111 protein-coding genes and 1 riboswitch (2 of these 112 cut by a window edge) are annotated in these 110846 nt (G+C 68.3%); of the genes, 57 read left to right on the forward strand and 54 right to left on the reverse strand.

The genetic code is table 11. The features are described from left to right. A protein-coding gene (locus tag OK349_RS08075; RefSeq protein WP_265117302.1) for an MATE family efflux transporter crosses the window boundary here: on the reverse strand, window positions 1–1252 show its 5' portion. Its footprint begins 83 nt before the window's first position; only the first 1252 of its 1335 coding nucleotides appear in the window; it begins with the start codon at window positions 1250–1252; its stop codon lies beyond the left edge, outside the window. Between the two features lie 49 nt (window positions 1253–1301). Here OK349_RS08075 and OK349_RS08080 point away from each other — a divergent pair, with 49 nt between their 5' ends. The 3 genes from OK349_RS08080 to OK349_RS08090 are packed head-to-tail and all read left to right on the forward strand — an operon-like array spanning window position 1302 to window position 3011. After that, window positions 1302–1721, forward strand: coding sequence for a DUF1801 domain-containing protein (locus tag OK349_RS08080; protein ID WP_265117303.1), 420 nt, complete (start codon window positions 1302–1304; stop codon window positions 1719–1721). A gap of 43 nt (window positions 1722–1764) precedes the next feature. Next, the gene (locus tag OK349_RS08085; protein WP_265117304.1) at window positions 1765–2142 is read left to right on the forward strand and encodes an EF-hand domain-containing protein; all 378 of its coding nucleotides are present in this window, start codon (window positions 1765–1767) and stop codon (window positions 2140–2142) included. Between the two features lie 50 nt (window positions 2143–2192). Then, complete coding sequence (locus OK349_RS08090) at window positions 2193–3011, forward strand: energy transducer TonB (protein ID WP_265117305.1); 819 nt, start codon at window positions 2193–2195, stop codon at window positions 3009–3011. A gap of 7 nt (window positions 3012–3018) precedes the next feature. On the opposite strand, the gene OK349_RS08095 is transcribed toward OK349_RS08090, so the two are convergent. Genes OK349_RS08095 through OK349_RS08110 form a run of 4 tightly spaced genes read right to left on the reverse strand, consistent with a single transcriptional unit; the run spans window position 3019 to window position 6503 of the window. Further along, window positions 3019–4248 (reverse strand): SAM-dependent methyltransferase, encoded by a 1230-nt coding sequence (locus OK349_RS08095; RefSeq protein ID WP_265117306.1) that lies wholly within the window; start codon window positions 4246–4248, stop codon window positions 3019–3021. 45 nt (window positions 4249–4293) lie between these two features. Then, complete coding sequence (locus OK349_RS08100) at window positions 4294–5043, reverse strand: molybdopterin-dependent oxidoreductase (RefSeq protein WP_265117307.1); 750 nt, start codon at window positions 5041–5043, stop codon at window positions 4294–4296. After that, a complete protein-coding gene (locus OK349_RS08105; RefSeq protein ID WP_265117308.1) occupies window positions 5040–5753 on the reverse strand; it encodes a cytochrome b/b6 domain-containing protein in 714 nt (237 codons plus the stop codon). Before OK349_RS08105 ends, OK349_RS08100 begins: the two co-directional genes overlap by 4 nt. A gap of 48 nt (window positions 5754–5801) precedes the next feature. Beyond that, window positions 5802–6503 carry a glutathione S-transferase family protein gene (locus tag OK349_RS08110; RefSeq protein WP_265117309.1) on the reverse strand — a complete coding sequence of 234 codons (702 nt, stop codon included), beginning with the start codon at window positions 6501–6503 and terminating at the stop codon, window positions 5802–5804. A 106-nt stretch (window positions 6504–6609) separates the two neighbouring features. On the opposite strand from OK349_RS08110, the gene OK349_RS08115 reads away from it, so the two are divergent. Next, complete coding sequence (locus OK349_RS08115) at window positions 6610–6948, forward strand: winged helix-turn-helix transcriptional regulator (RefSeq protein ID WP_265117310.1); 339 nt, start codon at window positions 6610–6612, stop codon at window positions 6946–6948. Window positions 6949–6988: 40 nt separating this feature from the next. Here OK349_RS08115 and OK349_RS08120 read toward each other — a convergent pair whose 3' ends face one another. Beyond that, window positions 6989–7336 (reverse strand): hypothetical protein, encoded by a 348-nt coding sequence (locus OK349_RS08120; RefSeq protein ID WP_265117311.1) that lies wholly within the window; start codon window positions 7334–7336, stop codon window positions 6989–6991. 120 nt (window positions 7337–7456) lie between these two features. Next, window positions 7457–8212 (reverse strand): sulfite exporter TauE/SafE family protein, encoded by a 756-nt coding sequence (locus OK349_RS08125; RefSeq protein WP_265117312.1) that lies wholly within the window; start codon window positions 8210–8212, stop codon window positions 7457–7459. 66 nt (window positions 8213–8278) lie between these two features. Between OK349_RS08125 and OK349_RS08130 the strand changes: the two genes are divergently transcribed. After that, the gene (locus OK349_RS08130; RefSeq protein WP_265117313.1) at window positions 8279–8887 is read left to right on the forward strand and encodes a class I SAM-dependent methyltransferase; all 609 of its coding nucleotides are present in this window, start codon (window positions 8279–8281) and stop codon (window positions 8885–8887) included. Here the strand turns inward: OK349_RS08130 and rlmN are convergent, their stop codons facing one another. Beyond that, window positions 8888–10072, reverse strand: coding sequence for a dual-specificity RNA methyltransferase RlmN (gene rlmN, locus OK349_RS08135; protein ID WP_265117314.1), 1185 nt, complete (start codon window positions 10070–10072; stop codon window positions 8888–8890). It lies immediately after the preceding gene. A gap of 176 nt (window positions 10073–10248) precedes the next feature. Here rlmN and OK349_RS08140 point away from each other — a divergent pair, with 176 nt between their 5' ends. Beyond that, the gene (locus OK349_RS08140) at window positions 10249–10647 is read left to right on the forward strand and encodes a DUF4168 domain-containing protein (protein WP_265117315.1); all 399 of its coding nucleotides are present in this window, start codon (window positions 10249–10251) and stop codon (window positions 10645–10647) included. 31 nt (window positions 10648–10678) lie between these two features. Here OK349_RS08140 and OK349_RS08145 read toward each other — a convergent pair whose 3' ends face one another. Beyond that, window positions 10679–11146, reverse strand: coding sequence for a hypothetical protein (locus OK349_RS08145; protein WP_265117316.1), 468 nt, complete (start codon window positions 11144–11146; stop codon window positions 10679–10681). Continuing rightward, window positions 11143–11772, reverse strand: coding sequence for a histidine phosphatase family protein (locus OK349_RS08150; RefSeq protein WP_265117317.1), 630 nt, complete (start codon window positions 11770–11772; stop codon window positions 11143–11145). The genes OK349_RS08145 and OK349_RS08150 overlap by 4 nt, the downstream gene beginning before the upstream one ends. A gap of 184 nt (window positions 11773–11956) precedes the next feature. Here OK349_RS08150 and OK349_RS08155 point away from each other — a divergent pair, with 184 nt between their 5' ends. The 3 genes from OK349_RS08155 to OK349_RS08165 all read left to right on the forward strand — a co-directional run bounded on the left by OK349_RS08155 (window position 11957) and on the right by OK349_RS08165 (window position 14697). Continuing rightward, entirely contained in the window at window positions 11957–12559 is a 603-nt protein-coding gene (locus OK349_RS08155; protein WP_265117318.1) for an outer membrane protein, read from the forward strand. Window positions 12560–12737: 178 nt separating this feature from the next. Then, window positions 12738–13841 carry a DNA polymerase III subunit beta gene (dnaN, locus tag OK349_RS08160; protein WP_265117319.1) on the forward strand — a complete coding sequence of 368 codons (1104 nt, stop codon included), beginning with the start codon at window positions 12738–12740 and terminating at the stop codon, window positions 13839–13841. Between the two features lie 61 nt (window positions 13842–13902). Further along, window positions 13903–14697: a ubiquinone biosynthesis protein COQ4 gene (locus OK349_RS08165; protein ID WP_265117320.1), complete on the forward strand. Its 795-nt coding sequence runs from the start codon at window positions 13903–13905 to the stop codon at window positions 14695–14697. Here the strand turns inward: OK349_RS08165 and OK349_RS08170 are convergent. Then, on the reverse strand, window positions 14694–15509 hold the full coding sequence (locus OK349_RS08170; protein WP_265117321.1) for an LD-carboxypeptidase: 816 nt from the start codon (window positions 15507–15509) through the stop codon (window positions 14694–14696). The two genes, OK349_RS08165 and OK349_RS08170, sit on opposite strands and share 4 nt — an antisense overlap. Window positions 15510–15549: 40 nt before the next feature. Between OK349_RS08170 and OK349_RS08175 the strand changes: the two genes are divergently transcribed. The 3 genes from OK349_RS08175 to OK349_RS08185 all read left to right on the forward strand — a co-directional run bounded on the left by OK349_RS08175 (window position 15550) and on the right by OK349_RS08185 (window position 17631). Continuing rightward, window positions 15550–16947: a glutamate ligase domain-containing protein gene (locus OK349_RS08175; RefSeq protein WP_265117322.1), complete on the forward strand. Its 1398-nt coding sequence runs from the start codon at window positions 15550–15552 to the stop codon at window positions 16945–16947. A 67-nt stretch (window positions 16948–17014) separates the two neighbouring features. Further along, window positions 17015–17431 (forward strand): hypothetical protein, encoded by a 417-nt coding sequence (locus OK349_RS08180; protein ID WP_265117323.1) that lies wholly within the window; start codon window positions 17015–17017, stop codon window positions 17429–17431. Continuing rightward, window positions 17428–17631: a helix-turn-helix transcriptional regulator gene (locus OK349_RS08185; RefSeq protein WP_265117324.1), complete on the forward strand. Its 204-nt coding sequence runs from the start codon at window positions 17428–17430 to the stop codon at window positions 17629–17631. Before OK349_RS08180 ends, OK349_RS08185 begins: the two co-directional genes overlap by 4 nt. An 80-nt stretch (window positions 17632–17711) precedes the next feature. On the opposite strand, the gene fsa is transcribed toward OK349_RS08185, so the two are convergent. Further along, window positions 17712–18365 (reverse strand): fructose-6-phosphate aldolase, encoded by a 654-nt coding sequence (gene fsa / locus OK349_RS08190; protein ID WP_265117325.1) that lies wholly within the window; start codon window positions 18363–18365, stop codon window positions 17712–17714. A 111-nt stretch (window positions 18366–18476) separates the two neighbouring features. Between fsa and OK349_RS08195 the strand changes: the two genes are divergently transcribed. After that, window positions 18477–19142 (forward strand): DUF2490 domain-containing protein, encoded by a 666-nt coding sequence (locus OK349_RS08195; RefSeq protein ID WP_265117326.1) that lies wholly within the window; start codon window positions 18477–18479, stop codon window positions 19140–19142. Between the two features lie 218 nt (window positions 19143–19360). Here OK349_RS08195 and OK349_RS08200 read toward each other — a convergent pair whose 3' ends face one another. Next, the gene (locus tag OK349_RS08200; protein ID WP_265117327.1) at window positions 19361–19810 is read right to left on the reverse strand and encodes a hypothetical protein; all 450 of its coding nucleotides are present in this window, start codon (window positions 19808–19810) and stop codon (window positions 19361–19363) included. Window positions 19811–19879: 69 nt separating this feature from the next. Here OK349_RS08200 and OK349_RS08205 point away from each other — a divergent pair, with 69 nt between their 5' ends. The 4 genes from OK349_RS08205 to OK349_RS08220 are packed head-to-tail and all read left to right on the forward strand — an operon-like array spanning window position 19880 to window position 25727. Further along, window positions 19880–22045: a primosomal protein N' gene (locus tag OK349_RS08205; protein ID WP_265117328.1), complete on the forward strand. Its 2166-nt coding sequence runs from the start codon at window positions 19880–19882 to the stop codon at window positions 22043–22045. Window positions 22046–22094: 49 nt separating this feature from the next. Beyond that, complete coding sequence (locus tag OK349_RS08210) at window positions 22095–23639, forward strand: hypothetical protein (RefSeq protein ID WP_265117329.1); 1545 nt, start codon at window positions 22095–22097, stop codon at window positions 23637–23639. A gap of 52 nt (window positions 23640–23691) precedes the next feature. Then, window positions 23692–25239 carry a S1C family serine protease gene (locus tag OK349_RS08215; RefSeq protein ID WP_265117330.1) on the forward strand — a complete coding sequence of 516 codons (1548 nt, stop codon included), beginning with the start codon at window positions 23692–23694 and terminating at the stop codon, window positions 25237–25239. After that, complete coding sequence (locus tag OK349_RS08220) at window positions 25239–25727, forward strand: GNAT family N-acetyltransferase (protein ID WP_265117331.1); 489 nt, start codon at window positions 25239–25241, stop codon at window positions 25725–25727. The genes OK349_RS08215 and OK349_RS08220 overlap by 1 nt, the downstream gene beginning before the upstream one ends. Here OK349_RS08220 and OK349_RS08225 read toward each other — a convergent pair. From OK349_RS08225 to ada, 3 genes are read right to left on the reverse strand one after another with little or no spacing between them, the layout of a single operon-like run. Beyond that, a complete protein-coding gene (locus tag OK349_RS08225; RefSeq protein WP_265118563.1) occupies window positions 25724–25969 on the reverse strand; it encodes a DUF1203 domain-containing protein in 246 nt (81 codons plus the stop codon). The two genes, OK349_RS08220 and OK349_RS08225, sit on opposite strands and share 4 nt — an antisense overlap. Next, entirely contained in the window at window positions 25861–26190 is a 330-nt protein-coding gene (locus OK349_RS08230; RefSeq protein WP_265117332.1) for a DUF1203 domain-containing protein, read from the reverse strand. Before OK349_RS08230 ends, OK349_RS08225 begins: the two co-directional genes overlap by 109 nt. Beyond that, window positions 26187–27224: a bifunctional DNA-binding transcriptional regulator/O6-methylguanine-DNA methyltransferase Ada gene (gene ada, locus OK349_RS08235; protein ID WP_265117333.1), complete on the reverse strand. Its 1038-nt coding sequence runs from the start codon at window positions 27222–27224 to the stop codon at window positions 26187–26189. Before ada ends, OK349_RS08230 begins: the two co-directional genes overlap by 4 nt. Before the next feature lie 128 nt (window positions 27225–27352). On the opposite strand from ada, the gene purE reads away from it, so the two are divergent. The 5 genes from purE to OK349_RS08260 all read left to right on the forward strand — a co-directional run bounded on the left by purE (window position 27353) and on the right by OK349_RS08260 (window position 31479). Then, window positions 27353–27838, forward strand: a complete 486-nt coding sequence (gene purE / locus OK349_RS08240; protein ID WP_265117334.1) for a 5-(carboxyamino)imidazole ribonucleotide mutase — start codon at window positions 27353–27355, stop codon at window positions 27836–27838. A gap of 10 nt (window positions 27839–27848) precedes the next feature. Then, on the forward strand, window positions 27849–28916 hold the full coding sequence (locus tag OK349_RS08245) for a 5-(carboxyamino)imidazole ribonucleotide synthase (protein ID WP_265117335.1): 1068 nt from the start codon (window positions 27849–27851) through the stop codon (window positions 28914–28916). 76 nt (window positions 28917–28992) lie between these two features. Beyond that, a complete protein-coding gene (locus tag OK349_RS08250) occupies window positions 28993–29544 on the forward strand; it encodes an RNA polymerase sigma factor (protein ID WP_265117336.1) in 552 nt (183 codons plus the stop codon). 1 nt (window position 29545) lies between these two features. Then, on the forward strand, window positions 29546–30025 hold the full coding sequence (locus OK349_RS08255; RefSeq protein ID WP_265117337.1) for a hypothetical protein: 480 nt from the start codon (window positions 29546–29548) through the stop codon (window positions 30023–30025). Continuing rightward, complete coding sequence (locus OK349_RS08260; protein WP_265117338.1) at window positions 30022–31479, forward strand: alpha/beta hydrolase; 1458 nt, start codon at window positions 30022–30024, stop codon at window positions 31477–31479. Before OK349_RS08255 ends, OK349_RS08260 begins: the two co-directional genes overlap by 4 nt. Before the next feature lie 78 nt (window positions 31480–31557). Here OK349_RS08260 and OK349_RS08265 read toward each other — a convergent pair whose 3' ends face one another. Together OK349_RS08265 and OK349_RS08270 are read right to left on the reverse strand one after the other, a co-directional pair. Then, window positions 31558–31854 carry a hypothetical protein gene (locus OK349_RS08265; RefSeq protein WP_265117339.1) on the reverse strand — a complete coding sequence of 99 codons (297 nt, stop codon included), beginning with the start codon at window positions 31852–31854 and terminating at the stop codon, window positions 31558–31560. Window positions 31855–31886: 32 nt separating this feature from the next. After that, window positions 31887–34712 (reverse strand): M16 family metallopeptidase, encoded by a 2826-nt coding sequence (locus tag OK349_RS08270; RefSeq protein ID WP_265117340.1) that lies wholly within the window; start codon window positions 34710–34712, stop codon window positions 31887–31889. 119 nt (window positions 34713–34831) lie between these two features. Here OK349_RS08270 and OK349_RS08275 point away from each other — a divergent pair, with 119 nt between their 5' ends. After that, complete coding sequence (locus tag OK349_RS08275) at window positions 34832–36475, forward strand: M28 family metallopeptidase (RefSeq protein WP_265117341.1); 1644 nt, start codon at window positions 34832–34834, stop codon at window positions 36473–36475. A 21-nt stretch (window positions 36476–36496) separates the two neighbouring features. On the opposite strand, the gene OK349_RS08280 is transcribed toward OK349_RS08275, so the two are convergent. Continuing rightward, window positions 36497–38806: a TonB-dependent receptor gene (locus OK349_RS08280; RefSeq protein ID WP_265117342.1), complete on the reverse strand. Its 2310-nt coding sequence runs from the start codon at window positions 38804–38806 to the stop codon at window positions 36497–36499. Window positions 38807–39071: 265 nt separating this feature from the next. Here OK349_RS08280 and clpB point away from each other — a divergent pair, with 265 nt between their 5' ends. The 5 genes from clpB to OK349_RS08305 are packed head-to-tail and all read left to right on the forward strand — an operon-like array spanning window position 39072 to window position 44672. Next, window positions 39072–41651: an ATP-dependent chaperone ClpB gene (clpB, locus tag OK349_RS08285; RefSeq protein WP_265117343.1), complete on the forward strand. Its 2580-nt coding sequence runs from the start codon at window positions 39072–39074 to the stop codon at window positions 41649–41651. A 41-nt stretch (window positions 41652–41692) separates the two neighbouring features. Next, complete coding sequence (locus OK349_RS08290) at window positions 41693–42433, forward strand: 2OG-Fe(II) oxygenase (RefSeq protein ID WP_265117344.1); 741 nt, start codon at window positions 41693–41695, stop codon at window positions 42431–42433. 30 nt (window positions 42434–42463) lie between these two features. Further along, the gene (locus OK349_RS08295) at window positions 42464–43402 is read left to right on the forward strand and encodes an aspartyl/asparaginyl beta-hydroxylase domain-containing protein (protein ID WP_265117345.1); all 939 of its coding nucleotides are present in this window, start codon (window positions 42464–42466) and stop codon (window positions 43400–43402) included. 10 nt (window positions 43403–43412) lie between these two features. After that, window positions 43413–44036 (forward strand): sulfotransferase family protein, encoded by a 624-nt coding sequence (locus OK349_RS08300; protein WP_265117346.1) that lies wholly within the window; start codon window positions 43413–43415, stop codon window positions 44034–44036. A gap of 12 nt (window positions 44037–44048) precedes the next feature. Next, window positions 44049–44672 (forward strand): aspartyl/asparaginyl beta-hydroxylase domain-containing protein, encoded by a 624-nt coding sequence (locus OK349_RS08305; RefSeq protein WP_265117347.1) that lies wholly within the window; start codon window positions 44049–44051, stop codon window positions 44670–44672. Window positions 44673–44678: 6 nt separating this feature from the next. On the opposite strand, the gene OK349_RS08310 is transcribed toward OK349_RS08305, so the two are convergent. The 6 genes from OK349_RS08310 to xseA all read right to left on the reverse strand — a co-directional run bounded on the left by OK349_RS08310 (window position 44679) and on the right by xseA (window position 52911). Next, a complete protein-coding gene (locus tag OK349_RS08310) occupies window positions 44679–44921 on the reverse strand; it encodes a hypothetical protein (RefSeq protein WP_265117348.1) in 243 nt (80 codons plus the stop codon). Between the two features lie 59 nt (window positions 44922–44980). After that, window positions 44981–47002, reverse strand: a complete 2022-nt coding sequence (locus OK349_RS08315) for a tetratricopeptide repeat-containing sulfotransferase family protein (protein ID WP_265117349.1) — start codon at window positions 47000–47002, stop codon at window positions 44981–44983. A gap of 125 nt (window positions 47003–47127) precedes the next feature. Beyond that, on the reverse strand, window positions 47128–50229 hold the full coding sequence (locus tag OK349_RS08320) for a TonB-dependent receptor domain-containing protein (RefSeq protein WP_265117350.1): 3102 nt from the start codon (window positions 50227–50229) through the stop codon (window positions 47128–47130). 187 nt (window positions 50230–50416) lie between these two features. Continuing rightward, window positions 50417–51304: a M23 family metallopeptidase gene (locus tag OK349_RS08325; RefSeq protein ID WP_265117351.1), complete on the reverse strand. Its 888-nt coding sequence runs from the start codon at window positions 51302–51304 to the stop codon at window positions 50417–50419. Continuing rightward, on the reverse strand, window positions 51301–51504 hold the full coding sequence (locus tag OK349_RS08330; RefSeq protein ID WP_372340543.1) for a DUF2093 domain-containing protein: 204 nt from the start codon (window positions 51502–51504) through the stop codon (window positions 51301–51303). The genes OK349_RS08325 and OK349_RS08330 overlap by 4 nt, the downstream gene beginning before the upstream one ends. Before the next feature lie 27 nt (window positions 51505–51531). Further along, window positions 51532–52911, reverse strand: coding sequence for an exodeoxyribonuclease VII large subunit (gene xseA, locus OK349_RS08335; protein ID WP_265117352.1), 1380 nt, complete (start codon window positions 52909–52911; stop codon window positions 51532–51534). Here xseA and purD point away from each other — a divergent pair. Then, complete coding sequence (gene purD, locus OK349_RS08340) at window positions 52910–54178, forward strand: phosphoribosylamine--glycine ligase (protein ID WP_265117353.1); 1269 nt, start codon at window positions 52910–52912, stop codon at window positions 54176–54178. The genes xseA and purD overlap by 2 nt on opposite strands. On the opposite strand, the gene OK349_RS08345 is transcribed toward purD, so the two are convergent. Further along, entirely contained in the window at window positions 54175–54858 is a 684-nt protein-coding gene (locus OK349_RS08345; protein WP_265117354.1) for an ankyrin repeat domain-containing protein, read from the reverse strand. The genes purD and OK349_RS08345 overlap by 4 nt on opposite strands. Before the next feature lie 107 nt (window positions 54859–54965). Here OK349_RS08345 and OK349_RS08350 point away from each other — a divergent pair, with 107 nt between their 5' ends. After that, window positions 54966–55172 (forward strand): hypothetical protein, encoded by a 207-nt coding sequence (locus tag OK349_RS08350; RefSeq protein WP_265117355.1) that lies wholly within the window; start codon window positions 54966–54968, stop codon window positions 55170–55172. Window positions 55173–55180: 8 nt separating this feature from the next. Here OK349_RS08350 and OK349_RS08355 read toward each other — a convergent pair whose 3' ends face one another. After that, window positions 55181–56485: a hemolysin family protein gene (locus OK349_RS08355; RefSeq protein ID WP_265117356.1), complete on the reverse strand. Its 1305-nt coding sequence runs from the start codon at window positions 56483–56485 to the stop codon at window positions 55181–55183. A 128-nt stretch (window positions 56486–56613) separates the two neighbouring features. On the opposite strand from OK349_RS08355, the gene OK349_RS08360 reads away from it, so the two are divergent. Next, window positions 56614–57291 (forward strand): YiaD family glycine zipper/OmpA-like lipoprotein, encoded by a 678-nt coding sequence (locus tag OK349_RS08360; protein WP_265117357.1) that lies wholly within the window; start codon window positions 56614–56616, stop codon window positions 57289–57291. Between the two features lie 153 nt (window positions 57292–57444). Here OK349_RS08360 and OK349_RS08365 read toward each other — a convergent pair whose 3' ends face one another. Together OK349_RS08365 and OK349_RS08370 are read right to left on the reverse strand one after the other, a co-directional pair. After that, on the reverse strand, window positions 57445–57873 hold the full coding sequence (locus OK349_RS08365; protein WP_265118565.1) for a nucleoside deaminase: 429 nt from the start codon (window positions 57871–57873) through the stop codon (window positions 57445–57447). Window positions 57874–57953: 80 nt separating this feature from the next. Beyond that, on the reverse strand, window positions 57954–58235 hold the full coding sequence (locus tag OK349_RS08370) for a hypothetical protein (RefSeq protein WP_265117358.1): 282 nt from the start codon (window positions 58233–58235) through the stop codon (window positions 57954–57956). A 161-nt stretch (window positions 58236–58396) separates the two neighbouring features. Between OK349_RS08370 and rpmB the strand changes: the two genes are divergently transcribed. Continuing rightward, on the forward strand, window positions 58397–58687 hold the full coding sequence (gene rpmB / locus OK349_RS08375) for a 50S ribosomal protein L28 (RefSeq protein ID WP_265117359.1): 291 nt from the start codon (window positions 58397–58399) through the stop codon (window positions 58685–58687). Between the two features lie 74 nt (window positions 58688–58761). Here the strand turns inward: rpmB and OK349_RS08380 are convergent, their stop codons facing one another. Then, window positions 58762–59736 carry an esterase-like activity of phytase family protein gene (locus tag OK349_RS08380; RefSeq protein ID WP_265117360.1) on the reverse strand — a complete coding sequence of 325 codons (975 nt, stop codon included), beginning with the start codon at window positions 59734–59736 and terminating at the stop codon, window positions 58762–58764. 388 nt (window positions 59737–60124) lie between these two features. Between OK349_RS08380 and OK349_RS08385 the strand changes: the two genes are divergently transcribed. Continuing rightward, a complete protein-coding gene (locus OK349_RS08385) occupies window positions 60125–60514 on the forward strand; it encodes a glycine zipper 2TM domain-containing protein (protein WP_265117361.1) in 390 nt (129 codons plus the stop codon). A gap of 360 nt (window positions 60515–60874) precedes the next feature. Then, the gene (locus OK349_RS08390; protein WP_265117362.1) at window positions 60875–61411 is read left to right on the forward strand and encodes an outer membrane protein; all 537 of its coding nucleotides are present in this window, start codon (window positions 60875–60877) and stop codon (window positions 61409–61411) included. Between the two features lie 151 nt (window positions 61412–61562). Here the strand turns inward: OK349_RS08390 and OK349_RS08395 are convergent, their stop codons facing one another. The 4 genes from OK349_RS08395 to OK349_RS08410 all read right to left on the reverse strand — a co-directional run bounded on the left by OK349_RS08395 (window position 61563) and on the right by OK349_RS08410 (window position 66062). Next, window positions 61563–61901: a YciI family protein gene (locus OK349_RS08395; RefSeq protein WP_265117363.1), complete on the reverse strand. Its 339-nt coding sequence runs from the start codon at window positions 61899–61901 to the stop codon at window positions 61563–61565. Window positions 61902–62088: 187 nt separating this feature from the next. Next, window positions 62089–62811 carry an acetoacetyl-CoA reductase gene (phbB, locus tag OK349_RS08400; protein ID WP_265117364.1) on the reverse strand — a complete coding sequence of 241 codons (723 nt, stop codon included), beginning with the start codon at window positions 62809–62811 and terminating at the stop codon, window positions 62089–62091. Between the two features lie 30 nt (window positions 62812–62841). Next, window positions 62842–63843: a ferrochelatase gene (gene hemH / locus OK349_RS08405; RefSeq protein WP_265117365.1), complete on the reverse strand. Its 1002-nt coding sequence runs from the start codon at window positions 63841–63843 to the stop codon at window positions 62842–62844. After that, complete coding sequence (locus OK349_RS08410; RefSeq protein WP_265117366.1) at window positions 63843–66062, reverse strand: xanthine dehydrogenase family protein molybdopterin-binding subunit; 2220 nt, start codon at window positions 66060–66062, stop codon at window positions 63843–63845. Before OK349_RS08410 ends, hemH begins: the two co-directional genes overlap by 1 nt. A gap of 103 nt (window positions 66063–66165) precedes the next feature. Here OK349_RS08410 and lgt point away from each other — a divergent pair, with 103 nt between their 5' ends. The 5 genes from lgt to OK349_RS08435 all read left to right on the forward strand — a co-directional run bounded on the left by lgt (window position 66166) and on the right by OK349_RS08435 (window position 70771). Further along, window positions 66166–67056 carry a prolipoprotein diacylglyceryl transferase gene (gene lgt, locus OK349_RS08415; RefSeq protein WP_265117367.1) on the forward strand — a complete coding sequence of 297 codons (891 nt, stop codon included), beginning with the start codon at window positions 66166–66168 and terminating at the stop codon, window positions 67054–67056. Window positions 67057–67060: 4 nt separating this feature from the next. Beyond that, the gene (locus OK349_RS08420) at window positions 67061–68110 is read left to right on the forward strand and encodes a class I SAM-dependent methyltransferase (RefSeq protein ID WP_265117368.1); all 1050 of its coding nucleotides are present in this window, start codon (window positions 67061–67063) and stop codon (window positions 68108–68110) included. Continuing rightward, window positions 68107–68616, forward strand: a complete 510-nt coding sequence (locus OK349_RS08425) for a GNAT family N-acetyltransferase (protein ID WP_265117369.1) — start codon at window positions 68107–68109, stop codon at window positions 68614–68616. The genes OK349_RS08420 and OK349_RS08425 overlap by 4 nt, the downstream gene beginning before the upstream one ends. Continuing rightward, window positions 68613–69383, forward strand: a complete 771-nt coding sequence (gene pgeF / locus OK349_RS08430) for a peptidoglycan editing factor PgeF (protein WP_265117370.1) — start codon at window positions 68613–68615, stop codon at window positions 69381–69383. Before OK349_RS08425 ends, pgeF begins: the two co-directional genes overlap by 4 nt. 65 nt (window positions 69384–69448) lie before the next feature. Then, on the forward strand, window positions 69449–70771 hold the full coding sequence (locus OK349_RS08435; protein WP_265117371.1) for a cystathionine gamma-synthase family protein: 1323 nt from the start codon (window positions 69449–69451) through the stop codon (window positions 70769–70771). 17 nt (window positions 70772–70788) lie between these two features. Here the strand turns inward: OK349_RS08435 and OK349_RS08440 are convergent, their stop codons facing one another. Beyond that, complete coding sequence (locus OK349_RS08440) at window positions 70789–72018, reverse strand: polyhydroxyalkanoate depolymerase (RefSeq protein WP_265117372.1); 1230 nt, start codon at window positions 72016–72018, stop codon at window positions 70789–70791. Between the two features lie 225 nt (window positions 72019–72243). Here OK349_RS08440 and OK349_RS08445 point away from each other — a divergent pair, with 225 nt between their 5' ends. Together OK349_RS08445 and OK349_RS08450 are read left to right on the forward strand one after the other, a co-directional pair. Continuing rightward, entirely contained in the window at window positions 72244–74031 is a 1788-nt protein-coding gene (locus OK349_RS08445; RefSeq protein ID WP_265117373.1) for an ABC transporter transmembrane domain-containing protein, read from the forward strand. Between the two features lie 89 nt (window positions 74032–74120). Next, window positions 74121–75662 (forward strand): N-acyl-D-amino-acid deacylase family protein, encoded by a 1542-nt coding sequence (locus OK349_RS08450; protein ID WP_265117374.1) that lies wholly within the window; start codon window positions 74121–74123, stop codon window positions 75660–75662. Here the strand turns inward: OK349_RS08450 and OK349_RS08455 are convergent. After that, the gene (locus OK349_RS08455) at window positions 75659–75958 is read right to left on the reverse strand and encodes a hypothetical protein (RefSeq protein WP_265117375.1); all 300 of its coding nucleotides are present in this window, start codon (window positions 75956–75958) and stop codon (window positions 75659–75661) included. The two genes, OK349_RS08450 and OK349_RS08455, sit on opposite strands and share 4 nt — an antisense overlap. Window positions 75959–76107: 149 nt before the next feature. Between OK349_RS08455 and OK349_RS08460 the strand changes: the two genes are divergently transcribed. Together OK349_RS08460 and OK349_RS08465 are read left to right on the forward strand one after the other, a co-directional pair. Then, window positions 76108–76785 carry an HPP family protein gene (locus tag OK349_RS08460; RefSeq protein WP_265117376.1) on the forward strand — a complete coding sequence of 226 codons (678 nt, stop codon included), beginning with the start codon at window positions 76108–76110 and terminating at the stop codon, window positions 76783–76785. Window positions 76786–76964: 179 nt separating this feature from the next. Continuing rightward, a complete protein-coding gene (locus OK349_RS08465; protein WP_265117377.1) occupies window positions 76965–78131 on the forward strand; it encodes a saccharopine dehydrogenase family protein in 1167 nt (388 codons plus the stop codon). Here OK349_RS08465 and OK349_RS08470 read toward each other — a convergent pair. Together OK349_RS08470 and rnr are read right to left on the reverse strand one after the other, a co-directional pair. Continuing rightward, a complete protein-coding gene (locus tag OK349_RS08470; RefSeq protein ID WP_265117378.1) occupies window positions 78128–78436 on the reverse strand; it encodes a hypothetical protein in 309 nt (102 codons plus the stop codon). The genes OK349_RS08465 and OK349_RS08470 overlap by 4 nt on opposite strands. After that, window positions 78436–80745 carry a ribonuclease R gene (rnr, locus tag OK349_RS08475; protein WP_265117379.1) on the reverse strand — a complete coding sequence of 770 codons (2310 nt, stop codon included), beginning with the start codon at window positions 80743–80745 and terminating at the stop codon, window positions 78436–78438. The genes OK349_RS08470 and rnr overlap by 1 nt, the downstream gene beginning before the upstream one ends. Window positions 80746–80799: 54 nt before the next feature. On the opposite strand from rnr, the gene glpD reads away from it, so the two are divergent. Continuing rightward, complete coding sequence (gene glpD / locus OK349_RS08480; RefSeq protein ID WP_265117380.1) at window positions 80800–82248, forward strand: glycerol-3-phosphate dehydrogenase; 1449 nt, start codon at window positions 80800–80802, stop codon at window positions 82246–82248. Window positions 82249–82410: 162 nt separating this feature from the next. Continuing rightward, complete coding sequence (locus tag OK349_RS08485) at window positions 82411–82740, forward strand: hypothetical protein (RefSeq protein WP_265117381.1); 330 nt, start codon at window positions 82411–82413, stop codon at window positions 82738–82740. A 39-nt stretch (window positions 82741–82779) separates the two neighbouring features. Here OK349_RS08485 and OK349_RS08490 read toward each other — a convergent pair whose 3' ends face one another. The 3 genes from OK349_RS08490 to OK349_RS08500 are packed head-to-tail and all read right to left on the reverse strand — an operon-like array spanning window position 82780 to window position 85215. Beyond that, entirely contained in the window at window positions 82780–83265 is a 486-nt protein-coding gene (locus OK349_RS08490; protein WP_265117382.1) for a DUF6644 family protein, read from the reverse strand. A gap of 8 nt (window positions 83266–83273) precedes the next feature. Further along, on the reverse strand, window positions 83274–83621 hold the full coding sequence (locus OK349_RS08495) for a DUF6152 family protein (protein ID WP_265117383.1): 348 nt from the start codon (window positions 83619–83621) through the stop codon (window positions 83274–83276). Between the two features lie 58 nt (window positions 83622–83679). After that, on the reverse strand, window positions 83680–85215 hold the full coding sequence (locus OK349_RS08500; RefSeq protein WP_265117384.1) for an aminoacyl--tRNA ligase-related protein: 1536 nt from the start codon (window positions 85213–85215) through the stop codon (window positions 83680–83682). A gap of 84 nt (window positions 85216–85299) precedes the next feature. On the opposite strand from OK349_RS08500, the gene OK349_RS08505 reads away from it, so the two are divergent. Next, the gene (locus OK349_RS08505; RefSeq protein ID WP_265117385.1) at window positions 85300–86217 is read left to right on the forward strand and encodes a DMT family transporter; all 918 of its coding nucleotides are present in this window, start codon (window positions 85300–85302) and stop codon (window positions 86215–86217) included. On the opposite strand, the gene OK349_RS08510 is transcribed toward OK349_RS08505, so the two are convergent. The 7 genes from OK349_RS08510 to OK349_RS08540 form a co-directional block, all read right to left on the reverse strand. After that, entirely contained in the window at window positions 86214–86822 is a 609-nt protein-coding gene (locus OK349_RS08510) for a class I SAM-dependent methyltransferase (protein ID WP_265117386.1), read from the reverse strand. The genes OK349_RS08505 and OK349_RS08510 overlap by 4 nt on opposite strands. 9 nt (window positions 86823–86831) lie before the next feature. Next, window positions 86832–88397 carry a hypothetical protein gene (locus OK349_RS08515; RefSeq protein WP_265117387.1) on the reverse strand — a complete coding sequence of 522 codons (1566 nt, stop codon included), beginning with the start codon at window positions 88395–88397 and terminating at the stop codon, window positions 86832–86834. Window positions 88398–88541: 144 nt separating this feature from the next. After that, window positions 88542–90110 (reverse strand): aminomethyl-transferring glycine dehydrogenase subunit GcvPB, encoded by a 1569-nt coding sequence (gene gcvPB / locus OK349_RS08520; RefSeq protein WP_265117388.1) that lies wholly within the window; start codon window positions 90108–90110, stop codon window positions 88542–88544. Further along, on the reverse strand, window positions 90107–91465 hold the full coding sequence (gene gcvPA / locus OK349_RS08525; protein ID WP_265117389.1) for an aminomethyl-transferring glycine dehydrogenase subunit GcvPA: 1359 nt from the start codon (window positions 91463–91465) through the stop codon (window positions 90107–90109). The genes gcvPB and gcvPA overlap by 4 nt, the downstream gene beginning before the upstream one ends. 149 nt (window positions 91466–91614) lie before the next feature. Then, window positions 91615–91986 carry a glycine cleavage system protein GcvH gene (gene gcvH, locus OK349_RS08530; RefSeq protein WP_265117390.1) on the reverse strand — a complete coding sequence of 124 codons (372 nt, stop codon included), beginning with the start codon at window positions 91984–91986 and terminating at the stop codon, window positions 91615–91617. Window positions 91987–91988: 2 nt separating this feature from the next. Next, window positions 91989–93131, reverse strand: a complete 1143-nt coding sequence (gene gcvT, locus OK349_RS08535; RefSeq protein ID WP_265117391.1) for a glycine cleavage system aminomethyltransferase GcvT — start codon at window positions 93129–93131, stop codon at window positions 91989–91991. A 168-nt stretch (window positions 93132–93299) separates the two neighbouring features. Beyond that, a riboswitch (glycine riboswitch) is annotated at window positions 93300–93437 on the reverse strand. A 95-nt stretch (window positions 93438–93532) separates the two neighbouring features. Further along, a complete protein-coding gene (locus OK349_RS08540; protein WP_265117392.1) occupies window positions 93533–94171 on the reverse strand; it encodes a hypothetical protein in 639 nt (212 codons plus the stop codon). 115 nt (window positions 94172–94286) lie between these two features. On the opposite strand from OK349_RS08540, the gene ispH reads away from it, so the two are divergent. The 3 genes from ispH to rnhA are packed head-to-tail and all read left to right on the forward strand — an operon-like array spanning window position 94287 to window position 96652. Next, window positions 94287–95252: a 4-hydroxy-3-methylbut-2-enyl diphosphate reductase gene (gene ispH, locus OK349_RS08545; protein WP_265117393.1), complete on the forward strand. Its 966-nt coding sequence runs from the start codon at window positions 94287–94289 to the stop codon at window positions 95250–95252. 3 nt (window positions 95253–95255) lie between these two features. Further along, the gene (thrB, locus tag OK349_RS08550; protein ID WP_265117394.1) at window positions 95256–96215 is read left to right on the forward strand and encodes a homoserine kinase; all 960 of its coding nucleotides are present in this window, start codon (window positions 95256–95258) and stop codon (window positions 96213–96215) included. Then, window positions 96212–96652 (forward strand): ribonuclease HI, encoded by a 441-nt coding sequence (gene rnhA, locus OK349_RS08555; RefSeq protein ID WP_265117395.1) that lies wholly within the window; start codon window positions 96212–96214, stop codon window positions 96650–96652. The genes thrB and rnhA overlap by 4 nt, the downstream gene beginning before the upstream one ends. Window positions 96653–96925: 273 nt before the next feature. Here the strand turns inward: rnhA and OK349_RS08560 are convergent, their stop codons facing one another. The 3 genes from OK349_RS08560 to OK349_RS08570 are packed head-to-tail and all read right to left on the reverse strand — an operon-like array spanning window position 96926 to window position 99390. After that, window positions 96926–97099 carry a YegP family protein gene (locus OK349_RS08560; protein ID WP_265117396.1) on the reverse strand — a complete coding sequence of 58 codons (174 nt, stop codon included), beginning with the start codon at window positions 97097–97099 and terminating at the stop codon, window positions 96926–96928. 53 nt (window positions 97100–97152) lie between these two features. Continuing rightward, complete coding sequence (locus OK349_RS08565; RefSeq protein WP_265117397.1) at window positions 97153–98262, reverse strand: NAD(P)/FAD-dependent oxidoreductase; 1110 nt, start codon at window positions 98260–98262, stop codon at window positions 97153–97155. A 9-nt stretch (window positions 98263–98271) separates the two neighbouring features. Next, window positions 98272–99390, reverse strand: coding sequence for an alpha/beta fold hydrolase (locus OK349_RS08570; protein ID WP_306310661.1), 1119 nt, complete (start codon window positions 99388–99390; stop codon window positions 98272–98274). A 71-nt stretch (window positions 99391–99461) separates the two neighbouring features. On the opposite strand from OK349_RS08570, the gene OK349_RS08575 reads away from it, so the two are divergent. The 8 genes from OK349_RS08575 to OK349_RS08610 all read left to right on the forward strand — a co-directional run bounded on the left by OK349_RS08575 (window position 99462) and on the right by OK349_RS08610 (window position 106968). Further along, window positions 99462–99932: an A24 family peptidase gene (locus tag OK349_RS08575; protein ID WP_265117398.1), complete on the forward strand. Its 471-nt coding sequence runs from the start codon at window positions 99462–99464 to the stop codon at window positions 99930–99932. A 52-nt stretch (window positions 99933–99984) separates the two neighbouring features. Next, window positions 99985–101016 (forward strand): Flp pilus assembly protein CpaB, encoded by a 1032-nt coding sequence (gene cpaB, locus OK349_RS08580; RefSeq protein WP_265117399.1) that lies wholly within the window; start codon window positions 99985–99987, stop codon window positions 101014–101016. Window position 101017: 1 nt separating this feature from the next. Then, on the forward strand, window positions 101018–102598 hold the full coding sequence (locus OK349_RS08585; RefSeq protein ID WP_265117400.1) for a type II and III secretion system protein family protein: 1581 nt from the start codon (window positions 101018–101020) through the stop codon (window positions 102596–102598). Between the two features lie 15 nt (window positions 102599–102613). Next, entirely contained in the window at window positions 102614–103255 is a 642-nt protein-coding gene (locus tag OK349_RS08590) for a CpaD family pilus assembly protein (protein WP_265117401.1), read from the forward strand. Next, window positions 103252–104556 carry a P-loop NTPase family protein gene (locus OK349_RS08595; protein WP_265117402.1) on the forward strand — a complete coding sequence of 435 codons (1305 nt, stop codon included), beginning with the start codon at window positions 103252–103254 and terminating at the stop codon, window positions 104554–104556. The genes OK349_RS08590 and OK349_RS08595 overlap by 4 nt, the downstream gene beginning before the upstream one ends. 45 nt (window positions 104557–104601) lie before the next feature. Next, on the forward strand, window positions 104602–105579 hold the full coding sequence (locus OK349_RS08600) for a type II secretion system F family protein (RefSeq protein ID WP_265117403.1): 978 nt from the start codon (window positions 104602–104604) through the stop codon (window positions 105577–105579). A 4-nt stretch (window positions 105580–105583) separates the two neighbouring features. After that, window positions 105584–106582: a type II secretion system F family protein gene (locus tag OK349_RS08605; protein ID WP_265117404.1), complete on the forward strand. Its 999-nt coding sequence runs from the start codon at window positions 105584–105586 to the stop codon at window positions 106580–106582. Between the two features lie 80 nt (window positions 106583–106662). After that, window positions 106663–106968 (forward strand): hypothetical protein, encoded by a 306-nt coding sequence (locus OK349_RS08610; protein ID WP_265117405.1) that lies wholly within the window; start codon window positions 106663–106665, stop codon window positions 106966–106968. On the opposite strand, the gene OK349_RS08615 is transcribed toward OK349_RS08610, so the two are convergent. The 3 genes from OK349_RS08615 to glyS all read right to left on the reverse strand — a co-directional run. Further along, window positions 106965–107495 carry a hypothetical protein gene (locus OK349_RS08615; RefSeq protein ID WP_265117406.1) on the reverse strand — a complete coding sequence of 177 codons (531 nt, stop codon included), beginning with the start codon at window positions 107493–107495 and terminating at the stop codon, window positions 106965–106967. The two genes, OK349_RS08610 and OK349_RS08615, sit on opposite strands and share 4 nt — an antisense overlap. 23 nt (window positions 107496–107518) lie before the next feature. Next, window positions 107519–110185: a pyruvate, phosphate dikinase gene (gene ppdK / locus OK349_RS08620; RefSeq protein WP_265117407.1), complete on the reverse strand. Its 2667-nt coding sequence runs from the start codon at window positions 110183–110185 to the stop codon at window positions 107519–107521. A 155-nt stretch (window positions 110186–110340) separates the two neighbouring features. After that, window positions 110341–110846, reverse strand: the 3' portion of a protein-coding gene (glyS, locus tag OK349_RS08625; RefSeq protein ID WP_265117408.1) for a glycine--tRNA ligase subunit beta. Its footprint extends 1780 nt past the window's final position; 506 of the gene's 2286 nt are visible here — the last part of the coding sequence; its start codon lies beyond the right edge, outside the window — the gene reads right to left on this strand; it ends in the stop codon at window positions 110341–110343.

The raw sequence follows: 110846 nt of genomic DNA on the forward strand, positions 1-110846 counted from the left end.
CGAGAAAGGCGAGCCACACGCCCACCGCGCCGAGCGGGCGCAGCAGCAGGTCGGTCGCGATATAGAGGGCCGTCGCCAGGATCGCCGCATTGCGCAGCGCCCGTCCCTGGGTCGCGCCGATGAACACGCCATCGAGCAGCCAGGCGGGTACGCCGAGCGTCGCGGTCAGCGCGGCGAGCGGGAGCAGCGCATAGGCTGCCGCCCGCACCTCGGGATTCGTCGTCAGCAAATCGACCAGCAGCCAGCCGAACGCCGCCGCGACCAACGTCGCGATCAATGCGAACCCGAGCGAGAACTCCCCGGTCAGCCGGATCGCGCGCTTGAGGTCGACCTTCGACCCCGCCCCGACCGCGATCCCCACGCGCGATTCCGCGGTGAAGGCGAAGCCGTCGAGCACGAAGGCGAAGATACCGACGAGCTGCAGCAGCACATGATTGGCCGCGAGTTGCACCGTCCCCAGCCGCGCGCCAGCATTGGCCAGCCATAGGAACATCGCGAGCAGCGCGACGGTGCGGATCATGATGTCGCCATTGACCGCGAACAGCCGCTTCCACGCCGCCTTGTCGAAGAAGCCGGAGCGCTGGTTCAGCACCGCGCCCGGCCCGGCGATGCGCAGCACCATCGCCATGCCGAGCGCGAGCGCCACCCACTCGGCGAGCGCGGTGCCCAGCCCCACCCCGCGCGCGCCCATCCCGAAATGCCAGACGAACAATATGTCGAGCGCGATATTGACCGCATTCATCGCGATCTGGAGCAGCAGCGTGTCGCGCGTCCGCCCGAGGCCGTAGAGCCAGCCGTTGATCGCATAGAAGCCGAGTGCTGCGGGCGCGCCCAGGAAGCGCGCGGTGACGAACTCGCGCGCCGCCGCGTCGAGGCTGCCGCCGCCCGCCAGCGCCGCGAGCGCGAGCGGCACGATCAGCAATAGCAGCGCGACCAGCACCGCGCCGATCGCCAGCCCCGCGGCGACGCCGCGCGCGAGCAGCGCGTTGACCTCCGCCGCATCGCCGCGTCCGTGCGCCTGCGCGGTCATCCCGGTCATGCCCATGCGCAGGAAGCCGAACGCCCAGAAGATGAAGTTGATGATCGCGACGCCCAGCGCCACGCCCGCAAGTGCCGCCGCGTCTCCGGTCCAGCCGATCACCGCAGTATCGACAAGGCCCACCAGCGGCACCGTCGTCTGGCCGAGCATGATCGGCCACGCCTGCGCGAAGATCGACCGGCGGGTGAGGACCAGAGGCTGCGACGCTTGCATGCCACCCCCATGCGCATATGCTCGGCGCGAAATCCAGCGGAGGCGTCCGATGGCCGAGATCAAGACCAAACCCACCGAGATCAGCGCCGCCGAGTTCATCGACGCCGTCGAGAACCCCATCCGGCGCGAGGAAGCGAAGGCCGTCTGCGCGATGATGGAGCGCGTCACGGGCGAGCCGCCCAGGATGTGGGGACCCTCGATCGTCGGCTTCGGCAGCTACCACTACAAGTATGACAGCGGCCACGAAGGCACGATGTGCCGCCTCGGCTTCTCGCCGCGCAAAGCGCAGCTCGTGCTCTACGTCCTCACCGGCGCCGCAGGAGAAGATCAGCAGTTGGCGAAGCTCGGCAAGCACAAGACCGGCAAGTCGTGCCTCTACATCAACAAGCTGGCCGAGGTGGACATGGCGGTGCTCGAGGACATGGTGCGCGACACGCTCGCCTATATGGACGAAAAATACCCGGCCTGACGGTTCAAGCGCGAGTCAGGCCGGGCGTGCTATGGCGCCGTACATGTCGATTCTCTTCCTCCTCGCCGCCGCCCAGACCGCGCCGCTCGGCGTCGCCCCCGGCCCGCTCCCCAAGGCTGAGGCCGAGCGCCGCGTCGCCGAACGCTTCGCCGATCTCGACCTCAACGAGGATGGCGCGATCGAGCGCGACGAGGTCCGCGCCCGCTTCGATTTCGAGGCGAGCACCAATGCGACCTTCACCGCCGCGCAGAAGGCCAGGAAGGCCGGCGATCCGCGTCCAACGGTGGATGCGCGTCAGCCGGCTTTTGCCAAGGCCGATTCCTGGTTCGCCGCCGTCGATACAGACAAGGATGGCAAGATCAGCCGCGAAGAGCTGACCCGGTATCTTGGCGCGGACATTGAACAGCTCGGCGTCAAATAACGGCGGTATGAACGGCTGGACTGCGGGCGGGTTCGAGCTATCGTGGGGCGATGCCCTTGCTCAGCACGCTCGTCCTTCTCGCTGCGACGTCCGCCAAATCGCAGGACGGCGCACCGGCCGCGCCGCTCAAGCCGGCGGGCAGCTGGGTGGTCGACTATGCCGACAACGCCTGCAACGTCGCGCGCGTGTTCGGTACCGGCGAGCAGCGGGTCACCTTCGTGCTGGTCCTGATGCCGGGTCGCGACACCAACCAGATCGTCATCCAGCGCGCCCATGACGGCAAGGAACGCATCCGGGAGGGCGATCTGGTCATCACCACCGCACCCGGCTCTCCGCCCATCACCGCGCGCGCGACGAGCGGATCGGTGAAAGCCGGTTCGCGGCTCCTGCACGCGACCATCGGTCGCGAGGAGCTCTTGCAGATCGAGAGCGCCAAGTCGCTGATGCTGGCCCATCGCGGCCAGGTCATCCACCTCGCGACGAACGGGATGAAGACGCCTCTCGCCGCGGCGCTGACCTGTGAAGACGACCTGCTTCGTACCTGGGGCGCCGATCCGGCGGAATTCCGCAACATCGCGATCCGTGCCAAGGCCACGCTATCACCGGCCAAGTGGGTGACCAACGACGACTATCCCGACGAATCGGTGCGGATGGGCGAAAGCGGCTCAGTCGGCGTGCGCCTCGACATTGCCGCGGATGGCAAATTGGCCGCCTGCACCGTGATCAGCTCGAGCACGTTCAAAAGGCTCGACGAAGCGACCTGCGCCATGATCCGGCGGCGCGCGCGTTACGAACCGGCGCGGCTGACCGATGGCAAGGCGGTGGCTTCCGCCGCGTTCCTGCGCTTTCGCTGGCAAGTCCTGAACTGATCGAGCGCTAGCGGTCGCCCAGCCGCTCTTCCGCCTCCGCCATATAGTCCCGCGTCACCGGCAGCGCGTCGCGCGAACGGGCATATTGCAGCTGGTAGTTGACCAGCCCGCCGTTGCGGAAGCTCACCAGCGATCCGGCGAGATAATAGGTCCACATGCGGAAGAAGCGCTCGTCATAGAGCGCGACGATCTGGTCCTTCGCCGCCACCGCACGGTCGTACCAATGCTGCAGCGTCCAGCCATAATGGAGCCGCAGCACCTCGACGTCGGTGAGGAAGAAGCGCAGCCCCTCGTGCCCGCGCAGGATCTCAGACAGCGCCGGGATGTAGCCGCCGGGGAAGATGTATTTCGCGGTGAACGCGTCGGTCACGCCCGGCCCGCCCGCGCGGCCGATCGTGTGGAGCAGCATCACGCCGTCCTCGGTCAGCAGCTCGCGGCACTTGCGGAAGAAGGTGCGGTAGTGCGCCGTGCCGACATGCTCGAACATGCCGACCGAGACGATCCGGTCGAAGCGGCCGGTCACGTGGCGATAGTCGATCAGCTCGAACTTCACCTTGTCGGCGACACCGGCCTTCTCCGCCCGCTCGCGCGCGACCTTGAGCTGCTCTTCGGACAGCGTCACGCCGAGCACTTCGGCGCCGGTCTTCTCGTGCAGGTAGAGCGCCATCCCGCCCCAGCCACTGCCGATGTCGAGCACCTTCATGCCGGGGCCAAGCGCGAGCTTCGCCGCGATATGCGCCTTCTTGTCGAGCTGCGCCTGCTCCAGGCTGTTCGCCGGATCGGTGAAATACGCCATCGAATATTGACGGTCGGCGTCGAGGAACAGGTCGTAGAGCTTGCCCGACAGGTCGTAATGATGCGCGACGTTGCGCTTCGAACGCCGTGCCATGTTGATCCGGTCGAGGCGGAAGCGCACCGCGTCGAACCCGCGCTTGAGCGTCGAGGCATTGAGCGCCTGGTCGCCCTGCTCCCAGCGATTGTTGACGGTGATCAGGTGGAGCAGCGCGAGGATGTCGCCCCGCTCGATCACCAGCGATCCGTCCATGAAGGTCTCGGCGGCGCCGAGCGCGGGATCGGTCACGATCCGCCGGGTGGCCGCAGGATTGGTGAAACGGATGGTGACCGGTGCGATCTCCGGATCGGGCGTGCCGAAGCTGCGCGCCGTTCCGTCCGCATGGATCACCGTCAGCTCGCCGCGCTTCACCGCACGGGTGAAGAAATGGTCGATCAGCGCCATGCCGGGTTGCTACGGAACGAACGGGGCCTTCGCAAGTGCGGAATCCTAAATGCCCGCATACCATTCGTAGCCGGCGATATCCTCCCACAACCCGCCCTTGCCGCCATGGATGCCGTCGAGCGCGGCGACCGCCTCGATCCGCATGATGTATTTGGCGTGCTTGTAGCCGAGTTGGCGCTCGACCCGCAGGCGCAGCGGCGCGCCGTGCTCGACGGGAAGCGTGCGGTTGTTCATCGCCCAGGCGAGGATGGTCTGGGGATGGAAGGCGTCGATCAGGTCGACCGATTCGTAATAAGGCCGGCCGCCGAGCGTGTCGGCGCAATGGAAGACGAGGTAGCGGGCGGTGTCCTTGAGTCCGGCGAGATCGAGCAATGTCGAGAGCTTCGGCCCATGCCATTTGCCGATCGCGCTCCATCCCTCGACGCAATCGTGGCGCGTGATCTGCACCCGTTGCGGGAGCGCGCGGAGATCGGCGAGCGAGAGCTTGAGCGGGCGCGCCACCAGTCCGTCCACGACGAGCCGCCAGTCGGCGAAATTGCCGCGCATCAGCGTGCGGTACGTCTCGTCCGCCGGGAAGATCGTGCCATTGGCGCGAAAACGCGGCGACATCTCGGCCTCAGAGAACTGGCGCGCGAGCGCGCCGCGATCGGTGATCGCGCGCTGCAAGCTGCGGTTCACCGCCTCGGCCTTGAACAGGAGGTCGCGCCCCGCTTCGCTCCGCTCGATCGCGTCGCATCCGGCGACCAGCCCGCCAGCGCCTGCGACGAGCAGCGAGCGGCGGGTGATCAGGCTCATTGCGGCACCTTCCATTTGCCGGTGAGCATCGAGCGCACTTCGTTCCACGCCCCGGCGAGGATCACCAGCGCGAGATGGACGATCGTGAACCCCGCCAACAGCATCGCGGCGATGAAATGGATCGAGCGCGCGCTCTGCCGCCCGCCGAACATCTCGGTGAGCCACGGCCAGGCCGCGTTCATCCCGGGCGACATCGCAAGCCCGGTGAAGATCATCAGCGGCAGCAGCACGAAGATCACCGCGACATAGGAGAGCTTCTGGAAGATGTTGTAGGCGCGCGGGTTTTCCGGATCGTGGAAGCGCAGCGCGGCGTGCCTGCGCGCATCGGCGGCGAGGTGCGCGGGCGCCAGCTCCTTCGCGCGGACGCGCAGGTCGCGCTGGAAATGCCGGTTGAGCAGGCTGGCGATCATGAACGCGAGCAATGCGAAGGCGAGCACCAGCGCGAAGAACAGATGCCAGCGCCGCGCCAGCGCGAGATTGTAGGTCGAGGGGATGGTCAGCCAGCCCGGCACGCGCGCGCCCTCGAACACCCAGCCCACGCGGAACCAGGGCTGGTCGTAGTTCGCGCCATATTCGCCCCAGTAGAGCTGGCCGTGCGCATTGAGGATCATCAGGCCGCTGCCGAGCAGCACGATCACGCTGAGCGCCGTCACCCAGTGCCACAGCCGGGTCGACAGGCGGTGGCGATAGATGGTTGGTTCACTGGCCACCGCGCCCTTATGCCGCCGGCGCCGGGGAAGCGCCAGCGGCAAGGCAGCTCAGGCGTGGTCGCGCAGGATGTCGGCGAGCGGTAGCTGGTCGAGGCACGCACCGCTGCCAGGCGGGGTCTCGCCGTCCTCGCGCGCCTGGGCGAAGGCGACCGCGGGATCGGCCATAAGCCGCGCGATCAGTGCCTGCGTCTTCGGATAATCGCCGGTCTGCACCGCCTGGTGGAATGCGCCCCAGCGCGCCACGCCGATGAACACCCCGTCGGCAAGTGTCGGCCGGTCGCCGAGCAGATAGGGCGAATCGCCGATCAGCTCCTCCATCCGCGCATGCCGTTCATTGACCGCACCGTGGCCGAGGCGTCGCAACGCCGCCTTATAGTCCGGATCCGCGTCCTCTTGCTCCAGCGCCACCCAATAGGGCGTGAAGGCGGCGGTGAAGCCGGTGTTGATGAAGCCGATCAGCTGATGCAGCCGATCCGCTTCGGGCGTGCCGGGTTCGAAGCTGACGCGGCGCTCGGTATCGCGCGCCTCGATCCACAGCGCGATCGCCATCGTCTCGGTCAGCACGCGGCCGTCGCCGGTGAGCAGCACCGGGGTCTCGCGACGCGGATTGAGGCGGCGATATTCCGGCGAGGCCATCTCGCTCAGCATGTCGACGCGCGACAGGCGGTAGGGCTGGCCGAGCCATTCGAGCGCGGCGACAAGCCCCATCGAGCTCCCCAGCGGGAAGCCGTAAAGCAGGGTCGGTTCCATGATATTCTCCGTGATCTGTGGGATCACCGCGCGGTGTGACTGGCATTTAGGGAGCCCTGCGCCCAAATAAAATTACGCACAAAAATGTCACTTCGGAGTGGAGCCAATGCAGGACGTGGTGTCGAGCTGCCCGATCGAGGATGCGATGCGCGTGCTGAGCGGGCGCTGGGCGACCTTGCTGCTCTACTATCTCAAGGATGGGCCCAAGCGCTTCAGCGAGCTCCAGCGCGACAACCCCACCATCTCGCACCGCATCCTGACGCTCGAGCTGCGCAAGCTCGAGGACGCCGGGCTGGTCGAGCGCACGGCCTATGACGGGTTTCCGCTCAAGGTCGAGTATCGCCTAAGCGCGCCCGGCGCCGAGCTGATGCCGATGATCGACGCGATCGGCGACTGGTGGGAAACCTCGTTCCCGCGCCGCCGCGAGTGCCGCTCGGCGGCGTAGGTCGCGAACGACCGATAGTGGTGGAAAGCGGACGTTCTGATCAGTCGGGAGGCGTTCGTCTCACGCTGGCGAACGCGGCAGCGGTTACGATCAGCGGCGAGATCAGCATCAGGAACCCGAGCCCGATGTTCGCGCCGCCAGCGCCACCACGGACAAGAGCAACGCTCCAGAGAAGGCTCCAGAAGAAAAGCGTGATTCCCCCAGCGACTAGCCAAGCCCGCCAACGATTGACGCCCGACAAAGCTAGGAGGGTGAAAGGAGCGGCGACAAACCCGACGAGAAACAGAAGCACTGCCCATTCTTCTGCGAGGGCAACGTCCTTCACTCCCAGAATGGACGCCAATCCGATTGGAACGAAAACGGTGACTATGCCGATTATCAGCGCCAAGGCACTGGCGGTCGCCTTATTCCGCAACATTCTTGAACCCGTGTTCACACCTAGAAGATAGCTGCACGACCAACGTCCGCAAGGGGGGCGTTTGCGGACGAGCCGCTTCTGATTCCCCGTCTATCCGTGAGCGCGGACGAAGAAGATCACCGTCGTTGCAGCGGTCACCAGCAAGGTCCACACCCGTACCGCACGCGGCGACAGCCGCTTGCCGATCGCGGCGCCTGCCCAGCCGCCGACGATCGACCCGGCGAGCATCGGCAGGCACGCCCACCACCACACCATCGCGAAGGCGATGAACAGGATCGCGGCGGCGAGGTTCGCCACCGCCAGCATCAGCGTGCGGATCGCGAACAGCTCGCGCGGCTGGATATTGGCGAGCAGGCCATAGACCGCGGTGGTCATCAGCCCCACCCCACCACCGAAATAGCCGCCATAGATGCCGAGCAGCGACTGCGCGCCGATCAGCGTCGGCCGCCCGATCGTGATGCGCGCGTGCAACCAGCCGGCGGCACGCTTGCCGAACGCCATCACGACGAAGGCGAACAGCAGCAACCAGGGGATGACGATGTCGAACGTGTCACTCGGGGTGAGCACCAGCAACAGGCTGCCCGCGAGCCCCGCAATGAAGGTGATCGTCGCCAGCAGCAGCACCGACAGCCCGGCCACCGGACCCAATTCGTCACGAAACCCCCAGGCGCTCGCCGCGGCACCGGGGAGCAGCGCGACGTTGGAGGTGGCGTTGGCGATATTGGCGGGAAGCCCCAGCGCGATCAGCACCGGCAGCGTGAAGAAGGACCCGCCGCCCGCCAGCCCGTTCATCGCCCCGCCGACGATCCCTGCGAAGGCGGCGAGCAGAAGATCGGGCCAATCCATCGAAACGCCCTATGCCACAAAGCCGGGCGCGCTCAATATCGACGTGACCGACAAAGGAGGTCCCGGATGGACGACGCGATCACAGATTATGCCGCGAACGCGACCCCTGAGCTGATCGCGGGCTATGACGCGCTTCCCCCCGAGCAGATCTACGCCGCCGTGCTCGATCTATTCCCCGACGCGCCCGCTCGGATCGCGGACATCGGCGCGGGCACGGGGCGGGACGCCGCATGGTTCGGGCGGCAGGGACATCGCGTTCTGGCCGTCGAACCCGTCCGCGCGTTCCGTGAAGCCGGCGCCGCGCTCCACGGCGACGCGATCGAATGGCTGGACGATCAGCTTCCCGAGCTTGGCGAGACGGCGCGGCGTGGTCCGTTCGATCTCGTGCTGCTGTGCGCCGTCTGGCACCATCTCGACACGCAGCATCGCGCGCGCGCCATGCCGGCCCTTGCCCGAATGACGGCGCCGGGCGGCATGCTGATCCTGTCGCTGCGCCATGAACCGGGCACCCTCGGACGCCACAGCTATCCCGCGCCACCTAAGGAGGCAATCGATCTGGCAAGCGCGGCCGGCTTCGATTTGATCCGTCGGGCGGAAGCGCCGGCGGTGCACCCGTTAAGCCGGGCTAGCGGCGTCCACTGGACCTGGCTCGCCTTCGCCAGAGCCGCCGGCTAATCAGCCCAGCGCCGCCTGCTTCTCGTCCGCCAGCCGATCAAGCTCGGCGCGCGACTTCTTCTCGCTCGCCGTCTTGAGCTGTCCGCATGCCGCATCGATGTCGCGGCCGCGCGGGGTCCGGGCGGGCGCCGAGATGCCGGCGCCGAACACGATCTCCTGGAACGCGCGAATCCGCTCAGGCGTCGAGCATTCGTACGGCGCACCGGGCCAGGGGTTGAACGGGATCAGGTTGACCTTGGCGGGCAGCTTGTACTGCTTGATCAGGCGAACCAGCTCGTGCGCGTCGGCGTCGCTGTCGTTCTTGTCCTTGAGCATCACATATTCGAAGGTGATGCGGCGCGCATTGTTGGCGCCGGGATAATCGGCACAGGCCTGGAGCAGTTCCTCGATCCCGAACTTGCGATTGAGGGGCACGATCTCGTCGCGGATCTCCTTGGTCACCGCGTGCAGCGAAACCGCGAGGTTGACGCCGATCTCCTCGCCCGCGCGCTCCATCATCGGCACCACGCCGCTGGTCGAGAGGGTGATGCGGCGCTTGCTCAGCGCCAGCCCGTCGCCGTCCATCACGATCTTCAGCGCATCGCGGACATTGTCGAAATTGTAGAGCGGCTCGCCCATGCCCATCATCACGATGTTGGTGAGCATCCGCCCCTCGGGCTGGCTCGGCCATTCGCCGAGCGCGTCGCGCGCGAGCATCACCTGGCCGACGATCTCGCCCGGCTCGAGGTTGCGGACGAGGCGCATCGTGCCGGTGTGGCAGAAGCGGCAGTTGAGCGTGCAGCCGACCTGGCTCGACACGCACAAGGTTCCCCGGTCAGCGTCGGGGATGAACACCATCTCGTAGTCCTGGCCGTCATCCGACCGCAGCAGCCATTTGCGCGTGCCGTCGGTCGAGACCTGCGCCTCGATCACCTCCGGCCGCGAGATCACGAATCGCTGCGCCAGCCAGGGCTGCATCGCCTTGGAGATGTCGGTCATCAGCGCGAAGTCGGTGACGCCGCGATTATAGATCCAGTGCCACAGCTGCTTGGCGCGCAATTTCGCCTGCTTGGGCTCGAGCTGCGAGGTCTCCAGCGCCATGCGCAGATCGTGCTTCGACAGGCCGAGCAGGTCGATTCGCCCATCGGCGCGCGGCTTCAATTCGCGCGGGACGGGCACGGGATCGATGTGCCCGGGGATGGGCATGAGGGGCGCCGAAGCTGTCTGCATCGCGCGCATATAAGCGAAAATGCGCGGCAATTCCACTCCCCGGCCCGTCCCGCGCCTGCCACGGCGCGTCGATGCACGGTTGCGATGCAGCGACATGGCTGGAAGCCTTGCGTGCGGGGGAACCTATTCTTTCCCGAGTTTGGAGTTTTCGAATGATCCATTTCCGTCATGCCGCGCTGCTGGCCGGCGCTACTCTGATCGCCACCCCGGCCTTCGCGCAGGACACCGCGGCGCCCGCCCCGGCCCAGGAAGCGCCGGCTCAGGAAGCGGCGCCCGCGACCCCTGCGGCACCGGCGCCGGTGACCGACGATGAGGTGAAGAAGTTCGCCAAGGCGGCGCTCGCTGCCGACAAGATCAGCAAGGACGCCGCGCTCGCCGCCGCCGACAAGCAAAAGAAGATGTCCGAAGCGGTGACTGCGAGCGGTCTTGAGCCGACGCGCTTCAACCAGATCGCGCAGGCATCGCAGGCCGACACCGCGCTGCAGGCGAAAGTCCAGGCGGCGATCGTCGCGGAGCAGCAGGCATCGCCTGCGCCGTCGCCGACTCAGTAACAACCGGCCCCCCTGGGTTGCGCGGTCCGGCCTAGCGCCGCGCGCAGCCCAAGGCGGCGGCGTCGATCGCGGTGGCTACGCCTTTCAGGGCATAGACATCCGCGAAGGCGCCGCCGCCTCTTGCGAGGCTCTCGACGCTCATGCTGCGGCTGGAGCGCATCGCCGCGACGATCGCGGCATCGGTTCGCGGATCGGGCGCCCAGGCGTCGCTCGGCCCCGCAATCAGCTCGAAGCGGCGTTCCCCCACCGCCAACGTCACCTTGGCACGCGGATCGCGCGGACGGCTGAGGCGGATGTGCAGCTGGTTGCGCGCGCCCGCGCGCGGCCAGTTGGCGATGCTGGCGAAGGCACCACCGCGGGCGCCCTGCGGCGGCTGGCTGATCGCATAGCAGCGCAGCGGCGCGGCATCGCGGAACGCCCCCCAGCTATCGAACACGCCGAGTGATTCGCGGCCATCGCCCTGGATCGCGGTAAGCAGCAGCATCAGCGCGGCGATCATGCCGGCGCGTGCCCGGTGCCGGTGTGGATCACGCTCTCCGCCCCCTTCGCGATCATCACCACCGAGCCTTGCGGCAGGCCCGGCGCCACCGGCGTCTCGAACTCGGGATGCGCGTCGCCGCCCGTCATCACGCCGCGCAGCACACGGCTGGAGATGCCATGCATGATCACCAGCCGGTCGCCGGGATCGTCGTCGGTGTCGGCGAGCCAGCCCGACACGCGCTCGGCGATCTGGTGATAGCGCTCGCCGCCGGGCGGTGGCCGCACCAGCCCGCCCGGCGCGATCAGGTCACCGCCCTCGGCGATGACATCGGCATAATAGCGGCCGCCCCACACGCCCATGCCGATCTCGGTCAACCGCGGATCGTGACGCGCGCCATGCCAGTCGAGTTCGAGATGCTCGGCGATCACTGCCAGCGTCTGCAATGCACGGCCGGTGTTCGACGCCCACAGCGTCAGCTTCGGCTTCGCGCCGAGATGGTCGCGCAGCGCCCGCCCCATCTCGTCCGCCTGCGCGAAGCCGGCACGGGTCAGCGGCGTGTGCGGGTGATCCCCCTGCAGCCGGCGCGCAGCGTTGAACACGGTCTCGCCATGCCGGGCGATGAAGTCGCGTCCCTTTCTTGCCATGGCACCGCCCCCACCCGTTGGCCCAGCCGATGCTGCGGCCGCGTCGTCGGACCCGAATCTAGGGCGCGCTGTGGCGCAAAAGCAACGGTTTTCCGCGTTTAGCTGGCGTTCATGCAACGCAGCATGATCTGGCGCATTGAGCCGGTCCCCGCCCAAGCGGGTGTGTATCAGTACAGGAGTATTTATGCGTAAACTGGTTCTTGCCGCATTGGCCGCGAGCGCGCTCGCCAGCCCGGCGTTCGCGCAGGATGAGGTCGCGCCCTTCACCGGACTCCGCGCCGAGGGCGTGGTCGGCTACGACACGATGAGCGACGGCACCGACAGCGATGCCGGGTCGAGCGACGGCGCCACCTATGGCGGCGCGATCGGCTATGACGTGCAGGTGGGCGGCGCGGTGATCGGCGCCGAGGCCGAGCTCACCGGCTCGAGCGTCGACACGCGTGCCGATAGCCTGCTCACCGCCGGCGACCGTTTGCGCGTCGACATGGGCCGCGACATCTATCTCGGCGCGCGCGCCGGTGTCGCGATCACCCCGACCACGCTGCTCTACGCCAAGGGCGGCTACACCAATGCGCGCGTGGACACCGTCTATGAGACGCCGACCACGACGACCGAGATCAGCGAGGACATGGAGGGCTTCCGCGTCGGCGCCGGCGCCGAGTTCAAGCTCTCGAACAACATGTATCTGAAGGGCGAGTATCGCTACTCGAACTACGGCAAGATCGACGGCTACGACATTGATGTGGATCGTCACCAGGTCGTCGGCGGCGTCGGCATCCGCTTCTGAGGCGGAAACCGGACCCAGTCGTCCACAAATGATGCTCAAATGAGACGATAGAAAGGGCCGGGGCGCTTGCTCCGGCCCTTTTTCACGTTAAGGATATCTCGAACTTCCGACGGCAATCCGTGCGCCGTCTGGCAGCCTGTTGTCTTTGGGGGCCGCCGCCCCGGGGGTTTGAATACACATGAAAGCGACGATCGAACGCGCAACGCTGCTCCGGGGCCTCAGCCACGTCCAGTCGGTGGTGGAGCGGCGCAACACGATTCCGATCCTCTCCAACGTGCTGATCGAGGCATCGGCGGAAGGGTCGCTGCGGCTGATGGCCACCGACCTCGACCTGCAGATCGACGAGACCGTGCCCGCCGCGGTCGACCAGGCCGGCGCCACCACGGTGCCCGCGCACACGCTGTTCGACATCGCGCGCAAGCTGCCCGAGGGCTCGCAGGTCGAGCTGAGCGCCGCCGAGGGCAAGATCAGGATCAATGCCGGCCGCGCCAAGTTCGAGCTCGGCACCCTGCCGCGTGATGATTTCCCGGTGATCGCCGAGGGTGAGCTGCCAACGGTGTTCGAGCTGGCGGCCGAGACGCTCAAGCAGATCATCGACAAGACCCGCTTCGCGATCTCGACCGAAGAGACGCGCTATTATCTCAACGGCATCTTCCTGCACGTCGCCGACGATACGCTGAAAGCCGCGGCGACCGACGGCCACCGCCTCGCCCGCGTCACCGTGGCGCGCCCCGACGGCGCCGAATCGATGCCCGACGTGATCGTGCCGCGCAAATGCGTCGCCGAGCTGCGCAAGCTGCTCGACGAGGTCGACGGTTCGGTCGGCGTGTCGCTGTCGGGTTCGAAGATCCGTTTCGACCTCGGCGCCGCGATTCTCACCTCGAAGCTGATCGACGGCACCTTCCCCGACTACAGCCGCGTGATTCCGACCGGCAACGACAAGATCCTCAAGATCGATCCCAAAAGCTTCATGGAGGGCGTCGATCGCGTCTCGACCATCGCCACCGAGAAGACGCGCGCGGTGAAGATGGCGCTCGACCGCGACCGCATCACGTTGTCGGTGACCAGCCCCGACAACGGCACCGCGGCCGAGGATGTGCCGGGCGAATATGCCGCCCAGCCGTTCGAGATCGGCTTCAACTCGCGCTACCTGATGGACATCCTCGGGCAGGTCGAGGGCGATCTGGTCGAGGTGCATCTCGCCGACGCCGCCGCGCCGACGCTGATCCGCGAGAACGACAAGTCGCCCGCGCTGTACGTCCTGATGCCAATGCGGGTGTGACGCCCTCTTGAACGCGGCACGATAATCGCTTATTAACACGCTTGTCAGTAAAGGCAGGCGAATGATGGCGACGCAAGCGCAACAGCAACCGACCGTTACCCAGGCGCCCCTTTCTCAGCCGATCGACTGGGGCCAGCCCCGCAAGCGCGAATGGGGCACGGCGTTGCGTGCGCTGGTGCGCCTGCTCGGCAATGCCGACGACACCGTGCAGGTGTTCCGCATCATGCGCGCGCTCAACGGCGACACGGTGCAGAAGAATTATCGCCGCCTGCTCACCACGAAGCAGGGCGGCCGCCTCGCCTATCAGCGGATCGAGCTGTCGCAGCGTTTCTCCGACCGCAGCTGGATCGATTCGCTGCCCGAGGGCAGCGTCGGCGCCGCCTATCGCGCGTTCCTCGACCGCACCGGCTATTCGGCGCAGGGCCTCGCCGACGTCAGCTACGCCGATGCCGAGGTCGAGCGCGGGGTCGAGCATCCGCACGCCTGGTTCGGCCGGCGCGAGCGCGACATCCACGACATCTGGCACATCCTGACCGGCTACCAGGCCGACGAGCCGCTGGGCGAGGCGTGCCTCGTCGCCTTCTCCTATTCGCAGACCGGCGGATTGGGCTGGGCGTTCATCGGCGCGGGCGCCGCGCTCAAGAGCCTCAAGGTCACCGGCAAGTCCAGCTTCGCCAAGGCGGTGCTCGAAGGCCGCCGCCACGGCAAGCGCGCCAAGTGGCTCTCGGCCGAGGACTATGAGGCGCTGATGTACGAGCCGCTCGATGCCGCCCGCAAGCGGCTGGGGATCGAGGAGCCGCGCCTTTACCGCCAGGCGCAGGCCGAGCTTCAGGCCGCGGGCCTGATCGGGCTCTAAGCCACCCCGAAGGGCACGACGCGATTGAGCGCGATGTGCCCGATCCCCGAGCGGCCGAGATAGGGCACGCCCATCTCGCGGCACCAGCGGATCATCATCTGATCGAGCGACTCGCCGAACGGCACGTCGTTGTCGACGACATCGGTGACCGCGCCCAGCCGCACGCCTGCGATCCCCTGAAGCTGAGTCGCATGCGCCATCTGGAACAGCATGCGGTCGATCCGGTACATCGCCTCGCTCACTTCCTCGATGTGCAGGACATGGTCGGTGAGGTCAGGCAGCCACGGCGTGCCGATCATCGCGGTGAGGATCGCGAGGTTGAACGCCGCCGCGGGGCGTCCGTCCAGCGTCGGCTCGAGCCCGCGGCGGTCGCCGTCGATCAGCCAGCCGAGCACCCAGCCGGCATCGATGCCCTTGTCCTCGCGGCCCATGCTGCTCGCCATCGATCCGTGCGCCTGGCGTCCGATGCGGCGGGCATAGAGCGCGCCGAGCAGGAACCCCATGTCGGAATAGCCGATATAGGTCTTGTTGCGCGCCGCGGGGCCGAGCTGGGGCATCGCCAGGTCGAGGATGCGGTTCGAGCCATAGCCGCCGCGCGCAAACCAGATCGCGTCGAAGCCGGGATCGTTGGCGAATTCGAGGAACGCCTGGGCGCGCAGGTCGTCCGGCCCGGCGAAATGGCCTTCGGTGACGAAGCATTGCGGGTGGTAGACGATCTCGTGCGCGGGATAGGTCAACGCCATGAACGCCTGCATCCGCGCCGCCGATTCCGCGCTGACTGTCCTTGCCGGTGCGACGACGCCGATCCGCATGCCTTGCCCCTTAATCCGGAACCGGCGATAGCGCGGGGCGATGCAACACGGCAAATCCTGTTTTTTCGTCGGGATCGGGGGCAGCGGCATGATGCCGCTGGCGATGATCCTGGCCGGGCAAGGCGCGAAGGTCGCCGGCTCCGACCGCAGCCTCGATTCAGGCCGCCTTCCCGCCAAGTTCGACGCATTGCGCGCGCTCGGGATCGACCTGTTCCCGCAGGACGGCAGCGGGATCGTCTCGCCCGACCAGATGGTGATCGCCTCTGCCGCGGTCGAGGACAATGTCCCCGACATGGTCCAGGCGGCGGCGCTGGGTTGCCCGCGCATGAGCCGCGCCGAGCTCAACGCCGCGCTGTTCAACGCCGCCGGCACCTCGATCGGCGTGGCCGGGACCAGCGGCAAGTCGACCGTCACTGGCATGATCGCCTGGATCGTGCATGCGCTCGGCCGCGATCCCACGGTGATGAACGGCGCGGTGATGAAGAATTTCGTCGCGCCCGATGCGCCCTTCGCCAGCGCGCTGGTCGGCAGCGACGATTTCTACGTCAGCGAGGTCGACGAGAGCGACGGGTCGATCGCGCTCTACACGCCGCACGTCGCCGTGCTCAACAATGTCAGCCTCGACCACAAGTCGCTGGAGGAGCTGCGCACGCTGTTCGGCGATTTCGCGGCCAAGGCGCGCACCACGATCGTCAATGTCGGCGACGCCGAAAGCGCAGCGCTGGCAATGGCGCTCGACCGCGGCCGCACCATGACCTTCGCGGTCGAGGACGATGCCGACCTCGCCGCCCGAAACCTGCGCCCCGAGCCGTTCGCGATCGGTTTCGACCTGGTGATGCGCGACGCCACCCTGCCCGTCCGCCTCGCGGTGCCGGGCCGGCACAACGTCGCCAACGCGCTCGCCGCGATCGGCGCTGCGGTAGCAGCGGGCATCGGCCTGTCCGATGCGGTGCGCGCGATCGAGGGCTTCACTGGCCTGCGCCGCCGCTTCGAATTGGTCGGCGAAGCGAACGGCATCGCGGTGATCGACGATTTCGGACACAACCCCGACAAGATCGCCGCCACGCTCGACACGCTCCACGCCTTTCCCGGCCGCGTCCTCGCGCTGTTCCAGCCGCACGGCTACGGCCCGCTCAAGGTCATGCGCCGCGAGCTGGTCGAGATGTTCGTCAACAAGCTCGCGCCTCAGGACCAGCTCGTCCTGCCCGACCCGGTCTACCAGGGCGGCACGGTGACCCGCGAGGTGACCAGCGCCGACATCGTCGCCGACATCGCAGCATCGGGCCGCGACGCCCGCCACATCCCCGACCGCGCCGCCGCCGCCGCGCACCTCGTCGCCGAAGCGAAGCCGGGCGACCGCATCGTCATCATGGGCGCGCGCGACGATACGCTGAGCCTGCTCGCGGCAGAGATGGTGGAGACGTTGCGGGGTACGTAAAGTTCGCTTGACATGTAAAGCGTCATTGACGTAAAGCTTCCTTGTCTAGTTAGAAAGGAAGCTTGACATGGAAATCTCTCCCGCCTCGGTGCGGTTCGTGTGGCGCTTCATCGGCGCGACGCTCGTCTACGGCGTGCTGATCACCGGCGCGACCTGGGTGGCGCGGAACTTCGATCCGTCCCCGATCGGGCTCGTCGCACTGTCGATCCTGCCCGCGATCGCGATCGCCGCTTCGCTGATCGTCGTCGGCCTGTATCTGATCGAGGAAACCGACGAATATGTGCGGAAGCGTCAGGCCGTAGCGATGCTGGTCAGCATCGGCATCCTGCTCACCCTGTCCACCGCCCTCGGATTTCTCCAGCAGCGGAACCTGATCGGCAGCGTCGATCTGCTGTGGGCCTTCCCCGCCTGGTGCGTCCTGTGGAGCGTCACGCAATGCTGGATGGCGATCCGCGACTATCGCCGGGCGGGGGACGCGGCATGAAGAACCGCCTTCGCGTGCTGCGCGCCGAGCGCGGCTGGAGCCAGCAGGACCTGGCCGAGCGGCTCCAGGTCTCACGCCAGAGCGTCAATGCGATCGAGACCGGCCGCTACGATCCCTCGCTCCCGCTCGCCTTCAAGATCGCCGACCTGTTCGACCTGGTGATCGAAGAGGTGTTCGAAAACCCCTCCACCGCGGGCTGACCCCTATGGCCCGCGCCGATCCCCGGATCGGAAGGAGAGGCCATCCCGGCTTTGCGCCGGGATGGCCTTCTTTTTCAGGCTCAGCCGATCGACTGCCCGGTCTTCGCCCAGTCGGCGAGGAAGCCCTCGATCCCCTTGTCGGTCAGCGGGTGCTTGACCAGCTGACGGATCACCGCGGGCGGCGCGGTCATCACGTCGGCACCGAGCTTCGCCGCCTCGAGGATGTGGATCGGGTGGCGGACCGACGCGACCAGGATCTCGGTCGCGAAGTCGTAATTGTCGTAGATCAGGCGGATGTCGCTGATCAGCTGCATCCCGTCGAACCCGATATCGTCGTGCCGGCCGACGAACGGCGAGACGAAGGTCGCCCCCGCCTTGGCCGCGAGCAGCGCCTGGTTGGCCGAGAAGCACAAGGTCACATTGACCATCGTGCCGTCGTCGGTCAGCGCCTTGCAGGTCTTGAGCCCGTCGATCGTCAGCGGCACCTTGACCGCGATATTGTCGGCGATCTTCCGCACCACTTCGGCCTCACGCATCATGCCGGCGTGATCGAGCGCAACGACCTCGGCCGAGACCGGGCCATCGACGATCCGGCAGATTTCCGCGACCACCTCCAGGAAATCGCGTCCCGCCTTGTGGATCAGCGACGGGTTGGTGGTAACACCGTCGAGCAGCCCCGCCTCCGCCAGCTCGCGAATATCATTGGTGTCGGCGGTGTCGGCGAAGAACTTCATGGCGGCAGCCTTTTCGGTTGTGTGACAGTTGGATGACAACGTGCTAGTCGCGCGCGGTTCGCGCCCGCCTCTATCACCGGAACGCGGCTAACGCCTAGCCTGGATGAACCGATGCCGCGCCTTCTCTGCCTTTTCGCCTTGCTCCTGCCCGCCACGGCGCTGGCGCAGGAAGAAGACCAGGAATTATGGCTGACCGGCGCGGCCAGCGTGCCGCTGGGCGAGGACACCAAGTTCGAATTCGATACCGTTTCGCGCTTCGGCAACGACCCTGGCGGGCTCTACGAGATCGAGATCAACACGCTGGTCGCGCACGAACTGGCCAAGGGCGTCACCATCGGCGGCGGCTATGTGCGCAACATCAACTATTCGCGCGGGACCGTGACTCGCACCGAGGACCGGTTGCGCGTGCAGGTCGGCCTCTCGGACACGGCCGGTGCGGTGAAGCTTTCGGGGCGAGTGCGGCTGGAGAGCCGGTGGCGCTCCGACGGCGACGACACCGGCTATCGCCTGCGACCGCAGATCAAGGCCACGCTGCCGCTCGGCGACAGCGATTTCAGCCTGGTCGGCAGCCATGAGAGCCTGATCCCGCTCAACGACACCGACTGGGGCGAGGAAGCCGGATACGACCGGATGCGCAACATGGTCGGCATCAACTGGAAAGCGAGCAAGCTGGTGTCGATCGAGGCCGGCTATCTCAACCAATATCAGTTCGGCCGCGGCGGCGACCGCGACGTGATGGACCATGCGCTCGCGGTGAGCGTTGGCCTGTCGCTCTAGGGCGCCCGGCGGAATTGTCGAAAATGACACTGGCGGTTGACAGAATCGCATGGTTCTGACGGCCGGTGTCAAGCATGACAAGATTGACCCAAGATTTTGATTTTCCTGGATAAATTACCAGACAGACCCGGCTCACCTGGGCTGTAGCGGTTGACAGTGTCAAAGAGCGGACCGCATCCGGCAAAGCAAATGAAATCCAACATTGCAAGCGGCCGACGCTACTCGCCCGCGACCAGCATCACCTTCGCATCCGGCATGTCGAGGCCGGTGAGGTAGAGGCGATAGAGGCCCGGCTGGAGATCGAAGCGCACGATCTTGCGGATCGTCGAGCAGGCCGGGCCATGACCGTGTGCGACCGACTTGAGCGCTTCCCCGCCCGCAGCGCCCGGTACCACGTCGATCCAGCCCCGCTGGTCGAGCGCGACCCCATAGCGCCCCGCAGTTTCGATCTTGAACCCGATCATCACCGCGCCGCCGGGCTTGGCGTCCGCAGGCACATCGGGGAATTTGGCAAGCTCGCCGGCCTGCAGCCTCGCCGCCTTGTTCACGCCGAACTCACCCCCGGGGGCCGTCCAGCCGGACAGATTGGCGGCGAGACCGGCATCGATGACGGCGCATTGCGGCACGGCGGGGGCAGCCTGGAGCAACAAGAGGGCGGCGAGCAGCATCGGCGGAACTCCTTCGCGACGCTCGATAGCGCTTTCCAGCCGCCGCAGGAATGCCGATATGGAGGGCCAATGTCCCGCGCCCGCGTCATCGTCCTCAATTCCGCGCTCGGTCCCCTCGATTATCGCGTGCCGCACGGCATGGCGGTCGAGCCGGGATCGATCGTCGTCGCGCCGCTCGGGCCGCGCCAGCTGGTCGGCGTGGCGTGGGAAGCCGAGCGGCTGCCGGCCGAGGAAGTCGGCGACAACCGGCTGCGCAACCTGCTCGGCGTGGCCGACGCCCCGCCGATCCCCGCGCCGCTGCGGCGGCTGATCGAGTGGACCGCCAACTACTACCTCGCCCCGCTCGCCTCGGTGCTGCGGATGGCGCTGTCGTCGACCTCGGCGCTCGAAGGCGGCAAGACAATCGTCGAATATCGCGCGAGCGGGGAACTGCCCGAGCGGATGACCGCGCAACGCGAGCAAGCGCTGGAGCGGATCGGCGACCGCCAGGGGCTGATCCGCGAGCTGGCGACGATCGCCGACGTTTCCGAGGGCGTGATCCGCGGACTGGTCAAGGTCGGCGCGATCGAGGGCGTCGCGGTCGATCTCGACACGCCCTACCCCGTGCCCGACCCCAACTTCGCGCCGCCCGACCTCTCGCCCGAGCAGGCCGAGGCCGCATCGATCCTGCGCCAGGCGATCGGCGCGGAGGCGTTCCAGCCCTTCCTCCTCGACGGGGTCACCGGCTCGGGCAAGACCGAGGTCTATTTCGAGGCGGTCGCCGCGGCGATCGCGGCGGGCAAGCAGTGCCTCGTGCTACTGCCCGAGATCGCGCTGACCGAGCCCTTTCTCAAGCGCTTCCATGCGCGCTTCGGAGTCGAGCCGGTGGCGTGGCATTCGGGCCTGCGCCAGTCGCAGCGCCGCCGCGCGTGGCGCGCGATCGCCAGCGGCGAGGCGCTGGTCACCGTCGGGGCGCGCTCCTCACTATTCCTGCCCTACCCCAATCTCGGCGTGATCGTGGTCGACGAAGCGCATGAGACCAGCTTCAAGCAGGAAGAAGGCGTCCATTACCACGCGCGCGACGTCGCGGTGATGCGCGGCCATTTCGAGCAATGTCCGGTGATCCTCGCCAGCGCCACGCCGGCGATCGAGACCCGCCAGCAGGTCGCGCTCGGCCGCTATGCCGAGGTCAAGCTGCCCGGCCGCTACGGCGCGGCGGAGATGCCCGCGATCGAGGCGATCGATTTGCTCGCCGAGCAGCCGCCGCGCGGGCGCTGGCTGGCGCCGCGGCTGGTCAACGCGATCGACGAGACGCTGGCGCGGCAAGAGCAGGTGCTGCTCTTCCTCAACCGCCGCGGTTATGCCCCGCTGACTTTGTGCCGCACCTGCGGGCACCGCTTCCAATGCCCCAATTGCACCGCCTGGATGGTCGAGCACCGCCTGATCAGCCGGCTCGCCTGCCACCATTGCGGGCACACCTTCCCGACCCCGCGCGCCTGCCCCGAATGCGACAGCGAGGACAGCCTGGTCGCGTGCGGCCCCGGCGTCGAGCGCATCGCCGACGAGGTCGCGGCGCTGTTTCCCGACGCCAAGACCGCGATCGTCACCAGCGACACGATCTGGTCGCCAGCCAAGGCGGCCGAGTTCGTCAACCGGATGGAGGCGGGCGATATCGACATCGTCGTCGGCACCCAGCTCGTCACCAAGGGCTACCACTTTCCCAATTTGACGCTGGTCGGCGTGGTCGATGCCGATCTCGGCCTCGAGGGCGGCGACCTGCGCGCGGCCGAGCGCAGCTTCCAGCAGATCTGCCAGGTCGCGGGCCGCGCCGGGCGGGGCGAGAAGCCCGGCACGGTGCTGATCCAGACCCACAGCCCCAAGGCGCCGGTGATGCGCGCGCTGGTGAGCGGCGACGCGGAGAGCTTCTATGCCGCCGAGACGCGGGCGCGGCGCGAGGCGGGCGCCCCGCCCTTCGGCCGCTACGCCGCGATCATCGTGTCGAGCGAGGACAAGGATGCGGCATTGGAGACCGCCCGCCTGATCGGCCGCGCCGCGCCGCGAGTCGAGGCGATGCAGGTGTTCGGCCCCGCCCCGGCCCCGCTCGCCATGCTGCGCGGCCGCCACCGCTTCCGCCTGCTCGTCCATGCCCGCCGCGCGCTCGACGTGCAGGACGTGATCCGCGACTGGCTGGGCGGGATCGAATGGCCGGCCAAGGTGCGCGTGGTGGTCGATGTCGATCCGTATAGCTTTGTATAGTGTGATCGATACAATCGACGCCGGTTGATCGCGGTTTGGGGGGCGTTCGATGAAGCGTGGCGTGTTGCGTTGTGCGGTGGGCATTGCCTTGTTGGCGGCGCCGCTTACCGCCCGGGCGGACTGGTTCGAAGCGAGCTCCGATCACTTCGTGGTCTATGCCGAAGGCGATGCGCAGCGGGTCGAGCGCTTCGCCGCTGATCTCGAGCGATTCGACAAGGCGCTGCGTGTCGCTCGCGCCATTCCGTCCACGCCCCCCGGCCAGGCCAATCGCGTAACGGTCTATGTCGTGGCCCGGACAGGTGCGGTCCAGTCGCTCTCGGGCAGCAACAATGTCGCGGGCTTCTACATTGGCCGGGCGGGTGGCCCCCTCGCGGTCGTCCCGCGGCGATCGGGCGATGGCGACCCGAACGATCTCTCGGCGAAGATGGTGCTGCAGCACGAATATGCGCACCATTTCATGTTCAGCAACTGGCCCGGCGGCGCCTTTCCCAGTTGGTTCGTCGAAGGCTTCGCCGAGTTCCACGCCACCGCGGTGGTCGACAAGGATGGGGGCGTGGTCCTCGGCGCGCCGCCGCAATATCGCGGCGCCACCCTGCTGAGCGGCAACTTGCTGCCGCTCAACAAGCTGCTGGTCGCCGAAACGCTCAAGCTGGACAGCCAGCAGCGCGACGCACTCTATGGCCGCGGCTGGCTGCTCACCCATTATCTGAGCTTCAGCACCGAGCGCGAACGGCAGCTCAGCAACTATCTTCTCGCGATCAATTCCGGGAAGACCCCGCTCGACGCCGCCGGCCTGTTCGGCGACCTGAAGCAGCTCGACCGCGAGCTCGAGCGCTACAAGCTGTCCCGGTTCGCAATGCGCAAGGTGTCGGCGAGCGCGATCAAGCTGGGCGAGGTCAAGGTGCGCGCGCTGCGCGAAGGCGAAGCCGCGGTCATGGACATCCGGATCCGCTCCAAGGTGGGGGTCAACGCCAAGACCGCGCCTGGCGTCTACGAGCGCGCTAAGCGCGCCTGCGCACCCTATCCGAACGATCCCGCCGTGCAGATCGTGCTGGCCGAGACGGCCTATGACGCGCGCGACTATGCCGCTGCCGAAGCCGCCGCGGACCGCGCCATCACGGCCGACCCGAAGGCGATCGACGCGCATGTCTATAAAGCGATGGCGCGGATGGCGGTCGCACGCCAGGCGAAGGACCGGACCCCGGCGACGTGGAGCGCGATCCGCAAGATCATCACCACCGCCAACCGCCTCGACCCCGACGATCCTCAGCCGCTGATCCTGTTCTTCCGCAGCTATGGCATGGCCGGGCAGACCCCGACCGAGAATGCCAAGAAGGGGCTGATGTACGCGTTCAACCTGGCGCCCTTCGACATGGAGCTGCGCATGAACGCGGCGATGATGCAGCTGCGCGACGGGAAGCTCGATGTGGCGCGCGCGATGCTCCGCCCGATCGCCTACAATCCGCATGGCGGGCCACGAAGCACGATGGCAGCCGCGATCATCGCGCGGATCGATGCGGGCGACATCGCGGGAGCGAAGGGCGCGGTCGAGCAGGACGATGAGGAGAAGGATTCCGGCGACTCGCCGGAGTGAAGCGCGTGCCCGCGGCTTGAACCGTCCCCGCTTTTGGCCGAAGGCAGCGACCATGGCGCTTTATCTTGCTCGGCAGATTCGGACCGCGGCGGTCTCGCTGATCGTCACGCTCGCGGCGATGCTGGCGCTCGCCGCGCCCGCCCGCGCCGACGATATCTCCGCCGCCGGGCGCGGGGTCGTGCGGGTTGTCACCATCGCGGTGGTCGAGGGCGAGGTGGTCGGCTTCGGCCATGGCAGCGGCTTCGCGGTCGCGCCCAACCGCGTGATCACCAACGCGCATGTCGTCGAAGCGGCGGAGCGCTATCCCGGCGACGTGATGATCGGCGTGGTGCCGTCCGAGGGCGACAAGTCGTACCAGGGCCGGCTGATCGCGATCGACGCCGACCGCGACCTCGCGCTGATCGAGTTCGGCGGCATCCGCCTGCCCGCGCTCACTTTCTACAACGGCCCGATGGGCGAGGGCGACGCGATGATCGCGCTCGGCTATCCGGGCAATGTCGATCTCGCCACCGCGCGTTCGGCGGCGGACTTCATCACCCCGCTCTCCCCGGTGCGCTCGCAGGGCGTGTTCTCCGGGCGGCGTAACCTCCAGGGCGTCAACGTGCTGCTCCACACCGCGGGAATCGCGCGCGGCAATTCCGGCGGGCCCCTGCTCGATCCGTGCGGCCGCGTGCTCGGGGTCAACTCGGCGATCACCCGCGCTGACGATGGCGATGCGAGCTTCGGGTTCGCGATCGGCAATGACGAGGTCGCCGCCTTCCTGCGCGAGGCGGGGCAGGCGATGCCGGCCAATGGCGTCGCCTGCACCAGCATCGCCGACCGGCTGGCGCAGGACCGCAGCGAGGCCGAACGCACGCGGGCGGCGGACGAGGCGCGCGCGCGGGAAGCCGCTGCGAAGGCCGCGGCCGACCGCGAGAGCGCGCTCGACCGGGCGCTGGTCGACAATTTCGCGATGCGCGAGAATTTCATTGCCGCGGCGATGCTGCTGCTCGTGCTGGGCGCGATGGCGCTTGGCGCCGCAGCCTTCTTCCACACCAGCGGCAAGCGGCGCGAGACGATCTGGGCAGCCAGCGGCGGCGGCGCGCTCGTGCTGGCAGCGCTGATCACCTTCTTCACCCGTCCCGCCTTCGATGCCAAGGCGATCGAGAGCGCCGCCCGCGTCGCGATCCCGCCCGCGGCGCAGCCTGGCGGGCTCGGCAAAATGATCTGCACGATCGATCCGGCGCGCTCGCGGGTCACCGTCTCAAGCACGCAGGACGTGAACATCGACATCAACGCCGATGGCTGCGTCAACGGCCGCACCCAATATGCCGAGACCGGGCAGCAGAACTGGCAGCGCATCCTGGTGCCCGACGACGAGCAGACTGTCTCGGTGCTCGAATACGCACCGGGAACGCGGACCTATTCCACCACGCGCTACCTGCTCCCGGCGAGCCAGATGGCCGACGCGCGCAAGCTGCGCAGCGAGGTGAAGATCAAGGCCTGCTCGACCGACCAGGCCGCACGCGCCGACCTCGCCTCCAGGCAGCAGACGATCCGCACCGCGCTGCCGCAGGTGTTCAACGAGCGGCTGGTCTATAGCTGCAAGCCGGCGGGGTGATGCCCGGCTGGCGGCCGATGGCCGCAGCGGACCTGCCCGCGATATCGGCGATCTCGGATGCGGTGCACGGCCGCTATTCCGAGGCGGTCGAGGTCTATGCCGAGCGGCTGGCGTTGTATCCTGCGGGATGTTTCGTGCTTGAGGGGGATGGCGCGGCTGCCGGCTATTTGATCACCCATCCCTGGCGTCGCGATACGCCGCCCAAGCTCGGCGCGATGCTGGAGCGGCTCCCGGCAGATGCCGACACCTGTTATCTGCACGACATCGCCCTGCTGCCGGCGACGCGGGGCACGGGCGCGGGGCGCGCCGCGGTGGATCTGGTGATCGGACAGGCCCGGGCGAGCGGATTTGGCGAGATCACGCTGATGGCCGTCGGCGGCGCCGACAGCTTCTGGGCGGCGCAGGGATTCGCGATCGTCGATGCCGCGCCCGACATCCTCGCCAGCTACGGGCCCGAGGCGCGGCTGATGCGGCGGCGGCTGGACTAGCCGCGATCGACCCGAGCGGCGAAGCAGCCACGCCGCGCATTGTGGACATGGAGATAGGCCGCGCGGGGATCGGCCAGCATGCGCGTGATCTCGGCCTCCAGCCCGGCACCCTCCAGCACCTCGGCATCGATCATCATGTCGTCCGCATCAAACGCCCGCACCGACAGCAAGCGCGAACGGAGCTGCTCCGGAACCGCGTCCGCATAACGCGCCGGTGCCTCCGCGCCCTCGGCGACGAAGATCGCATGGCGCGAGCGATAGGGGTGTCGACAGGGAGATGCTCATGGTTGACCAGCAGCACCGCCGCGCCGGGCTCGGCATCCTCCAGCGTCACGCGGCACGGATAGCCGGGCTTCTTGTCGGCGATCATCCGCACCGCATCCGCCTGCGCGAGCTCGGCGTCGGTCATGCCGTAGAGATGCCGGAACGGCGCGGGATCGAGCCCGGTGATGACGTAGCTCATTCTGCCACGCCCTCGCGCCGGCGCAGCACCTGCTTGCGGTCGACGCCATAGGCATAGCCGCCCATGCTCCCGTCGCTGCGCTGGGCGCGGTGGCATGGGATGACGACCGCGACATTGTTCGCGCCGCACGCCGTGCCCGCCGCGCGCACCGCGCCCGGGCTGCCCGCGGCCACGGCGAGCTGGGCATAGCTCACCGTCTCGCCCTGCGGGACTTCGCGCAGCGCCTGCCACACTGCCTCCTGGAACGCAGTGCCGCGCACATCCAATGGAAGGTCGGTATGGCGCCCGGGTTGCTCGACCTCGGCCACCACGCGCACGGCCAGCGCCGCAAGCGCCGCGCCACCCGGCACGATCTCCGCACGGGGAAAGCGCGCGGCGAGGCTCAGGCTGTCCTCGTCGAAGGCGACACGGCACAACCCCTTGTCGGTCGCCGCGATCAGCAGCGGGCCGAGGCTGGTGTCGGCGACGGTCCAGCGGATGGTCACCCCCGCCCCGCCGTTGCGCCACGCGCTCGGCGTCATGCCAAGCCGGGCGTTGCTCGTCTCGTAGAAGCGGCTCGGCGCCGAATAGCCCGCTTCGTAGATCGCGCTGGTGACGTTGTCCTCGGCGGTCAGCGCCTCCGCGGCGCGGCGTGCGCGCAGCGAGCGGGCATAGGCGGCCGGGGTCACCCCGGTGGCGCGCTTGAACAGCCGCTGGAAGTGATGCGGGGCATAGCCGACCTCACCCGCGAGCTCGTCGAGCGTCACTGGCTCCTCGGCCGCCTCGAGCAGCGCCACCGCTTCCGCCACCGCGATCCGCTCGCGCCCGATCTCGTCGGGCTTGCAGCGCAGGCAGGCGCGCAGGCCGGTGGCACGCGCACTCGCCGCGTCGGGGAAGAACACGACATTCTCGCGCTTCGGGTGCCGGGCAGGGCAGCTCGGCTTGCAATAGATGCCCGTGGTCAGCACGCCCGCGATCACCCGCCCGTCATAGGCGCGGTCGCGGCGCTCGAACGCCTCCCAGGCTTCGTCGTCGGAGATCATGTTGCTCATCATGCGCCTGATATAGGCGCGCCGCGCAACCCTTGCTTCCCGGCTTTTGCGCCCAAAGCGTGACGGGCAACGCTTGATGCCGGGCGTTCGTCTCACTAGGGGGACGCTTTCCCGCAATGCAGGGGCATGGAATGGCGGACGCACCTCTGGTCGGCATCATCATGGGCAGCACCTCCGACTGGGAGACGATGCGCCACGCCGCGGACGTGCTCGCCGAGCTCGGCGTCGCCCACGAGACCAAGGTCGTCTCCGCCCACCGCACCCCGCAACGGCTCTACGATTATGCCACCGGTGCGGCCGAGCGCGGGCTCAAGGTGGTGATCGCCGGCGCGGGCGGCGCGGCGCACCTGCCCGGCATGGCGGCGTCGATGACGCACCTTCCCGTGCTCGGCGTGCCGGTCGAGTCCAAGGCGCTGAAGGGCATGGACAGCCTGCTCTCGATCGCCCAGATGCCCGGCGGCATTCCGGTCGGCACGCTGGCGATCGGCAAGGCCGGTGCGATCAACGCCGGGCTGCTCGCCGCAGCGATCCTCGCCACGTCCGATGCGGCGCTCGCCGAGCGGCTTCAGGCATGGCGCGCGCGCCAGACCGAAAGCGTCGCGAACGAGCCTGAATGACCGGAGCCCAATGAACGCGATCCCGCCCGGCAGCACCATCGGCATTCTCGGCAGCGGCCAGCTCGGCCGGATGCTCGCGGTCGCGGCGGCGCAGCTTGGCTATCGCTGCCATATCTATGCGCCCGAGAGCGGTCCGGCCTGCGACATCGCGGCGGCGTTCACCCAGGGCGCCTATGACGATGCGGCGGCGCTGGCCGCGTTCGCGCAGCACTGCCAAGTCGTGACCTACGAGTTCGAGAATATCGAGCCCGCTGCGATCGACGCGGTCGCCGCGCACGCGCCGGTCGCGCCCGGCCGCGCTTCGCTGGAGACCGCCGCGCACCGCGCCCGCGAAAAGCAGCTGGCCGAGGAATGCGGCGGCGTGCCGGCGCCATGGCGGCGGGTCACCTCGCGCGCCGAACTCAATGCCGCGCTCGACGCGGTTGGTACACCCGCGATCCTCAAAACCGCGACCGAGGGCTATGACGGCAAGGGGCAGGCGCGGATCGCCTCCGCCACCGATGCGGACGCGGCCTGGGCGGCGGTCGCGGGTTGCGAATGCGTGCTGGAGGCCATGGTCGCCTTCACCCACGAATTCTCGATCCTGCTGGTGCGCGGCGCCGATGGCACCAGCATCACCTATCCGCCCCCGCATAATGTGCATGAGGGCGGCATCCTCGCCCGGTCGAGCGTGCCTGCGCCGGACACGGTGGTCGCACAGGCGGAAGCTGCCGCCGTCCTCGCCACGCGCCTCGCCGAGCGGCTCGGCCATGTCGGCGTGCTGACCTGCGAGTTCTTCGCGACCAAAGACGGCCCGGTGTTCAACGAGATGGCGCCGCGCGTCCACAATAGCGGCCACTGGACGATCGAGGGCGCGGTCACCTCGCAGTTCGAGAACCATGTCCGGGCGATCTGCGGCCTGCCGCTCGGTTCGACCGCGCTCACCGGTGCGGCGGTGGAGATGACCAACCTGATCGGCGCCGACGCCGATGCGTGGCCAGCGCTGCTCGCCGAGGGTGACACGCATCTCCACCTCTACGGCAAGCACGAGGCCCGCCCCGGCCGCAAGATGGGGCATTCCACGCGGGTGCGGCGCTAGGAAATCTCTCGCCGCATTTTTCGGCGAACCTTTTCGCCGCGGCAGCGACTACCCCAGGGAAAGCTTCGGGGTGAACATGCAGCGATCGCACGACCAGGACCGGGAAGCAGCGGACGAGCTGATCGTCATCCGCTGCCAGCTGGGCGACCGCCGCGCTTTCGACGCGCTGATCGCGCGCTGGGCCGCCCCGCTCGCCGCCTATGCGCGGCGCGTGACGCAGGACGGCGAGGCCGCCGCCGAACTGACGCAGGACATTTGGCTGCGGACGTTTCGCGGCATCGACCGGCTGCGCGATCCGCAGCGCTTCCGATCCTGGCTGTTCGGCGTCGCGCACCGCGCCTTCGCCGACAGCCTGCGCCGCCGCTACGCCGCCCTGCCGCTCGCCGAGGAGGATACCGACGCGCTGCTCGACGAGACCGCGTCGGACCACGAGAATCTCGATCTCGTCGAGCGGGGCCTGGCGCGATTGCCGCCGGTCGAGCGCGAGATCCTGACCCTGTTCTATCTGCAGGAGTTGCCGATCGCCGAGATCGCGGAGGCGCTCGCGATCGCATCCGGGACGGTCAAGTCACGCTTGCATCGCGCCCGGCACCTGCTGCGCGATGTACTTGAAGAAGAAGGAGAATAAGATGAACGCGGCCCTGGATACCGACGCCATCCGGCGGATCGCCGAAGCGGAGCTTTCGACCGCCCCACGCCTGGTGCACGGTGCGTTGCTGGCGGCGGCACTGACGATGACGGTGGTCGTCGTCTCGCTCGGCCTGACCGAGCCCGACCTGCCGCCGCGCGCAGCAATCGCATTCGCGGTACTGGCCGCGATCGGTGCCGGCTGGGCCGGCTATGCGATCTGGGTGTTGACTGAGCGGCGCGTGCTCTATGCCCGGCAGCGCGTCGTCGCCGGCTGGCTCGCCGTGACGTTCACGTCGATCTTCACGCTCGGCGCCTTTTCGCTCGGCCTGATCGCGGATTTGCAGGCGGGGTTCGCCGCTGGCGGGCTGGGGCTCGCGCTCATGGCGGCCGCTACGCTGCTCCTGGCGCGCGCCCGGCAGCGTCTCGCCGCGCTCACCACCCGCATGCGGCAGCTCGAAGCGCAAGGGCCTGACGCATGAGGCGCGCCTTCCGTTTTCTCTGCACCGTCCTGGCGCTCGCGGCGGCGTCCGGGACTTCACCGGCTGTTGCCCAGAATGCAGCCCCGGCGATCCATCAGCTCACGACCCGCATGCTCGCAGCGCCGGATGGCCGGCAAATGGAGATCACCATCGGCTTCGTTCGCGTTCCCGAGCAGCGGGACGCCGCAGGCAGCGAGACCCGGCAGATCGAGCTCGCGACGATCCGGTTGCGCTGGACAGGCGCAGCGGCGGCATCGGCCGCGAACATGCTGCTCGCCGGCGGGCCGGGCGATTCGGGCACCCGGCTGCTCTCGGGCCTCCCCGCACCGCAGGCGGCGTCGTTGCTCGACCTGATGGGCGGCGACGTGATCGCCTTTGACCAGCGCGGCACCGGCCGCTCGCAGCCGAGCCTCGCGCTGCCCGATACTGTGCCCTTGCCGCTCGAGACACCGGGATCGCCCGCGGCATGGCTCCCGCTGATCGACCGCGCCGCCCGGCTCGCCGCCGCCCGCTTCGCCGCGGAGGGCGTGCGCCTGGCCTCCTACACCACCGTGGAAAGCACGGACGATGTCGAGGCCGTGCGCCGCGCCTTCGGCTATGCGCGGGTGAATCTGTGGGGCCGCAGCTACGGCTCCCACCTCGCGCTCGCGACCGTGCGGCGCCATCCCGGCAGCATCGCGCGCGTCATCCTGGTCAGCCCCGAGGGGCCCGATCATACGCTCAAGCTGCCCGCCCAGACCGACGCCGCGATCGCGCGCATCGCCGCACGGGCCGGCGCACCCGAACTGCCCGCGAACATGCGCAAGGTGTTCGAGCGGTTGCGCCGCGCCCCGGTCACCCTCTCCGTCGCCGACCCTTTAGGCGGCGCGGCGCGCGAGGTGACGGTCGGCGAATTCGACCTGCAATTGCTCACCGCGCAGGCATTGGGCGATCCCCGGCTGCTGGCGACGCTGCCGATCGCGTTTCGCGAGATGGCGGCCGGCAAGTTCGAGCGGATCGGTCCGGCGGTGCTGATGATGCGCACGCGATACCGGCTGGGCTCGGCGATGAAGTACATGATGGATCTGGCATCCTATGCGAGTCCTGCGCGGCTCGGCCGGATCCGCGAGCAGGCTGGCAGCGCGCTGCTCGGCAATGCGATGAACTTTCCGCTCATGGACCTGCGCGGGGCATGGCCCGCCGCCGATCTCGGCAACGGCTATCGCGCAACCGTGCGAAGCGACGTCCCGACGCTCATCCTCGCGGGCGACCTCGATGCGCGCACGCCGGTCGAGAATGCGCGCGAGATCGCCGCTGGCCTCCCCCGCGCGCAGGTCGTCGTGGTCGAGAACGCGGCGCATGAATTCGACCTGTTCGGCAATTCCGCCCTGCGCCCCCTGCTCCAGGATTTCCTGGCGGATCGCCCCGTGCGCGTAAAACAGGTCGCGCTACCGCCGATCCCCTTCCAGCGGTGACGGCGGGCGCCACCCGCAAATGAAAGGGCCCGTCTCCCTCGCGGGAAGCGGGCCCGATTTCAGGGCGTCACCGATTGTTCAGGCGCGCACGCCCTCCATCGGGAAGCTGCCGAACGCGCCCGCGGTGACGGTGCCGGTGAGCTTGTCGCCGTCGACCGTCGCCTCGATGCTCAGCGTCATCGGCATCGGCACGGTGATGTCGACCGTCCAGTTCAGCTTGTCGCCATCGACCTTGCCGCTGACCGCGGTGGTGCCGAGCGCGCCGGCATAAGTACCGGTAAAGGTGTCGCCCGCGCTCACCACGCTCAGCGTCGCCTTCTGGTCGCCCATCGGCGAGTGGGTGACGGTATCCCAAGTGCCATCGACATTCGCCATGCTCGTCTCTCCTGTAAAATCCGGTCCAGCCCTCAGTTCGCGGCGGCCTTGGCGGCGGCGCCGACGGACTCGGGCTTCACCACCTCGACAGGCAGGCCGAGGCTGTCAAGCTGCCCGCGGACCTTCGAGGCGTCGCCGACCACCACCCAGATGAAGCGTTTCGGGTCGATCGCCCCGCGTGCCGCAGCGTCAACCTGCGGCATGGTGAGCGAGCGATATTTTTTCGCCAGGCCGTCCTGATAATCGTCGGGACGGCGCATGAAGTCGTTCGCCTGCATCGCGCCGAGCACCGCGCCCGCAGTCTCGTATTGGCCGGCCATCTTGCGCACGCTGCTCAGCACCGAACGGTCGAACTCGGCCTGGGTCACACCCTTGGCCGACAGATAATCCCCGACCTCCTTCTGGATCTCGGCGATCGCCGGACCGGTCTTGTCGGCCTGCACCGGCGCAGAGACGGTGAACGGCACCGCATGCTCCATCCGCGCCACGCCGCCGCGCGCGCCGTACGACCAGCTCTTGTCCTCGCGCAGGTTCATGTTGATCCGCGAGAGGAAGTCGCCGCCCAGCACCTCGCTCGCGGTGCCCAGCGCGATCGGATCGGCGAAGGGATCGACCGGCGTCATCTGCGCGGCATAGATCAGCGACTGCGGCGAATCGGGCCGGTCGATCAGCACGATCCGGGGCGTGGTCTGCGCGGCCTTGGCGGCAAAGCTCTTGGTGCCCGGGGCACCCTCGCCCTGCCAGTCGCCGAAGCGCGCCTCGAACGCCGCCTTGACCTCGGCCAGCGGCCGGTCGGAGACCACGAAGATCTTCGCCTTGTCCGGCCGGATCCACGCCTTGTAATAGCCGACCAGGTCATCGCGGGTGAGCTTCTTCACCGCCTCGGGATCGCCGCCGATCGCGGCGGTCTTCGCATAGGGCGACTCCGCGCCGTAGAGCAGAGGCGGCATCGCCATCTGTGCGAGCCCCGCGGGGTTCGCCTTGATCTGCGCGATCTGCGCCAGCATCTGGCCGCGCACCCGCTCCAGCTCCGCGGCCGGGAAGCTCGGGTGCCGCGTGAGGTCCGCCATCAGCTCGAGCGAGCCGGCGAGGTTGGGGCTCGGGGTGAACATCGAGACATAGGCGCGGTCGGCGCTGCTGCCCGCGCTCACCCCCGCACCCAACCGCTCCTGCGCTTCGGCAATGGCGATCGAATCGCGTGTCGCCGTGCCCTCCTCGAGCAGCGCCAGCGCCATGCTCTCGGTGCCAAGCGCGGTCGGCACGTCCGACGCGGTGCCTGCATCGAAGCTGATCACCGCCTGAGTCACCGGCACCGCGTCGCGCTGGGCATAGACCAGCTCGATGCCGTTCGAGAGCCTGGTGCGGGTGACCGCCGGGAAGTCGATATCCTTGACCTCGGCCACCGCCGGCAGCGCGCCGCGTGTGCCCTTGAACGGCGCTTCGGCGGCCGCGGGCTTCTTCGCCGCGGCAACCGCCTCGGCATAGGCCTCACGCGGTCCCGGCTCGATCGTCAGCGCATAGGCCGGACGCGACAGCCATTTGGCGGCGACGTCGCGCGCCTGGCTCGGGGTCACCGCCGCCAGATCGGCGAGCTGTTTCTTGTAGAAGCCCGGGTCGTTCATGTAGAGCGCGCCCGAGGCGAGCGTAACCGCCTTGCCCCCAAAGCCGCCGACCGACTCGAGGCCGCGGATGCGCGACGAGGCAGTGCGCGTCTTGTAGCGCTCCAGCTCTTCGTTGGTCGGGCCGTGCTTGAGATAGTCGGCGATCAGCTCGTCGAGCCTTTTGCCGACCACCGCCGGATCGACGCCCGGGCGCACATCGGCCGAGATCAGCACCATGCCCGCCTGCGCGAGGCTCTGGTTGAAGGCGCCGACGCTGACCGCGAGCTTCTCCTTCTTGACCAGTGCGTTGTCGAGCCGCGAGCTGGCGAGCCCGCCGAGCACGCCGGTCGCGATGTCGAGCACGGTCGACTCCTTGTCGCGCATCCCCGGCACCGCCCACATGCGGTAGATGCGGGTGACGGCGACGCGGTCCTTCATCACCTCGGCCTTAGCCGCGGCGAGCGTCGGCACGTCGACCTTGGGATCGGCGATGTCAGCGCCCCTGGGAATCGCGCCGAAATATTTCTCGACCAGCGGCTTTGCGGTCGCGGCGTCGATATCGCCCGCCAGCACCAGCACGGCGTTGTTGGGCCCATAATATTGGCGGAACCAGTTCTTGACGTCATCGAGGCTGGCGGCGTCGAGATCGGCCATCGAACCGATCGTCGAGTGGCGATAGGGATGACCTTCCGGGAACAGCCCTTCGCTCACCTTGTAGCGCAGCAGGCCATAGGGCTGGTTGTCGCCCTGGCGCTTCTCGTTCTGGACGACGCCGCGCTGCTCGTCGAGCTTGCCCTGCGTCACCGCGCCGAGCAGGTAACCCATGCGGTCGCTCTCCAGGAACAGCGCACGGTCGAGCGCCGCACGCGGCACGGTCTGGAAATAGTTGGTGCGATCCGAATTGGTGGTGCCGTTATAGTCGGTCGCGCCGACTTCCTTCAAAGGCTCGAAGAACTCGCCCGGCGAATTCTCGGAGCCATTGAACATCAGATGCTCGAACAAATGCGCAAAGCCGGTCTTGCCCGCGGGCTCGTGCTTGGAGCCGACATTGTACCACACCGCGACGCCCACCACGGGCGCCTTGCGGTCGGTATGCACCACGACGCGCAGGCCATTGGCCAGCCGGAACTCCTCATAAGGAATGTCGACTCGCTTCACGAGTTCCGAAACCGGAACCGGCGCGGGCGCCTGCTGGGCATAGGCTGGCGCGCAAAGGACGACCGCGACCGCAGTCAGACTGGCAAAGACTGGCTTCATCGAGAATGACTTTCCGGAAACTTGTTTCGATGGAAACAGCATAGCCGCGCCGTCTTCCCGCGCAACGGACTTGTAAGCGGTTCCGCTTTGGTTACGCTGGCGACAATATAGGGGAATTCATGCGCCATATCCTGTTCACCGCCGCGCTGCTCGCGGCTGCCTCTCCGCTTGCTGCGCAAACCACCGACGAGTCCGCCTTCTCGCCCGAACAAGTGCGCGCGCATGTCGAGTTCCTCGCCGACGACCTGCTCGAGGGTCGCGACGCGGGCACGCGCGGCTACGATATCGCCGCGCTCTATGTCGCGAGCCGCTTCGACGCGCTCGGCCTAACGCCCGGCGGCACCAAGGGCTGGTACCAGCCGATCGAGTTCGTCCGCGCCAAGTTCAAGGACGGCGCCCCTGCAACCGTGACGATCGGCGGCAAGCCGTTCGTGAATGGCAGCGACGTGATGATGACCGCCTTCCCGCGCGAGGCGGACCAGCTGGTCGAGGCGCCGACGGTGTTCATCGGCTACGGCCTCGATTCCCCCGCGCACGGTTTCGACGACTATTCGGGGCTCGACGTGCGCGGCAAGATCGTCGTGCTGCTCTACGGCACGCCCGAGGGGCGGACATCGAGCGAGATCGCGGCGCATCTCAACTCCGAAAAGGCGAAGATGGCGGCGCGGCGCGGCGCGATCGGCGTCGTCACCCTCGCCACGCCCAAGCTCACCGGCCAGATGCCATGGAAGCGGCTCGCCGCCATGTCCGCCAGTTCACGCTATGTGTGGGTCGGCACCGACGGCAAGCCCTTCTCCTCCGCGCCCGAGATCCGCGCCACCGCCTATGCCCATGGCCCCGCTGCCGAAGCGCTGTTCGCCGGCGCGCCGATGAGCTGGAAGCGCGTCCTCGCCGCTGCCGCGCGCAAGGGGGCGATGCCGCGCGGCTTCGCGCTCAAGGCGCCGGTGCGGGTCGAGCGACACAGCGTGATCGAGAAGATGATCAGCCCGAACGTGGTCGGCGTGATCCCCGGCTCAGATCCGGCGCTGGCCAAGGAAGTGGTGATGCTCACCGCGCATCTCGACCATGACGGCGTCGATCCCAAGCTCGAGGGCGACAAGATCTACAACGGCGCGATGGACAATGCCGCAGGCATCGCGACGATGCTGGAGGTCGCGCGTGCCTTTGCCGAGAGCAAGCAACGCCCGAAGCGCACCGTGATGTTCGCCGCGGTGACCGCCGAGGAGGACGGGCTGCTCGGCTCGCAATATCTCGCCAAGCACCCGCTCGCACCCGCTGGCGGCAAGGTCGCCGCGGTGGTCAATCTCGACATGCCCGTGCTGACCTATGACTTCAGCGACGTGATCGCGTTCGGCGGCGAGCATTCGACGCTCGGCCCGATCGCCGATCGCGCGGTGGCCAGGGCCGGCATCAAGGTCTCGCCCGATCCGATGCCCGAACAGGGCGTGTTCACCCGCTCCGACCATTACAGCTTCGTGGTCGAGGGCGTCCCATCGATCATGCTCGCCACCGGCTTTGCCGGCGAGGGGCGCGAGAAGTTCATGGGCTTCCTGACCAAGACCTATCATCGCCCGCACGATGATTTGAGCCAGGGCTTCAACTGGCAGGCTGGCGCCAAGTTCGCGAAGATCAACTATCTGATCGCGCGCGAGATCGCCGACGGCACGGAGGCGCCGCGCTGGTATGCCAAGGACTTCTTCGGCGACACCTTCGCCCCTAGCCAGCCCAAAGCGCCGCGACCCGCAGGCACGGGCGCGCGGTAGTCCCGCGCGCCCGGCCCTGCGTCAGAACCCGGCCTTGAGCGTCACGAAGAACTGCTGCGGCGCGCCGACCATCAGCGTCTGGTTGTCGCCCGAGTTGCCGAAGCCGTTGGTGCCGATCGTCGACACATATTTCTTGTCGAACAGGTTGGTCGCGTTGCCCTGGATCTCCAGGTCATGCCCGCCCAGGTCGAACTTGTAGCCGAGCGTCGCGTCCACCACCACGCGCCCGTCGACCGACCGGTCGTTGGTATAGGTGAAGTAGCGCTTGCTCATATAGTTGGCGCCGACCCGCGCCGAGAAGCCGGAGCGCTCGAAGGTCGCCTCGCCCTTGAGCAGGTGGCGCGGCGCATCGACCACCGTCTTGCCCTTGGTCGCCGCGAGCAGCGCGCCCGCCGCGTTGACCACGTTATCGCGATAGGTCGAGTCATTGTAGCTGTACGACGCGAACAGCCCGAAACCGGCCGGCAGCTTGAACGCGCCCGTCGCCTCGAAGCCGACCGAGCGGACGTCGCCGACATTCTGCAGCGTCACCGGGTTGCCGACGATGCCGGCGCCGGTGGTCACGCCGAGCAGGCGGTTGCGGAAGTTGACGTAATAGCCCGCGAGCGAGCCGGTGAACGGCCCGGAGCGGAAGCGGCCGCCTAGCTCATAGGTATCCGACTGCTCGGGCTCGAGCTTGGTCGAACCGGAGAGCAGCGCGTCGAAGCCCGCCTGGGTCGTCGCGAACGGGCCCGTGGTCGCCGAGGAGACGAAGGCGCGCGTCACCTGGGTGAAGCCGCCGAACAGCTCGGCGCCGGCGCCCAGCCGGTAGTTGAACCCGGCGCTCGGCTGGAACCAGTCGGTGACCTTGATCTTGCCCGAAGCGAGGCTGCCCGCGACGATCGGATCGGCGGTGTTGCGGACGTCGAAACCCTTCCAGCCCAGATTGACCGTCAGATCGCCGAAGGTCAGCCGGTCCTGGACATAATATTGGATCGTGTCGGTGGTGTAATTATAGTCCCACTGCGTCGCGAACGGGTCCGACTGGAAGTCCAGGCTATCGCGATCCGGCGTGGTCCGGCCGCTCAGCGCGTAGAAGCGGCGCGCCTGCTGGAAATCGTTGCGCTCGTACCAGAAGCCGACGGTGACGTCGTTGAAGCCCAGCTGGCCGCCGATATTGCCGAACACGCCCTTGCGGTCGATGTCGTACTCGGTGGTGCGGATCGAGATCGGCGAATTACCCGCGCCGGGGCTCGGCACATAGGGCGTGTACCACAGGCCCTGGCCGTGGTTGTTGTGGTAATAGCCCTTGAGGCTGAAGCGCACCGCGCTGCCCTCGCCGCTCTCGATGCCGAACGAGGCGAGCCAGTCGCGGCGCAGGCCAGCGGCATCGAAATAGGCGTCGTCAACGGTGGCGAACGGCGCCGGATAGACGGTGCCCGCCCCGGGATTGCTCACCGGCGCGCCGGTGTCGCCGCGGTTGTTGGCGATATCGGCGATGCGCACCGCCAGCGCATAGTCGTTCGAGATATTGTCCCAATCATAGCCGAGCCGGTCGATCATGCCGAGCGACAGGTCCTGGTAATCGTTCTCGCGGCGGTCGGAGTAGCTCAGCGTGCCGGCGATGCGGACATCGCCGACCGGCGCGACCAGCTTGGCGTTGACCTGGTTGGTGCGCTGCGAACCCCAGCCCTTCCACTTGTCCATGTCGGAATAAACATAGGAGACATAGCCCGCGACCCCGCCGCCGAGATCGCCGGTATCGATGCGGCCGAACAGGCGCACCGTGTTCTCGCTGCCATAGGTGCCCTCGCCGCGCAGGCCGAAATCGCTCGACGGATCGCGCGAGAAGAATTCCAGGGTGCCACCCAGATTATTGGTCGCCTGAGTCCCGAGCGATCCGGCGCCCTGCGACACGCGCACTTCGCCGATATTCTCGCTGGTGATGGCGCGGCTGATGTGGAGGCCGTTGACGTTGCCATAGCTGGCGTCGCCCAGCGGAATGCCGTCGAGCGTGAAGCCAAGCTGGTTCTGGTTGAAGCCGCGGATCGCGACGCGCTGCGCCCATTCATAATTGCCGAACGGATCGGCCGATTGGAAGTTGACGCTCGGCAGCTTCTCGATCGCCTTGAGCGGACTGGTCCCCGCGGCAAGCACGCCAATGTCCTCGAAGCCGAGCTGCTGCACCTGGCGCGTCTCGCCCCGGCCGATCACGACGATCTCGCCCTGATCGCCGGTGTCGTCCGCAGGCGTCTCGGCCGCGGGCGTCTCGGCGGGCGCCGCATCGCGTGCGAAGGCGGTGCCGGACATGAGGATGGAAGTGCCGGCCAGCAGCCATGCAAGGTTACGCATCGTTTGTTTTCCCCGAATGATCGGCATGGGCCCTGCGCCCATGTTGCGGTGCGGCTAGGCGGGATGCGTTGCGGCATCGGGTATGGCGGGTGACAGTTTCGCGTCGTCCCCATTGCAACCTTGCGACATCCATCGGATCGCGGTGGGAGACCCGGCGTTTGCTATTCCGGCCGCCCCGCCCCTAAGGTGCGATGCTGCGAGAAATCGCCCCTTGCGTGACAAAAATGCAACACCATTTGTCGGGACAGGCTGAACAGGGACACGCATGAACCTCGAAAAATTCACCGACCGCGCCAAGGGCTTCCTCCAGTCGGCGCAGACCGTCGCGATCCGGCTCAACCACCAGCGGATCAGCCCCGAACATATCCTGAAGGCGCTGCTCGAGGACGAGCAGGGCATGGCCGCTGGCCTGATCCAGGCCGCGGGCGGCGACGCCAAGCGTGCGACGAGCGAGATCGATCTCGCGCTGTCACGCGTGCCCGCCGTCACCGGCAGCGGCGCGCAGCAGGCGCCGGGCCTCGACAATGACAGCGTCCGCCTGCTCGATTCCGCCGAGCAGATCGCCAACAAGGCCGGCGACAGCTTCGTCACGGTCGAGCGCATGCTGCTCGCACTCACCCTCGCCTCGAACACCAATGCCGGCCGCGCGCTCGCCGCCGCGGGGCTCAAGGCCGATGCGCTCAATGCCGCGATCAACCAGCTGCGCGGCGGCCGCACCGCCGACACCGCGGGCGCCGAGGACCGCTACGACGCGCTCAAGAAGTTCGCCCGCGACCTGACGCAAGCCGCCAGGGACGGCAAGCTCGATCCCGTGATCGGCCGCGACGAGGAAATCCGCCGCACCATCCAGATCCTCGCCCGCCGCACCAAGAACAACCCGGTGCTGATCGGCGACCCCGGCGTCGGCAAGACCGCGATCGCCGAGGGCCTGGCGCTGCGCATCGCCAATGGCGACGTGCCCGACACGCTCAAGGACCGCGCGCTGATGTCGCTCGACATGGGCAGCCTGATCGCGGGCGCCAAATATCGCGGCGAGTTCGAGGAACGCCTCAAGGGCGTGCTCGACGAGGTGAAGGCCGCCGAGGGCCATATCATCCTGTTCATCGACGAAATGCACACGCTGATCGGCGCGGGCAAATCCGAGGGCGCGATGGACGCGGGCAATTTGCTCAAGCCGGCCCTCGCCCGTGGCGAACTGCACTGCATCGGCGCGACTACGCTCGACGAGTATCGCAAATATGTCGAGAAGGACGCCGCGCTCCAGCGCCGCTTCCAGCCGGTGTTCGTCGGCGAGCCGACGGTCGAGGACACGATCTCGATCCTGCGCGGGCTCAAGGAGAAATACGAGCTGCACCATGGCGTGCGCATCACCGACGGCGCGATCGTCTCCGCGGCGACGCTCAGCAACCGCTACATTTCCGACCGCTTCCTGCCCGACAAGGCGATCGACCTGATGGACGAGGCCGCCTCGCGCATCCGTATGGAGGTGGAGAGCAAGCCCGAGGAGATCGAGACCCTCGACCGCCGCATCATGCAGTTGCAGATCGAGCGCGAGGCATTGCGCAAGGAGAGCGACCAGGCGTCGAAGGACCGGCTGGCGGCGCTCGAATCCGAGCTCGCCAATCTCGAGCAACAGTCCACCGAGCTCACCCAGCGCTGGCAGGCCGAGAAGGACAAGATCGCGGGCGAGGCGAAGCTCAAGGAACAACTGGAGCATGCCCGGCTCGAGCTCGAACAGGCGCAGCGTGCCGGCGACCTCGCCAAGATGGCAGAGCTCAACTACGGCACCCTTCCCGAGCTGACCAAGAAGCTGGAGGAAGCGCAGGCCTCGACCGGCCCGGCGATGCTGCGCGAGGAAGTCACCGCCGATGACATCGCCGCGGTGGTCAGCCGCTGGACCGGCATCCCGGTCGACCGCATGCTCGAAGGCGAGCGCGAGAAGCTGCTCGCGATGGAGGAACAGCTCGGCAAGCGCGTGATCGGTCAACAGGCGGCGGTGAAGGCGGTGTCGACGGCGGTGCGCCGCAGCCGCGCCGGGCTGCAGGACCCGAACCGTCCGCTCGGCTCGTTCCTGTTCCTCGGGCCCACCGGCGTCGGCAAGACCGAGCTGACCAAGGCGCTCGCCGAATTCCTGTTCGACGATCCGCACGCGATGGTGCGCATCGACATGAGCGAGTTCATGGAGAAGCACTCGGTCGCCCGGCTGATCGGCGCGCCTCCCGGGTATGTCGGTTATGAGGAAGGCGGCGTGCTCACCGAAGCCGTGCGCCGCCGCCCCTATCAGGTCGTGCTGTTCGATGAGGTCGAGAAGGCGCATGGCGACGTCTTCAACATCCTGCTCCAGGTGCTCGACGACGGCCGCCTCACCGATGGCCAAGGCCGCACGGTCGATTTCACCAACACGATCATCGTGCTGACGTCGAACCTCGGCAGCCAGTTCCTGACCCAGCTCGATGAGGGGCAGGACGTGGCGAGCGTCGAGCCGCAGGTAATGGAAATCGTCCGCGCGCATTTCCGGCCCGAGTTCCTCAACCGGCTCGACGAGATCGTGCTGTTCCACCGGCTCGGCCGCAGCGAGATGGCGCCGATCGTCGACATCCAGGTCGCCCGGCTCGGCAAGCTGCTCGCTGATCGCAAGATCAAGCTCGACCTCACGCCCGAGGCGCGCGACTGGCTCGGCCGCGTGGGCTACGACCCGGTCTATGGCGCGCGGCCTTTGAAGCGCGCGGTGCAGCGCTACCTCCAGGACCCGCTCGCCGACGCGATCCTGCGCGGCGACGTCAAGGATGGCGCCACGGTGAAGGTCGGAGAAGGCGATGGCGAGTTGGTGCTGACCCCAGCCTGAGCCGTTTGACAAGGGCAGCGGCAGCGGGCAGCCATCGCGCGATGGCTGCCCTTGCCGATCCCGACTTCGCGCTGCATCCCGGCATCGACGCCGCCGCGCTGACGATCGCCTATCGCGCGACCGGGCGCATCTCGATCGAACCGTTCCTGACCGAGACAGCAGCAGCCGCGCTGCGCGATCACCTCGTGGCCCGCAAGGACTGGATGCTGGTGATGAATGCCGGCGAGAAGGTCTATGAGATGCCGCGCACCGCCGCCGCGGCGCTCACCGCCGACCAGCGCGCCACGCTCGACCGCAAGATCGGCGAATCCGCGCTGCACGACTTCCAGTATCGCTACGAGAGCATCCGCGTCGCGGACGATCCCGGCGTGCGCGGCGCGACTCTGCTCGAACGGTTCGCGGCCTTCCTGTCCTCGCCGCAAGTGATCGAGCTGCTGCGCGGAGTCACCGGCGCGCCGGTCGAGTTTGCCGACGCCCAGGCCACCGCTTACGGCCCCGGCCATTTCCTCACCCGCCACGACGACGATGTCGAAGGCAAGGGGCGCCACGCCGCCTATGTGCTGGGCCTGACGCCGGGCTGGCGCGCCGAATGGGGCGGGCTGCTGCTGTTCCACCGGGGCGAGCGCGATATCGATCACGGCTTCGCCCCCGCCTTCAACGCGCTGCGCCTGTTCGCCGTCCCGGCGGTGCACAGTGTCAGCCATGTCTGGCCCTATGTGCCGGAGCCGCGCCTGTCGGTGACCGGCTGGCTGCGCTCGCACGCGGCGACCGCACGCCCTTGATTCGCGCGTCCGCATGGCGGAAAATGCGCCATGCGCCTCAACCAGCCGCTGCTGAAGCTTCCCAAGGCCTTCGATGCCGACCGGCTCGCCGCCGAAGTGCGCGCGCTGCCCGCGACCGCGTGGCTGCCGCATCCCGGCAACTATCCCGGCAACGATGCGGTGCTGCTGGTGACCCCCGAGGGCCAGATGACCAACGGCTTCACCGGCCAGATGGCGGCGACCGATCATCTGCACGCCTGCCCCTATGTCATGGAAGTGATGGGCGAGATCGGCGCTGTATGGGGCCGCAGCCGGCTGATGGGCCTCGGCCCCGGCGCGGTGGTGCCGCCGCATGTCGACGTCAACTATCACTGGCGCACGCATACGCGCATCCATGTGCCCATCATCACCAACCCGCAGGTGCGCTTCACCGTCGGTGAGCAAAGCGTGCACATGGCACCGGGCGAATGCTGGGTGTTCGATTCCTTCCAGATGCACAATGTGCGCAACGGCGGCACCGAGAAGCGCGTCCACCTCGTGCTCGACACGGTCGAGGGCGAGGAAATATGGGACCTGATTGACGCAGCCAACAACGGTACCGCGCCGCCCCCGACCCGCCCGCCGCGGCCGCTACGGTTCGAGACCGTCGACATGCACAAGATCATGTCGCCCTGGGAAGTGCGCTGCCACATCGCCTTCCTCATCGACTATGTGCTGCCCAATCCCCGGCTGGAGGCCGTGCTCAACCGCCTCGACCGCTTCGCCGCGGCGTGGAGCTCGGCCTGGTCGGAATATGAGGGCTCGCCTGCCGGCCTCCCCGAATATCGCCGCCTGATCGCGGCCTTGCGGCAGGACCTGATGGCGAGCGGCGGCGGCAACCTGCCGCTGCAGAACCAGGTGCCGCTGGCGCGCGCGCTCGGCGAGCTGATCCTCGACGTCGCCGCGCCCGATCCCGCACCGGGCGGCACCGCCGTCCGCCTTGCTTCCTGAAGCTCACCGCATGATCATCTCGCATCGCCACCGCTTCGTCTTCACCGCGATTCCCAAGACGGGCACGCATTCGGTCCGCCAGGCGCTGCGCGAGCATCTCGGCCCCGACGATCTCGAGCAGGTCCGCCTGTTCGTGGAGAAGCGCTTGCCCTGGCCCGAGCTCGCCCGGCTCGGCCACGGCCATATCAGCCTGGCGGAGCTGCGCCCGGTGCTGGGCGAAGAGATGTTCGGCGGCTATTTCAAGTTCGCCTTCGTCCGCAATCCGTTCGAGCGCTTCGTCTCCTATTGCGCCTTCGCGACCAGCCAGCAGGGGACGTTCGACCACGATCCCCAGGGCGTGATGCGCCACTTCCTGTTCGTGGCGCCGCCGCACCACCATATCGTCTTCCGCCCGCAGCACAGCTTCGTCTGCGCGCCCGATGGCACCCTGCTCGCCGACCAGCTCGGCCGGGTCGAGGAGATGCAGGCGGGCTATGATGCGATCGGCGAGCGGATCGGCATCCCGTCGGCGCCGCTCGGCCGCGCCAACAGCTCGAAGCACGCCGACTACCGCAGCTATTACGACCAGCAGCTCAAGGACGGTGTCGCCCGGCTCTACGCCCGCGACCTCGAGCTGTTCGGCTACGAGTTCTGAGCGAGGCCGCCCATGTACCCCAACCCGTATCCCAACCCGCGCAAGACCCAGTCCATCCGCCGCCTCGGCCCGGTCGAGATCGGCGCGCTCCGCGCCGCGGTCGCCGCGGTTCCCGAGGCGCTGTGGGATGCCGAGAATGCCGGCAAGCCCAACAAGTTCGAAGCGCTCGATTCCACCCGCCACATCGTCTTCCGCTTCGTCTCCAACCTGCGCGACTGGCGCGAGAGCTATGACCGGCCGCTCTGGGCGGAATGGCGGCCGCTGCTGGAACCGGTGCTTGCCGCCGCAACCGCGCCCTATGGCTATGCCCGCGGCGCCTTTCCGCGCGTGATGCTCGCGCGCATGCGCCCCGGCGGCGTGATCCAGCCGCACCGCGACGCCAATCCGGCGGCGAAATGGCCGCACAAGATCCATGTGCCGCTCGAGACCAATGATGCGGTGACCTTCTTCGTCGACGGCGTCGGCCATCATTTGCCCGTCGGGGAAGCGGTGGAGGTCAACAATATGGGCGTGCACGCCGTCACCAACGCCGGCGCGACCGACCGCATCCACCTGATCTTCGAATATTACGATCTCGACCAGTCCGAGCCCGAATGGCTCGCGGCGGTCACCGCCGCGGCGCAGGGCGCGGCCTGACCGGGCTCAGTTGCCCTTTTCGATGCTGATCGTCGGCTTGTTGAAGTCCTGCTGCGCCTGCCGCTTCGCATTCTCGCTCATCTCTTCCCACACCGCGCGGGTGTGGCAGATCTTCTTCTTGAAGCGGGTGGCGGTGCGCGACTGATATTTGCAGACCATTTCCTCTTCGGCATCCGAAGCGGACGTGGCGGGCTGAACGGCCTGCGCCGGCGCGGCAGCCAGCACGGCAAGGGCGATTAGGAGGGACATCGTCGACGGCCTCGTTGTGATATCGGCCACAATCATACCTGAAACGCAACGCGCTTCAATCACGCCGTGCCGGCACTCTCCGCGGTGGCCGGCAGCTCGTAGCCGAAGCGGCGCACCCACGGCTCGAGCACCGGGAGCGTCCACCACATCTTGTCGGCATAGCGCTCCCACCGCCCGCTGGCGCGGCGATAGACCTTCTCGGTCACCTGCGCATAGCTCGGCGTGCGGATATAGCCGCGCGCGGTGGCGGTGCGCTGATGGTCGAGCAGTTCGCCCTCCCAGGGGAGGCCGAGGAAGGCGATCACCGGACGCAGCGCGGCCTCGGCATCGGCGACCATGTCCTCGTAGCGGATTTCCTGGACCTCGACCGGCAGCAGTGCGCGGCACTGCTCCCAATAGGCGAAGATGCGGTCATAGGTACGGCTGGCATTGTCGAGGTCGAGGAAGCTCGACATCGCCTCGGTCGGCTTGAAATTCTGCATGTAACAGCTCAGCACGACGTCGCACGGGTGGCGCAGCGCCAGGATGATCTTCGCGTCCGGGAATAGGCGGTGGATCAGCGGCAGCCGGATCATCGACAGCGGGTTCTTGTCGATGATCAGCGTGTCGCGGGTCGGCGGCGGCGACGCCTTGTCGACCTCGGCGAAGTAGAGCGCGCGCAAGTCGCGAATCGCGGCGGCGTCGAGCTCGGCGATGCGCTCGAACGGGCCGACCTCCTCGGCGATCTTCTCCAGGATCGGCACTTCCTCCAGCACATGCGTGCCGCTGTGGCCCATCAGCAGCGTGTCGAGCAGCGTCGTGCCCGAGCGCGGGAAGCCGACCAGGAACACCGGCGAAGGACGATCGCCCGGCTCCGGGCCCTGCTTCCACCGCGCGAGCCACTCTGCATTGGTCTGCTCGGCGAGCCCATCGATGCCGCGGCGATAGGCGCCACGGTCGGCGCCTGCCGCCAACGGCGTTTCGCCCATGATGCGGTTCATTTCCTGAAAGGCCAGGAACGCCTCGTCGATCAGCCCGAGCCGGTCGGCGAGCTGCCCGCGGAACTGCGCGACGGCGGCGGGATGGATCGCGCGCGACTGGGTCAGCCGCACCAGCTCGAGCGCCTTTTCGGTCTCGCCCCGGCGGTTGGCCGACAGCGCCCGCAGATAGTCGAGCTCGGGTCCCGTCGCGCCTGCGCGCTCGGCTTGTGCGATCAGCGCATCGAGTTCCTCGACCCGGTTGGCCTTCTCGAGCAGGATGCCGAGATCGAGATAGCTGGCCGCGCTCGCCGGGCCGGCGCGCAGCGCGAAGCGGAACGCCTGCTCGGCCTTTTGCGGGTCGGACAGGTCGCTGAACGCCAACCCCATTGCGGTAAAGATGCGCGGATCGCGTGAATCGAGCTTCGCGGCGGCGCCCAGCGCCATCAGCGCGCGCGTCGGGTGGTCGATCGCGGTGAGCATCCGCCCCAGCTCGAGCAGCGGCGCGGGATCCTTGGGCGCGAGCAGCGCCGCGCGCTCCATCGTCACGCAGGCTTCCTCGTGCCGCTCCGCTGCGGCCAGCACGCGGGCGATGTTGACGTGAACTTCGGACGACTGCGAATTCAACTCGCGCGCGCGCTGAAGCGCGCTCAGCGCACCATTCATGTCGCCGAGCTCGAAGCGCGCATTGCCGAGATTGTTCCACGCTTCGAAATCATCGGGCCGTTCGACCGTCAGCGCTTCGTAGAGCCACAGCGCCTCGGGACCGCGTCCCTGGGTGCGCAGAATGTCCGCTTTCATGCGCTGGAGGTCGGGCGAGTTCGCCGCCACGGGGCCGTCACAGAGCGCCATGGCCTCGTCGATCTGGCCTAGCGCCATCAGCGTCTTGGCCAGGTTGATCCGGTTGTCGGCGGTATCGCCGCCGCTGGCGATCGCGCGGCGGAAATAGGCTGCGCCACTCTTGAGATCCCCCGCCTGGCTGCTCGCCACGCCCAGAAACTGGAGGATCGCGGCGTTGTTCTGCTGCGCGCGCAACGCCCCTTCGCCCAGCGCCCGCGCCGCCGGATAGTCGCCGCGCGTAAATGCCGCCATCGCAGCGTTCATCTGCTCAGCAATCGTCTTCATCGCTGCCGCCTAAAGCATTTTCCAGTCAGATGAAATCGTCTGACGACACGGAAAATGCGGAACAGAAAAACACAAAAAGAGGGCGGGAAACCAGTCCCGCCCTCCTTCAAGTCGCTGTGTCGCCGTCAGAACTTCAGGCGTGCCGACACATAGGCGCGGCGCCCGATCACGTCGTAGGTCGACGGGTCGGTGCCCGACTGAACGTTCGGCGCGTAGGTCGGCGGCTGGCGGTCGAAGGCGTTGTTGACACCCAGACGCAGCGTCATGTTCTCGACCTCGCCCTGCACCGCGAAGTCGAAATACCACACCGATTCCGGCCCGGTGAACGTCTCGCCGATATACTGGCGCGCCGCGCGGTTCTCCATATCGGCGATGTAGCGCACGCGGGTGTGGAACGAGAGCTCCTCGTTGAAGTTCCAGCCCATGTTCAGCGTCCCCTTCCACTCGGGGAAGCTGGTGCCGAGACCAGCGCCGAAATAGGAAGCGGTGCCGGCATAGTCCGTCTTCAGGCCGCCGAGACCGGTGACCTTGAAGTCGAACAGATAGTTGAGCAGCAGGTTGAAGTTGATCGCCGACGCCGGGCCGACGAACTCGGTCGGCAGGCGATAGCCGAGCTGGAAGTCGATGCCCGAAGTCTTGACCGATCCCTGGTTGACGAACTGGAAGTAACCGGTCGCGGGATCGCCGCCCAGGCTCGGCGGCAGATAGATGCCGCTGATGTTGTTGCCCGAACGCGCGATACCCTGACAATAGGGGCTCGTCGCGCTGAGGCTCGAGTTGAGGTCGTTATAGCCATAGCACGACGCGATGATCTCGTTCACGTCAGGTGCGAAGATCGTGTCGTTGATCTTGATGTTGTAATAGTCGATCGAGCCCGTGAAACCGGCGAAGTTGAACACCGCGCCGACGGTGAAGGCGTCCGATTTCTCCGGCTTCAGGTTCGGATTGCCCGTGGCGGTGATGAACGCCTGCGCACCCGGAGTCGCGACGAAGCTGTTGAGCGTCGCCGCGCCCACGCCGCCGATACCCGCATTCTGGCAGATGCTCGCCGCAGCCGCGCCGCCGGTCGTACGGAAGTTGGTGTTGAACGAGCACGGATCGAAGATCTGCGGGAAGCTGCCGCCGCCCGAGAACAGCTCGCCGAAGTTCGGCGCGCGGACCGAGTGCTGATAGCTGCCGCGCAGACGGACTTCCGGGATCGGCGCCCAGGTGAGCGTGCCGCCATAAGCCCAATCGCTCGACGACTCGCCGTCGATGCCGTTCTGGATGTCGTTGAAGTCGCTCTTCGAATGACGCGCGGTGAGCGAGAGCTCGAGCGTCTCAGCCCAAGGTGCGTTCTTGGCGAGCGGAATCAGCGCCTCGCCGAAGAAGTCGAGGAAGCTGTTGGTGCCGAGGTCCGGCGTGCTGGTGTTGAAGCCAGCAATCGGACCGAACAGCGAGCCCGGATCGAACTCGTAGCGGAAATCGCGCTTCTCGACGCCGAACGCCACCGACAGCGGACCCGCCGGAAGCTCGACCAGTTCGCCGGTGACATAGGCCTGGGCGATCTTCTGGGTGAAGGTCGTCTTGGTCACGCCGGTTTCATTGACGAAGTCGACGCAGTCCTGCGAGAGCGGCTGGATGCCGAACGGGTTGAAGCCACCGTCGCAGAGGCTGGCACCGCCATCGCTAACCCCGCCAGGGGCGGATTCGAGCAGCTCCTGCACGCGCTGCACGTTGACGTTGCCGCGCGCCTCCTGGTCGATGACCGTCTTGCCCCACGAGTAATAGGCCTCGTAGCGCCAGCCGTCCGCGATCTCGCCGCGCAGACCGGCAAGGCCCTGGATTACCTCGTTCTCGAACGCCTGCTCGCGCAGGCCGGTGCCGAGGAAGCGATAGCCGATGCGGATGCCCTCGGTAGCGCCGCTACCCGCCAGATTGGGGTCGTTGCCAACGCGCGTATTGAGCAGCGTCCGCAAATCGTTCGAAACGAACCTGTTGTTCACCGGCACGACGAAGCCGGTGATACGTCCCGGCGTCACGCCCGCACCCGCGCCGCTGTCGTGAACGAGGTTCACGAGCGAGGAGCGTGCGTTGAGAACCGACGCGTTGCTGCCCACGCCGACGATGCCGGTGCTGACCGGGGTCGGCGCGAGCGCGGTGGACGACTTGTAGTTGGTGTACGCCCCCTGGACGAACACTTCGAACGACGGGTTGATCTCGTAGTTCGCACGCGTGAACGCCGAATAACGCTCCAGCGGGAGCACGAGGATGTTCACGATGTCGAAGTTGTAGCTGTAGAAATCGGGGAAATAGTTGAGGTTCGGGTTCGCCGGCGAATCGAGTGCGTAGCGGAAGTTCGTGACATCGCGCGGGTCGTTGAAGGTACCGCGCCCGAACAGCGTGCCGTCGGAATTGAAGCCGAGCAACGTGGTCGTGGGGATGTCCTTTGCCGCCGAGCCATAGCCCTGGAACAGTGCAGTAACCGCCGCCTGGCTGATCGGGTTGGCCGCGCTGTCGGTGAACGAGCCGGTCGGGAACGAACCCGTGGTCGAGGTCGCCTGCGCCGCGAACGCGCGCTGCGCCTTGATCAGGCCCTGGCGATCCGCATATTCGACCGACAGCGCGAAGTTGCCGCGATTGTCGGCGAAATTGCCGCCGATCGTGCCGCTGATCTGGAGCTCGCGCGCGTCGGTCTGCGGGATCGAGTTCGAGTAGGTGGCGCGAAGGTCGATGCCCTCGAAATCGTCCTTGAGGATGACGTTGACCACGCCCGCGATCGCGTCCGCACCATAGGCCGCGCCGGCGCCGCCGGTGGTGACTTCGATGCGCTCGATCAGGCCCTGCGGAATGGTGTTGAGGTCGACCGCCATGGTCGTCGCCGACACCATCGGACGGCGGCCGTCGATCAGCACCAGGTTGCGGTTCGAGCCGAGGCCGCGAAGGTCGATGTTCGACTGGCCGTTGTTGCCCGGGTTGTTCGAGGTGGTCGTGCCGGCCGGGTTCACCTGCGGCAGCGTGTTGAGGAAGGTATCGAGCGTGACGTCCGCGTTCTGGGTCGTCTCTTCACCCGAGACCACCGCCACCGGGCTGTTCGAATCGAGGTTGGGACGGACGATGCGCGAACCGGTGACGACGACGGTGTCCTCTTCGGTCGGTGTCGCAGTCTCGGTTTGCGCGAAAGCGGGCACTGCGAACATCGTGCCGCTGATCAGCAGCGTCGAAGTCAACAGGCGCGTACGTGCCATCGATACCATAATAGTAGCACCCCTTTGTGCGGGCGTTTTCCGCCCTTGTTGATTGCGCAGGAGGGACCTCACGCAAGATTATGACACCATAAGTCTGGGTCTGGCGCGCGCACAATGGCGTTCGAGGGGGCAGCGTCATTTGTAATCGCGACGTGACAAAAACGTCACACTCGCAACCATCCTGCGTTCAGTCGGCCGTCACCGGCATCGATCCGGCGAGCAGTAGCGGGTCGATCCGCGCGCCGTTCCACTTCATTCCCCAGTGGAGATGCGGCCCGGTGGCGCGCCCGGTCGCGCCCACCGCGCCCACGGTCTGACCCCGCCGTACCACCTCGCCGACCTTCACGTCGATGCGCGAGAGGTGGAGGAAGGCGCTGTTGAGGCCCATGCCATGGTCGAGCATCAGCAGCCTGCCCTCGAGCGTGAACGGCGCCTGCGCCGCCAGGATCACCACCCCGTCCGCCGGCGCGAGCACGGGCGTGCCGCTCGGCCGCGCGACATCGACGCCCGAATGGTAGGCGCCGGGCTCGCCCTTGTAGATGCGCTGCGAGCCGAACAGGCCCGAGATGCGCCCGGTCACCGGCCACATGAAACGTTGCCGCCAGCCCTGCGAGGGCGAGCGGATCGCGCGCGCCGTGCTCATCTGGGCGAGCTCGCCCGGACGACGGCGCTGAAACTCCGCGGTCGGCTGCGAATAGCGCGGCAGCGTATTGAGCCGCTCGATCCGCCAGGCGCGCGGCTGTACCGTAAGCGTGCGCCGCATTGCGCTGCCATCGACCCGCGTCGCGACGATCGCAGCCGCAGGCCCCGCGTCGCGGTCGAACGCGATGAGGAAACGGCCGTCCGCCGCGACCGGCACATCCTGGCCATTGAAGCTCAGCCGGCTGGTCAGCGCGGGCGCGGTGCCGAGCACGGTGCCGCCCTGGATCATCGGCCCGTCGAACGCGAAGTCGTTGCGCGCGGCGGAAGCGCGAGCCTGCCCCGCCGCAGCGTCCGCGGGTGCCAGCGCGGCGGGAATGGCGGCCGTCAGGCCAAGGGCGGCGCTCGCGATGACAAGCCCCCCCGTTGCCTTCATGGCGTCATCATCGCCCGCGTCGCGATTTCGGCCGTGGCATAGGGCTCCTGCTTCTCGACGCTCCAGTAGCGCAGCGCCTCGAGCGGGATCTTCTCGCCGCTCACCGCGCACACGACATGGTCGCCGGGCGCGAGCACGCGAAAGCCGTTCGCCATATAGTGGAGCCGCGCCGGGCGGGCGGTGTTGGACGACATCAGCATAAGCGCACTCGTTTCGCTACGGACAATTCAGAACAGATCGGGCTGTTCGGGCTTGGATGGAGCATAGGGTTTGCCGCCTGCGCGCTCAACCCGCGCATCCACCACGCCGTCGCGGAAATGGAGCGTCACCGCGCCCGCCGCGCGCGCGTCCGCCGCGCTCGCCACCACCTTGCCGCTCGCCTTGGCGCCGACGCGGACATAACCGCGCTGGAGCAGATTGTCGGGATTGACCGCGTCGAGCAGCTTGCCCGCCCCCTCCAGCCGGTGACGCAGTGTGTCGAGCTTGCGCTCGAGCACCGCCGGCCGCAGCGCGCCCGCCGCGCGGTCGAGCACGCCGCGCGCCACCGTCACGCGCCGCTCCAGCGCCCGGTCGAGCCGCGCGCCCATGTCGTCGGCCTTTTGCCGCTGCGGCCCGAGCAATGCGTCGCGCCGGGGCAGCACGCGCACCAAGGCCGCCAATCGCTCTCCGCCGCGCTCGTGATAGCGCCGCGCGCAGCGCTCGGCGCGCAGGCCGAGCGTGGCGATGCCGTTGGCGAGCTCGGCGCGCACGGGTACGGCCATCTCCGCCGCCGCGGTCGGGGTCGGCGCGCGCATGTCGGCGGCAAAGTCGCACAGGCTGGTGTCGGTCTCGTGCCCCACCGCCGAGATGACCGGGATCGAGCATGCCGCCACCGCGCGCACCACGACTTCCTCGTTGAACGCCCACAGATCCTCGATCGAGCCGCCGCCGCGCGCGACGATCACCAGGTCCGGCCGCCGCACCGACCCATCCTCCACCATCGCATCGAACCCGCGCACCGCCGCCGCCACTTCCTCGGCCGCGCCCTGGCCTTGCACCTTGACCGGCCAGACCAGCACGTGGGTCGGAAAGCGGTCCTCGAGCCGATGGAGGATATCGCGGATCACCGCCCCGGTAGGCGACGTCACCACGCCGATCGTCTGCGGCGCAAACGGCAGCGGCTTCTTGCGCGCCGGGTCGAACAGCCCCTCCCCGGCGAGCTGTGCCTTCAATTTCTCGAACAGCGCCATCAACGCGCCTTCGCCGGCCAGCTCCATCCGCTCGATCACGATCTGGTATTTGGAGCGGCCGGGGTAGGTGGTGAGCTTGCCGGTGGCGATCACCTCGATCCCGTCCTGCGGGCTGAACGGCACCAAAGCCGCCTGCCCACGCCACATCACCGCGTCGATCACCGCGTCAGCGTCCTTGAGCGCGAGATAGACATGCCCCGACGCCGCACGCTTGAACCCCGAAATCTCGCCGCGCAGCCGGACATGGCCGAACTCGCCCTCGACCATGCGCTTCAGTTTCAGCGACAATTCGCCGACCGAAAGCGGAGCGGCGTTGTCCCCCTCCCGCCCCTCGGCTACGAGCCGCGGCGGAACGTTATCGTCGAAGGGGTCTGACATGAATGTCCTGTTGCTTGGGTCCGGTGGCCGCGAACATGCGCTCGCCTGGAAGCTCGCGCAATCGCCCCGGCTCGATAGCCTGCACGCGATCCCCGGCAACCCCGGAATCGCCCAATACGCGACTTGCCACGAGGTGAAGCTCACCGATCACCCCGCAGTGATCGAGTTCTGCCGCGCGCACGACATCGGCTTCGTCGTGGTCGGCCCTGAAGCGCCTTTGGTCGATGGCCTCAGCGACAGCCTGCGCGCCGCCGGCCTCCCCGTGTTCGGCCCCTCGCAGGCGGCCGCCCAGCTCGAAGGGTCGAAGGGCTTCACCAAGGACCTGTGCGCGCGCGAGAACATCCCCACCGCCGGCTATGTCCGCGTCACCGATCTCGCCACCGCCCGTGCCGCGCTCGCCCGCGATTTCCCGCGGCCGGTGGTGATCAAGGCCGATGGTCTCGCCGCGGGCAAGGGCGTGACCATCGCCTTCACCGACGAGGAGGCCGAGGCCGCGATCGCCGCGATCTTCGACAAGCCCGGCGGCGAGGCGGTGATCGAGGAATTCCTCGAAGGCGAGGAAGCCAGCCTGTTCATCCTCACCGACGGCAAGGCGATCATGCCGATGGGCTCGGCGCAGGACCACAAGCGCGTCGGCGACGGCGACACCGGCCCCAATACCGGCGGGATGGGCGCCTACAGCCCTGCCCGCGTGCTCACCCCCGAGTTGGAAGCCGCGGCGATCGACACGATCATCCGCCCCACCGTCGTGGCGATGGCCAGGGACGGCATTCCCTATTCAGGCGTGCTCTATGCCGGCCTCATGCTCACCCGCGCCGGCCCCAAGCTGATCGAGTACAACGCCCGCTTCGGCGACCCCGAATGCCAGGTGTTGATGCTGCGGCTCGAGGATGATCTGCTCGACCTCATGCTCGCGGCCGAGACCGGCGAGCTGGCCAGCCGTCCCGCCCCGCGCTTCGGCGCCGAGACCGCGCTCACCGTGGTGATGGCGGCGAAGGGCTATCCCGGCACGCCCGAGACCGGCGGCGCGATCCGCGGGCTCGACGCCGCCGAGGAAACCGGCGCGCAGGTCTTCCAGGCCGGCACGCGCATGGATGGCGACACGCTCGTCGCCGCGGGCGGCCGCGTTCTCACGGTCACCGCCACCGGCGCCAGCGTCACCGAAGCGCAGGCGGCCGCCTATCGCGCGGTCGACGCGATCGACTTCCCCACCGGCTTCGCCCGCCGCGACATCGGCTGGCGCGAAGTGGCGCGCGAGCGGGGCTAGTCCGGCTCCGCAATCGCCTGGTCGGCGTCCCCGATCAGATATTGCGCCATCGAGGTGCGCGCCGGATTGATCCGGTGCGGCGGGAACAGCAGCAGGCACAGCACCGCGGTATCGCGCCGCGCCCAGCTCCCCCAGCTGAGCGGCGAATCCCCATGCGCGTCGCGCTGGTCGAGCACCGCGCCCGCCGCGATCAGCCGCTCGATCGTCCCCTGCGTGGCATAAGCCGCCGCGCGGTGCAGCGCGCCCTCGCCGCGGTTGCGCACATCGCGCATGAAGCAACCAGTCTCAGTCCCGGGAATCGTCGCCTTGTTGGGATCGGCGCCAGCCGCCAACAGCACTGCGACAACCGCCTCCTGTCCCGGACTGTCGCGGCTCACCGCGTTGTGCAACGGCGTCTCGCCGCTCTCCGGATCGGCGCCATCGGCGTCCGCGCCTTGCTCGATCAGCCAGGCGCACAGCCGCCAATGCCCGTGGAACGCCGCGCCGCCGAGGCCGAGGTTGCGGCCGAGCCGCTCGAGCGGCACGCCTGCCTCCACCAGCCGCCGGATCGCGCTCACATCGCCATAATAGGCGCACCAGCCGATCAGGTCGGCGCCCTCGACGCGCGCCTGCGGATCGCCGCCGCCGGCGAGCCAGTCGAAGATCAGGTCGGTGCGGCCCGCCGCGATGCGTTCCAGCATGTCGCGCCCTCCGGAATGTGGCGCGTCGTCATATCACGGAGCACCGTCCCGGCGAACTCTTGCCGCGGCGAAGCGTTGACGTTGTTCAACCCTATCCGAGGCCCCCGATGGACAGCACCACCGAATCCCTGTCCCCCGCAGGCGCCGCATCGATGTTCGGCTGGGTAACGGTGACGCATCTGATCGTCGTTGCGCTGTGCGCGGTCGGCGCCATCGCGATCCTTGTCTGGGGCCGCCGGCTGCGCCGCAAGCGCCTGGAGGCCGAGCGCACACGCGAGGAAGACGCCGGCCGCGACCAGCCGCCACCCGCATAGCACGCAGGCTATCCGGTCTCGCTCACCAGCAGCTTGTCGATCTTGTGCCCGTCCATGTCGACGATCTCGAACCGCCAGCCCTGCTCGGTAAAGCTCTCGCCCTCCTGCGGCAGCCGCTTGAGCACCGCGAGCGCGAGGCCGGCGACCGTCGCATAGTCGCGATCCTCGGGCAGCTCGATCCTGATCCGCTCGGCCAGCGCGTCGGCGGCGAGCTGGCCCGAGACGAGCAGCGATCCGTCATCGCGCACCACGATCGCGGGTTCGTCGCCGAAATCGGCGTCCGACACGAACTCGCCCGCGATCGCCGCAAGCAGATCGGCCGGGGTCACGATCCCCTCGAAATGCCCATATTCGTCATGGACGAAGCCCATCGGCACGGCGGCACGGCGCAGCGCGCCCAGCGCATCCATCGCGTCGACCTGGTCGGGGAGCACCGGCGCGGCGTGCATCAGCGCGCGCAGGTCGAGCGGCTGCCCAAGGATCAGCGCCGTGACCACGTCGCGTGCCTGCACCACGCCGACCACCGCGTCGACCGAACCCTCGGCAACCGGCAGGCGGGTATGCGGCGTCTCGGCCAGCGCCTTGCGGATTCCGGCCTCGTCGAGATTGGCGTCGATCCAGTCGACCTCGGTGCGCGGCGTCATCACCTCGCGCACCGGCCGGTCGGCGAGCCGCACCACCCCCGAGATGATCGAGCGCTCATGCTCCTCGATCACTCCCGAATGCGTCGCCTCGGCCACCAGCATGTGCAGCTCCTCGGCGGTGACGCGGTTCTCCGATTCGCGGTTCATGCCGAGCAGGCGGAACACCAAAGCGCTGCTCCGGTCGAGCACCCACACCACCGGTGCGGTAGCCTTCGACAGCCACAGCATCGGCGTCGCCATCACCACCGCGATCGGCTCAGGCGAGCGCAGCGCGAACTGCTTGGGTACCAGCTCGCCGACGATCAGCGAGGCATAGGTGGTGAGCGCGATGACGATCGCGAAACCGATCGTCTGCGCGGTCTCCTTCTCCGCCCCCAGCAGCTCGATCCGCGCCGCGGTGGGCATACCCAGGCTCGCGCCCGAATAGGCGCCGGCGAGGATGCCGATCAGGGTGATGCCGATCTGCACGGTCGAGAGGAACTTGCCGGGATCGGCGGCGAGGTCGAGCGCGGTCTGCGCGCCGCGCTTACCGGTGCGCACCATCGCCTCCAGCCGCGCCTTGCGCGCGGAGACGATCGCGAGCTCGGACATCGCGAACACACCGTTGAGCGCGACCAGCGCCAGGATGATCGCGACGTCGATCCAGGGAAATGGGGGGAGCGGGTCCATTGGCCTGCCGAACCCATAGTCGCATTCAGCTGAGTTTCACAACGCCCGTCTACATCGCGGGTCGATGCGAGGGCGGAACAACGCCGCCGCTCGCGCGATTCTGGTCACGAAATCAAAGGAGGAAGTTCATGCGTAATCTCGGCAACTGGCCGCTCGTCCCCGCCATCGCGGCGCTCGCGCTGACAAGCGCCTGCGTCACCGATCCGGTGACTGGCGAGCAGCGCATGTCCAAGGCCGGCATCGGCGCGATCGGCGGCGCGCTGGGCGGCTATATCCTTGGCGACATCGTCGGCGGGCGGCGCGACCGGTCTGAAAAGATCATCGGCGCGGGCATCGGCGCGATCGGCGGCGCCGCCATCGGCAGCTACATGGACCGGCAGGAGCGCGAGATCCGCGAGCGTACCGCGGGCACCGATGTCGAGGTGATCCGCCGGGGCGACGACCTCATCCTGTCGATGCCGTCGGGCATCACCTTCGCCACCGACAGCTCGACGATCGAGCCGCAGTTCCGCCCCACGCTCGACAAGGTCGCCGACGTGCTCGACCGCTACAACCAGACCTATGTCGACGTGTACGGCCACACCGATTCGACCGGGTCGGACGCCTACAACCAGTCGCTGTCGGAGCGCCGCGCTGACGCGGTCGCCAGCTATCTCTCGATGCGCGGCGTCGAATCGGCGCGGCTCGAGGCGCTCGGCTATGGCGAGACCCAGCCCGTCGCCGACAACGCCACGATCGAAGGCCGCGCCCAGAACCGCCGCGTCGAGATCAAGATCGTGCCGGTGCGCGACAGCGACATGCGGTAAGAAATCCTCCCCTTCAGGGGAGGTGGCATCGCGCAGCGATGACGGAGGGACCGCCGCGCAGACGGCGGAAACGGCGCAACCGGGTACCGCCCTCTTCGGGGCGGCCCCTCCACCGCCTTCGGCGGTCCCCCTCCCCCGGTGGGGGGAGGAGTTTCACCGCCGCGCCGCGAAGAACTCCCGCAGCAACTCGCCTGCCTCGCCTTCCCCGATCCCGGAATACACTTCCGGCCGGTGATGGCAGGTGGGTTGCGCGAAGAAGCGCGGGCCGTGCTCGACCGCCCCACCTTTGGGATCGGGTGCGCCGTAATAGACGCGCGCGATCCGGGCATGCGCGATCGCCCCGGCGCACATCGCGCAGGGCTCCAGCGTCACCCACAGGTCGCAATCCTCCAGCCGCTCGCGGCCGAGCTTCGCCGCGGCCTCGCGAATCACCCGCATCTCGGCATGCGCGGTGGGGTCGCACAGGGCACGCGGCGCGTTGGCCGCGACCGCCACCTGCCGGTCGCCCTGCATCACCACCGCGCCGACCGGCACCTCGCCCGCCTGTGCGGCGGCGCGGGCGGCATCGAGCGCGGCGCGCATCGGTTCGGGCAGCGGGAACATCACCCCGCTATGCCCGCGCACGCCGCCCTTGGCCATGCCGCCCGCGAATCGGTGTCCGCCTACTGCGTCTTGGCGGCAGGCGCAGGCTGCGCCTTCTCGACCTCGACCGTCGGCACCTGGATGGTCTTGTTCTCCATCACCACGGTCGGCACCTGGATCGTCTCGTTGGTATAGCCCATGCCGACCTTGCCGACATCGGCCTTCACCTCGGGCGCCTTGCCGCCTTCCAGCTTGACCTGCGGCAGCGAGCCGGACTGCATGTTGACGCTCAGCATGCCGACCGAGATCATCACCACGATCACCACGGCGGCGAGGCCCAGTATCGCCAGGATTGCACGCATCGTTCAGTCTCCCCAAAATTGAATCGTTTGCGTAATAACGCCGCATGACGGATCGAAGTTGCACGCGATCGGTCGAACGAGGTTGACGAAAAGCCCCTGTCCCGGTATCGGGCCGCTCTTTCCGGGACGACCGGAACAGGCATAAACCTAGGAATCAAGCGATGTCGCGCATTTGCGAGCTGACCGGCAAGGGCCGGCAGGTGGGACACAATGTTTCCCACGCCAACAACAAGACCAAGCGCACCTTTCTGCCCAACCTGCAGAATGTGACGCTGCTGTCGGAAGCGCTGGAGCGTTCGGTTCGCCTGCGCGTCTCGACGCACGGCCTGCGCTCGGTCGAGCACAATGGCGGTCTCGACAACTGGCTGCTCAAGACCAGCGACGAGAAGCTCTCGCTCAAGGCGCGCCGCCTGAAGCGCGAGATCGCCAAGAAGGCGACCGCCGCGGCCTGAACCCGTTTGGGGCTCGCAATTTCGACCGGCCCGCTCCCGCAAGGGACGCGGGCCGTTCGGCGTTCTGGCGCCGGCTATACGTCCAACCTGAACTTGAGCAGCAGCGAACGCTGCAACCGCCACTGATTGTCATCCGAGGCGATCCACAGGATCGTATCGCGCCCTTCGCGAGTCACCGCCACCGCCTCGAAATTATCGTGCACCACCGGTGCGGCGAAGCGCGCGATCTCCCGGCCCGTGGCGATTCGGCCTGCACCCACCGCGCCGCGATCCACGATCGCCACCACCGCGGTGAACATCTCGCGCAGCGAAGCCTTGCGGTTGAGCACCACCAGCCTTCCGTCGGGCAGCTCGGCGATGTCGGTCGGCTTGAACCCCTTGGGCGGACGATAGCTGAACGCGAAGCCGCGCCGCGGCGCGCGCACCGGATCGCCCGCGAACCACAGCCCGCGCCGCGTGCCCTTGGCGTCACCGTCCTCGCTTTCCGACAGCACGATGAAGCTGCCGTCGCGCAGCCGCGCCATCGCTTCGGCGCCGCCATTGTCGGGCCACTCCGCCATCGCCGGCGGCGCCGCATGTGCCTCGGCGCGTGCGAAGCCGGGAGCATAGCGCCAGATCTGGTTCGCCCGCTCGAACCCCACCCATAGCTGCCCCGTCGCCGGATCGCGCGTGAGCGATTCGCTGTCGCGCTCGGACTTGTGCCAGCCGCGCCCCGGTCCGTCGGGCAGCTCGGCGAAGCGCGGGGCGCGCGCCTGCCAGTCGCGCCCCATCCGGAAGCTGACGATATTCCCGCCGTCGCTCAGCAGCGTGAAGCGGTCGCCCTCCACGGTCATCGCGGAGAAGCCCCCGAACGCCGGCTTAGGGCCGGTCAGGTACACCCCGCCCAGAAAGGTCAGCCCGCCAAGCTTCACCCGCGCGGGATCGCGCCAGTCAAGCGCCATCGGATGCGCCGCCATCTCGGCCTTCGCGGGCAGCAGCGCCAGCCGCTCGTCCCCCGACCAGCTCGGCACGAACAACAACAGCAGGAGCACGGAGAGCAGGATACGCATCGCGCCCCTCATAGCGGCCCGATTCCCGCCGCAAAGCTGAACCTTGGATAACGGCGGTGTTCAGCCAGTGCTCAACCCTGTTCATCTAGTAGCAAGCGCAACGGGCCGTGCCGCGCGTATCGCGCACGCCCGCCAAACAGCCGGTGCGCGTCCTTGAGGACGCCCCTGCCCGTGTTTCCCCGCGTTGCGTATCGGGGATGGGCGCTTTCCCCCTCGGGCCCCTCTCACCGCACCGGCCAATTCCCGCTCCGCACGCGCCGCTCTTTTCGCTGAACGGGAGATAACCGGCACATTCAGGCATCGCTCAATGCGGATGTGCGAATCCCTTGTTCAACGATGACGGCGCAGGGCCGACATCGCACGAAACGGCAGAACAAGGAGAAAACCGATGTTCAAGAAGCTTTCCCTGATCGGCGCCGCGCTGGCGATGACCGGTACCGCGCTGATCTCCGCGACGCCCGCCGCTGCGCAGCGCTACGAGTATCGCGACGACCGCGGCTATTATGGCGACCGCGGTTACCGCAACGATCGCGGCTACCGCAGCTATCGTGGCTATGACCGCCGCTACAACAACCGCTACAACCGTTACCGGGCGCGCGAGAAGTGCCGCGACGGTGACGGCGGCACGATCGTCGGCGCGATCGCCGGCGGCCTCGCCGGCAACGCGATCGCCGGCCGCGGCGACCGCACGCTCGGCACGATCCTCGGCGGCGCGGTGGGCGCCATCGCCGGCCGCGAGATCGACCGGTCGGACCGTCCGGGCTATTGCCGCCGCTAAGTCAGTAGTGGTCTGAAACAAGGAGGCCGGCTCCCGCAAGGGGGTCGGCCTTACTTGCATCCGATAGTGTCTGTTTGGAAATGCGCGGAAGAGCGCATTTCGAGGCGGCACCGGCCCGCTCCCCACCCGGCCACCCAACGGTAGTATCATATGGGTGGCCGGGTGGGGGAGCGGGCCGGTGCCGTAATGCGCCGTCAGGCGCATTCTCAAACGAAGTGTATCAGTTGAGCAACACTCTCCGGTCAATCGCGTGATTCGAACGCCTTGGCGCTTGTTTCTGCCACATTCGACACCCAGATGCGCCCTCCCCGAGGCGGAGGAGACATCCGCCCAGGGCTGTAAAAAGGAATGTAGAATACCATGAAGAAGATTGCTCTGGCGCTCGTCGCCCTGACCGCCGCCGCAACGCCGGCTTTCGCGCAGGACGAAGCCGCCCCCTTCAACGGCGCGCATGTTTCGGCCGTTGTCGGCTACGACATTCTCGACCTCAACACCGCGGGTCTCGATAACCCCGATGGCCTCGCCTATGGCGTGAACCTCGGCTATGATCTCCAGCGCGGCAACGTCCTGTTCGGCATCGAGGGCGAGGTCACCGAATCCACTGCCGAGGTCAAGGCGGGCAACACCGTCGTCGCTTCGGCGGGCCGCGACCTCTATGTCGGCGGCCGTCTCGGCTATGTGCTGGGCAAGACCGCGATCTACGGCAAGGCCGGCTACACCAATGCGCGCGTCGAGAGCGTCGCGGGCGACGACAATGGCGACGGCTTCCGTGTCGGCGGCGGCGTCGAGCGCAAATTCGGCCAGAACCTCTTCGGCAAGGTCGAGTATCGCTATTCGAACTACGAAGCGGACGTCGAGCGCCACCAGGTGGTCGCCGGCGTCGGCATGCGCTTCTGATGCACTGACGCCGCGGTTTGGACAGCGCCGCGGCGTGAGACGAAGGGAGGCCGGCTTCCGCGAGGAGGCCGGCCTTTTTCTATGGCTGCTGTTTGGTGGCTAGCGGCCGTTTGCGATCGCGTCGTCCTACCGGCGGCGCTTCGCCTGGTTCCTAGCTCGCCGGGTGGTACATGAACTCGCGGAGTTCCTGCGCGCAGCGGCAGGCGACCGCGATCTTCCGCGCCCATTCGACCGCCTCCTCGCGCGTCGGCACCTCGAGCACCGTGAAGCCGCCCTTGAGATGGCTGCCAGGATAGATGTCCGGGGACACCGACCCGTCGCCGGAAACCAGCACGGGATCCACCTGCTCATGGATTCCACCGCCGAACACGTAGACGCCGGCCGCCTTGGCTTCCTCGATCACCGCAAGCGCGTCGGCGGAGACGGCCGGCATATCCTCGTCCGCGACGACCATGGCTTCGCTGGGGAAGGAGATGAGGTATTTGGTCATGCCTCGATGATGCATCGCGGATCAGGCGGCGGCAAGTCGAGATGCTAGTTGTAGGCCTGCTCCAGCACGGGCAAAGCCCGCGCTGGCGTCGGACGGGTTCCGGCAAGCCGGACCGGCCGGCCGTGCCGGGCGCTGCGCGGCTTAGCCGCGCAGCGGGGCCGTGGCTTCGCCCACGCCCTTGCGCCCGTCAGTACATATGCTGCCCGCCATTGATGCTCAGCGTTGATCCGGTGACGAACCCGCCCTCTTCGGAGCACAGGAACGCCACGCCGCGCGCGATCTCGTTGGCCTGGCCTAGCCGCCCGACCGGGATCTTCGCCACGATCTTCTCGAGCACCTCGGCCGGCACCGCGGCCACCATGTCGGTGTCGATATAGCCAGGCGCGATCGCGTTCACCGTCACCCCGGCGCGCGCGCCTTCCTGCGCCAGCGCCTTGGTGAAGCCGTGGATGCCGCTCTTCGCCGCGGCATAATTGACCTGGCCGTACTGTCCCGCCTGGCCGTTGATCGAACCGATGTTGACGATCCGCCCCCATTTGCGCTCGCGCATCCCGGGGAAGGTGCCCTTGGCCATGTTGAAACAGCCGCCCAGATTGGTGTCCATGACCTCCTTCCACATCTGGTAGGTCATCTTGAGGATCGTGCCGTCGCGGGTGATGCCGGCATTGTTGACCAGCACATCGACCGGCCCGAGCGTCTCCTCGACCTGCGCGATCCCCGCCTGGCACGCGTCATAGTCGGCGACGTCCCATTTGAACGCCTTGATCCCGGTCCGCTCGGTGAACTCGGCGGCGCGCTGGTCGTTGCCGGCATAGTTGGCGGCGACCTGCATCCCCATGTCGTTGAGCGCAACGCTGATCGCCTCGCCGATGCCGCGCGTGCCGCCGGTTACGATCGCTACCCGTGCCATGAACCTCTCCCAGATTGGTTGGCGGAAAGGCTAGGCAAGCTCCGTCCAGCCCGCAAGCTCCCTTGCGAGAATGTTGCGCAACATGAGTAGGCCGGGCGCGCCGTCGTTGAGGCATGCGAGATAGGCGAAGCGCTCGCCCCCCGCCGCCGCGAACGTCGCGCGCCCGCGGATCGCGAGTTCCTCCAGGGTTTCGAGGCAGTCCGCAGCAAAACCCGGCGCGACCACCGCGACGCGCCTGACGCCCTTGCCCGGCAAGCCCGCCAGCGTCGCATCGGTCGCCGGCTCCAGCCACTTCGCCCGCCCGAAGCGCGACTGGAATGCCACCACCAATTCCCGCCCGAGCGCAGCCTCCAGCAGCCGCGCGGTCTTCACGCAATGGCAGTGATATGGATCGCCCAGCTCAAGCGTCCGCTGCGGCATCCCGTGAAAGCTCGCGACGATCGCCTCCGGCTCGAAATCGAGCGCAGCAAGCTGCGCCTCGACCGACTCCTTGAGCGCAGCAATATAGGCCGGATCGTCATGATAGGGCGGCAGCGTCCTTAGCGCCGGCTGCCACCGCATCCCCGCCAGCGCCGCGAACGCCGCGTCGTTCGCGGTCGCGGTCGTTGCTGCGCAATATTGCGGATAGAGCGGCGCGATCAGGATGCGCTCGCACCCCGCTTCCTTCATTGCCGCGAGCCGCTCGCCAATCGCCGGATTGCCGTAGCGCATCGCCCAGTCGACCCGCACCTCCGGCCACGCCGCCTGCAGCGCCCTGGCCTGCCGCGCGGTGATCGCCGCCAGCGGCGAACCCTCCTCGGTCCACACCAGCCCATAGGCATGCGCCGACTTTCTCGGCCGCGTGCGCAACACCACGCCGCGCAGGATCGGCTGCCACACCAATTGCGGGATCTCGACCACCCGCCGGTCCGAGAGGAACTCGGAGAGATAGCGCCGCACCGCCGGCGCATCAGGCGCGTCGGGCGTGCCGAGATTGACCAGCAGCACCCCGATCTTGCGCTCGGGGATCGCCGGATGCCGCTCCGGCGCCATCACTCGCCGCCCGGGATCAGCGGAAGCTGGCGCAGCCGCACCCCGGTCGCCGCGTGCAACGCATTGGCGATCGCCGGCGCCACCGGCGGCACCGCCAGCTCGCTCACGCCACCCGGATCGGCATCGCTCGCGATCAGCTCGACCATGATCTGGGGACAATCGGCCAGCCGCGGCAGCTCGAGGTCGCGGAGGGACCGCGCGTCGGGCCGGTTGCCGGTGAAGCCAGTCGTCGCGCCCAGCGCCGCGGCCATGCCGAAGATCAGCCCGCCCTCGATCTGCTGCTCGACCACGCTCGGATTGACCACCCGGCCGCAATCGACCGCCGCGACCAGCCGGTCGACCTTGACGCGTTGGTCGCCGCCGATCGAGGCTTCGGCCATCACCGCGATATAGCTGCCGCGAAAGGCGTGGCACGCCAGCCCCTGCCCGCTCCCCGGCAGCCCGCCCTGCCAGCCGCCGAGCGAGGTGACGGTCGACAGGCACCGCGCCAGCCGCGGCTCGGCGGCGAGCATCGCGATGCGGAACGAAAAGGCCTCGACATCCGCGACATGCGCCAGCTCGTCGATGAAGCTCTCGGTGAAGAAGGCGGTGTAGCTGTGCGCCCCCGACCGCCAATACCCGGTCGGCACGCCGATCTCGGCCGGATGGTGGTCGATCGCCAGTGCCGGGATGCGATAGGGCGGCCGCGCCCCCGCCACCGCCGATGCGTCGCCGATCCCGCCCGCCGCCAGGCTCGCGCCGATCGCCCCGCCGCCGCCGGTCAGCCGCCGCGCCAACTCATGGCCGGTGCTCGGCGCGGCGATCTTGGCCAGCCATCCCGAAATGCTCCCGTTCGTCCCCAGCCGCGCCGTCATCCGCGCCGCCGCCGGAGGACGGAACCGGTCCTGCGCGCTGGTCTCGCCGCGCGACCAGGTGAGCTGCACCGGCTTCCTGACCTCGCGCGCGATCAACGCCGCCTGCTCGGCGACCTGATGTTCCAGATTCTGCCCGAACGATCCGCCCGCGAGCACTGGATGCACCACCACGTCGCCCGTGCCGATTCCCAGCACCCGCGCCACCGCGTCGCGCGCGAGGCCTGGCGCCTGGGTCGGCAGCCACAACCGCACGCGGCCATCCTCCCACACCGCTGTCGCGGTCATCGGCTCGATCGCGGCGTGCAACGCGAGCCCGGCGCGATACTCCGCCGTCACCACGCGCGCGCCCGCGAACGCCGCGGCAAGATCGCCCGCCGAGGCCATCCGTTCGCCCTCGCCGTCGAGCGCGGCGTCGAGCGCAGCCTGGATGGTCTCGCTCTCCACTCGGCCCGCTACCTCGAACCGCGGATTGAGCGCCTCGAGCGCCCGGTTCGCCGCCCACCAGTTGTTGGCGACCGCGGCGACCCACATCTCGTTCTTCACGATATGCAGCGTGCCCGGCACATTCCGCGCCGCCGCCTCGTCGATCGCCGCGAGCTTGACCGTTCCCACCGGCCCTTGGCGCAGCGCCGCGAACACCATGTTCGGCAAGCGGATGTCCCCGGCGAAATTGGCGCTGCCGTCGACCTTGCCCGGCCCGTCGAGCCGCGGCAGCGGCTCGCCGCTCAGCCGTCCCGTCTCGCCCTCACGTAGCACGAGATCGTCAGGCGCCTCCTCGCCCGCCGCCTCGGCCGCGAGCTCGCCGAAGCGCAACCGCTGCTGGCCATGCACGACATGCCCGCCGGTGGTGTCGCATTCCTGCCAGTCGACTCCCCAGCGCCGCGCCGCCGCCTTGCACAGCATCGCCCGCGCCGCGGCGCCCGCGGCGCGCAACGGCGCCTCGAAGCTGCGCATCGAGGTCGATCCGCCGGTCAGCGTCAGCGCGTTGCGCACGGCCCAGGTCCGCTCCAGCCGCTCGGGCAGCACGCCCGGGAACAGCTCGCCCAGCGCCAGCGAATTGGCATAGATCGGGTTGAGCGGCGCCTGCTCCACCCCCACCATCCGCCAGTCCGCGCCCAACTCGTCGGCGAGCGCCTGCGGCAGCGTGGTGAATATGCCCTGGCCATATTCGCATTGCGGGATCGCGACGGTGACCTGGCCGTTGGTCGCGATCTTGAGCCAAGCACCGAACGCGGTCTCGTTGTCGCGCGCGCTCAAATTGGGGAGATAGGCGCGCGGCCATACCGCCCAGGCGACCACCAGCCCGATTCCAGCGCCGCCGCCGATCAGCAGCGTGCGCCGATCGATGCCCTTCCTTCGCTCCATCGCCCACGCTCTACCCGCGCTTCAATCGCCGCGCCAGTCATCCAGACTTGGGTTTGCCGTGATATGCGGATAGGACAGCGCCGAACCCCCGGGAGGCACTCACTTGATCCTGTCCATCGCCGCCAGCGCCGCCGCGAACCATATCCAGTTCAGCCAGCTTGGCCTCGATCCGGTCGCGCTGCCGATCTGGATCGGCGACCGGCATATTTTCGATCTGAAATGGTATTCGCTCGCCTATATCGCGGGCATCCTGATCGGCTGGTGGTACCTGCTCAAGCTGCTCGCCCAGCCCGGTGCGCCGATGGCCCGCCGTCACGCCGACGACATGGTGTTCTACGCCACGATCGGCATCATCGTCGGCGGCCGCCTCGGCTATGCCGTCTTCTACCAGCCGCAGCTGCTGATCGAGCCGCTCAAGCTGCTGCAATTGTGGGAGGGCGGCATGTCCTTCCATGGCGGCGTGATCGGCGTCACGCTCGGCATCCTGTGGTTGTGCCGCCGCGAGAAGCTCTCCTGGCTGCGCGTCCACGACTACGTCGCCTGCTGCGTCCCCTTCGGCCTGTTCTTCGGCCGGCTCGCCAATTTCGTGAATGGCGAACTGTGGGGGCATCAGACCAATGTCGCCTGGGCGATCGTGTTCGAGCGCACCGGCGGCAACATCCCCCGCCACCCGAGCCAGCTCTACGAGGCGGGGCTCGAGGGCCTGCTGCTGTTCGCCGTGCTGTGGTTCCTGTTCTGGAGGACCGACGCGCGCTACCAGCCGGGCAAGCTCGTCGGCACCTTCCTGCTCGGCTATGGCCTGTCGCGCTGGTTCGTCGAGTTCTTCCGCGAGCATGACTCGCAGTTCGACGGCACGATCTTCGCGACCCCGGGGCTGCACATGGGCCAGTTGCTCACCGTGCCGATGATCCTCGGCGGCATCTACCTGATCGCGACCGCCAAGAAGCGCCGCGAGCGGGTCGAGCCGATCGCGGGCGGCCCCAGCGTAGCCTGACACGATGTCCGAAGAAGGCCCGCTCCCCGAACGGATCGCCCGCGCGATCACGCTCGCGGGGCCGATCCCGCTGTCGCAGTTCATGGGTGCGGCGAACACGCATTATTACGCGACGCGCGATCCGCTCGGCACGCGCGGCGACTTCACCACCGCGCCCGAGATCAGCCAGATGTTCGGCGAGCTGGTCGGCCTCGCGCTTGCCGACCTCTGGGATCGCGCTGGGCGCCCGCACGCACACTATGTCGAGCTCGGCCCCGGCCGCGGCACGCTCGCCGCCGATGCCCTGCGCGCGATGGCCAGCGCCGGCCTCGCCCTGCCGGTCCATTTCGTAGAGAACAGCCCGGCGCTCCGCGCCGAGCAGGCGAAGGCGGTCCCCCATGCCGAATGGGCGATCGACCTGGTCGGCCTGCCCGACGACGCGCCCCTGCTGGTCGTCGCCAACGAATTCTTCGACGCGCTCCCGATCCGTCAGTTGGTCAAGACACAAGAGGGTTGGCGCGAACGCCTCGTCGCCTGCCAGGACACGCTGTTCCTGCCCGTAGTCGGCAACACCGTGTTCGATCCGATCATCCCGCCCGAATTCCGCGACGCGCCCGCGGGCTCGATTCTCGAGACCTCGCCGCCCAGCGTCGCGATCCTGCGCGCGCTCGCCGCGCGCTTGCTCGCCCAGGGCGGCGCGGCGCTGATCATCGACTATGGCTATGCCGGCCCCGCGATCGGCGACACGCTCCAGGCCGTCCGCGGCCACGCCTATGCCAACCCGTTCGAGGATCCGGGCGAAGCCGACCTCACCGCGCATGTCGATTTCGGCACCCTGGTCGAGGCCGCGCGCGTCGAGGGCCTCGTCGCGCACGGCCCGGTTACCCAGGGCGCTTTCCTCAACGCCCTCGGCATCGCACCCCGCGCCGATGCGCTCGCCAGGGCCGCGCCCGACCGCGCCGAAGAGATCGCCGTCGCCCGCGACCGCCTCACCGGCGACGAGGCGATGGGCGAGCTGTTCAAGGTCATCGCCCTCACCGCCCCTGGCTGGCCCATTCCCGCAGGCTTCGCATGATCACCTACGACACCCCCGCCGCGCACGACGCCGACGCGCTCGACACGATGGCGCGCGCGACCTGGGTCAAGACCTTCGGCCATGGCTATGCCCCCGCCGATCTCGACGCCTATCTCACCCACGCCTATGGCCCGACCGGGCAGCTCCGCGCGCACCTCGCCGACCCCGCCGTGATCTGGCGCGTCGCCCGTGCCGAGGGGCAGATCATCGGCTATGCCAAGCTCGTCCCGCCCTGGCTCGACGAAGCCGGGCCGGACGACGTCCAGCTCGGCCAGCTCTATGTCGCCTATGGCTGGCACGGAAAGGGCATCGCGCAGGAACTGATGGAATGGAGCATCGCCACCGCCCGCGCCCGTAACGCCCCCGCGCTGCTGCTCACGGTGTTCGAGGAGAACCACCGCGCCATCGCCTTCTACGCCAAATACGGCTTCGTCCATATCGGCGACTATGCCTTCCCGGTCGGCGCGAAGATCGACCGCGACCTGATCATGAAGCTCGACCTGTGACCGAGCCCGTCGAGGCTCTCCGCGCCAACGCCCTCACCGGCATCGCCCACGGCTTTCTCGGGCGCACCGGCGGCGTCTCGACCGGCCCCACCGCGAGCCTCGACCTCGGCCGCCGCGGCCAGCCGCCCACGCCCGAGCTGATCGAGAACCAGCGCCGCGCGCTCGCCGCCGTCGCCCCCGGCACGAAGCTCGTCTCGGTCTACCAGGTTCATTCCGCCGACGCTGTCACCGTGCTCGAGCCCTGGGACGACGAACTCCGCCCGCATGCCGACGCGCTCGTCACCAACCGCCCCGGCCCCACCCTCGGCATCCTCACCGCCGATTGCGCACCCGTGCTGCTCGCCGACCGCGAGGCCGGGGTGATCGGCGCCGCGCATGCCGGGTGGAAGGGCGCGATCGGCGGCGTCACCGACTCGACCATCGCCGCGATGGAAGCGCTCGGCGCCAGGCGCGAGAACATCGCCGCCGCCGTCGGCCCGTGCATCGCCCGCGCCAGCTACGAGGTCGACGAGGGCTTCCGCAACCGCTTCGCCGAGTTCGATCCGGAGAACGACCGCTTCTTCACCCCCGGCCGCGAGGGTCACCACCAGTTCGACCTCGAAGCCTATGTCGTCCACCGCCTCGCCGCCGCCGGCCTGCGCACCGTCGAGGCGCTCGGCGAGGACACCTATTCGCAGCCCGAGCGCTTCTACAGCTTCCGCCGCGCCACCCATCGCGGCGAACCCGATTACGGCCGCCAGATTTCGCTGATCTCATTGACGGGTTGAAGCGTTGGTGCGAGTGCAGCTTCAAAGACGTTTCAGCTGATACGATCCTGTGAGAGGCACCTCAAATGACCGACAAGCCCGTCAAGCCTGACGAAGCCGCCCTCACCGGCACCACCCCGCGCCGCCGCCCCAAGCCGCCGGTGGAGAAGGTCGGCAACCGCCAGCTCAGCCCCGCCACGCTGATGATGGGCCATGGCTATGATCCGATGCTGTCGGAAGGCGCATTGAAGCCCCCGATCTTCGCCACCTCGACCTTCGTCTTCCCCAACGCCGCCGCGGGCAAGCGCCATTTCGAGGGCGTCACCGGCAAGCGCCCGGGCGGCGCCGAGGGCCTGGTCTATTCCCGCTTCAACGGGCCAAACCAGGAGATCCTCGAGGACCGCCTCGGCGTGTGGGAGGAGGCGGAGGACGCGCTCGCCTTCTCCAGCGGCATGTCCGCCATCGCCACGCTGTTCCTCGCCATGGTCAAGCCCGGCGACACGATCGTCCACTCCGGCCCGCTCTACGCCGCGACCGAGACGCTGATCGCGCGCATCCTCGGCAAGTTCGGCGTCCACTGGCTCGACTTCCCCGCCGGCGCCACGCGCGAGGAGATCGACGCGGTCCTGTCCAAGGCATCTTCCGGCAATGTCGCGCTGATCTATCTCGAAAGCCCCGCCAACCCGACCAACATCCTGGTCGATGTCGAGGCCGTCGCCGCCAGCCGCGATGCGATCTTCAACGGGTCGAACAAGCCGCCGATCGCGATCGACAACACCTTCCTCGGGCCGCTCTGGGCCAAGCCGCTCCAGCAGGGCGCCGACCTTGTCGTCTATTCGCTCACCAAATATGCGGGCGGCCATAGCGACCTCGTCGCGGGCAGCGTGCTCGGCAGCAAAGAGCACATCAACACCATCCGCCTGATGCGCAACACGATCGGCACGATCTGCGACCCCAACACCGCCTGGATGCTGCTCCGATCACTCGAAACGCTGGAACTCCGCATGTCCCGCGCCGGCGAGAACGCCGCGAAAGTCTGCGAGTATCTCCGCACCCATCCCAAGGTCGAGAAGGTCGGCTATCTCGGCTTCCTCGAACAGGGGTCGCGTCAGGCCGATATCTACGCCCGCCACTGCACCGGCGCGGGCTCGACCTTCTCGCTCTACCTGAAGGGCGGCGAGAAGGAGGCCTTCGCCTTCCTCGACAGCCTCAGGATCGCCAAGCTCGCTGTCTCGCTCGGCGGCACCGAGACGCTCGCCTCCGCCCCCGCCGCGATGACCCACCTCTCGGTCCCCGACGCGCGCAAGAAAGCGCTCGGCATCACCGACAATCTCGTCCGCATCTCGATCGGCGTCGAGGACGCCGACGACCTCATCGCCGATTTTGAAGAGGCACTGAAAGCGGTCTAATTCACGGCGGCAGCACGTCAGGCGTGCGCCGCGATCCACGCTTCCAGCACCGGCGCGATCTTCGTGCGCCACTTGCTGCCGTTGAAGATGCCGTAATGGCCCACGTCCGGCGCCATATGGTATTTCTTCATCTTCGCCGGCAGCTTGGTCGCGATGGTCAGCGCCGCCTTGGTCTGGCCCAGGCCCGAAATGTCGTCGCGCTCGCCCTCGATCGCGAGCAGCGCGGTGTCAGTGATCGCCGCCGGATCGACGCGGCGGTCGCGGTGCATCATCTCGCCCTTGGGCAGCGCATGCGCCTGGAACACCACGTCGATCGTCTGGAGGTAGAATTCGGCGGTCATGTCGCACACCGCGCGATACTCGTCATAGAAGCGCATCGTCGATTCCGCGCCCTCGTCGTCGCCCTTCACCAGGTGCTTGAACATCTCCCAGTGCGAAATCATGTGGCTGCCGAGGTTCATCGTCATGAACCCGGCGAGCTGCAGGAAGCCCGGATAGACTCGCCGCCCCGCGCCAGGATAGGTCGCCGGCACGGTCGCGATGACGTTCTGCGCGAACCAGGCATGCGGCCGCTCGGTCGCCAGCGTGTTGACCGCGGTCGGCGCCTCGCGCGTGTCGATCGGGCCGCCCATCAGGGTCAGCGTGCGCGGCCGGTTGGGGTGCTTGTCCGCGTTCATCAGCGCGACCGCGGCATACACCGGCACCGAGGGCTGGCACACCGCGAGCACATGCGGCCGCTTGTCGCCCTCCGCGCCGATCTTCTCGATGAACTCGACCACATAGTCGACATAGTCGTCGAGGTCGAAGCGCCCGTCGCTGAGCGGCACCTGCCGCGCGTCGCGCCAGTCGGTGATGTAGACGTCCGCTGCCGGCAGCATCCGCTCGACCGTGCCGCGCAGCAGCGTCGCATAGTGTCCGCTCATCGGCGCGACGATCAGCAGCTTGGGGCCGCCTTCGACGCCTTCGCGAACGAATCGCTTGAGCTGGCCGAACGGCTTGCGCAGCACGATCTCCTCGCGGACCGCGACCTGCTTGCCGTCGATGGTGGTCGATTCGAGCCCGAATTCGGGCTTGCCGCGCGGCGCCGCGGCATGCGCGAACACCTCCAGCGCCGAAGCCAGGATCGGGCCGCCGCCGAAATAAGCGAAGGGATTTGCCGGATTATTCAGCAGCCCCGCGCCGAAATTGGCGAGTGCGCTCGCGCCGGCCAGCATCGAGCGCTGCATCTCATAAGCATCATACAACATCGGTTGTTACTGTCCCCGCCCCACGCGCGCCGTCTGACAACGGTGGCAGCGGGTTATAGCGGCCGGGTGCTGCGGTGCAATGTCCATCCATACCCAATGTTCGATCACATTGGTCAGTTCCCAAAAATCGGTTTCCGATTCCCCCCGGAGGGGCGTGGAAGGAATTAATGCCTCCCTCCACATGCACCCGTTGCGCAACCCGCCCCTACGCCCTAGGCGGCGCGCATGGCCGAGCCCGAAACGAAGCCCGCGAGTCCCGCCGCGCCCCGCAAGCTGTCGAGCCTCCGCATCGTGTGGCGCTACACCAGCCGCTACCCGCTCCAGCTCGGCCTCGCGATCGTCGCGCTGCTGCTCGCCGCGGGCGCCACCTTGTGGATCCCGCGCACCTTCAAGCAAGTGGTGGACAAGGGCTTTGCCGAGGGCGCCGACCCGTCGCAGATCGGCGCCTATTTCCAGGGGCTGCTGCTGATCGTCGTGGTGCTCGCCTTCGCCACCGCGATGCGCTTCTACTTCGTCTCCTGGCTCGGCGAGCGCACCGTCGCCGACATGCGCGCCGCAGTGCACCGCAACCTGCTGCGCCTGCCCCCCAAATGGTTCGAGGAGAACCGCCCGTCGGAGATCGCCAGCCGCCTCACCGCCGATACCGCGGTGGTCGAGCAGATCGTCGGCACCACCGTCTCGGTCGCGCTGCGCAACCTGCTGATCGCGATCGGCGGCACCGTCTATCTCTTCGTCCTCGCGCCCAAGATCGCGGCCTATCTGATCGTCGGCCTGCCCATCATCGTCCTGCCCATCATGTGGCTCGGCGGCCGCGTGCGCCGCTTCTCGCGCACCAGCCAGGATCGCGTGGCGGACATCGGCGCGATCGCCTCGGAGACGCTCGGCGCGATGCGCATCGTCCAAGCCTTCGGGCAGGAACGGCGCGAGGGCGAGCGCTTCCAGACCGCGGTCGATGCCGGCTTCGCCACGGCGCGCAAGCGCTTCGCCACCCGCGCGCTGATGACCGCGCTCGTCATCTTCGCGCTGTTCACCGCGATCACGCTGATCATGTGGGACGCGGTCTATGGCGTCGCCGAGGGCCGCATCTCGGGCGGCTCGATCACCGCTTTCGTGATCACCGCGGGCCTCGTCACCGGCGCGTTCGGCGCCTTGACCGAGGTCTATGGCGACCTGCTGCGCGCCTCGGGCGCCGCCAGCCGCCTCGCCGAGCTGCTCGCGCAGGAGCCCGACATCGCCGCCCCGGCCGACCCGGTCCCGCTCCCCATCCCGCCGCAGGGCGGACTCGACTTCGCCAACGTCACCTTCCGCTATCCGACGCGGCCCGAGGTGTCGGCGCTCAACCAGTTCACTTTGTCGGTCGCGCCGGGCGAGACGGTGGCGGTGGTCGGTCCGTCGGGTGCGGGCAAGTCCACGCTCTTCCAGCTCGTCCAGCGCTTCTACGATCCCGAGGGCGGCGAAGTGCGCGTCGACGGCGTCCCCGTCCGCCGCGCCGATCCGGGCGAGGTCCGCGCGCGCATGGCGATGGTGCCGCAGGAGACGGTGATCTTCGCCGCCACCGCGCGCGACAATCTCCGCTACGGCGCCTGGGACGCGACCGAGGAGGCGATCTGGCAGGCCGCCGAGGCCGCCAACGCCGCCGAATTCCTACGCGAACTCCCCGACGGTCTCGACACCTTTCTCGGCGAGGACGGCGCGCGCCTCTCGGGCGGGCAGCGCCAGCGCCTCGCCATCGCCCGCGCGCTGCTGCGCGACGCGCCGATCCTGCTGCTCGACGAAGCGACCAGCGCGCTCGACGCCGAGAGCGAACGCCTCGTCCAGGACGCGCTCGAGCATCTCATGCAGGGCCGCACCACGCTTGTCATCGCCCACCGCCTCGCCACCGTCCGCGCCGCCAAGCGCATCATCGTGATGGACGAGGGGCGGATCGTCGAGACCGGCACGCATGCCGAGCTGGTGGCGCAGGGCGGCCTCTATGCGCGACTGGCGAGCCTGCAGTTCAGCGAGACTGCCTAGAACCTCAAGCTATACCGCCAAAACCTCTGGTGCGTTGTCCCGCTCCCACACGTCCTGCATATCTGCCGCAGGGTCAGGCGGGGATATCCATGAACCAGCATCTGTCACGCCGGCAGCTCATCGGTGGCGCCTTGGCCACCGGCCTCGCAAGCCGCGCGGCGGCCGCCGCAACGCCCGCCACCCTGTTTCACGAGGTCATGCTGGTCGACGGCACCGGCGCGCCGCCACGCCTCGCCGATGTGCTCGTCACCGGCGACCGGATCGCGCGGATCACCTCCCCCGCCGAACGCACGCGCGTCGCCGGCGCGCGGGTCATCGCCGGCGAGGGCCGCGTCCTCGCGCCCGGCTTCATCGACACCCACACGCACGGCGATCCGCTCAAGGAATCCTATGACGGCTTCCTCGCCATGGGCGTCACCACGATCACGCTCGGCGTCGACGGCAGCGGCCCGCGGCTCAAGGGCGACCTCGATCTGCGCGGCTGGATGCGCGCCGCCGACCGCGCCCCGCTCGACCTCAACGTGGCCACGCTCGCCAGCCACGGCACGCTGCGCCGCGCGGCGAAGATCCCGGATTCGGTGCGCCGCCCCGACGCTGCCGCAATGGCCCGGCTCGAAGCCCAGCTCGACGCCGAGCTGCGCGCCGGTGCCTTCGGCCTCTCCTTCGGCCTCGAATATGTGCCCGGCATCTACTCCGAGACCGCCGAGCTCGCCGCGCTCGGCCGCGTCGTCGCGCGCCATGGCGGCGTCGCGATGAGCCATATGCGCTCGGAGAATGACGGCGAGATCGAGGCCTCGATCGACGAGCTGATCGCCTCCGCCGGCCCCGCGCGTCCGCACATCTCGCACTTGAAGGTCGTGTTCGGCAAAGGCGAAGCCCGCGCCCGCGCGCTGCTCGACTTCCTCGCCGCCAAGCGCCGCGCCGGGATCGACCTCACCGCCGACGCCTATCCCTATAATGCCGGCTTCACCGGGATCGCGATCCTGTTCCCGCAATGGGCGCTCCCGCCGACCGACTATGCGAGCGTCCTCGCCACCCGCCGCGCCGAGCTGCGCGACTATCTCGAAAAGCGCATGATCCGCCGCGGCGGGCCCGAGATGCTGCTGCTCGGCACCGGCCGCCACGCGGGCAAGACCGTGGCGCAGGCATCGCAGGAGGCCGGCCTCGCCTTCCCCGATTTCCTCATCCAGCTCGGCCCCGACGGCGGATCGGGCGCGCATTTCACGATGGATCAGGCGCTGCAGGACGTGCTGCTGCTCGATCCGCTGGTGGCGATCTCGACCGATGGCGGCCCGACCATGCGGCACCCGCGCTCGACCGGCACCTATGCCAAGCTGATCGAGGACTATGTCGCCAAGGGCAAGCGCTTGGCCGTCGAGCAGGCGGTGCGCAAGGCGACGTCGCTGCCCGCGCGCATCCTGCGTATCGCCGATCGCGGTACGATCCGCCCGGGCGCCAAGGCCGACCTCATCCTGTTTGATCCCGGCAAGGTCCACGCCCGCTCGACCTATCTCGACCCCTTCGCCCGCGCCGAGGGGTTCGACCTGGTGATGGTCAACGGCCAGCCCGCGTTCGAGCGCGGCCAGCGCGTCGGCCGCCCCGGCCGGCTGCTGCGCGCGGACCGCGCCTAGCCGCGGTAGAGCATGTAGGCGAGGCAGGCGACGACCACGGCCAGCGCGATCGCGACATAGGTCTTGGGATCGCGCTTGCGCCGATCGTGCCGGCCCATGCGGTCGAGATCGAACCAGTAATAGGCCGGCTGCGCCTCGCGGATCACGCCCGAGGCGCGCAACTGCTCGAACGCCCTGCGCTCCACGGGTCCCGATGGCGCATATTCGATCGCGTCGCGCGGCGTGACCGCGCGATGGTCGGCGAAATGCCGCTGGACGCGAAACTGCGCCAGATCCGAGGATCCACCGACCGGCATTCATGCACTCCCACTGACAAGCCGCCGATAGTCGGAGCCGGACCCGGCCGTTTCAAGAGCAAGGCTGTGCAGTGGCCGATCACCCAGCTTCACCCCGCCCAAAGAATCTCCTTTCCCGGCACCTGCCCCGCGCGGCTAAGGCGGCCGCCATGCCCTTCCGCTTCTTCCGTCCGATTCTCGCCGGTGCACGGCCGCTCGATCGCCTCGTCGCCTGTATCGGCGCGGCGATCTGCCTCGCGCTCACCATGTTCGTCTGCGCCCAGCTCGAGCTCGCCGCATCCGACCTGCCGCTGATCGTCGCGCCGATGGGCGCCTCCGCGGTCCTCATCTTCGCGGTGCCGGCGAGCCCGCTCGCCCAGCCCTGGCCGGTGGTCGGCGGCAACACTATCTCGGCGCTGGTCGGCGTCGCGGTGTTCCAGTACGTCGCCGACCCGATGCTCGCCGCGGGCCTCTCGGTCGGGCTCGCGATCCTCGCCATGTCGGCATGCCGCTGCCTCCACCCGCCGGGCGGCGCGGCGGCGCTCACCGCGGTGATCGGCAGCCAGGGCGTTCATGCCGCGGGCTACGCCTTCGCCTTCGCGCCGGTCGCGATCAATTCGATCGCCTTGGTCGCGCTGGCGATGTTCTTCCACCGCATGTCGGGCCACAGCTACCCGCACCAGCCGGTTCCGCTGCCGATGCCACCCGAGGCGGTCGGCCTGCATCTCGAGGATATCGACAAGGCGCTCGCCGAACTGCCCGACAGCTTCGACATCAGCCGCGAGGATCTCGACGTGCTGCTCTCCCGCGCCGAGGCGCACGCGCTCGCCCGCCGCCGGACGCGCTGACCGCGCTGACCGCGCTTGCAATGTTGGATTTCGTCTGCTCGGATCGGAAGCATGGCGACTTACAGCGTCCATCCCTTGATCCGTTCGAACTTACAATATCGGGTATGGAGAATTCAGGGTGGGTGTGCCATGAACTTCGTAAACTTTGAAAAACGAAGTATGCCGCACGGGAGAGAATGATGGCACGCGAGTTCGATCTGATCGTCTATGGCGCCACCGGTTTCACCGGCCGCCTGGTCGCTGAATATCTCGCCCAGCGCTACGGCGACGGCAGCGTCAAATGGGCGATGGCAGGCCGCTCGCTGACCAAGCTGGAACAGGTGCGCGACGAGATCGGCGCCCCCGCCTCGACCTCACTGCTCACCGCCAATGCCGACGATCCCGCTGCGCTCCGCGCGATGACCGCGAAGGCCCGCGTCGTCATCTCCACCGTCGGGCCCTACCAGCTCTACGGCTCCGACCTCGTCGCCGCCTGTGTCGAAACCGGCACAGGCTATGTCGATCTGTGCGGCGAGCCCAACTGGATGCACGACATGATCGCGCAGCACGACGCCGCGGCCAAGGCGAGCGGCGCGTGCATCGTCTTCTCCGGCGGGTTCGATTCGATCCCGTTCGACTTCGGCGTGTGGACCGTTCAGCAGGCCGCGATCGCGAAGTTCGGCCGCCCCGCCCCGCGCATCAAAGGCCGCGTGCGCAAGATGCAGGGCACCTTTTCGGGCGGCACCTTCGCCAGCGGCAAGGCGACCGCAGCGGCAGCGGCGAAGAACCCCGCGGTGTTCAAGGTGCTGCTCGATCCCTTCGCGCTCACCCCCGGCTTCGAGGGGCCGAGCCAGCCCAAGGGCATGATCCCCGAATATGACGAGGCGGTCGGCGGCTGGGTCGCGCCGTTCATGATGGCGGTGATCAACACCAAGAACATCCATCGCACCAATTTCCTCGCCGGCCATCCCTACGGCACCGACTTCCGCTACGACGAGATGATGGTCGCCCCCGGCCTCGGCGACCTCGGCAAGGCCGCGGCGGAGGCGATCGCCAAGATGAATCCGATGAGCTCGGACAAGGGTCCCGCCCCCGGCGAAGGCCCGTCGAAGGAGGCGCGCGAGGCGGGCTTCTACGAGATCGACTTCATCGCCGAGATGCCCTCGGGCGAGCGCCTGACGGCCACCGTCACCGGCGATCGCGACCCGGGCTACGGCTCGACCTGCAAGATCATCACCGAGGCTGCGCTGTGCCTGCTCCGCGATGTCGAGCCGAAGGGCGGCATCTGGACCCCCTGTGCGCTGATGGCGGAGCCATTGAAGGCCCGGCTCGAGGCCAATGCCGGCCTCACCTTCCGCGTCGCCTAGCCGGCGTAGAAAAAGGTCACCACCACCGCGAGGAGCACCGCCACGGCGATCGCCACCGGCACCAGCTTGCGCCGCCGCAGCTCGACCGCCGCCTCATAGGCGCGCAGGTCGAGCCAGTAATAGGCGTGCCCTTCCTTGCGGATCAGCCGCTCGGCAAGCAGCGCATCGAACGCCGGCTTGAGCTCGACCGGCGGCGTGTAGAGGATCGTGTCGTAAGGCGTCACCGCATGCGCCGCGCAGAAATGGTCCACCACCTTCCGCCGCGCCCGGCCCGTCGGGGTAATCGCGACCGACTCAACCGCCATCAGCGCTTCTTGCCCTGGTGCTTGATGTTCCCCGGCCGCCCGCGCCGCTTGAGCACCCGCGGCGGCCCCGGCTTGCGCGGCCGTCCACCTTCAGGTCTCGGCCCCGATCCGCTGCCCTTGCCGTCGGGCAGCTCGAAGCGCAGCGCGCCCGAAATCGGGTTCGCCTCGACCAGCTTGAGCTTGAGCCGCTGCCCCAGCGCGAATTCCGCACCGGTCTCCTCGCCGACCAGCTTCTGCGCCGCCTCGTCATAGCGGAAATATTCCCGCCCCAGGTCGCGCGCCGGCACGAGGCCATCGCCGCCGACGCCGTCGACCGTCGCAAAAAAGCCGAAATTCTGCACCCCGGTGATCCGCGCCTCCATCACCTCGCCGACATGCGCCGAGAGATAGGCGGCGACATAGCGGTCGATCGTCTCGCGCTCGGCCTCCATCGCGCGCCGCTCGAGCTGGCTGATGACCTCGCCGGTCTTCTCCATCTCGGGATCGGACGGCAGCTCGCCGCCCGGCCCGAGCTTGTTCGATTCGACCAGCGCGCGATGCACGACGAGGTCGGCATAGCGCCGGATCGGCGAGGTGAAGTGCGCGTAGCTGCCCAGCGCCAGCCCGAAATGCCCGGCATTCTGCGACCCGTAATAGGCCTGGGTCTGGGTGCGCAGCACCTGGGTCATCACCTCCGCGCGGAACTCGGCCTCGCCCACCCGTTCGAGCACATGGTTGAAGGTCGACGGCCGGATCACCTGCCCCAGCGCGAACTCGACATCGAGCGTCTTCAGATACTCCTTGAGCGCGACCAGCTTCTCGCGGCTCGGCGGCTCGTGCACGCGGTACATCACCGGCGCCTTGCGGCCCTCCAGTGCCTTTGCCGCGGCGACGTTGGCGGCGATCATGTAATCCTCGATCAGCTTGTGCGCATCGAGCCGCTCGCGCGGCGCGACCGAGAGGATGCGCCCCTTCTCATCGAGCACGATCCGCCGCTCGGGCAAGTCGAGGTCGAGCGGCTCGCGCTTGTCGCGCGCTTTGTTGAGCGCGCGCCAGCACGCCCAGAGCGGCCGCAGCGTCGAGTCGACCAGCGCCGGATCGACCCCAGCCAACTCCTCCGCCGGCATCGCGCACGGCGATGAGGCGACATCGACCTTCTCCCCCGCCGCGTCGATCGCCGCCTGCGCATCCTCATAGGCGATGTTCGCCGCGAGCCGCACCACGGCGCGCGTGAACCGCCACGACTTGATCTCGCCCCTGGCCGAGATCTGCAGGTGGCACGCCATCGCCGCGCGATCGACGCCCTCCTTCAGCGAACACACGTCCGCCGACAGTATCTCGGGCAGCATCGGCACCACCCGGTCGGGGAAGTACACGCTGTTGCCGCGCTTCCGCGCCTCGCGGTCGAGCAGGCTCCCCGGCCGCACATAGAAGCTCACATCGGCAATCGCGACGATCGCTTTCCACCCGCCCTCGTTCTTGGGGTCATCGTCGGGCGCCGCCCACACCGCATCGTCATGGTCGCGCGCATCGGACGGATCGATCGCGACGATCGGGATGTCGCGCAGGTCTTCCCTACCCTTGCCCAGATCCTGCTTGGCGACCCGCTCGGCCTCGTCGAGCAGCTCATCCGAAAACACGTTGGGGATGCTGTGCCGATGGATCGCGATCAGCGAGAAGCTGCGCGGGGCGAAGGGATCGCCCAGCACCTCGATCACCTTGGCGAAGATGCGCGGGCCGCGCCCGCTCTTCTCCGCCAGCACCAGGTCGCCCGGCTCGGCGCCGTTGCGCTCGGAGATGACGTAGCTGTTGCGCTCCTTCTTCTCGACGCCCTGCAGGTAGAGCCGTCCGCCCTCCTCCTTGACCACGCCGAGCATCGCTTCCTCGCCCTTGGCGAGCTTCTTCATCGGATGCGCGATCCAGCCATTGCCGGCCTCCTCGGTGCGCGCGAGGATGCGGTCGCCGACGCCGAGCGCGCCGCTGCGGCTCCGCTCGCGCACGCGGAGCCGCGGGACGGGGACGCCCTCGGCCTCCCAGCGCTCGGGCACGGCCCACACCGTATCGCCATCGGCATCGGTCACGCGCAGCACGGTCACCTTGGGCACGCCGCCCATCTTGTGGAAGGCGCGGCCGGGTGCGCTGTCGATCAGCCCTTCATCGGCCATGTCGCGCAGCAACGCCTTGAGCGCGATCTTCTCCTGCCCGGCCAAGCCGAATGCGCGCGCGATCTCGCGCTTGCCCGCTGGCTGGTCCGAAGATGTGATGAAATCGAGAATCTGTTGCCGCGTCGGCATGCCGGGCGCGGGCTTTGCTTTGTTCTGTTTTGCCATTGGCCCTGAATATAGGGGTTGTTGGGCCAATTCCCAACCGAATAGGCTGGCCGCGTGACCTACGACCTCCTCATCGCCGGCGGCGGCATCAACGGCTGCGCGATCGCGCGCGAGGCTTCGCTGCTCGGCCTCAAGGTGCTGCTGGTCGAGCGCGACGACCTCGCCGCGCACACCTCCTCAGCCTCGAGCAAGCTCATCCATGGCGGTCTGCGCTATCTCGAAAGCTATGATTTCCGGCTGGTGCGCGAGGGCTTGCACGAGCGCGAGCACCTCCTCGCCGCCGCCCCGCACCTGATCCGGCCGATGGCGTTCGTCCTGCCCCACGCGCACAGCGTCCGCCCGTGGTGGATGGTCCGCGCCGGGCTCTACCTCTACGATCTGCTCGCGGGCCGGACAAAACTGGCGAAGTCACGCGGCCTCGCCGCCAGGGACACCGCTTACACCGCGCCGCTCAAGGGCGCGCATCGCGGCTTCGTCTACACCGACGCCTTCGTCGACGATTCGCGCCTGACCCTCGCCAATGCGCAGGACGCCGCGATGAACGGCGCCGAGATCGTCACCCGCACCGCGCTCACCGCCGCGCGCCGCGAGGACGGCATCTGGCACTGCACGCTCTCCGACGGTCGCAGCGTCACCGCCCGCGCGCTGGTCAACGCCGCCGGTCCCTGGGTGCGCGAGCTGCTCGGCGATCTCGGCATCGCCACGCGCTCGGGCGTCCGCCTGGTCAAGGGCAGCCATATCGTGGTTCCCGCGCTGCACGACGGCGACCATGCCTACATCCTCCAGCAGCCCGACCGCCGCATCGTCTTCGCGATCCCGTGGCAGGGCCATACCGCGATCGGTACCACGGACGTCCCGGTCGACCGCCCCGACGCGGCCGGCATCGACGATGCCGAGACCGGCTATCTCCTCGCCGCCGCCAACCGTTACTTCACCCGCCAGCTGACCCGCGCCGATATCGTCGCCAGCTGGTCCGGCATCCGTGCGCTCTATGATGACGGCGAAACCGCCGCGCAGGCGGTGACGCGCGACTACCACCTCGATCTCGACCTCTCGGGCCCGCCGCTCCTGTCGGTGTTCGGCGGCAAGATCACCACCGCCCGTGCCCTCGCCGAGGAAGCGATGAAGAAGCTCGCACACCCGCTCGGCTTCCCGTGGCGCACGATCACCCCCGCCCGCGTCCTCCCCGGTGGCATGATCGATGATTTCGACAAGTTCCTCACCGAGGTACGCCAGCGCTGGCCCTTCCTCGGCGACTTGCGCTCGGCCCGCATGGCGCACGCCTATGGCACGCTGCTGCTCGACATGCTGGCGGAGGTGCCGGACGAAGCCGCGCTGGGCGGCGATCTCGGCACCGGCCTCACCGAAATGGAGCTGTCGTGGATGCGCGACCGCGAATGGGCGCGCACGGCCGACGACGTGCTGTGGCGCCGCAGCAAGCTCGGACTCCGGCAGAGCGCCGGCATGCGCGACCGGATCGCCGCGTTTCTCGGCGCGCGCTGACGCCCGGCCTCACCGTTTCGGAGCCTGTTCCGATTGCGTGGTGCCGGCCCTGAGCCGAGCATCCGACCTGCCGGGGCGTAGATTTGGCGGTAGCAGGACGCGATACCGCCATCCTCGCCGCCTGTTTGCTGCCCCTGCTCAACAGAGGGAAGGAAACAGGCAATGCAAACGATCGGCGCATTCTATCTGCGGAACAATGGCGGCTTCGTCTGCGCTCCGGCGGCGAACTTCATCGACCCGGACGGCAACTTCAGCACGACCAGCAATGGGGGACACATCGCGCTCGGCCAGGGCGTCAAATTCTCACCGGGCGACCATGGCGTCCCCGACGGTTGCCCCATTCAGCTCTATATCTGGATCGAAGCCGGCCATGATCGCACCGGCTCGCCCTTCTTTCTCTATGATTCGACCTCGAACCTCTACGCCGAATACGACATCACCGGCACGACGCTGCAAAGCACCGTCCATTTCGACGGCGTCAAGAGCGACTAGCGCCTGTGGCCGCACCGCCGTCGCGCCGGCGGTGCGGCATCAGCCATAGGCGATCCAGCGCCCCAGCGTACCCACCGCCAGCCACAATCCGATCGACGCCAGCGCCATGACCCGCGCTGCGCCCGGCACACGGTTACGCCACCCGCCGATGCGGTCACCCCAGCGCCACCGGAACGCCACCGCATTGGCGAGCGCGAGCGCGATCAGCACCAGCTTGACGTGGAAGATGCCCGAGCCCGCCAGCGATCGGCCGTCTGCGGCGAACAATATCGTCCCGCTCGGCACCATGATCAGCAACCCGACAATCGCCACCGGCGTCAGCGCGCGCGACAACGGCTCGATCGGAATCTTCCGCCACAATCCCGCGATGCGCAGGTCGACCACGCCGATCCCGCCCACCAGCATCACCAACCCGAGCAGGTGGAAACTGTTGGCGACCGGATAGACCAGGCCCGAGCCGCGCGCCCACGGCCCCACGCCGACCGCGTCGAGCCATTGCGCCGCGGCGAGAAGAAATCCCTCCAAGCCGGCGCTCAGCGCAGCTCGACGGTCTTGCCGTTCACCGTGATCCGCTCGATCCGCATCTCCGCGGTGCCGTCGCGGCGGGCATAGCCGGTGAGGCCGACCTTCTTGCCTGGCGCGACCTCGGCCTGGGTCAGCCCGCGCGCCTCCATCCGGCCAGTCGGCGCCAGGATGATGTCCCAGATCTTGCCCTGCCAGCGCATCTTCGCGGTGCCGTGGGGATTGCCCCAATTGAGCTCGGTGAACGTGCCATTGAGCGTGATCGGCTTGGTCTCGTCATAGGACGACCAGCCATGATGCGCGGCCGCCGGCAGCGCGATGGCAGCGGCCGCGGCGGCGAACAGCGTGAGCGAACGCATGTTTCATCTCCCGGGTGAGAACGAAAGACGATACGCGCGAACCCGCCCGTGGTTCAAATCAATAGGCGCGCGCGACAAAAATCCGCTCGACCGCTGGCCGGCCGGTGAACAGGCACGTCCCGTCCGCCGGCGCCGCGTCGAGTGGCACGTTGCGGAAGGTGAGCTTCAATGCCTTGATCCGCTCCACCACCGCGTCGAGCTCGGCGCCGGTCGGCCGCGCCCACTGCACCTCGACCCAGCCCGGATATTTGCCCGGCGCCTCGAAATGCGCCTGCAGCGCCTCGAAGCTCTCCACCCCGCGCACGATGTTCGCGTCCATCCGCGCGCGCGCCTCGCTGTGCAGCGCCGCCTGGATTTCCTGCAGCAGCCCCGCCGCCTGCACCACGAACTCGCCCTTGGCGAGGATCGCGCTGTCGAGCTTGCCGTCCTCACGATACAGCCGGTCGCGGCGGATCACCGAGACGTTGCCGCCGGCCACGTCGCGCCCGCCCACCTCGATCACCAAGGGCGCGCCCTTCTTGACCCAGCCCCAGCGCTTGGTCGCCGCCTTCGACGCGCGCGTGTCGAGCAGCGCACGCACCGGCTCGCCGAACGCCGACAGCGCGGCGAGCTGCGCCTGCAGCGCCTTGCAGTAATCGAGCACCGCCGCGTCCTCGTCATTGTCGCGCAGCATCGGCACGATCACCACCTGCCACGGCGCCAGCCGCGGCGGCACGCGCAGGCCATCATCGTCGCCATGCGTCATGATCAGCCCGCCGATCATCCGCGTCGACATGCCCCAGCTGATCGTGTTGGCGAGCTCGAACTCGCCGCTCGCATTCTGGAAGCGGATGTTCTGGGCGTGCGCGAAATTGGTGCCGAGGAAGTGGCTGGTGCCGGCCTGCAGCGCCTTGCCGTCCTGCATCATCGCCTCGATCGAATAGGTCGCGTCCGCGCCCGGGAAGCGCTCATTCTCCGGCTTCTCGCCCGCGATCACCGGGATCGCCGCGACATCCTCGGCAAAGGCGCGGTACATCTCGAGCGCCTTCAGCGTCTCCTCGCGCGCCTGCTCCGGGCTGGCATAGGCCGCATGGCCCTCCTGCCACAGGAACTCGGCGGTGCGCAGGAACATGCGCGTGCGCATTTCCCAGCGCACCACGTTGGCCCATTGGTTGACCTGAACCGGCAGGTCGCGCCACGACTGGATCCAGCGCGAGAAGGCGGTGCCGATCACCGTCTCCGAGGTCGGCCGCACCACCAGCGGCTCCTCCAGCTTCGCCTCGGGATCGGGCATCAGCCCGCCCTTGCCGTCGCCGATCAGCCGGTGGTGCGTGACCACCGCCATCTCCTTGGCGAAGCCCTCGACATGCTCCGCTTCCTTCTCGAAATAGGACAGCGGGATGAACAGCGGAAAATAGGCGTTGTCGTATCCCGCCGCCTTGATCCGGTCGTCGAGCAGGCGCTGGATGCGCTCCCAGATGCCATAGCCCCATGGCCGCATGATCATGCAGCCGCGCACCCCCGATTCCTCGGCCATGTCGGCTTCCGAGATGACGGCCTGATACCAGGCGGCGAAATCCGCTTCGCGGGTGAGGTTGAGCGCGTGCTTGATCATGGCGCGGCGGATAGCGTGTCGCGTGGCCTCCGTCACCCCGCTTCGCCGCTTGCCGCAACGAGGCACGGGCCTTAGGCGAAACGCATGCCCACCGACCGCATCATGCTCGGCCTCGGCCTGCGCCTGCTTGCGATCCTGATGCTCTCGACGATGGGCGCGCTGATCAAGCTGGTCGAGACGCATGGCGCGCACCTGATCGAGATCATGCTGTTCCGGCAGCTCTTCGCGATCCCCTTCATCCTCGTCTGGGTCGCGGCCGGCGCCGGCCTCGCCTCGCTGCGCACCCGGCATTTCGGGATGCACATCACCCGCTCGGCGGTCGGGCTCACCGGCATGGTGTTCAATTTCGGCGCGGTGCTCCTCCTGCCCCTCGCCGAGGCGACAACCTTCGGCTTCACCGTGCCGATCTTCGCCACGCTGCTCGGCGCGCTGGTGCTCAAGGAACCGACCGGCTGGCATCGCTGGGGCGCGGTGCTCGCGGGGTTCATCGGCGTGCTGATCGTTGCCCAGCCGGGGGGCAGCCACATCCCGCTCGGCGGCGCGCTGGTCGGGCTCACCGCGGCGCTGTTCGTCGCGCTGGTCGCGATCCAGCTGCGCCAGATGGGCCGTACCGAAAGCCCGGCGACCACCGTCTTCTGGTTCTCCACCCTATCGGTCCCGCCGCTCGCGATCGGCTATCTCTTCGTCGCCGCGCCGCACGATGCGACCACCTTCGCGCTGCTGATCGCGATCGGCCTCGTCGGCGGCGCTGCGCAGCTCGCGCTCACCGCGGCATTGCGCTTCGCCCCGGTCTCGGTGGTGGTGCCGATGGACTATTCGAGCCTGATCTGGGCGACGCTCTACGGCTATCTGCTGTTCGGCGCGCTGCCGGGCCCCTGGACCTGGGTCGGCGCGCCGATCATCATCGCGAGCGGCCTCTACATCGTCTGGCGCGAGCGGCAGCGCGGCCTCACGCGCAGCTCGCCCGTCGCGGCGGCCGACGAACCGCCGACCAGCACCTAGCGCCGGTAGACGAGGATGAGGTTGTTGGCGGGCATCTCGACCAGCCGCTCGAACCGCAGCCCCCGCGCCGCCGCGGCGTCCGTCACCTCGGCCACGTCGCGCAGCCCCCAGCGCGGATCGCGCGCCTTGAGCGAAGCGTCGAACGCCTCGTTCGACGGCGCCGTTTCCACCTCCGCCCGCCGATAGGGGCCATAGAGGATCAACGGCGCGCCCGGCGGCAGCACCCGCGCGGCGCCGTCGAGCAGCCCCAATGTCGCCTCCCATGGGCTGATATGCACCATGTTGACGCACAGCAGCGCATCGGCGCGCTCCACCGGCCAGTCGGCCGCTGCCGCATCGATCGCCAGCGGCGGCGCGACATTCGCCAGTCCCACGCACCAGGCCGCGATCGACGCCAATGCGGAGGGCTCGGGATCGCTCGGCTGCCAGCTGAGGCCGGGGAAGCGCGCCGCGAAGAACGCGCAATGCTCCCCGCTCCCGCTGGCGATCTCGAGCACCGTGCCGGACGGCGGCAGCACCTCGTCCAGCACCTGCGCGATGGGTTCACGGTTGCGTTGCGTGGCAGGCGCATGCCTGCGCGCCGCACCGGCATCTTCAGCGGCCATGACGCTACCTCACCGCGGTGAGACGATGCAATTACCTCCGGTCCCGAAGCTCACAAAGGCGGCGTTGCACGTCCAGCCCTGGAAGCGCGTATCCGACGCATTCTGGATCGCCCCGACATAGGTCACCGCGACCAGCCGGTTGGGCGCGGAGGTATTGGGCTGGCCGCTCCCGGCGAAGGTGTCGGCGTTGAACGCGGTCGGATTGGTCGCCGCCACCCCATTTTCGGTCGAGCCGTTCACGATCCCGCTCAGCGAGGGCGTATAGGCCGAATTGTTGCTGTTCGTGCCCGATCCGAAGATCGCGCCGATCGCCGCGGCTCCGACGTTGCCGTCGTCCCGGAACGCAGTGGTGCAGCCGAACAATACCGCCCGGAAAACCGGCGGTCCCAAATCCTGCAGCGCATTGTCGGCCCCACGCGTGGTCGTGCCCGCGGTCTCATCGATGTCGAGGCAGGCCTGCGGCCCGACCACGATCGAGTTCAGCAGCGCGAAATCGGTGCCGCCGCGCAGCAGGAGCGTGTTGCCGCCCGCACCCGTGCTCCGCGCGACGAAAGTCGCGTTGGAGATACGGGCAAATTGCCGGGGCAGTGCGTCTTCATTGCCGTTGCTGTCGACCTCGGCCAGCGTATCGCCATTGGCGGTGCCGGACTGGATCCCGACCACGAACTGGATCGTGCCGCGATAGCCGAAGTCGCTGTCGATCGCATCGTCGGCAACGCCGGTCAGCGCGATGCTGCCGAGGTTGACGCGGCCGCCCAGCACGCTCACCCCGTCGCCGCCGCTGTTCATCACCTGGATATGGTCGACCGCCGTGGCGCTGCCGACGCCGGCCAGGCGCAGCGCGGCGGCCTCGCCGCTCGACGTGCCGCCGGCAAAGCGGATCTGCACGAAGCTCAGCGTGCCGCTATTGTCGTTCGGAGCGTTGCCGCCATAGCTGACGGTGAAATCGGGCGCGGATTGCTGGCAGCCGGCCGAGCCGCCCGGCACCGCCGCATTGCAATCGCTGATCGGCCCGCGGCCCAGCAAGGTGACGCCGCCCCATTGCCCCTGGTCGGCTTCCGTCGCCGTGCCGAGCAGGTTCTGGCGCGAGGTGAAAATGATCGGCTGGGTCGCGGAGCCGACCGCGTTGATCTGCGAGCCGCGGTTGACGAACAACCGATCGGCGGCCACCGATCCGAACACCACCGTGCCGGCTTCGATCGTGAGCGTCACCTGGGTGCCCCCCGCCGCGCCGTCGCCGCCGATATCGCTGCCGATCTCGACGGGGCCGGAGAGCGAATACACCACGCCGCTACGGTTGCTGAGCGTCGTGTTCGCGGTGATCCGCCCGGAAAGCTGGCAGACCCGCAGCGGCGCGCCGGTCGCGCTCGTCAGCGTGCCGCCATCCACGGTGCCGCTGGGACAGCTCGACGCGGGCGGCGCGGTCGGTGTCGGGCTGGGGGTAGGAGTCGGCGAAGGAGTCGGCGATGGCGTTGGCGTTGGAGAGGGTCCGCCGGAGACCAGAATATATTTCGTATCGCACCCCGCCGCGAGAAGGGCAGCACTCATGAACAGCAGCGTGCGTGACTTGAGCATGATGCTCTCCCCCGTTTTGCCGGCACTTGCTTGACGCTGTCTTATCGTAGAATCGCCTGCCGCTCCACAAACATTCGTCGTTCAACGCGGACAAGCGCCCGCCGGTGCTCCGGCGGGCGGCAAGTACAGCGCAAGACGGGGGTTCTATTCGGCCGCTTGCGCTCCGAGAGGCTCGCGATAGGCCAGCACCGGCTTGCGCGCGGCCTGGGTCTCGTCGAGCCGGCGGCGCGGCGCGAAGTGCGGCGCGGACTTGAGCGCGGCGTCGCCCGCCTTCGCCCGCTCGGCGACCGAGCGGAACGCGCCGATGAACTGGTCCAGCGCCGCCTTGCTCTCGGTCTCGGTCGGCTCGACCAGCATCGCGCCGTGCACCACCAGCGGGAAATAGACCGTCATCGGGTGGAAGCCCTCGTCGATCAGCCCCTTGGCGATGTCGAGCGTCGAGAAGCCCTCGGGCAGTCCCTTGTCGCTGAAGATCGCCTCATGCATGCACGGTCCGCTCTTTGCGAAGGGCGCGTCGAGCACATCCTCCAGCGCGCGCAGCACATAATTGGCGTTGAGCACCGAATCCTCGGCGACCTGGCGCAGGCCATCCGCACCGTGGCTGAGGATATAGGTCAGCGCGCGCGTGAACATGCCCATCTGGCCATGGAACGACACCATCCGGCCAAAGGTCGACGCATGATGCTCGCCCGCCGTCTCTTCCTCGATCAACTCGAACCGGTCGCCCTGCTTCTCGACGAAGGGCAGCGGCGCATAGGGCGCCAGCGCCTCGGACAGCACCACTGGCCCCGAGCCCGGCCCGCCGCCGCCATGCGGGGTCGAGAAGGTCTTGTGCAGGTTGATGTGCATCGCATCGATGCCGAGGTCGCCGGGGCGCACGCGCCCGACGATCGCGTTGAAGTTGGCGCCGTCGCAATAGACATAGCCGCCCGCTGCATGGACCGCGTCGCTGATCGCCTTCATGTTGGGCTCGAACAGGCCGCAGGTGTTGGGGTTGGTGATCATCACCCCGGCCACGTCCGGCCCGAGACGCGCCTCAAGCGCCTTCAGATCGACGCGACCGGCCTCGGTCGCCGGGATATCCTCGACGGTGAAGCCCGCGAACGCCGCGGTCGCGGGGTTGGTGCCGTGCGCGCTCTCGGGCACCAGCAGCACTTTCCGCGCCTGCTCACCCTTCGCATCCAGCGCCGCGCGGATCGCCAGCACGCCGCACAGCTCGCCATGCGCGCCGGCCTTGGGTGACATCGCCACCGAATGCATGCCGGTGAGCGTCACCAGCCAGTGGGCGAGCTGGTGGATCACCTCGAACGCGCCCTGCACCGTGTCGACCGGCTGCAGCGGGTGGATGTCGGCGAAACCGGGCAGCCGCGCCATCCGCTCGTTGAGGCGCGGATTGTGCTTCATCGTGCAGCTGCCGAGCGGGAACAGGCCGAGATCGATCGCGTAATTCTGGCGGCTGAGGCGCGTGTAGTGGCGCACCGCCTCCGGCTCGGACAGGCCGGGAAGCCCGATGTCGCGGTTGCGTTCAAGCCCGCCCAGTCGCGACGCCGCCTTGGGCGCCGCGGCGAAGTCGACGCCGGTGGTGTCGAGCGAGCCGATCTCGAAGATCAGCGCCTCGTCGAGCATCAGCGCGCGGTTGCCGGTATAGGTCGCGTCGCCGCTGCGGCGCTCGGGCGTCATCTCGGGGCGCCAGCCGGACTGGTTGATGCTCATGCCAGCAGCTCCTCAAGCGCGGCGGCAAGCGTCTCGACGTCCTCCGCGGTGGTGGTTTCGGTGACCGCGACGACGAGGCCGTTCTCCAGCGCGGCCTCGCCCGGATAGAGCCGCCCGAGCGACACGCCCGCGAGGATACCCTTGTCCGCCAGGTCACGGACGATGGGCCGAGCTTCCTTCGACAGCTTGAGCGTGAACTCGTTGAAGAAGACCGGCGTCACCAGCTCAACCCCCGGCACTTGCGTCAGCCGCTCTGCCGCGGCGCTCGCCCCTGCGTGGTTGAGCGAAGCGAGCTGCCGCAGCCCCTTCTCGCCCAGCAGCGTCATGTGGATCGACCAGGCCAGCGCGCACAGCACCGAGCTGGTGCAGATGTTGGACGTCGCCTTCTCACGCCGGATATGCTGCTCGCGCGTCGAGAGCGTCAGCACGAAACCGCGCTTGCCCTCGGCGTCCACCGTCTCGCCGGTGAGGCGGCCCGGCATCTGGCGGACATATTTCTCCTTGCAGCCGAACAGGCCGACATAGGGCCCGCCGAACTGCAGGCCCACGCCGATCGACTGGCCTTCGCCGACGACGATGTCCGCGCCCATCTCGCCCGGCGACTTGATCGCGCCCAGCGCCACCGGCTCGGTCACCACCGCGACCAGCAGCGCCTTCTTCGCCTGGCACGCGGCGGCGAGGTCGGACAGGTCCGAAATCCGCCCGAGGATGTCGGGATACTGCACCACGACGCACGAGGTCTCGTCGTCGATCATGCCGATCAGCTTGTCCGTATCCGGCTCGGCGGTCAGCTCGGGCAGCGCGGTGACCAGCTGGTCGCCGGTGTATTTCGCCATCGTGTTGGCGACGGAGACATAGTGCGGATGCAGCCCGCCCGACAGGATCGCCTTGGCGCGCTTGGTGATGCGCCGCGCCATGCCGATCGCCTCCCAGCACGCGGTCGAGCCGTCATACATCGACGCATTGGCGACATCGGTGCCCAGCAGGCGCGCGACCTGGGTCTGGAACTCGAACATCACCTGCAGCGTGCCCTGCGCGATCTCGGGCTGGTAGGGCGTATAGGCGGTCAGGAACTCGCCGCGCTGGATGATGTGGTCGACGCTCGCCGGCACATGGTGGCGGTACGCCCCGCAGCCGATGAAGAAGGGCGCCTCCCCCGCCGACAGGTTCTTGCGCGCGAGCGCGGTCATGTGCCGCTCGACCGCCAGCTCGCTGGCATGCGGCGGCAACCCCGCGATCGGGCCGGAGAGCCGCGCGGCTTGCGGCACATCGACGAACAGATCGTCGATCGCTGCCGCGCCGACCGCGGCGAGCATCGCCTGCCGGTCGCTGGGAGTCAGGGGTAGGTAGCGCAATTGAGTTCTCCGGCCGCTGGCCAATTACCAAAAACCGTCACCCCGGCCTCGTGCCGGGGTCCACCGTGCCGCGCGGAATGCCTTCGAGCCTCTTGCCCATCGCCCGCCGCACCGTGGATGCCGGCACGAGGCCGGCATGACGGCGAAAATCAAAGCTTCGACACGAAATCCGCGTACTTGGCCTCGTCCATCAGGCCGTCGAGCTCGCTCGTATCGCTCAGCGACATCTTGAAGAACCAGCCCTCGCCCTCGGGGTCCTCGTTGACCAGCGCGGGGTTCTCCTCCAGCGCCGGGTTGCCCTCGATCACCGTGCCCGAGACCGGCGCATAGACGTCGCTCGCCGCCTTGACGCTCTCGACCACCGCGGCGTCGTCGCCCTTGCCGACCTGCTTGCCCTCTTCGGGCACCTCGACGAACACGATGTCGCCGAGCTGGCCCTGCGCATAATCGGTGATGCCGACGGTGGCGACGTCGCCGTCCAGCTCGATCCACTCATGGTCTTCGGTGAAGTAACGGCTCATTTTCATGCTCCCTGACGAACATAACGATGCGGGACGAAGGGCATCGCGACCACTTCGCCATGATGAACTTTGCCGCGCTGGCTCAGCGTCACGCGGGTGCCGGGCTCGGCCATCGCGGTCGGGACATAGGCCATCGCGATCGGCTTCTGCACGGTCGGCGCGAAGCCGCCGCTGGTGACGCGGCCGACCTCGTTGCCTTCCTCGTCCAGCACCAAAGCGCCCTCGCGCACCGGCTGGCGGCCTTCGACGATCAGGCCCACGCGGCGCTGGATCGGGCCGTTCTCGCGCTCGATCAGGATGCGCGCGGCGCCCGGGAAATTCGCTTCCTCGCGCCGCCGCTTGCTCGCCACCGCGAAGTTCAGCGCCGCCATGATCGGCGTCGTCTCAGTGTCGAGGTCATGGCCATAGAGCGGCAGGTCCGCCTCCAGCCGCAGCGAATCGCGCGCGCCGAGCCCGATCGGCTTGACCTCGGGTTGCGCGGTCAGCGCGTCGGCCAGCGCCGCGGCCTGGTCCGCCGGCACTGAAATCTCGAACCCGTCCTCGCCGGTATAGCCCGAGCGGCTGATCCACAGGCCGGTGCCGTTCCAGTCGAACCGCCCGCCGCGCATGAACACCAGCGCATCCACTCCAGGCACGACCCGGCCCAACGCCTCGACCGCCTTCGGCCCCTGCAGCGCGAGCAGCGCATGCTCGTCCATATGGTTGATGTCGATCTCGTCGGGCAGATGCTCGCGCAGATGGGCGATGTCGTCCCATTTGCAGGCGCCGTTGACGACCATGTAGAGGCCGTCCTGCCAGCGGGTGAACATGAGGTCGTCGAGGATTCCGCCATTCTCGGCGAGCAGCAGCGAATATTTCTGCCCGTCGAGCTTCACGCCCGCTACGTCCGCGGGGATCAGCGCCTCCAGCGCCGCGTCGAGCCCCTCGCCCGACAGGAACAGCTGCCCCATGTGGCTGACGTCGAACAGGCCGGCATTCTCGCGCACCCACAGATGCTCGGCCATGATGCCTTCATACTGGACCGGCATCGCATAGCCCGCGAACGGCACCATCCGCCCGCCGCGCGCGCGGTGCCACGCGTCGAGCGGGAGCAGCGCCAGTTCCTCGGTGATCTCGGCTTCGGGGGCTTCGGTGGCGTCGCTCATGTCCGTATCTCCAAGGGAATCGACGGAATCGCCGCAAACCGCGGCCATTCACCGTCGCCCCCTCTGTCACGGAACCTGAGAGCTTTCACCCGCCAAACCCATACGGGTCGTCCGGGCTTACCCCTTCGGTGGCCCCGGACCTGATCCGGGGCGCTTTCCAGAGTGTCGTGGCCCCGCGCGGTCCTTGGTGCCTGAGAGATTCCGGGGCGGTTGCTCCTTCGGCGGAGGTGTTTGTTGCCCAAATCGGATCGCTGGCGGCCAGCTACGATCTGGGTGCGCTCACCCCAACTCTCCCGCGCGTGCCTTCAACGGTTGCCCGCTACCGACCCATCTCGTCTGATGCGGCGGCGTAGTCGAGTCAATCGCGAAATTGATTCGTTATGCTACTGAAACGGCGCGAACTAGCGCGTCGCGTTATATTTCAGCTGATCATCGGTAAGCTGAAAGCCGACCAGCGCCTCGAACGAGGCGCGGAGCACCGCCTGGCGAATTTCAGGGCGCGCCAGCGGATCCATCGCCGCGGTCTCGTCCCCCGCCTTGCGCTTGGCGAGGATCTGGCGGCGGATATCCTCGGGCAGCGTCGCCGCCGCGCGGTTGACATAGGCCTGGCCAGCGCCCGTCGCCGACGCGCGCGTCTGCCCGGGCTCGAAGCGCAACGTCACCTGCCCCAGCCGCTTCGACACGACCGAGCTGCCGCCCTGCACCACCGCGACATAATAAGGCAGCGTCACCTCGCGCGCGCCCTCGCCCGAGCGGCGGCTGCCCAGCACCTCGAAATTGATCGCGGTGTAGATCGTCTCGCTCGCATCGTTGCAGGTCGAGGTGACGTTGGTCAGCACCGCGGTCACGTCGATCGCGTTCGCGTCGCGGCTCGTCGCGGGGTTGAACAGCGTGATGTCGCCGGTGTGCGCGGCCACGCCGACTCGCGGGCAGGCCGACCGGATCTGCGTGATGCCCCCCTCGGCGATGTCGCCCGTTTTCGAGCAGCCTGCGAGCGCCAGAATCGTCGTCGCGGCAAGACCAAGTTTGCGGATACTCAAGAGGGGCACCTTTCCCGAACTGACATTTGGCCGCGCCGCAGGGCAGGCGCCGGCCCGCCACGTCATAGGAACCGCCTTTCGCCCGCGCAAGCAATCGCGTAGAGCCTCGCGCAACATGAGCACTCCGTCGAACCTTGGCGACAAGCCCGTCCTGGAACTCCTCATCGCCGCGCCGCGCGGCTTTTGCGCGGGGGTCGACCGCGCCATCCAGATCGTCGAGCGGGCGATCGAGAAGCACGGCGCGCCGGTCTATGTCCGGCACGAGATCGTCCACAACAAGTTCGTGGTGGATTCATTGAAGGCCAAGGGCGCGGTGTTCGTCGACGAGCTCGACCAGGTGCCCGATGGCGTGCCGGTGGTCTTCTCCGCGCACGGCGTGCCCAAGGCGGTGCCGGCCGAGGCGCAGGACCGCGGCCTCTCCTATCTCGACGCGACCTGCCCGCTCGTCTCGAAGGTCCATCGCCAGGCCGAGCGGCTGGTCGCCGCGGGCCGCCACATCCTGTTCATCGGCCATGCCGGACACCCCGAGGTGATCGGCACCTTCGGCCAGGTGCCCGAGGGCAGCATGACGCTGATCGAGACCGAGGCGGACGCCGACGCGGTCGCGCCGGCCGATCCCGCCAACCTCGCCTTCCTCACGCAAACCACGCTGTCGGTGGACGATACCGCGGCGATCCTCACCATCCTCCAGCGCCGTTTCCCTGGCATCGTCGCGCCCCGGGCCGACGACATCTGCTATGCGACCTCGAACCGCCAGGCCGCGGTGCGGGCGATCGCCGAGAAGTGCGACCTGGTGCTGGTGATCGGCGCCCCCAATTCGTCCAACTCGCTGCGGCTGGTCGAAGTGGCGGAGCGCGAGGGCACCGGCGCTAAGCTGATCCAGCGCGCCGACGATCTCGATTTCGACTGGCTGCGCGGCGTCGCCACGCTCGGCATCACCGCGGGCGCCTCGGCGCCGGAGGTGCTGGTGCGCGAGCTGGTCGACAAGCTCGCCACGCGCTTCGAAGTCAATGAGCGCCAGGTCGAGACGGCGCAGGAAACCATCGCCTTCAAGCTGCCCCGCGGCCTCGAAGCCGCCTGAGCCATGGCGGTCTACACGCAGGTCTCGGCGGAAGCGCTCGCCGCCTTTCTCGCACGCTATGACGCCGGCGAGCTGGTCTCGGCCAAGGGCATCGCCGAGGGGGTCGAGAACTCCAACTATCTGGTCGAGACGACGCGCGACCGCTTCATCCTGACGCTCTACGAGAAGCGCGTCGCAGCGGGCGACCTGCCCTATTTCATGGGGCTGCTCGAGCATCTGGCGGACAAGGGGCTGCCGGTCCCCCCGGCGATCAAGGACCGGGGCGGCGTCGAGATCCAGGAGCTCGAGGGCCGTCCGGCGTGCCTGATCAAGTTCCTCCCCGGCGTCTCGCTGTCGCATCCTACCCCGGCGCAGGCCGAGGCCGCGGGCCGGGCGATGGCGAAGATGCACGCCGCCGTCGCCGACTTCGCGCTCGACCGGCCCAACTCGATGGGAGCGGACACCTGGCGGCCGTTGCTGGAGCGCTGCGGCCACAGCCTCGACCAGATCGCGCCCAGTCTCTATGACGATCTTAGCTTTGCGATCGACGAGCTCACGCCGATCTGGGCCAGAGACGATCTCGATCGCTGCGCGATCCACGCCGATCTCTTCCCCGACAATGTGCTGATGCTCGGCGACGAGGTGACGGGCCTGATCGACTTCTACTTCGCCTGCACCGATATCCGCGTCTACGACTTCGCGGTGATGCACAGCGCCTGGGCATTCGACGCGACTGGCAGCCGCTATGACGCCGCGGTCGGCGAAGCGCTGTTCGATGGGTACGAAGCTGGCTTCCCGCTCACCGAAACCGAGGCCACATTGTTTACGATGCTCGCAGCGGGCGCCTGCATCCGCTTCACGCTGTCGCGCGCCTGGGACTGGCTCAACACTCCCGCCGATGCGCTGGTGATGCGCAAGGATCCGCTCGCCTATGTCCGGCGGATCAACCACTACATTCCCGATCTGGTGACGCGCGTCGCATGACCGAGATGCCGCTGGTCGAGATCGCCACCGACGGGGCGTGCAAGGGCAATCCCGGCCGCGGCGGCTGGGGCGTTGTGCTGCGCATGGGCGCGACCGAGAAGGAACTGTCGGGTGGCGAGGCGCATACCACCAACAACCGCATGGAGCTGATGGCCGCGATCGAGGGGCTGAAGGCGCTTAAGAAGCCGTGCCGGGTCAAGCTCTCGACCGACAGCCGCTATGTCATGGACGGCCTCACCAAATGGATCTTCGGCTGGCAGAAGAACGGCTGGAAGACCGCCGACAAGAAGCCGGTCAAGAATGCCGACCTGTGGCAGGAACTCCTCGCCGCCGCCAAGCCGCACCGCATCGAGTGGACCTGGGTCAAGGGCCATGCCGGCCACCCCGACAACGAACGCGCCGACAAGCTTGCCAGCGACGCCGCGCTGCGGGTTTGAGCACCCCGCTCAGGATGATCGAAATTGTCGTAGTTGGCAGTATCGGTTGACAGAATCGAGGGGGTGCGACGGCCGTTGTCAATTACGTCAATAGAAACGTAAGTTTCTGAAATTCAATATTTTAAATGAATCACTGCGCGTGATTTGGCGCAGGTTCGCGGTTGACACTGTCAAAGAGCCCGCCGGTATCGCGGCGAGCCCTTGGCAGAGCAAATGAAATCCAACATTGCAAGACGGTACGGCGCCCGCCCTGAGGCGAGCGCCGCGTAGGCCTCAGTCCTCTTCGACCGGCGCGCCGGGACCGTTCTTCAGGATCGACTCGATCGCGTTCCTGGCCGAGGCCTTGCTGGTATAGCCTTCGGTCCAGAAGATGATTTCGCTGTTATACTTGAACTTGGCGACATACTCGCCCGCCTTGTTCTGCTCGATCACGAACTTGTGCGCCATACTCGGCCTCCATCGTTGCGGCCTGCCAACGATAGCCGATCCGCGGGACAGGTCTAGCCGCGGAATCGCTCGATCGAGTAGGCGGCGGGATCGATGCGCGCGATCATCGGATCGGGCGCGGTGCCGAGCAGCAGCGACGCGGCGAGCTTCGATGCGGCGAGCGCGGTCTGGATGCCGAACCCGCCCTGCCCCGCGCACCAGAAGAAGCCGGGCGTCGCGGGATCGAAGCCATAGACCGGCTTGCGGTCGGGTGCGAAGGTCCTGAGGCCCGCCCATTTGCGCTCGACCGCTTCGATCCGCCAGTCGACCGCGGTCTCGAACTTGTCGATCGCCATCGCGACATCGAGCTCCTCCGGCGCGGCGTCGCACGGGTCGCTCGGGATCTCGTCATGCGGCGAGAGCCAGATGCGCCCGCCCGCCTCGGGCTTGAAGTAGAAGCGGTCGCGCGCATCGCGCACCAGCGGCAGCACCGGTTGCGCGGGCGGATCGACTCGCAGCTGAACCATCGTGCGGCGCAGCGGCATCATCCCGAGCGCGGGCGCGCCGGCGAGCACCGCCACCGGATCGGCCCAGGCGCCAGCCGCGTTCACCAGGACGTCCGCCACGAACACCCCGGCACGAGTCTCGATCCGCCAGCCCCCGCCCTCGCGGCGCGCCGCAGTTACCCCCGCCGAACAAACGAGCTCCGCCCCCGCGCGCCGCGCCGCGCCGAGATAGGCGGCATGCAGCCGCGCGACATCGATGTCGGCGCAGGTCGGGTCCCACAGCGCTTCGGTCCATTCGGGCCGCAGCCCCGGACAGCGCGGCGCGGGGTCGACCGGCTCGAGCTTGACCCCCGCCGCGGCGAACTCGGCGACGAAGCGATCGAGCACATGCCGGTCCTCGCGCGTCGCGATGAACAGCTCGCCGCGCGGGGTCAGGAAGCTCTCTCCGCCCAGCTCGGCCGGCGGATTGCGCAGCGCCGGGCCCGACGCCTTGGACAAGGGCTGGATGTCCGCTCCGCCATAGGTCTCCGACCAGAAGGCGGCGGAGCGGCCGGTGGCGTGGTAGCCCGGCTGGTCCTCGGCCTCGAGCAGCAGCACGCGCGCGTGCGGCGCGATCTCCGCCGCGAGCCCTGCGCCGGCGATTCCGGCGCCGACGATCGCGACGTCGTAGCGGCTCATCGGCGCGCTCTAGGATGCATCGACATTCTCACTGTCGTCCGGGTTCAATCCTCCCCCGCCAGGGGGAGGTGTCGGCCGCAGGCTGACGGAGGGGGAGGATTCCAGAACGGTCGTGGGAGAGTCCTCCCCCTCCGTCGCGCTTCGCGCGCCACCTCCCCCTGGCGGGGGAGGATTGGAACTCGCCCGCTCATCCAGGAATCGGTCGATCTCGCCGATCGCCCGCTCGCGCACCGCGTCGACCTCGCGCAGGATCTCGTGCGCGCTCTCCTTGCCGAAGCGTATGATGCGCGCATCCGGAAGCCGGGCGACCGTGGCCAGCGCCGCCTTGGCATCGACCAGCCCGTCATGCTCCGCGATCAGCGCGAGCAGCGGCACGTCCATCGCCGCGAGCGCCGGGCTGTCGCGCAGCTCGCGCGTCGAGCGGAACGCCTCGATCAGCCATTTCCAGCTCGGCGGGCCGGTGACATTGGCGGGGTTGGCCTGCTGCCACCACAGCTCGTCCTCGTATCGCGCCCGGTCGTGCGTCAGCAGCGCCTGGCGGGTCTCGGTGGTGTAGGGTTTCTCGTTGACCTTCCACGCCGCACGCGCGGGATCGCCGAGCCCGCCCATCAGCCGGGCGAAGCGCTCGCCGACCGATACCAGGCCGAGCGGCGCCTTGAGGCCCAGCATCGGCGCGACCAGCACCGCCGCATCGGGCCGGATCGCCTGCTCGACCAGCGCGCGCAGCACCAGATGCCCGCCCATCGAATGGCCCATCACGACATGCGGCCTCGGGGTCGTCGCCTGCCACTCCTGCGCGAAGGGGCGGAAATCGGCGATGAAGTCCGCGAAATCCTCGATATGGCCGCTCTTCGCGCCGTTCACCCGGCCCGAGCCGCTCTGCCCGCGCCAGTCGAACCAGGCGATGTTCCAGCCCTGGCCACGCCAGTGCGCCAGCGTCTCGAGATATTTCTCGACCACGTCGCCGCGCCCGCCCTGGAACAGGATCGATCCGCGCGGCGGGCCTTCCGCCGGCCAGTCGAAGCGGCGCAGCTGCCAGCCGTCGGGCGCCGCCCAGTTGGTGATGCGTGCGCCCGCGGGGATTGCCCGGCGGTCAAACGCGGTGGAGGCAAATGGTGAAGAGGCCATTTGCGTTGGTTACGTTTTGGAAAGCCCCTGCGTCTAGGGTCCATGCTCAAAGGGGTGTGGGCATCATTGAAATGGGAGCGGTAGCTTCGACGATTCTGCTGGTCGTGCTCGGCCTGATCCTGGTCTCCGCCGGGATCGAGGACGCGCGCACTCGCGAGATCGCGAACTGGAAGAACGCCGCGATCGCGCTGCTCGCAGTGCCGTGGTGGATCGCCGCCGGGCTGTCGCTGTGGCCCGATATCGCGCTCCAGATCGGCATCGCGCTCGCCGTGTTCGCGGTGTTCGCGGCCGCGTTCCACTTCGGGATGATGGGCGGGGGCGACGTCAAGATGATCGGCGCGCTCGCCTTGTGGTTCCCGTTCCAGCCGCTGCTGACGATGCTGATCATCATGTCGCTGGCCGGGGGCGCGATCACGCTGCTGATGCTGCTCGACAAATGGCTGCGCCGGCGGAGCGAGCAACCCGAGATCCCCTACGGGATCGCCATCGCCATCGCCGCGCTGCTGATGCTTCGCGAACCGATTCTTAACCAGTTCACGTAGATGCTTAACGCCGGGGAAACCCGGTCATGAAGACTGAAAGGCCTGAGACGTCATGGACGGACGCAAGATCATTCTGCTGGTGGGCGCGCTGATCATCGCCGCGGTCACGGCATTCATGGCGCGGACCCTGATGGTCGGCACACCGGCCCCCGTCGCCGATGCGGCGCCGACCGCGAACGGTCCCGCGCCGATCCAGGGCGTCGAGGTGCTCGTCGCGACCAAGGCGCTGCCCGTCGGCACGATCCTGGGGCCCGAAGCGATGAAATTCGTCCCCTGGCCGGAGGAACTGGTCGAGGGCGCCTATTACCGCAAGGCCGATACCGACCTCAAAGCCCTCCAGGGCACGGTGGTGCGCTTCGCCATTCCGGCGGGCCAGCCGATCGCCCAGGGCGCGGTGGTCAAGCCCGGCGACCGCGGCTTCCTGGCCGCCGCGCTCGGCGCCGGCATGCGCGCGGTGACGGTCCCCGTCTCCGCCCAGAGCGCGGTCGCGGGCTTCGTGTTCCCGGGCGATCGCGTCGACCTGCTGCTGACCCAGACCGTGTCGGGCGGCGGCGACGGGCCTCCGCTCAAGGCATCCGAGACGGTGCTGCGCAACCTGCGCGTGCTCGCCACCGACCAGAAGACCGACAAGCAGACCGACGAGAGTGGCAACACCGTCGTCACCACCTATTCGACCGTCACGGTCGAGGCGACGCCGCGCATCGCCGAGAAGATCGCGGTCGCGCAGACGCTCGGCTCGCTGTCGCTGTCGCTGCGCTCGATCGCCGACAATAATGGCGAGCTTGAGGAAGCGATCGCCGCGGGCGAGGTTTCGGTGCCCGAGGGCAACGATCCCAAGGCCGAGAAGGCGATGCTCGCCCGCGTCGCGGCGCGTCCGATGGAAGGCCGCTCGACCTTCTCGACCGGCGCCGACGTGTCGCGCTTCCAGCGCAGCACGGTGCCGGGCAAGCCGGCGGACCGCCGTCCGGCTGGAATGATGAGCGGGTCCTATCCGGGGGGGACGGGCGCACAGTCCGAAGGCCCGGTCGTGAAAGTTGCACGGGGCAATGCCGTTACGATTGTCCCGGTTGGGGGGAAGAACTGACATGCGTTTGAGGGGGAAGCTGGGGGCGCCGCTGGCGCTGGCCGCCGTGGCGGGAATGACCGCCACCGCGCCGATGCCGGCGATTGGCCAGACCGTTCACGCGGCGCCGCGCGACATGGTCCAGATCGCGACCGGCCGCGGGCGGATGATCACGCTCAACGCGCCGATGTCCGACATCTTCGTCGCCGATCCGGGGATCGCCGACGTCCAGGTCCGCTCGCCCACCCAGCTCTGGGTGTTCGGGCGCAAGGCCGGCGAGACCACGGTCTATGCGACGACCAAGGCCGGCAAGGTGATCTATTCGGCGACGGTGCGCATCGGCAACAATTTCGACAGCGTCCAGGGGATGCTGGCGACCGCCATGCCCGAATCCGACATCTCGGTGACGACGATGAACGGGGTGGTGATGCTGCTCGGCACCGTCGCTGCGCCCGAGGATGCAGCCGAGGCCGAGCGGATCGCGCAGGCGATCGTCGGCAAGGAGGTGCAGATCATCTCGCGGCTCAAGACCGCGACGCCGCTGCAGGTCAACCTGCAGGTGCGCATCGCCGAGGTGAGCCGCAGCTTCGTCAAGAATATCGGCGTCAACCTCGCCACGTTCGACCCGACCGGCGGGTTCAAGTTCGGCATCGGCCAGGGCCGCAAGTTCTTCAACACATTTGCCCCTGGCGGACCGCTCGGCGTCGCCGAGGAAGCAGCCGACGGCATCACCTCGGCGACCAAGGCGGCGACCGGCACCTCGCTGTTCGGCGCCGGCAAGCTGTTCGGCATGGACATCCTCGGCGGCCTCGACCTGGGCGAGCAGCTCGGCCAGGTGACCACGCTCGCCAACCCGAACCTGACCGCGCTGTCGGGCGAGACCGGCTCGTTCCTCGCGGGCGGCGAGATCCCGATCCCGGTCAGCCAGGGGCTGGGCGCGGTGTCGGTCGAGTACAAGCAATATGGCGTCAGCCTCGCCTATACGCCGACGGTGCTCTCCGACGGACGCATCTCGCTGCGCGTGCGCCCCGAAGTGTCCCAGCTTTCGGCAGCCGGCTCGGTGACGATCCAGGGAACGCAGATCCCGGCGCTCACCACGCGGCGCGCCGAGACCACGGTCGAGCTGGGTTCGGGGCAGAGCCTGATGATCGGCGGCCTGCTGCAGAACTCGCACGACAATTCGATCGACAAGGCGCCGGGCCTTGGCGACATCCCGATCCTCGGCGCGCTGTTCCGCTCCAACGGCTTCCGGCGCAGCGAGACCGAGCTGGTGATCGTCATCACCCCGTATCTGGTAAAGCCGGTCAACGCGAACGAGATCCGCCTGCCGACCGACGGTTACCGGGCGCCGACCGACGCCGAGCGCGTGTTCCTGGGTCAGCTCGAGACCAGCAAGAGCGGCGGCCAGCGTCCGATGCCGAGCATGGCGCCGCCCGCGACGGCCGCGCCCTCGCTGGGCGCGGCGAACCCCGGCGCGCCGGGCGAGCAGCCCCAGCCGCAGCAGCCCGTCGCCACGCCGGCGCAGCCCGGCATGGCGCCCGCCAGGAAGGGCAAAGGCAAGAAGGCCGCCGATACGCCCGCTCCCGGCTTCGGCTTCAATTGATCGCAGGAGGAACGAATGTCGAAGCGTAACACGATCCTGCTGCTGACCGGAGGCGCCGCCATGCTGACGGCCTGCGGTCCCACCAGCATGCCCAATCGCGGAGTCGAGTCGGTCAACCAGCCGGTGGTGGCGCGGACCGACTATGTGTTCGACGCCGCGACCGACGGCGCCGGCCTCGCCCCGGGCGAGCGCGAGCGCGTCGCCGGCTGGCTGGCGTCGCTGCGCCTCGCCTATGGCGACCGCGTCTATGTCGACGACCCGGCCGGCACCGGCGCGCGCGGCGAAGTCGCGGCCGAGGCCAACCGCTACGGCATCATTCTTTCGAATACCGCCCCGATCACCCCGGGCGCGATCGCGCCGGGAACGGTGCGCGTGATCGTCAGCCGCATGCAGGCGAGCGTGCCAGGCTGCCCCGACTGGTCGCGCGCGCAGCAGCCCGAGACCGACAACGCGACGACCTCCAACTTCGGGTGCGCGATCAACGGCAATCTCGCGGCGATGGTCGCCCGGCCCGAGGACCTGGTCCGCGGCCAGCCGGGCGCCGAGACCGCCGATCCGGTCACCAACTTCAAGGCGATCGACGCGCTGCGCAAGGCGGCGCCAAGCGGCGGCGGCGGCACGAACGTGAAGGGCGAGAGCGCGGGAGGTGGCAAGTGAACGCACCCTTTAGTCCCGCGCGCGCCGCGCACCGCGAGCCGTTCGTGGCCTTTGTCTGCGACGAGGCGACGGCCGAAGCGCTGCGCCCGATCGCGATCGAGCAGGGCTGGAACCCGGAGAAGGTCAACAAGGGCGGACTGCGCAACGCGGTGCAGACGCTCTCGGTCTCGGCCAGCCCCAACGTGCTGTTCGTCGATCTCAGCGAGAGCGGCGATCCGCTCAACGACATCAACGCGCTCGCCGAAGTGTGCGAGCCGGGCACGGTGGTGATCGCCGCGGGCCAGGTCAACGACGTCCGCCTGTATCGCGACCTCGTCGCCTCGGGCATCCAGGACTATCTGCTGAAGCCGCTCAATCCCGACATGCTGCGCGAGGCGTTCGTCCAGGCGCAGACGGTGCTCAACGCGCCCAAGTTCGCCGAGCCGGGAACGGACCGGCCGCATTGCGCGGTCGCCGTGATCGGCACACGCGGCGGCGTCGGCGCATCGACGCTCGCCACCTCGCTGTCGTGGCTGCTGAGCGAGAAGGCGGGGCGGAACACCGCGCTGCTCGACCTCGACGTGCATTTCGGCACCGGCGCGCTCGCGCTCGACCTCGAGCCCGGCCGCGGCCTCACCGACGCGATCGAGAACCCCAGCCGCATCGACGGGCTGTTCATCGAGCGCGCGATGGTCAAGGCGTCGGACAAGCTCGCGGTGCTGTCGGCCGAGGCGCCGATCAACTCGCCGGTGATGACCGACGGCGCGGCGTTCTTCCAGCTCCAGGAGGAGATTCGCGGCGCGTTCGAATGCACCGTGATCGATCTGCCGCGCACGATGCTGGTCAACTATCCGCACCTGATCACCGACGTGCAGGTCGCGGTGCTGGTGACCGAGCTGACGCTGGCGGCGGCGCGCGACGCGATCCGCATCCTCTCCTGGTTCAAGTCCAACGCGCCGCACACGCAGATGATCGTGGTCGCCAACCGCGTGCCCGCCGGCGGCCAGCTGGAGATCAGCCGCAAGGACTTCGAAGGCTCGATCGAGCGGCGCATCGACTATGCGCTCCCGTACGAGCCCAAGGTCGCGGTCCAGGCGGCCAAGCTCGGCAAGCCGCTCGCCGAGGCGGGCAAGGGCGTCAAGGGGCTCGCGCCGCTGTCCGACATTGCGGACAGGGTCGTCGCCTATACCGACGCCGCCGCCGAGGACACGGATAGCAAGGGCAAGAGCCTGAAGGGCGCCAAAGCTGCAGGGGAGAAGGGCGGCTCGCTGCTCGGCAAGCTCTCCGGCCTTTCGATGAAGCTGCCCAAGAAGAAGGCGTAACGGCCCGGCGTTCCGCTGGTCCGCAGGTACGGAGTCGAACAAGGCATGGACATGCTGCCGTTGATGCTGCTGGCGGGGGGCGCCTTCATGGTGCTGGCACTGCTCGTGCTCGCCTTCGCCGGGCCTTCGGCGGAGAAGGCGGGCGCGCGGCGGCTGACCTCGCTGCGCGACCGCCATACCGGCGTCGGCAGCAGCGGCGCGGTCGAGGCGCAGCTGCGCAAGATCTCGACCGCGCGCGCCAGCAACATGGACAAGGCGGCGGCGCGCTTCCTTCCCAACCCCGCGCTGCTCGGCAAGCGGCTGGCGATGACCGGCAAGGGCTGGACGGTGGGGCAATATGGCCTCGCGACGCTGGGCCTGGCGGTGGTGGTCACCGCCGCGATGTGGTTCCAGGGCCTGCCGGTCCTGCTCGCGCTGCTCGCCGGGCTGGCCGTGGGCGTCGGACTGCCGCACATGGTGGTCGGCTTCTTCATCTCGAAACGCCTCAACGCGTTCAACGCCAAGTTCCCCGACGCGATCGAGCTGCTGGTGCGCGGCCTGCGCTCCGGCCTGCCGATCACCGAGACGATGGGCGTGGTCGGCGCCGAGGTCGACGGGCCGGTGGGCGAGGAATTCCGCGCGATCAGCGACAAGATGAAGATCGGCCGCACGCTCGACCAGGCGCTCCAGGAGACCGCGGACCGGCTCGGCACGCCCGAATTCCAGTTCTTCTGCATCACCATCGCGATCCAGCGCGAGACCGGCGGCAACCTCGCCGAGACGCTCGCCAACCTCGCCGAGGTGCTGCGCAAGCGCGGGCAGATGAAGCTCAAGATCCGCGCGATGTCGTCGGAATCGAAGGCGTCGGCCTACATCATCGGCTCGCTGCCCTTCATCGTCTTCGTGATGATCTGGTTCATCAGCGGCGAATATATGCAGAAATTCTTCACCGACGAACGGCTGATGGTGGCCGGCGGCGGCGGGCTCGTGTGGATGGCCATTGGCGCGTTCATCATGGCCAAGATGATCAGCTTCGAGATCTGATGCCATGCTGACCAGCTCCACCGGCCCCACCCTTCTCGGCGTCGACGTCATCTATGTCGCGACCCTGCTCGCGGGCGTGGCGGCGTTCTGCGTGCTCGTCGCCATCTATGCCGCGACCACGGCGCGCGACCCGATGGCGAAGCGCGTCAAGGCGCTCAACGAGCGGCGCGAGCAGCTGAAGGCGGGCATCAGCGCGTCGACCAGCAAGCGCCGCGCGAAGCTCGTCCGCCAGAACGACACCACCGACCGCCTCCGGTCCCTCCTGTCCTCGCTCAAGGTGCTGCAGGACGAGCAGGTCAAGGTCGCGCAGCGCAAGCTGCTCCAGGCCGGCATCCGTTCCAAGGACTATGCCTATGCCGTGATCTTCGGCCGCATGGTGCTGCCGATCGTAATCGGCGGGATCATGCTGTTCGTCGTCTATGGCACCTCGCTGTTCGCCGACTGGTCGGCGATCAAGGCCTATGGCCTGGTCGCGGGCAGCTTCATCGCGGCCTACAAGGGCCCCGACATCTACCTCAAGAACAAGATCGACAAGCGCAGCGCGGCGATCCGCAAGGGCGTTCCCGACGCGCTCGACCTGCTGGTGATCTGCGCCGAGGCGGGCCTGACCGTCGACGCCGCGTTCGGCCGCGTCGCCAAGGAGCTGGGCAAGGCCTATCCCGAGCTGGGCGAGGAATTCTCGCTGACCGCGATCGAGCTGGGCTTCCTCACCGATCGCCGCATGGCGTTCGAGAACATGGCGATGCGCATCAACCTCGATTCGATCCGCGGCGTGGTCACCACCATGATCCAGACCGAGAAATACGGCACCCCGCTCGCCTCCGCGCTGCGCGTGCTCTCGGCCGAGTTCCGCAACGAGCGCATGATGCGCGCCGAGGAAAAGGCCGCGCGCCTGCCCGCGATCATGACCGTGCCGCTGATCCTGTTCATCCTGCCGGTGCTGTTCATCGTGATCCTCGGTCCGGCCGCCTGCTCGATCAACGACGCGCTGCTGGCGGGTTAGTCCGGTACCCCGGACGCACCACTGGCGCTGCCCGGCATCGACGGCTAAACGGTTACGGTTCCTGCCAGAAAGGCTTGTCGATGCCCTTCACATCGCCCTTTGGCTGGGTCCTGCTCGGCGCCGCGCTGCTGGCCGGCTGGCTGTTCGGGATCGCGTTCAGCCCGCAGAGCCGCCAGCTGAAGAAGCGGTTCCGCGAGCGCGAGGTGATCATCGCCAAGTACAAGCGCGAGATGGAGAAGGCGCTGGTCAAGGCGCGCGAACGCGTTCGCCAGCTCGAACAGGAGCGCGACGGGGCGGCGGGAGCCACGGACGAACCGGCTGTGCCGCAACCTGACACCGTGGAAGCGGAGGCGGAGGCAGCGGCTCCCTCCGCACGGAAGCGCTAGCCGGCGGCGCCGGTCACCAGGATCGCGCGGTAATTCTCGATCACCTCGGCGAGCGGTCGCCCCTGCCCGTCGACCACTAGCGCGCGATGGCGCAGCACCGTCGAGGGCGCCGCGCCGCTGCCGTCCCACAGGATCCGGGTGGAGATGGTGCGCCGGCTGGGCGCGAGCGGCAGGATCACGCGCCCGAACGGCACGTCGCTGGTCTCGAGCGCTTCATTCATCGCGGGCGTCAGGCGGCTGGCGACATACCAGTTGAGCGCTTCCGACAGCACATGCGCGCCGCACATCAGGTAGACGCGGCGATAGCCCAGCTCCTCGGCGTCACCGGCCTCGAGACGGAGCCGCGCGGCGGCCTCGCCCGCGACCAGCCGGTCGCGGCGGACCTCCGCATGCACGCGCGGCGCGGCCGCGAGGCCGAGCGCCGCGCAGCGCTCCTCGAGCACTTCAGTGGCGGTTCGGCCGGCGAGGAGTTCAGCGTTGAGGCGTTCGACGGGATTCATTTCCGGGCGCGGGTTCAGGACTGCCACGCCCGCCATCGCCGCCACGCCGGTCACCTGCTCTTGAGCGCCGCCTGCGCCGCGGCCAGCCGCGCGATCGGCACGCGATAGGGCGAGGCGGAGACATAGTCGAGCCCCGTCGCCTCGCAGAAGGCGATCGAGGCGGGATCGCCGCCATGCTCGCCGCAGATGCCGAGCTTGATGTCGGGCCGCGTCGCACGGCCGCGCTCGGCGGCGAGGCTGATCAGCTCGCCCACGCCCTCGACGTCGATCGAGACGAACGGGTCGCGCGCGTAGATGCCCTTCTCGACATAGGTGGTGAGGAAGCGGCCGGCATCGTCGCGGCTGACGCCGAGCGTGGTCTGCGTCAAATCGTTGGTGCCGAAGGAGAAGAACGCGCCCGCCTCGGCGATCTCGCCGGCGCGGAGGGCTGCGCGGGGCAGCTCGATCATCGTGCCGACGAGATAGTCGATCGTGCGGCCCTTCTCGGCGAACACCGCCTGCGCGGCCTTGTCGACCACCGCCTTCATCAGCTCGAGCTCGCGCTTGGTGGCGACCAGCGGGATCATCACCTCGGGCACCGGGGCGGCGCCCGATTTCTCCGCCACCTCGCACGCCGCCTCGAAGATCGCGCGCGCCTGCATCTCGTAGATCTCGGGATAGGTGACGCCCAGGCGGCAGCCGCGATGGCCGAGCATCGGGTTGAACTCGTGCAGCTCGGCGGCGCGGCGGCGCAGCGTCTCGACGTCGAGCCCGGCGGCCTGCGCGACCTCGGCGAACTCGGCCTCCTCGTGGGGGAGGAACTCGTGCAGCGGCGGATCGAGCAAGCGGATCGTGCAGGGCAGCCCCGCCATCACCTCGAAGATCGCGACGAAATCGCTGCGCTGCTCGGGGAGCAATTTGTCGAGCGCGGCGCGGCGGCCGTTCTCGCTGTCGGCGAGGATCATCTGGCGCACCGCGGTGATCCGCGCGGCGTCGAAGAACATGTGCTCGGTGCGGCAGAGACCGATGCCCTCGGCGCCGAACTCGCGCGCGGTGCGGCAGTCGAGCGGGGTTTCGGCGTTGGCGCGCACCTTGAGGCGGCGGACGCCGTCGGCCCATTCCATCAGCGTGCCGAAATCGCCGGCGAGCTCGGGCTGGATCGTCGGCACCTCGCCCACCATCACCTCGCCGGTCGAGCCGTCGATCGTGATCACATCGCCTTCGCGGATTTCACGCGATCCCACGCGCGCAATCCCCTCGGCGCCCTTGATCGACAGCGTGCCCGCGCCCGAGACGCAGGGGCGGCCCATGCCACGCGCAACCACCGCGGCGTGGCTGGTCATGCCGCCGCGCGCCGTGAGGATGCCCTTGGCGGCGTGCATGCCGTGGATGTCCTCGGGGCTGGTCTCGACGCGGACGAGGATCACCGCCTCGCCATTGGCGGCGGCGCGCTCGGCGGCGTCGGCGTCGAACACCACCTTGCCGGAGGCGGCGCCGGGCGAGGCGGGCAGGCCCTTGGTCAGCACGTCGCGCGGCGCATCGGGATCGAGCGTCGGGTGGAGCAGCTGGTCGAGCGCGGCGGGATCGACGCGGGCGATCGCTTCCTCGCGCGTGATCAGCCCTTCATTGGCCATGTCGACCGCGATCTTGAGCGCGGCCTTGGCCGTGCGCTTGCCCGATCGCGTCTGCAGCATCCACAATTTGCCCTGCTGCACCGTGAACTCGATGTCCTGCATGTCGCGATAGTGGCGCTCGAGCAGGTCGAAGACGCGAGCGAGCTCGGCATAGGTCTCCGGCATCGCCTCCTCCATCGAGGCGGGCTTGGCGCCGGCGGTCTCGCGGGCGGTCTTGGTCAGGTATTGCGGGGTCCGGATGCCGGCGACGACGTCCTCGCCCTGCGCATTGATCAGGAACTCGCCATAATAGGCGTTCTCACCGGTCGAGGGATCGCGGGTGAAGGCGACGCCGGTGGCCGAAGTGTCGCCCATATTGCCGAACACCATCGCCTGGACGTTGACCGCGGTGCCCCAGTCGCCGGGAATGTCGTTGAGGCGGCGATAGACCTTGGCGCGCTCCGACTGCCACGATCCGAACACCGCGCCGATCGCGCCCCATAGCTGGTCGTGCACGTCCTGCGGGAAGGCCTTGCCGTCCCACAGCTCCACCACCAGCGCCTTGTACTCGGCGACCAGCTCCTGCCAGTCCTTGGCGGTCATCTCGGTGTCGAGGAAATAGCCGCGGTCTTCCTTGGCGATCTCCAGCGCTTCCTCGAACCGGCCATGGTCGAGCCCGAGCACGACGTCCGAATACATCTGGATGAAGCGGCGATAGCTGTCCCAGGCGAAGCGCGCGTCGCCCGAGGTGGCGGCGAGCCCCTGGACCGTCGCGTCGTTGAGGCCGAGGTTGAGGACGGTATCCATCATCCCCGGCATTGACACGCGCGCGCCCGAGCGGACCGAGACGAGCAGCGGGTCCGTCGCGTCGCCGAACTTCTTGCCGGTGACGGATTCGATATGCGCGACGCCGGTCGCGACCTCGGCCTTCAGGCTGTCGGGGAAGCTCTCGCCCTGGTCGTAATAGAGGGCGCACACGGGCGTGGAGATGGTGAAGCCCGGGGGCACCGGCAGGCCGATTCCGGCCATGCCGTCGAGGTTCGCGCCCTTGCCGCCGAGCAGATTCTTGTCCTGCTTGCCGCCGTCGTCGACGTTGCCGCCGAAGCGGTACACATATCGAGTCATTCCAACCCCTTCGCTGACGCCCTCCCCGGCGCTTTCGCCGCGCCTACCGCAGGTGCGAACGGGGCGAAAGGCCTTGTCCAGCGGTGTCAGCGACTAAGATTTGCTTGGGCATGACAAAAATGGACAGGGCGACGCTGGCGCGCGCTGCACTGCACTCAGCCCTCGATCTTGCCGAAATCGGCGACGCGGTGGACGGCATCGCGCATCCGCGCGAGCAGCGCGAGCCGGGACTCGCGCTTGGCCGGATCGGCGTCGTTGACCGTCACGTCGGTGAAGAAGGCGTCGATCGGCGCGCGCAGCGTGGCGAGCGCGGCCATCGCGGCCTCGAACTGCTCGGACTCGACCGCCGCGGCAGCCTTGGGCTCGGCGGCGTCGAGCGCGGCGATGAGGGCAGCCTCGGCGGGTTCGGGGGTGTAGGAACGCACTTTAGGCCCCTCACCACCTTCGTCACCTCGGACTTGTTCCGGGGTCCAGCCCTCCACCCGCGATGCCGCCGCCTGCGGCGCGGTGGATCCCGGCACAAGGCCGGGATGACGGGCGGGGTCGGAGGCGGCGTACCCCTCCTTCTTGAGGATGTTGGCGGCCCGCTTGTAGCCGGCGAGGAGATTGGCGCCATCGTCGGTGGTCACGAAGGACTGCAGCGCCTTCACCAATTCTAGCA

It is taken from the genome of Sphingomonas sp. BT-65, from assembly GCF_026107375.2.
GTDB lineage: Bacteria > Pseudomonadota > Alphaproteobacteria > Sphingomonadales > Sphingomonadaceae > Sphingomonas.

Coding starts and splice junctions, on each gene's coding strand:
- OK349_RS08080 (WP_265117303.1), top strand. CDS start 1,302: ATGGCCGAGATCAAGACCAAACCCACCGAGATCAGCGCCGCCGAGTTC.
- OK349_RS08085 (WP_265117304.1), top strand. CDS start 1,765: ATGTCGATTCTCTTCCTCCTCGCCGCCGCCCAGACCGCGCCGCTCGGC.
- OK349_RS08090 (WP_265117305.1), top strand. CDS start 2,193: ATGCCCTTGCTCAGCACGCTCGTCCTTCTCGCTGCGACGTCCGCCAAA.
- OK349_RS08095 (WP_265117306.1), bottom strand. CDS start 4,248: ATGGCGCTGATCGACCATTTCTTCACCCGTGCGGTGAAGCGCGGCGAG.
- OK349_RS08100 (WP_265117307.1), bottom strand. CDS start 5,043: ATGAGCCTGATCACCCGCCGCTCGCTGCTCGTCGCAGGCGCTGGCGGG.
- OK349_RS08110 (WP_265117309.1), bottom strand. CDS start 6,503: ATGGAACCGACCCTGCTTTACGGCTTCCCGCTGGGGAGCTCGATGGGG.
- OK349_RS08115 (WP_265117310.1), top strand. CDS start 6,610: ATGCAGGACGTGGTGTCGAGCTGCCCGATCGAGGATGCGATGCGCGTG.
- OK349_RS08125 (WP_265117312.1), bottom strand. CDS start 8,212: ATGGATTGGCCCGATCTTCTGCTCGCCGCCTTCGCAGGGATCGTCGGC.
- OK349_RS08130 (WP_265117313.1), top strand. CDS start 8,279: ATGGACGACGCGATCACAGATTATGCCGCGAACGCGACCCCTGAGCTG.
- rlmN (WP_265117314.1), bottom strand. CDS start 10,072: ATGCCCATCCCCGGGCACATCGATCCCGTGCCCGTCCCGCGCGAATTG.
- OK349_RS08140 (WP_265117315.1), top strand. CDS start 10,249: ATGATCCATTTCCGTCATGCCGCGCTGCTGGCCGGCGCTACTCTGATC.
- OK349_RS08145 (WP_265117316.1), bottom strand. CDS start 11,146: ATGATCGCCGCGCTGATGCTGCTGCTTACCGCGATCCAGGGCGATGGC.
- OK349_RS08150 (WP_265117317.1), bottom strand. CDS start 11,772: ATGGCAAGAAAGGGACGCGACTTCATCGCCCGGCATGGCGAGACCGTG.
- OK349_RS08155 (WP_265117318.1), top strand. CDS start 11,957: ATGCGTAAACTGGTTCTTGCCGCATTGGCCGCGAGCGCGCTCGCCAGC.
- dnaN (WP_265117319.1), top strand. CDS start 12,738: ATGAAAGCGACGATCGAACGCGCAACGCTGCTCCGGGGCCTCAGCCAC.
- OK349_RS08165 (WP_265117320.1), top strand. CDS start 13,903: ATGATGGCGACGCAAGCGCAACAGCAACCGACCGTTACCCAGGCGCCC.
- OK349_RS08170 (WP_265117321.1), bottom strand. CDS start 15,509: ATGCGGATCGGCGTCGTCGCACCGGCAAGGACAGTCAGCGCGGAATCG.
- OK349_RS08175 (WP_265117322.1), top strand. CDS start 15,550: ATGCAACACGGCAAATCCTGTTTTTTCGTCGGGATCGGGGGCAGCGGC.
- OK349_RS08180 (WP_265117323.1), top strand. CDS start 17,015: ATGGAAATCTCTCCCGCCTCGGTGCGGTTCGTGTGGCGCTTCATCGGC.
- OK349_RS08185 (WP_265117324.1), top strand. CDS start 17,428: ATGAAGAACCGCCTTCGCGTGCTGCGCGCCGAGCGCGGCTGGAGCCAG.
- fsa (WP_265117325.1), bottom strand. CDS start 18,365: ATGAAGTTCTTCGCCGACACCGCCGACACCAATGATATTCGCGAGCTG.
- OK349_RS08195 (WP_265117326.1), top strand. CDS start 18,477: ATGCCGCGCCTTCTCTGCCTTTTCGCCTTGCTCCTGCCCGCCACGGCG.
- OK349_RS08200 (WP_265117327.1), bottom strand. CDS start 19,810: ATGCTGCTCGCCGCCCTCTTGTTGCTCCAGGCTGCCCCCGCCGTGCCG.
- OK349_RS08205 (WP_265117328.1), top strand. CDS start 19,880: ATGTCCCGCGCCCGCGTCATCGTCCTCAATTCCGCGCTCGGTCCCCTC.
- OK349_RS08210 (WP_265117329.1), top strand. CDS start 22,095: ATGAAGCGTGGCGTGTTGCGTTGTGCGGTGGGCATTGCCTTGTTGGCG.
- OK349_RS08215 (WP_265117330.1), top strand. CDS start 23,692: ATGGCGCTTTATCTTGCTCGGCAGATTCGGACCGCGGCGGTCTCGCTG.
- OK349_RS08220 (WP_265117331.1), top strand. CDS start 25,239: ATGCCCGGCTGGCGGCCGATGGCCGCAGCGGACCTGCCCGCGATATCG.
- OK349_RS08230 (WP_265117332.1), bottom strand. CDS start 26,190: ATGAGCTACGTCATCACCGGGCTCGATCCCGCGCCGTTCCGGCATCTC.
- ada (WP_265117333.1), bottom strand. CDS start 27,224: ATGATGAGCAACATGATCTCCGACGACGAAGCCTGGGAGGCGTTCGAG.
- purE (WP_265117334.1), top strand. CDS start 27,353: ATGGCGGACGCACCTCTGGTCGGCATCATCATGGGCAGCACCTCCGAC.
- OK349_RS08245 (WP_265117335.1), top strand. CDS start 27,849: ATGAACGCGATCCCGCCCGGCAGCACCATCGGCATTCTCGGCAGCGGC.
- OK349_RS08250 (WP_265117336.1), top strand. CDS start 28,993: ATGCAGCGATCGCACGACCAGGACCGGGAAGCAGCGGACGAGCTGATC.
- OK349_RS08255 (WP_265117337.1), top strand. CDS start 29,546: ATGAACGCGGCCCTGGATACCGACGCCATCCGGCGGATCGCCGAAGCG.
- OK349_RS08260 (WP_265117338.1), top strand. CDS start 30,022: ATGAGGCGCGCCTTCCGTTTTCTCTGCACCGTCCTGGCGCTCGCGGCG.
- OK349_RS08265 (WP_265117339.1), bottom strand. CDS start 31,854: ATGGCGAATGTCGATGGCACTTGGGATACCGTCACCCACTCGCCGATG.
- OK349_RS08270 (WP_265117340.1), bottom strand. CDS start 34,712: ATGAAGCCAGTCTTTGCCAGTCTGACTGCGGTCGCGGTCGTCCTTTGC.
- OK349_RS08275 (WP_265117341.1), top strand. CDS start 34,832: ATGCGCCATATCCTGTTCACCGCCGCGCTGCTCGCGGCTGCCTCTCCG.
- OK349_RS08280 (WP_265117342.1), bottom strand. CDS start 38,806: ATGCGTAACCTTGCATGGCTGCTGGCCGGCACTTCCATCCTCATGTCC.
- clpB (WP_265117343.1), top strand. CDS start 39,072: ATGAACCTCGAAAAATTCACCGACCGCGCCAAGGGCTTCCTCCAGTCG.
- OK349_RS08290 (WP_265117344.1), top strand. CDS start 41,693: ATGGCTGCCCTTGCCGATCCCGACTTCGCGCTGCATCCCGGCATCGAC.
- OK349_RS08295 (WP_265117345.1), top strand. CDS start 42,464: ATGCGCCTCAACCAGCCGCTGCTGAAGCTTCCCAAGGCCTTCGATGCC.
- OK349_RS08300 (WP_265117346.1), top strand. CDS start 43,413: ATGATCATCTCGCATCGCCACCGCTTCGTCTTCACCGCGATTCCCAAG.
- OK349_RS08305 (WP_265117347.1), top strand. CDS start 44,049: ATGTACCCCAACCCGTATCCCAACCCGCGCAAGACCCAGTCCATCCGC.
- OK349_RS08310 (WP_265117348.1), bottom strand. CDS start 44,921: ATGTCCCTCCTAATCGCCCTTGCCGTGCTGGCTGCCGCGCCGGCGCAG.
- OK349_RS08315 (WP_265117349.1), bottom strand. CDS start 47,002: ATGAAGACGATTGCTGAGCAGATGAACGCTGCGATGGCGGCATTTACG.
- OK349_RS08320 (WP_265117350.1), bottom strand. CDS start 50,229: ATGGCACGTACGCGCCTGTTGACTTCGACGCTGCTGATCAGCGGCACG.
- OK349_RS08325 (WP_265117351.1), bottom strand. CDS start 51,304: ATGAAGGCAACGGGGGGGCTTGTCATCGCGAGCGCCGCCCTTGGCCTG.
- OK349_RS08330 (WP_372340543.1), bottom strand. CDS start 51,504: ATGCTGATGTCGTCCAACACCGCCCGCCCGGCGCGGCTCCACTATATG.
- purD (WP_265117353.1), top strand. CDS start 52,910: ATGAATGTCCTGTTGCTTGGGTCCGGTGGCCGCGAACATGCGCTCGCC.
- xseA (WP_265117352.1), bottom strand. CDS start 52,911: ATGTCAGACCCCTTCGACGATAACGTTCCGCCGCGGCTCGTAGCCGAG.
- OK349_RS08345 (WP_265117354.1), bottom strand. CDS start 54,858: ATGCTGGAACGCATCGCGGCGGGCCGCACCGACCTGATCTTCGACTGG.
- OK349_RS08350 (WP_265117355.1), top strand. CDS start 54,966: ATGGACAGCACCACCGAATCCCTGTCCCCCGCAGGCGCCGCATCGATG.
- OK349_RS08355 (WP_265117356.1), bottom strand. CDS start 56,485: ATGGACCCGCTCCCCCCATTTCCCTGGATCGACGTCGCGATCATCCTG.
- OK349_RS08360 (WP_265117357.1), top strand. CDS start 56,614: ATGCGTAATCTCGGCAACTGGCCGCTCGTCCCCGCCATCGCGGCGCTC.
- OK349_RS08365 (WP_265118565.1), bottom strand. CDS start 57,873: ATGCGCGCCGCGCTCGATGCCGCCCGCGCCGCCGCACAGGCGGGCGAG.
- OK349_RS08370 (WP_265117358.1), bottom strand. CDS start 58,235: ATGCGTGCAATCCTGGCGATACTGGGCCTCGCCGCCGTGGTGATCGTG.
- rpmB (WP_265117359.1), top strand. CDS start 58,397: ATGTCGCGCATTTGCGAGCTGACCGGCAAGGGCCGGCAGGTGGGACAC.
- OK349_RS08380 (WP_265117360.1), bottom strand. CDS start 59,736: ATGCGTATCCTGCTCTCCGTGCTCCTGCTGTTGTTGTTCGTGCCGAGC.
- OK349_RS08385 (WP_265117361.1), top strand. CDS start 60,125: ATGTTCAAGAAGCTTTCCCTGATCGGCGCCGCGCTGGCGATGACCGGT.
- OK349_RS08390 (WP_265117362.1), top strand. CDS start 60,875: ATGAAGAAGATTGCTCTGGCGCTCGTCGCCCTGACCGCCGCCGCAACG.
- OK349_RS08395 (WP_265117363.1), bottom strand. CDS start 61,901: ATGACCAAATACCTCATCTCCTTCCCCAGCGAAGCCATGGTCGTCGCG.
- phbB (WP_265117364.1), bottom strand. CDS start 62,811: ATGGCACGGGTAGCGATCGTAACCGGCGGCACGCGCGGCATCGGCGAG.
- hemH (WP_265117365.1), bottom strand. CDS start 63,843: ATGGCGCCGGAGCGGCATCCGGCGATCCCCGAGCGCAAGATCGGGGTG.
- OK349_RS08410 (WP_265117366.1), bottom strand. CDS start 66,062: ATGGAGCGAAGGAAGGGCATCGATCGGCGCACGCTGCTGATCGGCGGC.
- OK349_RS08420 (WP_265117368.1), top strand. CDS start 67,061: ATGTCCGAAGAAGGCCCGCTCCCCGAACGGATCGCCCGCGCGATCACG.
- OK349_RS08425 (WP_265117369.1), top strand. CDS start 68,107: ATGATCACCTACGACACCCCCGCCGCGCACGACGCCGACGCGCTCGAC.
- OK349_RS08435 (WP_265117371.1), top strand. CDS start 69,449: ATGACCGACAAGCCCGTCAAGCCTGACGAAGCCGCCCTCACCGGCACC.
- OK349_RS08440 (WP_265117372.1), bottom strand. CDS start 72,018: ATGTTGTATGATGCTTATGAGATGCAGCGCTCGATGCTGGCCGGCGCG.
- OK349_RS08445 (WP_265117373.1), top strand. CDS start 72,244: ATGGCCGAGCCCGAAACGAAGCCCGCGAGTCCCGCCGCGCCCCGCAAG.
- OK349_RS08450 (WP_265117374.1), top strand. CDS start 74,121: ATGAACCAGCATCTGTCACGCCGGCAGCTCATCGGTGGCGCCTTGGCC.
- OK349_RS08455 (WP_265117375.1), bottom strand. CDS start 75,958: ATGCCGGTCGGTGGATCCTCGGATCTGGCGCAGTTTCGCGTCCAGCGG.
- OK349_RS08460 (WP_265117376.1), top strand. CDS start 76,108: ATGCCCTTCCGCTTCTTCCGTCCGATTCTCGCCGGTGCACGGCCGCTC.
- OK349_RS08465 (WP_265117377.1), top strand. CDS start 76,965: ATGGCACGCGAGTTCGATCTGATCGTCTATGGCGCCACCGGTTTCACC.
- OK349_RS08470 (WP_265117378.1), bottom strand. CDS start 78,436: ATGGCGGTTGAGTCGGTCGCGATTACCCCGACGGGCCGGGCGCGGCGG.
- rnr (WP_265117379.1), bottom strand. CDS start 80,745: ATGGCAAAACAGAACAAAGCAAAGCCCGCGCCCGGCATGCCGACGCGG.
- OK349_RS08485 (WP_265117381.1), top strand. CDS start 82,411: ATGCAAACGATCGGCGCATTCTATCTGCGGAACAATGGCGGCTTCGTC.
- OK349_RS08495 (WP_265117383.1), bottom strand. CDS start 83,621: ATGCGTTCGCTCACGCTGTTCGCCGCCGCGGCCGCTGCCATCGCGCTG.
- OK349_RS08500 (WP_265117384.1), bottom strand. CDS start 85,215: ATGATCAAGCACGCGCTCAACCTCACCCGCGAAGCGGATTTCGCCGCC.
- OK349_RS08505 (WP_265117385.1), top strand. CDS start 85,300: ATGCCCACCGACCGCATCATGCTCGGCCTCGGCCTGCGCCTGCTTGCG.
- OK349_RS08510 (WP_265117386.1), bottom strand. CDS start 86,822: ATGGCCGCTGAAGATGCCGGTGCGGCGCGCAGGCATGCGCCTGCCACG.
- OK349_RS08515 (WP_265117387.1), bottom strand. CDS start 88,397: ATGCTCAAGTCACGCACGCTGCTGTTCATGAGTGCTGCCCTTCTCGCG.
- gcvPB (WP_265117388.1), bottom strand. CDS start 90,110: ATGAGCATCAACCAGTCCGGCTGGCGCCCCGAGATGACGCCCGAGCGC.
- gcvH (WP_265117390.1), bottom strand. CDS start 91,986: ATGAGCCGTTACTTCACCGAAGACCATGAGTGGATCGAGCTGGACGGC.
- gcvT (WP_265117391.1), bottom strand. CDS start 93,131: ATGAGCGACGCCACCGAAGCCCCCGAAGCCGAGATCACCGAGGAACTG.
- ispH (WP_265117393.1), top strand. CDS start 94,287: ATGAGCACTCCGTCGAACCTTGGCGACAAGCCCGTCCTGGAACTCCTC.
- thrB (WP_265117394.1), top strand. CDS start 95,256: ATGGCGGTCTACACGCAGGTCTCGGCGGAAGCGCTCGCCGCCTTTCTC.
- rnhA (WP_265117395.1), top strand. CDS start 96,212: ATGACCGAGATGCCGCTGGTCGAGATCGCCACCGACGGGGCGTGCAAG.
- OK349_RS08560 (WP_265117396.1), bottom strand. CDS start 97,099: ATGGCGCACAAGTTCGTGATCGAGCAGAACAAGGCGGGCGAGTATGTC.
- OK349_RS08565 (WP_265117397.1), bottom strand. CDS start 98,262: ATGAGCCGCTACGACGTCGCGATCGTCGGCGCCGGAATCGCCGGCGCA.
- OK349_RS08570 (WP_306310661.1), bottom strand. CDS start 99,390: ATGGCCTCTTCACCATTTGCCTCCACCGCGTTTGACCGCCGGGCAATC.
- OK349_RS08575 (WP_265117398.1), top strand. CDS start 99,462: ATGGGAGCGGTAGCTTCGACGATTCTGCTGGTCGTGCTCGGCCTGATC.
- cpaB (WP_265117399.1), top strand. CDS start 99,985: ATGGACGGACGCAAGATCATTCTGCTGGTGGGCGCGCTGATCATCGCC.
- OK349_RS08585 (WP_265117400.1), top strand. CDS start 101,018: ATGCGTTTGAGGGGGAAGCTGGGGGCGCCGCTGGCGCTGGCCGCCGTG.
- OK349_RS08590 (WP_265117401.1), top strand. CDS start 102,614: ATGTCGAAGCGTAACACGATCCTGCTGCTGACCGGAGGCGCCGCCATG.
- OK349_RS08600 (WP_265117403.1), top strand. CDS start 104,602: ATGGACATGCTGCCGTTGATGCTGCTGGCGGGGGGCGCCTTCATGGTG.
- OK349_RS08605 (WP_265117404.1), top strand. CDS start 105,584: ATGCTGACCAGCTCCACCGGCCCCACCCTTCTCGGCGTCGACGTCATC.
- OK349_RS08610 (WP_265117405.1), top strand. CDS start 106,663: ATGCCCTTCACATCGCCCTTTGGCTGGGTCCTGCTCGGCGCCGCGCTG.
- ppdK (WP_265117407.1), bottom strand. CDS start 110,185: ATGACTCGATATGTGTACCGCTTCGGCGGCAACGTCGACGACGGCGGC.